Source organism: Bacillus sp. HY001, assembly GCF_007558965.1.
In the GTDB taxonomy this organism is placed as follows: Bacteria; Bacillota; Bacilli; order Bacillales; family Bacillaceae_G; genus Bacillus_A; species Bacillus_A mobilis.
Window position 1 is genome coordinate 340361 of sequence record NZ_VLTE01000005.1, and the last position, 114623, is coordinate 454983.

At 36.1% G+C, this 114623-nt stretch carries 133 protein-coding genes, 1 tRNA gene and 2 riboswitches (2 of these 136 running past the window's edge); of the genes, 32 read left to right on the forward strand and 102 right to left on the reverse strand.

Annotated features, from left to right (window positions below):
* Positions 1 to 243, reverse strand: the 5' portion of a protein-coding gene (gene mntR, locus FOT98_RS04485) for a transcriptional regulator MntR (RefSeq protein WP_001143071.1). The gene continues 186 nt to the left of window position 1, outside the view; only the first 243 of its 429 coding nucleotides appear in the window; its start codon is at positions 241 to 243; its stop codon lies beyond the left edge, outside the window.
* A 144-nt stretch (positions 244 to 387) separates the two neighbouring features.
* On the reverse strand, positions 388 to 1413 hold the full coding sequence (gene splB / locus FOT98_RS04490; RefSeq protein ID WP_063260832.1) for a spore photoproduct lyase: 1026 nt from the start codon (positions 1411 to 1413) through the stop codon (positions 388 to 390).
* A 156-nt stretch (positions 1414 to 1569) separates the two neighbouring features.
* Between splB and FOT98_RS04495 the strand changes: the two genes are divergently transcribed.
* From FOT98_RS04495 to FOT98_RS04505, 3 genes are all read left to right on the forward strand, one after another.
* On the forward strand, positions 1570 to 1887 hold the full coding sequence (locus FOT98_RS04495; protein ID WP_061677431.1) for a PadR family transcriptional regulator: 318 nt from the start codon (positions 1570 to 1572) through the stop codon (positions 1885 to 1887).
* A gap of 5 nt (positions 1888 to 1892) precedes the next feature.
* Positions 1893 to 2564: a DUF1129 domain-containing protein gene (locus FOT98_RS04500; protein WP_061677426.1), complete on the forward strand. Its 672-nt coding sequence runs from the start codon at positions 1893 to 1895 to the stop codon at positions 2562 to 2564.
* A gap of 200 nt (positions 2565 to 2764) precedes the next feature.
* The gene (locus FOT98_RS04505) at positions 2765 to 3604 is read left to right on the forward strand and encodes a hypothetical protein (protein WP_061677424.1); all 840 of its coding nucleotides are present in this window, start codon (positions 2765 to 2767) and stop codon (positions 3602 to 3604) included.
* A 27-nt stretch (positions 3605 to 3631) separates the two neighbouring features.
* Here FOT98_RS04505 and FOT98_RS04510 read toward each other — a convergent pair whose 3' ends face one another.
* On the reverse strand, positions 3632 to 4468 hold the full coding sequence (locus FOT98_RS04510) for a lipoate--protein ligase family protein (RefSeq protein WP_063260831.1): 837 nt from the start codon (positions 4466 to 4468) through the stop codon (positions 3632 to 3634).
* Between the two features lie 170 nt (positions 4469 to 4638).
* On the opposite strand from FOT98_RS04510, the gene FOT98_RS04515 reads away from it, so the two are divergent.
* Positions 4639 to 5022: a rhodanese-like domain-containing protein gene (locus FOT98_RS04515; RefSeq protein ID WP_048531103.1), complete on the forward strand. Its 384-nt coding sequence runs from the start codon at positions 4639 to 4641 to the stop codon at positions 5020 to 5022.
* A 39-nt stretch (positions 5023 to 5061) separates the two neighbouring features.
* Here FOT98_RS04515 and FOT98_RS04520 read toward each other — a convergent pair whose 3' ends face one another.
* Entirely contained in the window at positions 5062 to 5598 is a 537-nt protein-coding gene (locus FOT98_RS04520; protein WP_063260913.1) for a hypothetical protein, read from the reverse strand.
* 320 nt (positions 5599 to 5918) lie between these two features.
* Here FOT98_RS04520 and FOT98_RS04525 point away from each other — a divergent pair, with 320 nt between their 5' ends.
* The 5 genes from FOT98_RS04525 (at position 5919) to FOT98_RS04545 (ending at position 8567) form a co-directional block, all read left to right on the forward strand.
* Positions 5919 to 6896, forward strand: coding sequence for a LacI family DNA-binding transcriptional regulator (locus FOT98_RS04525; protein WP_063260830.1), 978 nt, complete (start codon positions 5919 to 5921; stop codon positions 6894 to 6896).
* Between the two features lie 96 nt (positions 6897 to 6992).
* On the forward strand, positions 6993 to 7574 hold the full coding sequence (locus FOT98_RS04530; RefSeq protein WP_002073006.1) for a TetR/AcrR family transcriptional regulator: 582 nt from the start codon (positions 6993 to 6995) through the stop codon (positions 7572 to 7574).
* A 71-nt stretch (positions 7575 to 7645) separates the two neighbouring features.
* The gene (locus tag FOT98_RS04535; protein WP_061677420.1) at positions 7646 to 7978 is read left to right on the forward strand and encodes a DMT family transporter; all 333 of its coding nucleotides are present in this window, start codon (positions 7646 to 7648) and stop codon (positions 7976 to 7978) included.
* Between the two features lies 1 nt (position 7979).
* Positions 7980 to 8294 carry a DMT family transporter gene (locus FOT98_RS04540; RefSeq protein ID WP_000312621.1) on the forward strand — a complete coding sequence of 105 codons (315 nt, stop codon included), beginning with the start codon at positions 7980 to 7982 and terminating at the stop codon, positions 8292 to 8294.
* Between the two features lie 15 nt (positions 8295 to 8309).
* Entirely contained in the window at positions 8310 to 8567 is a 258-nt protein-coding gene (locus FOT98_RS04545; protein ID WP_063260829.1) for a DUF3975 family protein, read from the forward strand.
* 10 nt (positions 8568 to 8577) lie between these two features.
* On the opposite strand, the gene FOT98_RS04550 is transcribed toward FOT98_RS04545, so the two are convergent.
* From FOT98_RS04550 to gcvT, 11 genes are all read right to left on the reverse strand, one after another.
* Positions 8578 to 8772 (reverse strand): hypothetical protein, encoded by a 195-nt coding sequence (locus tag FOT98_RS04550; protein WP_080467575.1) that lies wholly within the window; start codon positions 8770 to 8772, stop codon positions 8578 to 8580.
* Positions 8773 to 9018: 246 nt separating this feature from the next.
* Complete coding sequence (locus tag FOT98_RS04555; RefSeq protein WP_063260827.1) at positions 9019 to 9612, reverse strand: ABC-2 transporter permease; 594 nt, start codon at positions 9610 to 9612, stop codon at positions 9019 to 9021.
* A 17-nt stretch (positions 9613 to 9629) separates the two neighbouring features.
* Positions 9630 to 10253, reverse strand: coding sequence for an ABC-2 transporter permease (locus tag FOT98_RS04560; RefSeq protein ID WP_063260826.1), 624 nt, complete (start codon positions 10251 to 10253; stop codon positions 9630 to 9632).
* A gap of 33 nt (positions 10254 to 10286) precedes the next feature.
* Positions 10287 to 10946 carry an ABC-2 transporter permease gene (locus FOT98_RS04565; RefSeq protein ID WP_063260825.1) on the reverse strand — a complete coding sequence of 220 codons (660 nt, stop codon included), beginning with the start codon at positions 10944 to 10946 and terminating at the stop codon, positions 10287 to 10289.
* A complete protein-coding gene (locus FOT98_RS04570) occupies positions 10927 to 11799 on the reverse strand; it encodes an ABC transporter ATP-binding protein (RefSeq protein WP_063260824.1) in 873 nt (290 codons plus the stop codon). Before FOT98_RS04570 ends, FOT98_RS04565 begins: the two co-directional genes overlap by 20 nt.
* A 3-nt stretch (positions 11800 to 11802) precedes the next feature.
* Positions 11803 to 12177 carry a GntR family transcriptional regulator gene (locus FOT98_RS04575; protein WP_001021351.1) on the reverse strand — a complete coding sequence of 125 codons (375 nt, stop codon included), beginning with the start codon at positions 12175 to 12177 and terminating at the stop codon, positions 11803 to 11805.
* A 118-nt stretch (positions 12178 to 12295) separates the two neighbouring features.
* On the reverse strand, positions 12296 to 12487 hold the full coding sequence (locus FOT98_RS04580; protein ID WP_000535935.1) for a hypothetical protein: 192 nt from the start codon (positions 12485 to 12487) through the stop codon (positions 12296 to 12298).
* Positions 12488 to 12557: 70 nt separating this feature from the next.
* Complete coding sequence (locus FOT98_RS04585) at positions 12558 to 12761, reverse strand: DUF3929 family protein (protein ID WP_061677400.1); 204 nt, start codon at positions 12759 to 12761, stop codon at positions 12558 to 12560.
* Between the two features lie 363 nt (positions 12762 to 13124).
* Positions 13125 to 14600 carry an aminomethyl-transferring glycine dehydrogenase subunit 2 gene (gene gcvPB / locus FOT98_RS04590; RefSeq protein WP_063260822.1) on the reverse strand — a complete coding sequence of 492 codons (1476 nt, stop codon included), beginning with the start codon at positions 14598 to 14600 and terminating at the stop codon, positions 13125 to 13127.
* Entirely contained in the window at positions 14597 to 15940 is a 1344-nt protein-coding gene (gene gcvPA, locus FOT98_RS04595) for an aminomethyl-transferring glycine dehydrogenase subunit 1 (protein WP_063260821.1), read from the reverse strand. Before gcvPA ends, gcvPB begins: the two co-directional genes overlap by 4 nt.
* Positions 15941 to 15960: 20 nt before the next feature.
* Positions 15961 to 17061, reverse strand: a complete 1101-nt coding sequence (gcvT, locus tag FOT98_RS04600) for a glycine cleavage system aminomethyltransferase GcvT (RefSeq protein WP_000631760.1) — start codon at positions 17059 to 17061, stop codon at positions 15961 to 15963.
* 392 nt (positions 17062 to 17453) lie between these two features.
* On the opposite strand from gcvT, the gene FOT98_RS04605 reads away from it, so the two are divergent.
* Positions 17454 to 19136: a DEAD/DEAH box helicase gene (locus FOT98_RS04605; protein WP_061677397.1), complete on the forward strand. Its 1683-nt coding sequence runs from the start codon at positions 17454 to 17456 to the stop codon at positions 19134 to 19136.
* Entirely contained in the window at positions 19123 to 19917 is a 795-nt protein-coding gene (locus FOT98_RS04610; protein ID WP_061677395.1) for a YqhG family protein, read from the forward strand. The genes FOT98_RS04605 and FOT98_RS04610 overlap by 14 nt, the downstream gene beginning before the upstream one ends.
* A gap of 38 nt (positions 19918 to 19955) precedes the next feature.
* Here the strand turns inward: FOT98_RS04610 and FOT98_RS32855 are convergent, their stop codons facing one another.
* Both FOT98_RS32855 and FOT98_RS04615 read right to left on the reverse strand, forming a co-directional pair.
* Positions 19956 to 20087 carry a hypothetical protein gene (locus tag FOT98_RS32855; RefSeq protein ID WP_061677393.1) on the reverse strand — a complete coding sequence of 44 codons (132 nt, stop codon included), beginning with the start codon at positions 20085 to 20087 and terminating at the stop codon, positions 19956 to 19958.
* Between the two features lie 96 nt (positions 20088 to 20183).
* On the reverse strand, positions 20184 to 20411 hold the full coding sequence (locus tag FOT98_RS04615) for a hypothetical protein (RefSeq protein ID WP_000032702.1): 228 nt from the start codon (positions 20409 to 20411) through the stop codon (positions 20184 to 20186).
* A gap of 73 nt (positions 20412 to 20484) precedes the next feature.
* On the opposite strand from FOT98_RS04615, the gene FOT98_RS04620 reads away from it, so the two are divergent.
* Both FOT98_RS04620 and FOT98_RS04625 read left to right on the forward strand, forming a co-directional pair.
* Positions 20485 to 20601, forward strand: coding sequence for a hypothetical protein (locus FOT98_RS04620; protein ID WP_003279814.1), 117 nt, complete (start codon positions 20485 to 20487; stop codon positions 20599 to 20601).
* Between the two features lie 140 nt (positions 20602 to 20741).
* Entirely contained in the window at positions 20742 to 21374 is a 633-nt protein-coding gene (locus tag FOT98_RS04625; RefSeq protein WP_063260820.1) for a VC0807 family protein, read from the forward strand.
* Between the two features lie 67 nt (positions 21375 to 21441).
* Here the strand turns inward: FOT98_RS04625 and FOT98_RS04630 are convergent, their stop codons facing one another.
* The 10 genes from FOT98_RS04630 to comGA all read right to left on the reverse strand — a co-directional run bounded on the left by FOT98_RS04630 (position 21442) and on the right by comGA (position 27056).
* Complete coding sequence (locus FOT98_RS04630) at positions 21442 to 21642, reverse strand: YqzE family protein (RefSeq protein WP_000106080.1); 201 nt, start codon at positions 21640 to 21642, stop codon at positions 21442 to 21444.
* A 38-nt stretch (positions 21643 to 21680) separates the two neighbouring features.
* On the reverse strand, positions 21681 to 22178 hold the full coding sequence (locus FOT98_RS04635) for a shikimate kinase (protein WP_063260819.1): 498 nt from the start codon (positions 22176 to 22178) through the stop codon (positions 21681 to 21683).
* A gap of 118 nt (positions 22179 to 22296) precedes the next feature.
* Positions 22297 to 22947, reverse strand: a complete 651-nt coding sequence (locus FOT98_RS04640) for a 2OG-Fe(II) oxygenase (RefSeq protein ID WP_063260818.1) — start codon at positions 22945 to 22947, stop codon at positions 22297 to 22299.
* Between the two features lie 175 nt (positions 22948 to 23122).
* Positions 23123 to 23494: a competence type IV pilus minor pilin ComGG gene (comGG, locus tag FOT98_RS04645; protein ID WP_063260817.1), complete on the reverse strand. Its 372-nt coding sequence runs from the start codon at positions 23492 to 23494 to the stop codon at positions 23123 to 23125.
* Positions 23491 to 23961, reverse strand: coding sequence for a competence type IV pilus minor pilin ComGF (comGF, locus tag FOT98_RS04650; RefSeq protein WP_061677385.1), 471 nt, complete (start codon positions 23959 to 23961; stop codon positions 23491 to 23493). The genes comGG and comGF overlap by 4 nt, the downstream gene beginning before the upstream one ends.
* The gene (comGE, locus tag FOT98_RS04655; RefSeq protein ID WP_063260912.1) at positions 23931 to 24233 is read right to left on the reverse strand and encodes a competence type IV pilus minor pilin ComGE; all 303 of its coding nucleotides are present in this window, start codon (positions 24231 to 24233) and stop codon (positions 23931 to 23933) included. Before comGE ends, comGF begins: the two co-directional genes overlap by 31 nt.
* Complete coding sequence (gene comGD, locus FOT98_RS04660) at positions 24226 to 24681, reverse strand: comG operon protein ComGD (RefSeq protein ID WP_063260816.1); 456 nt, start codon at positions 24679 to 24681, stop codon at positions 24226 to 24228. The genes comGE and comGD overlap by 8 nt, the downstream gene beginning before the upstream one ends.
* Positions 24678 to 24977 (reverse strand): competence type IV pilus major pilin ComGC, encoded by a 300-nt coding sequence (comGC, locus tag FOT98_RS04665; protein WP_061677382.1) that lies wholly within the window; start codon positions 24975 to 24977, stop codon positions 24678 to 24680. The genes comGD and comGC overlap by 4 nt, the downstream gene beginning before the upstream one ends.
* Before the next feature lie 11 nt (positions 24978 to 24988).
* Positions 24989 to 26020: a competence type IV pilus assembly protein ComGB gene (comGB, locus tag FOT98_RS04670; RefSeq protein WP_080467571.1), complete on the reverse strand. Its 1032-nt coding sequence runs from the start codon at positions 26018 to 26020 to the stop codon at positions 24989 to 24991.
* On the reverse strand, positions 26013 to 27056 hold the full coding sequence (gene comGA / locus FOT98_RS04675) for a competence protein ComGA (protein ID WP_061677380.1): 1044 nt from the start codon (positions 27054 to 27056) through the stop codon (positions 26013 to 26015). Before comGA ends, comGB begins: the two co-directional genes overlap by 8 nt.
* Positions 27057 to 27261: 205 nt before the next feature.
* Between comGA and FOT98_RS04680 the strand changes: the two genes are divergently transcribed.
* The 3 genes from FOT98_RS04680 (at position 27262) to FOT98_RS04690 (ending at position 29827) form a co-directional block, all read left to right on the forward strand.
* Positions 27262 to 27957, forward strand: coding sequence for a helix-turn-helix transcriptional regulator (locus FOT98_RS04680; RefSeq protein ID WP_061677379.1), 696 nt, complete (start codon positions 27262 to 27264; stop codon positions 27955 to 27957).
* 126 nt (positions 27958 to 28083) lie between these two features.
* Positions 28084 to 28326 (forward strand): DUF2626 domain-containing protein, encoded by a 243-nt coding sequence (locus FOT98_RS04685; protein ID WP_000440714.1) that lies wholly within the window; start codon positions 28084 to 28086, stop codon positions 28324 to 28326.
* 106 nt (positions 28327 to 28432) lie between these two features.
* Positions 28433 to 29827: an L-cystine transporter gene (locus FOT98_RS04690; RefSeq protein ID WP_063260814.1), complete on the forward strand. Its 1395-nt coding sequence runs from the start codon at positions 28433 to 28435 to the stop codon at positions 29825 to 29827.
* 155 nt (positions 29828 to 29982) lie between these two features.
* Here the strand turns inward: FOT98_RS04690 and FOT98_RS04695 are convergent, their stop codons facing one another.
* Together FOT98_RS04695 and FOT98_RS04700 are read right to left on the reverse strand one after the other, a co-directional pair.
* Positions 29983 to 30390, reverse strand: coding sequence for a hypothetical protein (locus FOT98_RS04695; protein ID WP_063260813.1), 408 nt, complete (start codon positions 30388 to 30390; stop codon positions 29983 to 29985).
* 87 nt (positions 30391 to 30477) lie between these two features.
* The gene (locus FOT98_RS04700) at positions 30478 to 30693 is read right to left on the reverse strand and encodes a DUF3912 family protein (RefSeq protein WP_001008329.1); all 216 of its coding nucleotides are present in this window, start codon (positions 30691 to 30693) and stop codon (positions 30478 to 30480) included.
* Positions 30694 to 30945: 252 nt separating this feature from the next.
* On the opposite strand from FOT98_RS04700, the gene FOT98_RS04705 reads away from it, so the two are divergent.
* Entirely contained in the window at positions 30946 to 31257 is a 312-nt protein-coding gene (locus FOT98_RS04705) for a hypothetical protein (RefSeq protein ID WP_001093241.1), read from the forward strand.
* Between the two features lie 37 nt (positions 31258 to 31294).
* Here FOT98_RS04705 and FOT98_RS04710 read toward each other — a convergent pair whose 3' ends face one another.
* From FOT98_RS04710 to FOT98_RS04735, 6 genes are all read right to left on the reverse strand, one after another.
* Positions 31295 to 31783 carry a hypothetical protein gene (locus FOT98_RS04710; protein WP_063260812.1) on the reverse strand — a complete coding sequence of 163 codons (489 nt, stop codon included), beginning with the start codon at positions 31781 to 31783 and terminating at the stop codon, positions 31295 to 31297.
* 79 nt (positions 31784 to 31862) lie between these two features.
* Positions 31863 to 32237, reverse strand: coding sequence for a nucleoside 2-deoxyribosyltransferase (locus FOT98_RS04715; RefSeq protein WP_063260811.1), 375 nt, complete (start codon positions 32235 to 32237; stop codon positions 31863 to 31865).
* Positions 32238 to 32330: 93 nt separating this feature from the next.
* Complete coding sequence (locus tag FOT98_RS04720) at positions 32331 to 32591, reverse strand: DUF3966 domain-containing protein (protein WP_000817963.1); 261 nt, start codon at positions 32589 to 32591, stop codon at positions 32331 to 32333.
* A 96-nt stretch (positions 32592 to 32687) separates the two neighbouring features.
* Complete coding sequence (gene murG / locus FOT98_RS04725; protein ID WP_063260810.1) at positions 32688 to 33746, reverse strand: undecaprenyldiphospho-muramoylpentapeptide beta-N-acetylglucosaminyltransferase; 1059 nt, start codon at positions 33744 to 33746, stop codon at positions 32688 to 32690.
* An 18-nt stretch (positions 33747 to 33764) separates the two neighbouring features.
* Positions 33765 to 37163, reverse strand: coding sequence for a methionine synthase (gene metH, locus FOT98_RS04730; protein WP_063260809.1), 3399 nt, complete (start codon positions 37161 to 37163; stop codon positions 33765 to 33767).
* The gene (locus FOT98_RS04735) at positions 37163 to 38995 is read right to left on the reverse strand and encodes a bifunctional homocysteine S-methyltransferase/methylenetetrahydrofolate reductase (RefSeq protein WP_063260808.1); all 1833 of its coding nucleotides are present in this window, start codon (positions 38993 to 38995) and stop codon (positions 37163 to 37165) included. Before FOT98_RS04735 ends, metH begins: the two co-directional genes overlap by 1 nt.
* 70 nt (positions 38996 to 39065) lie before the next feature.
* Positions 39066 to 39175: riboswitch (SAM riboswitch) on the reverse strand.
* Between the two features lie 203 nt (positions 39176 to 39378).
* Positions 39379 to 39488, forward strand: a riboswitch (SAM riboswitch).
* Positions 39489 to 39581: 93 nt separating this feature from the next.
* Here FOT98_RS04735 and metI point away from each other — a divergent pair.
* The 4 genes from metI (at position 39582) to FOT98_RS04755 (ending at position 43251) form a co-directional block, all read left to right on the forward strand.
* Positions 39582 to 40694 carry a cystathionine gamma-synthase/O-acetylhomoserine thiolyase gene (gene metI, locus FOT98_RS04740; RefSeq protein WP_061677367.1) on the forward strand — a complete coding sequence of 371 codons (1113 nt, stop codon included), beginning with the start codon at positions 39582 to 39584 and terminating at the stop codon, positions 40692 to 40694.
* Positions 40691 to 41854, forward strand: coding sequence for a cystathionine beta-lyase (gene metC, locus FOT98_RS04745; protein ID WP_063260807.1), 1164 nt, complete (start codon positions 40691 to 40693; stop codon positions 41852 to 41854). Before metI ends, metC begins: the two co-directional genes overlap by 4 nt.
* Before the next feature lie 160 nt (positions 41855 to 42014).
* Positions 42015 to 42527, forward strand: a complete 513-nt coding sequence (locus tag FOT98_RS04750) for a cysteine hydrolase family protein (RefSeq protein ID WP_063260806.1) — start codon at positions 42015 to 42017, stop codon at positions 42525 to 42527.
* A gap of 433 nt (positions 42528 to 42960) precedes the next feature.
* Complete coding sequence (locus tag FOT98_RS04755) at positions 42961 to 43251, forward strand: ArsR/SmtB family transcription factor (RefSeq protein ID WP_000894375.1); 291 nt, start codon at positions 42961 to 42963, stop codon at positions 43249 to 43251.
* Between the two features lie 144 nt (positions 43252 to 43395).
* On the opposite strand, the gene FOT98_RS04760 is transcribed toward FOT98_RS04755, so the two are convergent.
* The gene (locus FOT98_RS04760; protein ID WP_063260805.1) at positions 43396 to 44508 is read right to left on the reverse strand and encodes a class I SAM-dependent methyltransferase; all 1113 of its coding nucleotides are present in this window, start codon (positions 44506 to 44508) and stop codon (positions 43396 to 43398) included.
* A 9-nt stretch (positions 44509 to 44517) separates the two neighbouring features.
* On the reverse strand, positions 44518 to 45147 hold the full coding sequence (locus FOT98_RS04765) for an MBL fold metallo-hydrolase (RefSeq protein WP_063260804.1): 630 nt from the start codon (positions 45145 to 45147) through the stop codon (positions 44518 to 44520).
* 170 nt (positions 45148 to 45317) lie between these two features.
* Between FOT98_RS04765 and FOT98_RS04770 the strand changes: the two genes are divergently transcribed.
* Positions 45318 to 45491, forward strand: coding sequence for a DUF2759 domain-containing protein (locus FOT98_RS04770; RefSeq protein ID WP_000524846.1), 174 nt, complete (start codon positions 45318 to 45320; stop codon positions 45489 to 45491).
* Positions 45492 to 45571: 80 nt separating this feature from the next.
* On the opposite strand, the gene glcK is transcribed toward FOT98_RS04770, so the two are convergent.
* The 14 genes from glcK to FOT98_RS04840 form a co-directional block, all read right to left on the reverse strand.
* Complete coding sequence (glcK, locus tag FOT98_RS04775; protein ID WP_063260803.1) at positions 45572 to 46555, reverse strand: glucokinase; 984 nt, start codon at positions 46553 to 46555, stop codon at positions 45572 to 45574.
* A 19-nt stretch (positions 46556 to 46574) separates the two neighbouring features.
* Positions 46575 to 46775: a YqgQ family protein gene (locus tag FOT98_RS04780; protein ID WP_000253699.1), complete on the reverse strand. Its 201-nt coding sequence runs from the start codon at positions 46773 to 46775 to the stop codon at positions 46575 to 46577.
* A gap of 103 nt (positions 46776 to 46878) precedes the next feature.
* Positions 46879 to 47457, reverse strand: coding sequence for a 5-formyltetrahydrofolate cyclo-ligase (locus tag FOT98_RS04785; protein ID WP_063260802.1), 579 nt, complete (start codon positions 47455 to 47457; stop codon positions 46879 to 46881).
* Between the two features lie 104 nt (positions 47458 to 47561).
* Positions 47562 to 47711 (reverse strand): 50S ribosomal protein L33, encoded by a 150-nt coding sequence (rpmG, locus tag FOT98_RS04790; RefSeq protein ID WP_001265616.1) that lies wholly within the window; start codon positions 47709 to 47711, stop codon positions 47562 to 47564.
* 69 nt (positions 47712 to 47780) lie between these two features.
* The gene (locus FOT98_RS04795) at positions 47781 to 50135 is read right to left on the reverse strand and encodes a sugar phosphate nucleotidyltransferase (RefSeq protein ID WP_063260801.1); all 2355 of its coding nucleotides are present in this window, start codon (positions 50133 to 50135) and stop codon (positions 47781 to 47783) included.
* A 380-nt stretch (positions 50136 to 50515) separates the two neighbouring features.
* Complete coding sequence (gene phoU, locus FOT98_RS04800; RefSeq protein ID WP_033656402.1) at positions 50516 to 51172, reverse strand: phosphate signaling complex protein PhoU; 657 nt, start codon at positions 51170 to 51172, stop codon at positions 50516 to 50518.
* A gap of 161 nt (positions 51173 to 51333) precedes the next feature.
* Positions 51334 to 52149 carry a phosphate ABC transporter ATP-binding protein gene (gene pstB / locus FOT98_RS04805; protein ID WP_000226681.1) on the reverse strand — a complete coding sequence of 272 codons (816 nt, stop codon included), beginning with the start codon at positions 52147 to 52149 and terminating at the stop codon, positions 51334 to 51336.
* Positions 52150 to 52177: 28 nt separating this feature from the next.
* Entirely contained in the window at positions 52178 to 53044 is an 867-nt protein-coding gene (gene pstA, locus FOT98_RS04810; RefSeq protein WP_061677351.1) for a phosphate ABC transporter permease PstA, read from the reverse strand.
* Position 53045: 1 nt separating this feature from the next.
* Positions 53046 to 53996, reverse strand: a complete 951-nt coding sequence (gene pstC, locus FOT98_RS04815; RefSeq protein WP_063260800.1) for a phosphate ABC transporter permease subunit PstC — start codon at positions 53994 to 53996, stop codon at positions 53046 to 53048.
* Positions 53997 to 54023: 27 nt separating this feature from the next.
* Positions 54024 to 54941: a phosphate ABC transporter substrate-binding protein PhoX gene (gene phoX / locus FOT98_RS04820; protein ID WP_063260799.1), complete on the reverse strand. Its 918-nt coding sequence runs from the start codon at positions 54939 to 54941 to the stop codon at positions 54024 to 54026.
* 314 nt (positions 54942 to 55255) lie between these two features.
* Positions 55256 to 57382: a peptidoglycan D,D-transpeptidase FtsI family protein gene (locus FOT98_RS04825; protein WP_063260798.1), complete on the reverse strand. Its 2127-nt coding sequence runs from the start codon at positions 57380 to 57382 to the stop codon at positions 55256 to 55258.
* 109 nt (positions 57383 to 57491) lie between these two features.
* Positions 57492 to 58769 (reverse strand): MFS transporter, encoded by a 1278-nt coding sequence (locus FOT98_RS04830; protein ID WP_061677338.1) that lies wholly within the window; start codon positions 58767 to 58769, stop codon positions 57492 to 57494.
* 117 nt (positions 58770 to 58886) lie between these two features.
* Complete coding sequence (sodA, locus tag FOT98_RS04835) at positions 58887 to 59498, reverse strand: superoxide dismutase [Mn] (RefSeq protein WP_001052034.1); 612 nt, start codon at positions 59496 to 59498, stop codon at positions 58887 to 58889.
* A gap of 221 nt (positions 59499 to 59719) precedes the next feature.
* A tRNA-Ile gene (locus FOT98_RS04840) sits at positions 59720 to 59793 on the reverse strand.
* Between the two features lie 242 nt (positions 59794 to 60035).
* Between FOT98_RS04840 and FOT98_RS04845 the strand changes: the two genes are divergently transcribed.
* The 3 genes from FOT98_RS04845 (at position 60036) to ispG (ending at position 62493) form a co-directional block, all read left to right on the forward strand.
* The gene (locus FOT98_RS04845; protein WP_061677337.1) at positions 60036 to 60800 is read left to right on the forward strand and encodes a DUF1189 domain-containing protein; all 765 of its coding nucleotides are present in this window, start codon (positions 60036 to 60038) and stop codon (positions 60798 to 60800) included.
* 53 nt (positions 60801 to 60853) lie between these two features.
* On the forward strand, positions 60854 to 61219 hold the full coding sequence (locus FOT98_RS04850) for a hypothetical protein (RefSeq protein WP_063260797.1): 366 nt from the start codon (positions 60854 to 60856) through the stop codon (positions 61217 to 61219).
* Between the two features lie 164 nt (positions 61220 to 61383).
* On the forward strand, positions 61384 to 62493 hold the full coding sequence (gene ispG / locus FOT98_RS04855) for a flavodoxin-dependent (E)-4-hydroxy-3-methylbut-2-enyl-diphosphate synthase (RefSeq protein WP_122950842.1): 1110 nt from the start codon (positions 61384 to 61386) through the stop codon (positions 62491 to 62493).
* 78 nt (positions 62494 to 62571) lie between these two features.
* On the opposite strand, the gene FOT98_RS04860 is transcribed toward ispG, so the two are convergent.
* The 4 genes from FOT98_RS04860 to FOT98_RS04875 all read right to left on the reverse strand — a co-directional run bounded on the left by FOT98_RS04860 (position 62572) and on the right by FOT98_RS04875 (position 65717).
* The gene (locus FOT98_RS04860; protein ID WP_001054512.1) at positions 62572 to 62985 is read right to left on the reverse strand and encodes a Fur family transcriptional regulator; all 414 of its coding nucleotides are present in this window, start codon (positions 62983 to 62985) and stop codon (positions 62572 to 62574) included.
* A gap of 13 nt (positions 62986 to 62998) precedes the next feature.
* Complete coding sequence (locus FOT98_RS04865) at positions 62999 to 63832, reverse strand: metal ABC transporter permease (RefSeq protein WP_061677330.1); 834 nt, start codon at positions 63830 to 63832, stop codon at positions 62999 to 63001.
* Positions 63832 to 64602 carry a metal ABC transporter ATP-binding protein gene (locus FOT98_RS04870; protein ID WP_001059649.1) on the reverse strand — a complete coding sequence of 257 codons (771 nt, stop codon included), beginning with the start codon at positions 64600 to 64602 and terminating at the stop codon, positions 63832 to 63834. Before FOT98_RS04870 ends, FOT98_RS04865 begins: the two co-directional genes overlap by 1 nt.
* A gap of 236 nt (positions 64603 to 64838) precedes the next feature.
* Entirely contained in the window at positions 64839 to 65717 is an 879-nt protein-coding gene (locus tag FOT98_RS04875) for a YitT family protein (RefSeq protein ID WP_061677326.1), read from the reverse strand.
* Between the two features lie 149 nt (positions 65718 to 65866).
* Between FOT98_RS04875 and FOT98_RS04880 the strand changes: the two genes are divergently transcribed.
* Entirely contained in the window at positions 65867 to 66121 is a 255-nt protein-coding gene (locus FOT98_RS04880) for a DUF2624 domain-containing protein (protein WP_061677324.1), read from the forward strand.
* 26 nt (positions 66122 to 66147) lie between these two features.
* Here the strand turns inward: FOT98_RS04880 and FOT98_RS04885 are convergent, their stop codons facing one another.
* Positions 66148 to 67044: a deoxyribonuclease IV gene (locus tag FOT98_RS04885; RefSeq protein ID WP_063260796.1), complete on the reverse strand. Its 897-nt coding sequence runs from the start codon at positions 67042 to 67044 to the stop codon at positions 66148 to 66150.
* Positions 67045 to 67388: 344 nt separating this feature from the next.
* The gene (locus FOT98_RS04890; RefSeq protein ID WP_061677320.1) at positions 67389 to 68699 is read right to left on the reverse strand and encodes a DEAD/DEAH box helicase; all 1311 of its coding nucleotides are present in this window, start codon (positions 68697 to 68699) and stop codon (positions 67389 to 67391) included.
* 180 nt (positions 68700 to 68879) lie between these two features.
* On the opposite strand from FOT98_RS04890, the gene vrrA reads away from it, so the two are divergent.
* A complete protein-coding gene (gene vrrA / locus FOT98_RS04895; protein ID WP_061677318.1) occupies positions 68880 to 69626 on the forward strand; it encodes a VrrA/YqfQ family protein in 747 nt (248 codons plus the stop codon).
* A gap of 89 nt (positions 69627 to 69715) precedes the next feature.
* Entirely contained in the window at positions 69716 to 70666 is a 951-nt protein-coding gene (locus tag FOT98_RS04900; protein ID WP_000706674.1) for a 4-hydroxy-3-methylbut-2-enyl diphosphate reductase, read from the forward strand.
* Between the two features lie 40 nt (positions 70667 to 70706).
* Here FOT98_RS04900 and FOT98_RS04905 read toward each other — a convergent pair whose 3' ends face one another.
* The 32 genes from FOT98_RS04905 to gpr form a co-directional block, all read right to left on the reverse strand.
* Positions 70707 to 71828 (reverse strand): Nif3-like dinuclear metal center hexameric protein, encoded by a 1122-nt coding sequence (locus FOT98_RS04905; protein WP_063260795.1) that lies wholly within the window; start codon positions 71826 to 71828, stop codon positions 70707 to 70709.
* A complete protein-coding gene (locus FOT98_RS04910; protein ID WP_063260794.1) occupies positions 71825 to 72532 on the reverse strand; it encodes a tRNA (adenine(22)-N(1))-methyltransferase in 708 nt (235 codons plus the stop codon). The genes FOT98_RS04905 and FOT98_RS04910 overlap by 4 nt, the downstream gene beginning before the upstream one ends.
* 165 nt (positions 72533 to 72697) lie before the next feature.
* The gene (gene cccA, locus FOT98_RS04915) at positions 72698 to 73054 is read right to left on the reverse strand and encodes a cytochrome c550 (RefSeq protein WP_000828145.1); all 357 of its coding nucleotides are present in this window, start codon (positions 73052 to 73054) and stop codon (positions 72698 to 72700) included.
* Positions 73055 to 73439: 385 nt separating this feature from the next.
* Entirely contained in the window at positions 73440 to 74567 is a 1128-nt protein-coding gene (gene rpoD, locus FOT98_RS04920; RefSeq protein WP_000764063.1) for an RNA polymerase sigma factor RpoD, read from the reverse strand.
* A 59-nt stretch (positions 74568 to 74626) separates the two neighbouring features.
* On the reverse strand, positions 74627 to 76423 hold the full coding sequence (dnaG, locus tag FOT98_RS04925; RefSeq protein ID WP_061677311.1) for a DNA primase: 1797 nt from the start codon (positions 76421 to 76423) through the stop codon (positions 74627 to 74629).
* An 82-nt stretch (positions 76424 to 76505) separates the two neighbouring features.
* On the reverse strand, positions 76506 to 76637 hold the full coding sequence (locus tag FOT98_RS32860) for a hypothetical protein (protein WP_116758354.1): 132 nt from the start codon (positions 76635 to 76637) through the stop codon (positions 76506 to 76508).
* Between the two features lie 640 nt (positions 76638 to 77277).
* Positions 77278 to 78090 (reverse strand): pyruvate, water dikinase regulatory protein, encoded by an 813-nt coding sequence (locus FOT98_RS04935; protein WP_000368939.1) that lies wholly within the window; start codon positions 78088 to 78090, stop codon positions 77278 to 77280.
* A gap of 29 nt (positions 78091 to 78119) precedes the next feature.
* On the reverse strand, positions 78120 to 78752 hold the full coding sequence (gene ccpN, locus FOT98_RS04940; RefSeq protein ID WP_000583755.1) for a transcriptional regulator CcpN: 633 nt from the start codon (positions 78750 to 78752) through the stop codon (positions 78120 to 78122).
* Positions 78753 to 78859: 107 nt separating this feature from the next.
* On the reverse strand, positions 78860 to 79606 hold the full coding sequence (gene recO, locus FOT98_RS04945) for a DNA repair protein RecO (RefSeq protein WP_000487012.1): 747 nt from the start codon (positions 79604 to 79606) through the stop codon (positions 78860 to 78862).
* A gap of 33 nt (positions 79607 to 79639) precedes the next feature.
* Positions 79640 to 79783 (reverse strand): YqzL family protein, encoded by a 144-nt coding sequence (locus tag FOT98_RS04950; RefSeq protein ID WP_000883924.1) that lies wholly within the window; start codon positions 79781 to 79783, stop codon positions 79640 to 79642.
* Positions 79784 to 79959: 176 nt separating this feature from the next.
* The gene (gene era / locus FOT98_RS04955; protein WP_061677310.1) at positions 79960 to 80865 is read right to left on the reverse strand and encodes a GTPase Era; all 906 of its coding nucleotides are present in this window, start codon (positions 80863 to 80865) and stop codon (positions 79960 to 79962) included.
* Positions 80858 to 81256 (reverse strand): cytidine deaminase, encoded by a 399-nt coding sequence (locus FOT98_RS04960; RefSeq protein WP_063260793.1) that lies wholly within the window; start codon positions 81254 to 81256, stop codon positions 80858 to 80860. The genes era and FOT98_RS04960 overlap by 8 nt, the downstream gene beginning before the upstream one ends.
* A gap of 99 nt (positions 81257 to 81355) precedes the next feature.
* Positions 81356 to 81709, reverse strand: a complete 354-nt coding sequence (locus tag FOT98_RS04965) for a diacylglycerol kinase family protein (RefSeq protein ID WP_063260792.1) — start codon at positions 81707 to 81709, stop codon at positions 81356 to 81358.
* Entirely contained in the window at positions 81706 to 82176 is a 471-nt protein-coding gene (gene ybeY / locus FOT98_RS04970) for an rRNA maturation RNase YbeY (protein ID WP_000054689.1), read from the reverse strand. The genes FOT98_RS04965 and ybeY overlap by 4 nt, the downstream gene beginning before the upstream one ends.
* Positions 82173 to 84317, reverse strand: coding sequence for an HD family phosphohydrolase (locus FOT98_RS04975; protein ID WP_000942638.1), 2145 nt, complete (start codon positions 84315 to 84317; stop codon positions 82173 to 82175). The genes ybeY and FOT98_RS04975 overlap by 4 nt, the downstream gene beginning before the upstream one ends.
* 193 nt (positions 84318 to 84510) lie before the next feature.
* Positions 84511 to 85470: a PhoH family protein gene (locus FOT98_RS04980; protein WP_063260791.1), complete on the reverse strand. Its 960-nt coding sequence runs from the start codon at positions 85468 to 85470 to the stop codon at positions 84511 to 84513.
* A gap of 3 nt (positions 85471 to 85473) precedes the next feature.
* The gene (gene yqfD, locus FOT98_RS04985; protein ID WP_061677307.1) at positions 85474 to 86673 is read right to left on the reverse strand and encodes a sporulation protein YqfD; all 1200 of its coding nucleotides are present in this window, start codon (positions 86671 to 86673) and stop codon (positions 85474 to 85476) included.
* A 178-nt stretch (positions 86674 to 86851) separates the two neighbouring features.
* Positions 86852 to 87145, reverse strand: a complete 294-nt coding sequence (yqfC, locus tag FOT98_RS04990) for a sporulation protein YqfC (RefSeq protein WP_000732264.1) — start codon at positions 87143 to 87145, stop codon at positions 86852 to 86854.
* 108 nt (positions 87146 to 87253) lie between these two features.
* A complete protein-coding gene (locus FOT98_RS04995; protein ID WP_000054579.1) occupies positions 87254 to 87697 on the reverse strand; it encodes a GatB/YqeY domain-containing protein in 444 nt (147 codons plus the stop codon).
* 15 nt (positions 87698 to 87712) lie between these two features.
* Complete coding sequence (gene rpsU / locus FOT98_RS05000; RefSeq protein WP_000048061.1) at positions 87713 to 87886, reverse strand: 30S ribosomal protein S21; 174 nt, start codon at positions 87884 to 87886, stop codon at positions 87713 to 87715.
* A 459-nt stretch (positions 87887 to 88345) separates the two neighbouring features.
* Positions 88346 to 89698: a tRNA (N(6)-L-threonylcarbamoyladenosine(37)-C(2))-methylthiotransferase MtaB gene (mtaB, locus tag FOT98_RS05010; RefSeq protein WP_063260790.1), complete on the reverse strand. Its 1353-nt coding sequence runs from the start codon at positions 89696 to 89698 to the stop codon at positions 88346 to 88348.
* 6 nt (positions 89699 to 89704) lie between these two features.
* A complete protein-coding gene (locus FOT98_RS05015) occupies positions 89705 to 90454 on the reverse strand; it encodes a 16S rRNA (uracil(1498)-N(3))-methyltransferase (protein ID WP_001190162.1) in 750 nt (249 codons plus the stop codon).
* 144 nt (positions 90455 to 90598) lie between these two features.
* On the reverse strand, positions 90599 to 91537 hold the full coding sequence (gene prmA, locus FOT98_RS05020) for a 50S ribosomal protein L11 methyltransferase (protein WP_061677303.1): 939 nt from the start codon (positions 91535 to 91537) through the stop codon (positions 90599 to 90601).
* Positions 91538 to 91565: 28 nt separating this feature from the next.
* Positions 91566 to 92684, reverse strand: coding sequence for a chaperone protein DnaJ (gene dnaJ / locus FOT98_RS05025; protein WP_063260789.1), 1119 nt, complete (start codon positions 92682 to 92684; stop codon positions 91566 to 91568).
* A gap of 193 nt (positions 92685 to 92877) precedes the next feature.
* Positions 92878 to 94713 carry a chaperone protein DnaK gene (gene dnaK / locus FOT98_RS05030; RefSeq protein ID WP_063260788.1) on the reverse strand — a complete coding sequence of 612 codons (1836 nt, stop codon included), beginning with the start codon at positions 94711 to 94713 and terminating at the stop codon, positions 92878 to 92880.
* A 26-nt stretch (positions 94714 to 94739) separates the two neighbouring features.
* The gene (gene grpE / locus FOT98_RS05035; protein WP_061677297.1) at positions 94740 to 95306 is read right to left on the reverse strand and encodes a nucleotide exchange factor GrpE; all 567 of its coding nucleotides are present in this window, start codon (positions 95304 to 95306) and stop codon (positions 94740 to 94742) included.
* Between the two features lie 114 nt (positions 95307 to 95420).
* On the reverse strand, positions 95421 to 96437 hold the full coding sequence (gene hrcA, locus FOT98_RS05040; RefSeq protein WP_063260787.1) for a heat-inducible transcriptional repressor HrcA: 1017 nt from the start codon (positions 96435 to 96437) through the stop codon (positions 95421 to 95423).
* Positions 96438 to 96570: 133 nt separating this feature from the next.
* Complete coding sequence (hemW, locus tag FOT98_RS05045) at positions 96571 to 97710, reverse strand: radical SAM family heme chaperone HemW (protein WP_063260786.1); 1140 nt, start codon at positions 97708 to 97710, stop codon at positions 96571 to 96573.
* A 51-nt stretch (positions 97711 to 97761) separates the two neighbouring features.
* Entirely contained in the window at positions 97762 to 98136 is a 375-nt protein-coding gene (locus FOT98_RS05050; RefSeq protein ID WP_001293536.1) for a winged helix-turn-helix transcriptional regulator, read from the reverse strand.
* A gap of 149 nt (positions 98137 to 98285) precedes the next feature.
* Positions 98286 to 100109, reverse strand: a complete 1824-nt coding sequence (gene lepA, locus FOT98_RS05055; protein ID WP_063260785.1) for an elongation factor 4 — start codon at positions 100107 to 100109, stop codon at positions 98286 to 98288.
* A 210-nt stretch (positions 100110 to 100319) separates the two neighbouring features.
* Positions 100320 to 100682: a YqxA family protein gene (locus FOT98_RS05060; protein ID WP_063260784.1), complete on the reverse strand. Its 363-nt coding sequence runs from the start codon at positions 100680 to 100682 to the stop codon at positions 100320 to 100322.
* Positions 100682 to 101785 (reverse strand): GPR endopeptidase, encoded by a 1104-nt coding sequence (gene gpr, locus FOT98_RS05065; protein ID WP_061677289.1) that lies wholly within the window; start codon positions 101783 to 101785, stop codon positions 100682 to 100684. The genes FOT98_RS05060 and gpr overlap by 1 nt, the downstream gene beginning before the upstream one ends.
* Positions 101786 to 101966: 181 nt before the next feature.
* On the opposite strand from gpr, the gene rpsT reads away from it, so the two are divergent.
* Positions 101967 to 102224, forward strand: coding sequence for a 30S ribosomal protein S20 (gene rpsT, locus FOT98_RS05070; protein ID WP_001274014.1), 258 nt, complete (start codon positions 101967 to 101969; stop codon positions 102222 to 102224).
* 83 nt (positions 102225 to 102307) lie between these two features.
* Here rpsT and holA read toward each other — a convergent pair whose 3' ends face one another.
* The gene (holA, locus tag FOT98_RS05075; RefSeq protein ID WP_063260783.1) at positions 102308 to 103318 is read right to left on the reverse strand and encodes a DNA polymerase III subunit delta; all 1011 of its coding nucleotides are present in this window, start codon (positions 103316 to 103318) and stop codon (positions 102308 to 102310) included.
* A gap of 347 nt (positions 103319 to 103665) precedes the next feature.
* Between holA and FOT98_RS05080 the strand changes: the two genes are divergently transcribed.
* The gene (locus tag FOT98_RS05080; protein ID WP_000997609.1) at positions 103666 to 103800 is read left to right on the forward strand and encodes a YqzM family protein; all 135 of its coding nucleotides are present in this window, start codon (positions 103666 to 103668) and stop codon (positions 103798 to 103800) included.
* A 28-nt stretch (positions 103801 to 103828) separates the two neighbouring features.
* Here FOT98_RS05080 and FOT98_RS05085 read toward each other — a convergent pair whose 3' ends face one another.
* From FOT98_RS05085 to FOT98_RS05095, 3 genes are all read right to left on the reverse strand, one after another.
* Positions 103829 to 106150, reverse strand: coding sequence for a DNA internalization-related competence protein ComEC/Rec2 (locus FOT98_RS05085; protein WP_063260782.1), 2322 nt, complete (start codon positions 106148 to 106150; stop codon positions 103829 to 103831).
* A 14-nt stretch (positions 106151 to 106164) separates the two neighbouring features.
* The gene (locus FOT98_RS05090; protein ID WP_061677282.1) at positions 106165 to 106722 is read right to left on the reverse strand and encodes a ComE operon protein 2; all 558 of its coding nucleotides are present in this window, start codon (positions 106720 to 106722) and stop codon (positions 106165 to 106167) included.
* A 63-nt stretch (positions 106723 to 106785) separates the two neighbouring features.
* Complete coding sequence (locus FOT98_RS05095) at positions 106786 to 107385, reverse strand: helix-hairpin-helix domain-containing protein (protein ID WP_063260781.1); 600 nt, start codon at positions 107383 to 107385, stop codon at positions 106786 to 106788.
* A 77-nt stretch (positions 107386 to 107462) separates the two neighbouring features.
* Here FOT98_RS05095 and comER point away from each other — a divergent pair, with 77 nt between their 5' ends.
* Positions 107463 to 108290, forward strand: coding sequence for a late competence protein ComER (comER, locus tag FOT98_RS05100; RefSeq protein WP_063260780.1), 828 nt, complete (start codon positions 107463 to 107465; stop codon positions 108288 to 108290).
* Positions 108291 to 108460: 170 nt separating this feature from the next.
* Here comER and FOT98_RS05105 read toward each other — a convergent pair whose 3' ends face one another.
* The 8 genes from FOT98_RS05105 to FOT98_RS05140 form a co-directional block, all read right to left on the reverse strand.
* Positions 108461 to 109210, reverse strand: a complete 750-nt coding sequence (locus FOT98_RS05105; protein WP_000873065.1) for a class I SAM-dependent DNA methyltransferase — start codon at positions 109208 to 109210, stop codon at positions 108461 to 108463.
* Positions 109207 to 109563 (reverse strand): ribosome silencing factor, encoded by a 357-nt coding sequence (rsfS, locus tag FOT98_RS05110; RefSeq protein ID WP_000653203.1) that lies wholly within the window; start codon positions 109561 to 109563, stop codon positions 109207 to 109209. The genes FOT98_RS05105 and rsfS overlap by 4 nt, the downstream gene beginning before the upstream one ends.
* Positions 109560 to 110129 (reverse strand): bis(5'-nucleosyl)-tetraphosphatase (symmetrical) YqeK, encoded by a 570-nt coding sequence (yqeK, locus tag FOT98_RS05115; RefSeq protein ID WP_061677275.1) that lies wholly within the window; start codon positions 110127 to 110129, stop codon positions 109560 to 109562. The genes rsfS and yqeK overlap by 4 nt, the downstream gene beginning before the upstream one ends.
* Entirely contained in the window at positions 110119 to 110688 is a 570-nt protein-coding gene (gene nadD / locus FOT98_RS05120) for a nicotinate-nucleotide adenylyltransferase (RefSeq protein WP_001226041.1), read from the reverse strand. Before nadD ends, yqeK begins: the two co-directional genes overlap by 11 nt.
* A gap of 138 nt (positions 110689 to 110826) precedes the next feature.
* A complete protein-coding gene (gene yhbY, locus FOT98_RS05125) occupies positions 110827 to 111120 on the reverse strand; it encodes a ribosome assembly RNA-binding protein YhbY (protein WP_000955226.1) in 294 nt (97 codons plus the stop codon).
* Positions 111121 to 111125: 5 nt separating this feature from the next.
* The gene (aroE, locus tag FOT98_RS05130) at positions 111126 to 111959 is read right to left on the reverse strand and encodes a shikimate dehydrogenase (protein ID WP_063260779.1); all 834 of its coding nucleotides are present in this window, start codon (positions 111957 to 111959) and stop codon (positions 111126 to 111128) included.
* A 15-nt stretch (positions 111960 to 111974) separates the two neighbouring features.
* Positions 111975 to 113081, reverse strand: a complete 1107-nt coding sequence (gene yqeH, locus FOT98_RS05135) for a ribosome biogenesis GTPase YqeH (protein WP_000140794.1) — start codon at positions 113079 to 113081, stop codon at positions 111975 to 111977.
* 3 nt (positions 113082 to 113084) lie between these two features.
* Positions 113085 to 113597 (reverse strand): YqeG family HAD IIIA-type phosphatase, encoded by a 513-nt coding sequence (locus FOT98_RS05140; protein WP_000765309.1) that lies wholly within the window; start codon positions 113595 to 113597, stop codon positions 113085 to 113087.
* A 247-nt stretch (positions 113598 to 113844) separates the two neighbouring features.
* Between FOT98_RS05140 and sda the strand changes: the two genes are divergently transcribed.
* Positions 113845 to 114000, forward strand: coding sequence for a sporulation histidine kinase inhibitor Sda (sda, locus tag FOT98_RS05145; RefSeq protein ID WP_000853283.1), 156 nt, complete (start codon positions 113845 to 113847; stop codon positions 113998 to 114000).
* Between the two features lie 148 nt (positions 114001 to 114148).
* Here sda and FOT98_RS05150 read toward each other — a convergent pair whose 3' ends face one another.
* A protein-coding gene (locus tag FOT98_RS05150; RefSeq protein ID WP_063260778.1) for a phosphatidylserine decarboxylase crosses the window boundary here: on the reverse strand, positions 114149 to 114623 show its 3' portion. The gene runs 314 nt beyond the window's last position; the window shows 475 of its 789 coding nt (coding positions 315-789); its start codon lies off the right edge, out of view — the gene reads right to left on this strand; the stop codon is at positions 114149 to 114151.

Genomic DNA, 114623 nt, shown 5'->3' on the forward strand with positions numbered 1-114623 from the left:
CTCTAGCAAGTCATGACGGTATACGAGACGTTCTCCGATTTTTTTACCTTTTGATGTTAATACAAGCCCTCTATATTTTTCATAAATTAGATATTCATCTTTGTCTAATTTTTGCACCATTTTTGTTACAGAGGATGGATGTACACTCAGCGCTTCAGCAATATCAGATACGCGGGCATAACCCTTTTCATCAATCAACAAATAAATTTGTTCAATATAATCTTCCATACTAGGGGTAGGCATCGGTTTCCTCCATCCAATTTCATTTTGCTCATTCCGTACGAAGCAATCAATAAAATGATACACCAGAAAGAATAACGTGACAAGTTGAAAACAAGCTTAAATATATAAAACAAAAAAGAATCTGTATTTGTATACAGACTCTTCTTAAGTAAAGTATTGTATTTCTGCATCAGGAAAAAACTCATGTATATAACCTCTTATTGTTTCTTCTAATACTTCCGCATCATCTTTTTTATATACGTATTTCCCGATTCCGTATCGTCCCCATTTATATTTACGCTTCTCTTCATCCATTTCAAGTTTCGAATTAGGATAACGCTCTTGAATGACCTTTTTTGCCGGTTTTGTAAAGCGATGTTGAATTAATTCAAACGTTAAATTCGGTATCGACAAATCTTTTAGCGCATTGTACAGTCGCTCAAATAGTTCACGGTATCCTTCTTCCCATCCTTCATGCATATAAAGTGGCGCAACTATAAAGCCAAGTGGATAACCCGCGCCTGCTACTTTACGTGCCGCCTCAATACGCTCTTCAAACGGTGATGTCCCCGGCTCAAAATTTTTAATCACATACCGTGAATTAATACTGAAGCGAAAACGAGTTTTCCCATTATGTTTTGCATCTAATAAATGATCAACGTGCGAATATTTCGTAACGAAACGTAAACGCCCGTGCTCACTTTCTCCAATGAATTCAATCGCCCGCTTTAATGCATGTGTTAAATGATCAATCCCAACGATATCTGATGTACAAGCCGCTTCAAATCTTGTTATTTCAGGTGTTCTTTCATCCATATATTGCTTTGCCTTCTCAAATATTTCATCAAGATTAACATACACGCGAACGTAAGGCTTACTCCCAAGTGTCGTTTGCAAATAACAATAATGACAATGCCCCATACACCCTGTTGCAAGCGGGATTGCATATTCAGCTGACGGTTTTGACGTATCAAACTTTAATGTCTTCCTAACCCCAACGACAAGCGTTGCCTTTGCAGTACGATACTTTTGCAAATCATTTTCACCTGGCAAATTTCTAATTTGATTATGAGATGTCGTTTCACGAATTTCTAATCCCATCTTCGTAAACTTCTCATACAGCTCTTTTCCAAGCGGATATTCAAGTGCCTTCGGTTCAAAATAAACGAGTTTTGGCATAAATGGTTTCATACGTTTCCCTCCTCTCGTTAGTATGGGGAATGTTGAAAAATTAAAACTCATAAAAGTTTTCCACGTCAGTAACTTGCGTTGCAAGTTACTGGATGCTATAATTTGGATATCAGCTACCTTGCAACGCAAGTTACCTGAATAAAAGGTGGTGAAATCATGCACAGCCAAATGTTAAAAGGTGTGCTCGAAGGTTGCATCCTATACATCATTTCACAAGAAGAAGTGTACGGATATGAACTGAGTACAAAATTAAATAAACACGGATTTACATTCGTAAGCGAAGGAAGCATATATCCGTTATTGTTACGTATGCAAAAAGAAAAGTTGATTGAAGGAACATTAAAAGCCTCCTCACTCGGTCCAAAACGTAAATATTATCACGTAACCGAAAAAGGATTAGAACAGCTTGAAGAATTTAAACAAAGCTGGGGAATGGTTTCAACAACCGTAAACAACTTATTACAAGGGGAGTGATAGGGATGAATGCACAAGACATGATTGAGTTGAATAATAAAAAACGTGAGCTTTTAACTTCCGAAAACGAAACTGCTTATGGCGATATGTTAGTATACCTTCGGTTATCTAATGTACCCGAACATCAAGTGGAAGAACTTTTGTTAGAAATATTAGACCACCTTATCGAAGCACAAACAGAAAATAAAAATGCTTACGACATTTTCGGAAATGATTTACAATCTTACTGCGATGAACTTATATCAGCTTTACCAGCCCAAACAAAATTAGAAAAAACTTCTTTAATCGGTTTTGTTATTAGCTTACTTCTTGCTATACAGTTTGGAATGGATGCCCTTGCTTCTCTTTTCATTTTCCTGTTTGAAAAAAATACCGATATAACAAGCCCACCTTTTAGCATCCCTGGAACTACTTTGTCTGTTTCACTCATTATTCTAGGAATACTGCTTATATTACATTTATTAAAGCGTTACTCTTTTAATAAAAAGATAAATTGGAAAGGACGAATTCTATTCGGACTCGCTTTTGCTACTCCATTTTGTTCAGCTATATTTGTAAATATTTATTTTAGAAAGCAACCTTATTTCCTTTATCATCTAACCTTTTGGCAAAATGCCTTAATTGCTATCTTATTTTTTGTTTTATATAAATTACTATATAAAAAATCAAATTTTTAGCAGCCTTTCAAAAGGCTGTTTTTCTTCTGTCTAATTTTACAAATTGAAAAATTTCATAAAGAAAATAAGAAAAATGCAAAATAATTAAAGTTAATTGTTGACGTGATGCTTTTATTATCGGTATCATAAATCTTCGTGAGCAATTATTTTTCGTTATACGATTTTTTTATTATTACTGAATTTTTGAGAGGAGAAATTAGATGTCAGTTAAGAAGAAAACGCAAGTACGCACCGGCAAAATGGTACGTGAACTAATGTTAGCAGACGAAGATGTAAATGCTTCGCTAATTATGGTATATAGTGAAAACGGTGTAAACGCAGAAATTAAAATCGAGGGCTTAACGCCGAAATGTAACGAAGAATTATTTTTGAGCGGAAACGTGGATTGGAACAAGAGTGTTATTTATAAAATTGTTGATTTCACTGGGAACGCTGAAGTTGGTAAAGTTACATTAACAGCGATGAACAAAAATAATGTTTCTCTAGAAGTTGAGCGCGTTATGTGGAGCAAAGAAAATAAAGAAGCTGCTGAGCAAGAAGAAACAGTTGTAGAACCTACTCCGAAAAAAGAAGTAGTTGTAGAAGCTCCAAAAGCAGTTACACCTGCTCCAAAACCTGTTACGCGAGTAGAAACACCTGTAGCACCTAAACCTACTCCGGTACCAACGCCGAAGCCAGTAAGTGTAGAAGCAGCTGTGGAATTATCTACTCCAGCACCTGTGAAAAAAGCAGTACCAACTCCAGTTACAAAGCAAGAGACAGCACCGGTTGCGCCTGCAAAACCGAAGCACCCTGCTTTGACTGAAACAAATACAAAACTACAAGAAAATTATGTGAAACTCGTGAAAAAGACAATTGAAGTTTGTCAAGATTACGAGCTTGGCATCGACATAGATGATTCTATTGAAAGCTTAAAACAAGAACTACAAAGCCAAGGTATTAGCGTTACATTCGACAAAGAAATTATGGACGTTGTAAATCGCCTTCGTTCTTTACAAGATAAAGGAATCAAAGTAGAAAAAGTACTTAATTTACTATAAAAAATAAGAGGTGGCAATTGCCACCTCTTATTTTTTATAATTCCATTCCTTACTTTCATACTTCTCTTTTGCTAATGTTTGCACTTCATGTAACTGTTCTTCTGTTAATTCATACGGAACAAGCTCTACATCTAATCCTTTTTCAAACCCAACCTCAAACGCTTTAATTAACTGCTCGATTGTAAACGTACGGTCTGTTAATTCATTAATTGCTACCGCTTTAGAAGAGAACATACTCTTCATACGTTCTTTTACACGTTCATTCGGGAATAAAAACAGATCATATAATTCATCTAAATCTATTTCTAACGGAATCGATCCGTGCTGTAAAATCACACCTTTTTGACGTGTTTGAGCACTACCTGCGATTTTTCTTCCTTCTACTACAATTTCATACCAAGACGGTGCATCAAAGCATACGCCTGAACGTGGATTTTTTAAATTTTCACGGTCTGCTTCCGTTTTTGGAACTGCATAATACGCTTCTAATCCTAATGCCTTAAAACCGTCTAATAAACCTTGCGAAATAATACGATACGCTTCTGTAACTGTTTTTGGCATATTTGGATGATCTTCAGACACAATAACACTGTACGTTAATTCTTTATCATGTAGTACACCCCTGCCGCCTGTTTGACGACGAACGAATCCATATTGCTTTTCGTTAACTACATCCATATTAATATCTTTTTCAACACGCTGGAAATACCCAACTGTTAATGTTGGTACTTCCCATTCATAAAAACGAATGGTTGGTGGCATTTTCTTTTCACTTTGCCAATTTAATAAACATTCATCTAACGCCATATTAAATGCCGGTGAACATTGACCAGAGTTAATATAACACCATTTTTCTTTTCCCATCCTGCACCTCATATAACCAATTATTTTTCACATTCTCTAGTCTACCAAATTCGACAAAATTTGTGAAAGAATACGAAATTTCTTCTTATATGCAAATGAATCTGTTGCATAAATACATACGGGCATTATAATATTGAAAGTAGGATAAGAAAAAAGGGAGCGATAGAACCGTGTCAACAACTTGGATTATTTTATTAGCCGTAATCGTAGCGTTCATCGGTTACACTGTATGGATGTATTTCTATCAGAAAAAATTAATTAAAACACTTTCAGAAGAAGAGTTTCGCGCTGGCTACCGTAAAGCACAGCTTATCGATATTCGCGAAGCAGACGAATATACTGCAGGGCATATTTTAGGCGCACGTAACATTCCGTTATCACAAATTCGCCTTCGTCATAAAGAACTTCGTAAAGATCAACCAGTTTACTTATACTGCCAAAGCGGATTCCGTACTGGTCGTGCGGCTCAATACTTAAAGAAACAAGGCTACAAAGATTTCTACCAATTACAAGGTGGATTCAAAACGTGGACTGGAAAAATTAAAAAGAAATAATAACATACAAAAACTAGCTGAATAATTCAGCTAGTTTTTTCATTCCATATTATTCGCAATGTATAATAAATTTTGCTTAATTACATTTTTATCATTCTCTTGTGCATTACGATACAAAATCTGATATTCAAGTCCTTTCTCTTTCCAGATAAGCGTAGCAAATTCGTCTCCTCGCTCAGTATCATCCTTATTTTTAAAATAAGCGAGTGCTCCATTATTCAATTTCATTTGTTCTTGAAATCGCTTCTCTTCCACGAGATCCGGAAAACTATAAGGAAAGTTCGCAACATTTAACTCAATATACTCATTTCTCCCCGACTCCCGCTGTTTATATTTAATCATCAAAACAGTGTTCTTTTTTCCAATCGTTCTGACTTCCCCCTTCACATCACTCGTAATGTCATACGGTAAAAACGCCGGAACTTTAAATTTCACTGGAAAATATTTTGGAAGCTCCTTCAGCGGAATTGGATCCGTAACACGATCCATAGCTCCCCCTGTTGTTCCCACAAAGTTTTTCTCTTCTTGCATCGTTTGCTGAAACGAACATGAACTTAGCACTAGACTAGAAAACACGAAACAAATGATTCTTTTTTTCAATTTGTTTCCGCCCTTTCTTCATACCGCTATCTTTACGAATGAAGCGTTTATATGCTATTCATATTCGCTTCATTAACAAACTCCCCCTTTGAAAACTTTCCACGTTATTCTCACACATTTTGACAAAATCTCTTTTATAGACGCAAAAAAGACCCCCATCATTCTCACGCCCAAATGAAAAGGTTACGCGAATAACAGAAGTCATGTTTATAACATAGTTTGTGAAAAGCTTTTCAGGTCAAGATTTTTTCATTCTTATTATTTTCCCTTTATAATAGTGGAAAGAGGTGATACATATGGCCAATATAAAACAAATTGCAAAAACCGCTGGTGTATCCATATCAACTGTTTCCCGCGTCCTTAATAATCACCCTTACGTAAAAGAAGAAAAACGTAAGCGTGTTCTAGATGCTGTTGAAGAATTGAACTATGCCAAAAATATCAATGCTATTCATTTAATAAAGGGAAAAACCTATACGATCGGGGTTATGCTCCCTTTCATTAATGTTCCTTACTTTAGTACCATTATTGAAGGAATTGGAAACGAAGCGTTAGCAGCTGGATATCACATTAATTTATGCCAAACGAATTACGATAGCATTGAAGAAATTCGCGTTCTTGAAATGATGAAAATGAAACAATTCGACGGAATGATTATTTGCTCTCAAACGAGTTCATGGGAACAAATTGAACCTTTCGCCAAATTTGCCCCTATTATTTCATGCGAAAAAATGAACCACCCCCTCATTTCATCTATCTATGTAGATCATTACGAAGGCTTCCGTCTCGGCACTGCCTATTTACTCAGTAAAGGGCATGAGAAAATCGGGATATGTTTAGCAAGAAAAACGAGTGCAAATTCTATAGAGCGCGAAAAAGCATTCGCAGATACACTTCGGAACGCAGGTAAAACGGCACATCCTGATTGGATTTTTCATCAATGCTATACAATGCAAGACGGTGCACAAATACTCCATCGTATTTTAAATATGAAAAATCGTCCAACCGCTATTTTTACAGCGAACGATCAAGTTGCAGCTGGTTTATTAACAGAGGCGCGAAAACATGGCATTCGAGTCCCTGAAGATCTCGCTATCCTCGGATTTGATAATCATGAAATTTCAAAGGCGCTAGAAATTTCAACTATTGAGCATCCTGGTCTCGCAATGGGCTCACATGCTTTTTCTTTATTCCATAAACAAATCCAGAGCGAGCAAATTGTTGGGAACGCAAAAGAGCTTTCATTCCATTTAATTGAGCGAGATACTGTCTAAAAAGAGCGTTACCTATTGCGCTCTTTTTCAGCTCTTCCCCTATTGACTTTATATTTTCCATCTCATATAATGAACCTAACGAACGGTAGGTAGGGGATGAAAATGACAGCAAACCGCATTAAAGCTGTAGCACTTTCTCATTTCGCACGCTACGGCTATGAAGGAACTTCATTAGCAAATATTGCTCAAGAAGTTGGGATTAAAAAACCATCGATTTACGCACACTTTAAAGGAAAAGAAGAGCTATATTTTATATGCTTAGAATCCGCTCTTCAAAAAGATTTACAGAGCTTCACAGACGATATCGAAAATTTTTCAAATTCGTCTACTGAAGAATCGCTCTTACAGTTACTAAAGGGCTACGCAAAACGATTTGGTGAAAGTGAAGAATCAATGTTTTGGTTACGAACTTCCTATTTTCCGCCCGATGCATTTCGCGAACAAATTATCGAAAAAGCGAATACACACATTGAGAACGTCGGAAAACTTTTATTCCCTATATTTAAACGTGCAAACGAGCAAAGTGAACTGCATAACATTGAAGTAGAAGACGCTCTAGAAGCTTTTCTATGCTTACTAGACGGACTTATGGTTGAGCTACTATTTGCAGGTTTAAATCGCTTTGAGACTCGTTTAAACGCCTCTTGGCAAGTATTTTGGCGAGGCCTTTCAAACTGACGGATTGCTCCTTTGCAATGCGTCGTTTTTAAGCCCTTTACCTAACGACTGGTAGGAAGGAGAAATGACATATGGCATGGATTTATGTAATCATAGCTGGTATTATTGAAATCTTTTGGGTCATTGGACTAAAACACGCGGAGGCACCACTTGAATGGGCTGGTGTTGCATTATTAATTACAATTAGTTTCGTTTTATTATTTAAAGCTTATAAAGATTTACCTGTCGGCACTGTATATGCAGTCTTTACAGGAATTGGAGCTGGTGGGATCGTTCTGACAGAGATTTTCATCTTCGGAGAACCTTTCTCTATTGTAAAAGTTTTATTAATCGGTTTAATCTTCTTCGGAGTAATTGGGCTAAAACGAGTAACAGAAGAAAAAGAAGCGAAGGAGGCCGCATAAAATGGCTTGGGTATTTTTAATTCTAGCTGGTATTTGTGAAATTATTGGTGTACTCTTTATGAAAGTAGCCACTGAAAAGAAAGGCTGGGCACCAAAAGTTATTTTAATCGCTAACTTCGGCGTAAGCTTCTTCTTCTTATCTCTTGCGATGGACACATTACCGATGGGAACTGCTTACGCGATTTGGACTGGAATCGGAACTGCCGGAAGTGCACTTCTAGGTATTCTTATTTTCCGTGAATCAGCGGATTGGCGTCGACTTGCCTTCTTAAGCTGCATTCTATGCGGCGCTGTTGGCTTAAAACTATTAAGCTAACGTGAGGTGAATGTCATGTGGAAAGAAAAAGGAAAACAAATGTTAGCATGGATTACACTCGGGATTGTCATTCTACTGCAAATCAGTTTTCATATAATAGAATGGTTGTTTCATAGAGTCGTATCCATTCTTACATTTCTTCCTAACATGGCACTTGAAATTGCATCTATTGCTTGGTCTATTATTGCCTCCATTACAATCGTCATTATATGGAGTATCGCCAAACTATGGAATACATTATTTAAAAAGGACAGTACTTCAGAAAAAGAGTAACTGTCCTTTTTTATATCCATTCGGAATTTCTGTAGAAGTTTGATGTGATAAGACAAAGAAGACCAACTATGACAATACTGATACCAATCCCTTTATGCAAATTAGGAAATGGTGATGGTATATCTGAATAGAAATTTGCTAATATGAGACCAATTGAAAATAAAAATATCCCTATTCTATATAACCATTTTCTTTTATTCATCATTCTCCCCCTAACATTTTTCATACACTCCTTTCTTTTGGACATACTACCTAAAAAAGGAGTGGATAATATGCAAAACTCTATACATAAGCAGATCCTATTTTTATTTTTCTTCTTTCTCATTCTCGTTATCATTTTCAGCTTTATATTACATACTCCGAAAGATGTTGTACCGAATAGCCTCTCTGTTTATAAACTCTTACTTTCATATTGTCGTTATTGAAGAAGGTGCCTTACATAAGGCACCTTCTAAAATTCTCTCTTCTCATACAATTTCACTGAAACGAAGATAGATATTATGAACATGCATATTGAACTAATGAATAACATGCTGTTATATAGTTGAATTTGTTCTAGGTTGATTTCAAACAAAGTTTCTAAAATAACAATCGGTGCCATGAATATTACTATCGTAATAAAAATAGTTTTTTTATACCCTAGCCAAAACGCTATCGGTAGAACAAAACTTAAATATACTAAAATGAAGCTAATACTAGTAAACACTGTCGTTTCAATAAATTCAAATATATTAGTTCCATTTTTCATTACCATCGTAAAACAACCAATTGATACACTTATGAAAATAATAATAATCGATACGACATATTTGGCAAATACAATTTCTTTTTTCAATATTGGTAAACTATTTACTATTACTTCACTCTCATTTTTACCATCGGCTTCAAACGTTTTGATCGTCGCCATAACTGTAAAAATGACCGACATAATTACGAATACATTTCCCGTATCTTTTAAGGCCATATAAAAGAGAATAGGGTATAATATGTACCACATTAAAAACTTCCACTGAATAATAAAATCTTTTAAAATTAGTTGTTCCAAAACTATTCTCCTCCCCCTTACAAATCACGCTCACTATACAAATTAATTGAGAGTAACATAGACATAACATATAAAAGAAGCAGCACTGCTATAAAACAAATATTTACGACTAAACTCGTGCTCCAAGCATTCTCAACATCTAACCATACACTACTTACAATCACTCCACTTAATCCCCCAATTATAACTCCCATAAAATAAGCGGCCTGTTTCGAACTGCTATATTCTACCGAAAATTCAATTGGAAGTACGATCATGATATAAACCAATCCTCCCGTTATTCCGCCAAGAATCGCTCCCCACAGCATAAATCCAGTTATATGTTCATTTTGCAACTGAATTAGACCAACTAAAAGTGAGAAAACCACACCTAAAAGAACTAAAATGCTTACAAATATGTATTTTGCTATGACAATGTCTGTACGATTAAACGGTAAACTATTTAATATCTTTTCACTCTTATTCCTAGCCTCATAACTCGTCGACCATATTGTTCCAAGGATAGGTATAGTTATACTAAGCTTCAACAGAAAAGTGTCGCTACCGAAATCAACAATTGCTAGGAAAAGCAAGCATATAAAACCAACAACCCCTACCTTTCTTTGCAACATCATATCTTTTAAAACTAGTTGTTTGATCATGTATTACACCTCCTGGTATGAAAAGAGCCTCTTCTACAAATCACGTGCTTCATAAATTTTAATTGTAAGAAACATAGAAGCGATATAAATACTGACTAATGCAATGAATCCAACTATAAATACACCAATATGCACAGGATTCATAATCCACTCTAGGAATGAAGGTGTTGTTTCATTCAGCCCATCACTAATAAATATCCAAAGTATCCCCCCGACTCCTATTGATGCTGCTGATACTAGACTTCTTACTACATTCGATTTTATAGCATAATAACTAGGGAAAAAGGTGACAACTAAAAACACGGCGTAAAAAAGCCCATTTACTACTCCATACCATGGAATTTCAATGTATATAGGTGCACCGATATCACCAATAACAGCGATACCTCTTATAAGGAAAATAAGCAATAAAGTAGAGAACATGCCACCCACAATAAATATTGCACTGGAAATATATCTAGCAATTATGATATCCTTTCTGCTTAACGGTAAACTATTCATAATAATGTCACTTGTATTTCGTTCATCTATTACGATTAATATCGTAACTGAGGAAAGCGTTACAAATAAACAACTCATAGGAAACAGCATTCCATCACCGTTTTCAAATAAAAAGAATATAAAGGGTATAGTAAGATATACTGGCCATATCCCTCGAAAAAAGAACAAATCTTTATATACGAGCTGACGCATAGGCACCTCTCCCTTTCGCGGTGTAAACGATGATATCATCTAATGTAGGCTTTTCTAGTACAACCTCATTTCCAAACCAATTGACAATTGCTTGTTTATCCTTCGCTAAACCTTCAAAACCAAATTTATTTTTTCGTAATCCCACAAATAGTTCTTTTCCTTCTCGGTCTAATAAATCGTTACTTCCTTTTACGACTACGTAGTTCTCCATTAGTTCGTCTTTTTCACCAGTAAATATAATTTCTCCATCGTTGATGAACGTAATATAATCTGCGATACGCTCTAAGTCTGTTGTAATATGAGTTGAGAATAATACAGATACTTTATCTTCCATTACAATTTCTTGTAACATATCAAGTAATTCACTTCGAACAACTGGATCTAATCCTGCTGTTGGTTCGTCCATAATAATAAATTCCGCGTGGTGCGAAAGTGCGATGGCAATCGCAAATTTCATTTTCATCCCTTTTGATAGTTCTTTAATTTTTTTATACTTCGGAACTTGCAATCTATGCATATACGATTGATACTGCTCTTCGTCCCACTTTTTATATAACGGCGCAATAATACGCTTCATTTGTTCACATGTTAAATCTTCATAGTAATGATTTTCATCATATACAAAACCGATATTTTGTTTTATTTCTTTTTCGGCTTTCTTATTGTCCTTGCCAAAAATTTTTATATCGCCGCTATCTTTTCGAATTAAATTCATAATCATTTTGATCGTCGTACTTTTCCCGGCTCCATTCGGTCCGACAAATCCCATAATATATCCGCGTGGTAACGTAAAACTTATATTTTTCACTACAAAATCTTGATAACTTTTACAAACATTTTTTAGCTCTAACATCTCTTATTCCCCCTCATATAAACACGCAATCATCTGCTGTAAATCTTCAAGTGAAAGCTGCAACGCTTTACTTTCATTCACAATCTCTTCCGCTTTACTTTCCAGTAAACGTAGCCGCTGTTCTTTTAGTAGTTCATTATTTTTACGTGAAACATAAGTCCCCTTCCCAGCAACAGTTTCTATATATCCTTCTTTTTCAAGCTCCTCGTACGCACGCTTCGTTGTAATTACACTAATTTGTAATTCCTTCGCTAAGCTACGAATAGACGGTAATTGGTCTCCACCCTTTAAACCACCATTTAAAATAAGCTGGCTTAATTGTTTTCTTATTTGCACATAAATAGGGTCTTGGGAAGAATTCGAAATAATAATATTCATGTTTTCCTCCAGTGTGTGTATATACTGTATATACCTTATATATACAGTATATACACACCATCCTATTTTTGGCAAGAAAAAAAGACCAACATTTTCCTGTTGGTCTTTCGTATATGTATCACTTTTCAAAGCGATCTAACATCTCATCTCTCATTCCGAAACTCACTACCGCAATTCCTACATACATAAACAGAAGGAACGCAGGATGAACTGTGTTGTACCAAGTGCTATCAACAATTAAATAAATCGTTAATGCGACAACAAGAACAAACGCTAAGATAAACATATAAAAGTGTCTTGTGCTACCCATGATAAACTCCTCTCTTCTCACTTCACCATTCAACAGTATATTTTATCGAATAATTCGATATGACTCAAGGTTAACTTTCTGTTATGTAATCAAGTTCCACCTTTACAATGTCCTCACATGCTATCGAAATGATCGTTCCTTGCTTATCAATTGCCGTCACTTCTCTATTATCCATTACACGATGAGCTACTCTTTCTAGTACTTTTCCCTGGTCTCGATAACAAAATTCTTTTATATCTTTAATCGTTTTTCCGTTTTCTAAATGGTATATCATTCTATAACACCGATATCCCACATTTTCACCCCCAGATTGCTCGTTTTTTCACATATACATAAAAATGAGTCATTCCTATCTCATTACATCTTCTTAATTTCAATAAAATTCTAACAAAAATAAATACTTTTATCAAACCGACTTTTTCAACAAAATCACCTATGAAACTGCTTCTTTACGCCATTATGAAACAAAAAATATAAAATAGTAACATTTTCTTCATCACTTCTGCATAAAGTGAAACTTTAATTAGTTGGGGATTTTTGTTCATCCCCATTGATTATCAGCCCGCAAATCGCGGAACAAATTCTCTATACAAAAAAAAGAACCCGCATATAGCGAGTTCTTCCTTTGTTATTTTAATCAAACTTGTACAGGAGCTGGTTTTTCATAACGTAAAACTGGTTTACGTGCAGCCATCGTTTCGTCTAAACGTTTAATGACTGTTGTATGAGGTGCTTCTTGTACAACTTCTGGATTTTCTTCTACTTCTTTAGCAATTTGAATCATCTTATCAATGAAACCGTCTAAAGTTTCTTTTGATTCTGTTTCTGTCGGCTCAATCATAATACATTCTTCCACATTTAATGGGAAGTAAATTGTTGGTGGATGGTAACCGAAATCAAGCAGGCGTTTTGCAATATCTAATGTACGTACACCAAGTTTCTTTTGACGACGACCTGATAATACAAACTCATGCTTACAATGTCTATCGAATGGAAGATCATAGAATGGTGCTAGTCTTCTCATCATATAGTTCGCGTTTAATACCGCATACTCCGTTACTGCACGTAGTCCATCTGGACCCATAGAACGAATGTATGTGTATGCACGAACGTTAATTCCGAAGTTACCATAGAACGGTTTTACGCGCCCAATTGCTTCCGGACGATCATAGTTAAAGCGATAACCATTTTCCGTTTTCTCTAAAATTGGTTTTGGTAAGTACGGAATTAAATCAGCTTTCACGCCTACTGGACCAGAACCTGGGCCACCGCCGCCGTGAGGACCTGTAAATGTTTTATGAAGGTTTAAATGCACAACGTCAAATCCCATATCTCCTGGGCGCGCTTGGCTTAATACCGCATTTAAGTTTGCACCATCATAGTATAATTTACCGCCTGCATTATGGACGATTTCTGCCATTTCTAAAATGTTTTCTTCGAATAAACCTAATGTATTAGGATTTGTTAACATAAGTGCTGCTGTTTCTTCGTTTACAACACGTTTTAAATCTTCTAAGTCAACAAGACCATTTTCATTTGATTTTACTGTAATTGTTTCAAAACCAGCTACAGTTGCAGATGCTGGGTTCGTTCCGTGAGCAGAGTCAGGCACAATTACTTTCGTACGGTTAAAGTCACCATTTGCTTCATGGTATGCACGAATTAACATTAAGCCTGTCCATTCTCCATGTGCACCAGCTGCTGGTTGTAATGTAACAGTATCCATACCTGTAATTTCAATTAAATGCTCTTGTAAGTCGTACATTAATTCCATTGCACCTTGTACTGTCTTTTCATCTTGCAACGGATGAATATTTGCAAATCCTGCAAAACGAGCTACACTCTCATTAATTTTCGGATTATATTTCATCGTACAAGATCCAAGTGGATAGAATCCAGAATCTACACCGTGGTTACGGTTTGAAAGTGCTGTATAGTGGCGCATAATGTCAAGTTCAGATACTTCTGGTAGCTCTGCATCTTCTACTCGAATATAATCGCTCTCAAACACATCTTCTAGTTTCACTTCTTCTACATCTAATTTTGGTAGGCTATATCCTATGCGTCCTTCTTTACTCACTTCAAAGATAAGTGCTTGGTCTTGGTTCTTCATTGGATAGCCCCCATTTCGTTTACAAGTGTGTCAATTTCCTCTTTTGTACGAAGCTCAGTTACTGCTACAAGCATATGGTTTTCATGCTCTTTATAATCACGGCCTAGGTCGTAACCGCCGATAATATTCTTTTGTAATAATGCATCGTTTACTTCTTTCACTGGACGCTTGCAATCTACAACAAACTCATTGAAGAATGGTCCAGCAAATGTTACAGCGAAGCCTTTCGCTTCAAATTGACGTTTTGCATATTGTGCTTTAGAAATGTTTTGACGTGCCATTTCTTTCACACCTTGTTTACCAAGTGCCGTCATTGCAACTGATGCTGCTAATGCATTTAACGCTTGGTTTGAACAAATGTTAGACGTCGCTTTGTCACGGCGAATATGCTGTTCACGCGCTTGTAACGTTAATACAAACCCACGTTTACCATCTGAATCTACAGTTTGTCCAACAAGACGTCCTGGAATTTTACGCATAAATGCTTTCGTTGTTGCAAAGTAACCACAGTGTGGTCCACCAAACTGCGTTGGAATACCAAATGGTTGTGCATCACCGATTACAACATCCGCACCAAATTTTCCTGGTGGTGTTAATGCGCCTAATGATAATGGATTTGAAGAAACGATAAATAATGATTTTTGTTGATGAACGATTTTTTCAATATCAGCCAATTTTTCAACTTGTCCGAAGAAGTTTGGATATTGAACGATTACACAAGCAACTGTATCATCTACTTCACTTTGTAATACGTCTAAATCTGTTACACCATCTTTATGATTAATTTCAACAACTTCAAGATGTTGACCTTTTGCATACGTTTCAAGTACTGCTCTTGATTCTGGATGAACTGCGCTAGATACAAGAATTTTCTTTTTACGAGTATGGCCAGCTGCTAGCATTGCCGCTTCAGCTAAAGCTGTACCTCCATCGTACATAGAAGAGTTTGCTACATCCATTCCTGTTAATTCACAAATCATTGTTTGGAATTCAAAGATTGCTTGTAATTCCCCTTGTGAAATTTCTGGTTGGTATGGCGTGTAAGCTGTATAAAATTCTGAGCGAGAGATAACGTGATCTACAATTACTGGAGCGTAATGATCGTATACGCCTGCTCCTAAGAAAGAAGCGTATTCTTTTAAGTTAGCATTTTTACTAGCCATTTGAGATAACTCTTTTAACAGCTCTGGCTCTGATTTTGCTTCTTTAATTTTTAAATCCCCTTTAAAACGAACACTCTCTGGAATATCAGAGAATAACTCATCGATCGTTTGAACGCCGATCGTTTGTAACATTTCTTTTTTGTCTTCTTCTGTCATTGGAAGATAACGATGCAACATGAAATCTACCCCTCTCCCCGTTACTTTGAACGTTTATAAAATGGTGTTGGAACAACTACTGCTTTGACGCGTTTATTACGAATTTCAATTTCTACTTCTGTATCAACTGCTGCGTATTTTACATCAATTAGTGCTAAACCAATGCTTTTCTTTAACGTTGGAGATTGTGTACCACTCGTTACTTCCCCGATTTTTTCTTCTCCAATAAATACAGGGTAATGTGTACGAGGAATTCCACGTTCGATTACTTCGATGCCGACTAACTTACGAGGCGCACCGTTTTCTTTTTGCTCTTTTAACGTTTCTTTTCCAAAGAAGTCTGCTTCTTTATTTGGTTTTACCGCAAAGCCAATTCCAGCTTCAATCGGTGTAATATCTTTTGATAATTCTTGACCATACAGTGGTAATGTTGCTTCGAAGCGAAGTGTATCACGAGCACCTAAACCACATGCTTTTAAGCCTTCTTCTGCTCCAACTTCAAGAAGTTTCTCCCAAAGTTTTGCAGCATCTTCACTCTTACAGTAAATTTCAAATCCATCTTCACCTGTGTAACCCGTACGAGATACAAGTGCTGGAATTCCATCTACAAGAATATCGTTTTTAAATTTAAAGAACTTAATTTCTTTCAAATCTTCTGACACAACTTTTTGTAAAATGCCTTCTGCTTTTGGTCCTTGAATTGCAAGCTGTGCAACTTCACTAGAAACATTGACTACTTTCGCATCGCCAATTACATGGCTAGCTAACCATTCGTAATCTTTCTCGATATTTGATGCGTTGATTACTAATAAATAGTCTTCTTCACCACGTTTGTAGATTAATAAATCATCTACTGTACCACCATTTTCGTAGCACATAGCTGTATATTGTGCGCCTCCTACCTTTAAGGTAGAAACGTCATTTGTAACAACACGTTGTAAAAATGCTAAACTATCTACACCTTTTACCTCAACTTCTCCCATATGAGACACATCGAACAAACCTGCCGCTGTACGTACAGCTTCATGTTCTTCTTTAATGCTTGAAAATTGAACTGGTAATTCCCAACCACCGAAGTCGATTGTTTTCCCACCATACTTCGCGTATACATCAAATAACGGTGTACGTTGTAATGTAATCATGCTCTCTCCCCCTTATGCTTTGACAAATCAATAAAAGTTGCTCGCCATATCTAAACATTTTCACTCTGAAAAGATAGGATATACGGAATCTCATTATATTTTTTTATGAAAGCGTAAATAAAAAATCACTTTCTTGGATAAAATACGAAAGATTCCACACATTTCACACCATTATCCTAACATTATTCGCTATATTTCATCAATATTCTAGCATAAAAAATAATTTAGAATTTTTTATTCTTAATCTTATTAAATACAACTTTCAAAATTTAACCCTTTATCTTTGCCTATTCTTTAACTTTTAGTATGTGTAATAGTGCCTTATTACAAGGTTTATATAATAACGATTTTTTTAATAATTACTTTAGATTATAAAAGGTGGGAGAGTCGTAATGAATGTCGATATTTCCGTAGATCGAACGTGGCAAAACAATTTTTTAAATAGAATTGACGAAGATGGCCCTTGGACAAACTGGGATTTATATCATTTAGCTTATAAAACAGAAAAATCGTTACTTGTTCCTACTTTCGATGGATTACAAGCACCGAAACATTTATCTCATTTCACACCACTTCCTCATCAATTAGAAGTCGCTCAAAATGTCATTGAACAAATGAATGGTAAAGCGATACTGGCAGATGAAGTGGGACTTGGGAAAACGATTGAAGCTGGGCTTATTTTAAAAGAATATATGGTCCGCGGCCTTGTGAAAAAAGTGCTTATACTCGTCCCTGCCTCTCTCGTATCACAATGGGCATACGAACTAAATACAAAGTTTTTCATTCCAGCTGTAGCCCAAAGAAAAAGCTATTCATGGGAACAAGCCGATGTGATTGTATCATCAATTGATACTGCAAAACGTTCACCGCATCGCGATATCGTTTTGAACTTAGAATATGACCTTATTATTATCGATGAAGCACATAAACTTAAAAATAACAAAACAAAAAACTATGAATTTGCACAGCGTTTAAAAAAGAAATTTTGCTTATTATTAACTGCTACTCCTGTTCAAAATAAGATCGATGAAATTTTCAACCTTGTTTCTTTATTAAAGCCAGGACATTTAGGCAATCAATCCAACTTTGAAGAATATTACGCTTCAAAAAATCGTTCAGCCGAATCTGATGAAGATTTAAAAGCTCTTATTAATAAAGTAATGGTCCGAAATCGACGGCATAATACCGGGATTGATTGGCCAAAAAGACATGTACGTACAATTTTCGTTGAGTTTAATGAAGAAGAGCAAGCTTTGTATAACGGGATTGAAAATTGGCGAGGACAAGACGCCTTCACATCCGCTTTCTCATCGTTAACTTTAAAACGAGAAGCTTGCAGTAGTCGTGAGGCCGTTTACTATTCATTAAAAAAACATGTAGAAAAACGACAGAAGGAAAATGAGCATTATATAAAAGACCCGCATATTGATGTGCTAATGGATAAAATTAATCATATTCCTTTCAACTCAAAAGCGAATAAAGCTCTTGAGCTTATAAAAGAAATTGACGATAAAGTCGTCATCTTCACAGAATATCGAGCATCACAAATGTACTTACAATGGTTTTTACAACAACACGGCATTTCTTCCGTTCCATTCCGCGGCGGATTTAAACGCGGGAAAAAAGACTGGATGAAGGAGCTTTTCCAAAATCACGCACAAGTATTAATTGCCACTGAAGCTGGTGGTGAAGGGATTAACTTACAATTTTGTAGCCATATGATCAATTATGATTTGCCATGGAATCCAATGCGTCTTGAACAAAGAATCGGACGTATTCACCGTCTTGGTCAAAAGAATGATGTTCATATTTATAACTTAGCTACAAAACACACTGTTGAAGAACATATTTTGAAACTGTTATATGAAAAAATCAATTTATTTGAGCGTGTTATCGGTGAACTTGATGAAATTTTAACGAGAATTAATATGAAAAACATCGACGCGCACATTCAAGAAATATTTGCGCAGTCAAAAAGCGAAGGAGAAATTCGAATTAAGATGGAAAACTTAACATCTATTATCGACTTCGCGAAACGAAATGAAGCTGAGGTGCAAGGCTATGCAGCAACATGAAATTCATAATTACTTATACAATTTTTTCGAGGCGAATAACTGTGAAATTTTACAGCGCTCCCCTCATCTATTAGATGTGCAGTTAACAATTGAGATGGATAAATTATTAATGAATCGCCCTTTTTATTGGCACTATCTTGAGAAAACAGGAGGCGTACCGAATCCGATGCGCCTTACTCTTATTACAAATCCAGAAAATGAAGAAAACGATGGCGAGCTTATTCACTACGGTTCACCACGTCTTCATCAAATTTTTCAAACGACTAAAGAATTAGGCTCTTACATACGTTTATATGAGGAAGTACGGCATAGCGGGGCAACACATACACCGCTCCACCCTTGGCTCGGTGTAAATATTAAAGTTTCCTATCAATGTGATCGAAAAAAAGACATCCTTCACTCCATTGGGATTCATCTCATTTCTGGCACAATGATCGCAAACTTTCATGAAACATTAGCTAAAATTAAACTTACACCGAAAATACCTGACTTTTGTTTTACGCTCTCGCCTATCATTAAACCGCAAAGCGGTTTACAACGTATAGAGGACGCGTTAAAGAATATTATTGCAGAAGATGACCATACGTGGGCGAAAGAAGCAAGAGTGCGCTGGAATCACGATTTAGACCTTTTAAATCGTTTTTATGAAGAAAGTGATGAACTTCCCGAAAGCTACGAAATTGAAAAACAAGCACTGCAAGAACAATACGAGCCACGTATTACAGTGCAAATTATTAACGGTGGACTTTTTTATGTTACCGCGAATCATTTTTTATCTTAAAAGAGCTCCTTCTGCTTTAGAAGGAGCTTTACTTTGAGTTATCCTCTATCGCTATTACGCTCTTGTTGTTTTTGCTTTGCCATACGTTTTTGATGCGCACGATCCTTTGCACTCACATGATTTGCATCAGTTGGAAGATTTTCTTTTGAACGGCCAATTCCATTGCTCATCTGTTTCACTCCTTTTATATCTTTCAAAATACACCCTTATTTTCAGCTAGAGATACAATCCTTATACAAAAAAATAAGAGCAGCCATTGGCTACTCTTACTCACTCACATATTTTTGAAACATATCATGGATGCCTTTATTTACTAGGTTCGAGATCTGCTCGTCAGATTTATTCGGATAACGATCACGCAATCTGATAGATGCCTTCACCATTAAATTTTCTAATACAGAACGGCCACCTTCTCCATAAATAATTTCAGCATATTTAACAAGCCTTCCATCCTCTACTGTTGCTGGATTATGATTGAAGAAAAATTTACTCATTGTCTCCACCTCTCTCTTTTGATAACGTTTACATTTATATAGATTATTTATGTTATTTATTTCACAATATTGTATGCATGTATATTTAATTAGTTTCATTATAAAGCAACATATCGATAGTAAATATGTGATTTTCCGTCCATTTTGTGAACAAACTAAAAATGAAAGCGTTTCCTTTATTATATACTAAAAAAACTTACTACGCTAGGGGCAATTTTTTCAATCTACTAATCCCTCAAAAAGCGATATATTTTTTCTTTTCCCATTAAACCTTATACAATTTTCAGAAATTATATTATAAAATATATGTATGACTTAAGGAGGCCCTATATGAATCAAAATAAAAAAGCTATATTAGATCTTGTCTTTTATCTCGTAATCCCATTCCTCATTTGGAAATTTGCAAAACCTTATATCGATCCTTATTACGCGATGTTACTTTCCTCTGTTCCGGGGATTATTTATACACTGTATACCTTTAAAAAAGAAAAACAGTTTAACGTAACAGGGTTCTTTATTTTAATTACACTCATTTCTAATACAACGGTAGACCTATTATCTGGATCAGCTGAACGAATGTTATGGAACGATGCGTATTATCACATCGTACTCGGTATTATCGTCATATGTTCAATTTTTATAAAAAAACCACTTATGTTATATTTCGCAGCAGATATTGCCGCACTGCAAGGCCATGACCGCGATAAAAGTCGTGAACTGTATCGTGATAGTCGTATCTACCCGGCTCTACAATATTTAACGCTATTTTTCGGGCTGCAATTCATCTTAAAAAGCTTCTTAAAAATTTATTTCATCTCTGTTTTCGGTGTAGATGGCTATGGTGAAATGAGAGCGATTATGACCGCTGTTGGATGGGGCATTTCCATTTGTATCGGAATTGGATTTGTCTGGGTGAACAATAAAATACATGCCGTTACAGAAGAAAAAGAATCCGTACAGTAAATAAAAATCCCCTAGTAGCATCATACTACTAGGGGATTTTTATTTCGCTACACATATTACGAAATCGTTAACTTGATTTTTTTCTTTTATCTTTTACGTTTCGATAAAACAAAGCAGCACTTAGCGGCATAACACCAAACCACTTATTCATAAATGGCTCTTTTTCAGCACGGCGTTGTTCTTTCTTTTGTTTACGATCTTCTTTTGGAGCATCCATATACGACACAAACTGCTGTGTCACAAAGCGAACATAATCATTAGTAGACATATTATCATCACCTCTACTTGATTAGTATGTCCACTTTTTTATTGATTAATCTTTTCTTTGAATTCCTTCATAATTTGCTTTACAGACTTATTCGTCGTATCAATATGAATATGAGCCTCTTCATAATAAGCTCGGCGCGATTCAAATTTCATCACAAATGCCTCTATATCTTTCTTCTGAAATAGTGGACGTGTCGTATCTTCACGAAGCCTTTCTGCAATTACATGTGGATCACAATATAAATACACGACAGTTCCATTTTCCTTCATCCACTTTCGGTTTTCCTCTCGTTCAATGATGCCGCCACCAGTTGTAATAATTACATTACAACTCGGTAGTGAACGTAACATTTCACTTTCATATTTGCGAAAAGCCATTTCACCTTCTTCAGCAAAAATATCACGAATCGCCTTCTCCTGCTTCTCTTCAATTTTTTGGTCTGTATCGACAACATCCATATGAAGTTCTTTACTTAACGCTTTTCCAATTGTTGTTTTCCCTGCTCCCATATAACCGGTTATGTATATAGATTTCATGTTCGTTCCTCTCAATCATCCGTTATTATTTGTTATTATAACGAATGATTACATTATTTAATAAAAAAACGTTTTGTTCTTCTTATATAATGAAGAACAAAACGTTTCATACACGCTTTTACTTATAAGCGCCTCTTCTTACCCACTGCGTTGCAATCCATTTCTCACCTTTCGTTACAGGTGCCCCTCCATGTAACGTAAGCTCATTTAATGATTGGTCTTGATAAAAATACTCAAAGTATACTGCCATTCCCTTTCTAGGGTTCACAGAAAGATTTAGTTTCGGAAAGAACGTTTCTCCGCCCTCTTCTACATCATTTAAGTACATGACAAGCGTACTAATACGATTATTAGCAGCTGATCTACTATGTTCCGCAAAGTAATCATAGTGCGCTTTATATTGTTGATCCACTTCATAATTTAAAATGTGTAATCCTTCTCCATGCGACGCAGGAACATTCATGATAGATGAAATTCGTTTTTCAATCTTCGCAGTAAGTTCATTATCGTCCAAAAATGCACCACTACTCGTTCGAATATCATTTACATCACGTGATGAACCAACTTTAGAACGTGCTAACTTGCTTTTAGACAATTCAATCAATTTATCGCATTCTTCATCGCTTAATACATTTCCTAACACGACAATAAGAGGTTCTTCGAATTTTGAAATAATGTGTATTTCCCTATCTTCTGTCATAATTGCATTTCCTTTATGATCAAAAATAGTTTGTTCCTTATTTTCACCTATTTGATTGTTATTTGTCATTTCCCTATTCTCCCTAAAAAAATATGTTTGGATAGCTTGAATATATCATATTCTTTCTACCTTTCTCTTTTTTGAGAAAATTTAAACTTTCAATTGTTTTATTTATCCATTTCCTTTGAAAAGACAGCCTGTTTTAAAATGAGAAATTATGGTTTTTATCCGTATATTTCACAGACTATCCTTCTATCCAATCGAATATTTTCTCATCTTTTTTTCTATACCGGAAGCTTACTTTATAGAAAACTTCCTGCTTTATTTTGCACTGCAACGAAACGAGTATATCGTCGCTTTCAAAAACGTAATTTCCACTTGCTTCGCCCTTTTCATATTGAAAGAAAAATGTATCTTCCTTTTCTTTTTGCTGTAAGTCTTTTTTTATACTTGTAATCGATCGATTTAGTAGTTCCTCCATTACAAACTTTTGCTCTATTTCAATATAAAATTTTTTATCTATAAGTAACATATTCGTTTCGTATACAAAGAATGAAGTTAATAATACAAGAAAAATGATTGTTCCTGGCATCGTAAATCCATCTTGTTTTCTCATATATTTATTTCCATTTCACTATACCTTACAGCTACACCTTCATATATTTTCCCACTCCTATCTTTCACATTTATAAAAAGCAAATGAGGTGTTACTTCATACGAAACCATTCCAACATTTTGTAATATAATTTCTCTTCCGCGCATATTTACTTTTCTTATCAGATGATTATTCAATTTTTCATACGTCACTTCATCTCCAGTGCGAAGGCGGAAGCGCAAAAGACTATCTTTATTTTCATTGACTACTTTTTCTACAAAAGATACTTCACGAAACTCTAACTGTACTTGTCCTAAAAACACATCCCATTCCCAATTATTTAATCCTTTTGATTGGTTATTTTCTATCCCAATAAAATTTAAACGTGGCAAGAGTAAAAAGAACAGTGATAACAGAAAAAAACATACGATCATTTCTATTAATGTAAACCCAACTTCTAATTTATTTGTTCTCCTGCATAAAAGCATTGTTCCACCATTCTTCCTTTCACATCTTTCCACATAGCACAAACTTCATTTCCTCCCCAATATGTGTAATATACATTCCCGTTTATGACTTTTTCTTGCTGTTGTTTCGCACCATTCTCATACATATATAAAGCTGCTTCTCTTTTTAATAATACAAATGCTTTATAACGAATTTGTATATTTTTTCGTTCTTGCATAATCAATACTGTTTGCGGAAGTAGTAAAGACACTGCCATCATTACTATACTTAACGCTACAAGCATCTCAGCTATCACTGACCCTTTTTGACATTTCACGATACGTAAATCTCCCTCTTCCAAGCTGAAATACAATCTCATATTTATAACTTCGATACGAAAGTAAAATCGTGCCACCTCTATTAATATTTCCACTCGGATTATATGTCATCGGATTTGGAAAAGTATTCAAATCAATTTGTATATCGCTATCATATTCTCTTTTAATGATAGTAAGATTCGTACTTAGCTCTCCTATATAATACGTATGTCTATCTTTATGCCATCGTAATGTATAGTGTTTTTGACGATTTATCGCTAATTGTTGCATATATAAAATATCATTTGAAAACTGTCTTAAAAATTGGTCGACTTTTTGTTTTTCATGTAATGAATGTACGTTAAAATACGTGACCATACTTAGTACAGAAATTGCAAATAGAACGAGTAGCATTTCTAAAAGAGTAAAACCTTTTTGTTTCACAGTTTCCCAGTTGTTACTGTGCCATCATTTGAAATATGAATGGATTCACCATTCGGACACTCATCAGCTGTAATATATTTTCCATCCCTTAACTCTTTTAGCGAGGGGATTTTGTTATGCTGTAATTGGTATACCTGTATTTGAGCTTCTATAGATTTCACATAGGCTTTACATCCTGTTCCTTCGACGGATGAGCGCTGTGTAACTACATTCGGAATAATTAATAGTAATAATACAGTTATGACGACCATAACTAATAACATTTCTAAAAGAGTAAATCCCTCCTCATTCTGCATGTAAACACCCCCTAAATAGAATTCATCATTTGAAACATTGGCATAATCATCGCTAAATACATAAGAACGACTATTCCTCCAATACACGTAAATAAAATTGGTTGAATGATCACTAACATACGTTTAACTTTTTGCTCCATCTTTTCCATAATAAGATCGCTGTAGTCACCTAATTCAATCGCCAAATTGCCGTTTACTTGTCCATGCGTAATAATATAAGAAAGTTCTTCCTCATAATATCCACTTTTAGCAATAATAGATTGCAACGGTTCTCCCGCAATTAATTGGCGTTCAATTCGGCCCGCTTCATACTGAAAGAACGGATGATATTTTTGCTCCATCATTATTGTTAGAGCCTCAAGTACTGATAGTCCACCGTGTAATAAACCGCTCAATTGAGTGGCGAAATAATGTGAATGCTTTAAAATAAGAAATGTTTTTACGAGGGGGATACGAAGTTTAAATTTTACCTGCTGAATATGCGGGAGTTTCCGAAAGTAAAATATATATACGCTACAGCCAATCATAACGATAAAAATAATGCTAAAAATAAGATAGGGTAGTAGCTTAATTGCACTTAATATTTGTTCTGTAAATAACGATGCTGTAGAACCAAATGAACTATATACCATGTCAACCTGCGGCAATAAAATGCGATTAAAAATCCACATCATGATTATTAAAAAGAACGCCAAAAACATAGGATACTGCATGATTTTCATCATATCTTTCCTATACTTATCCTTTTTATAAAGAAGTGCGCTCCCTTGTTGCAATGCAAAAGAAATATCACCATGTTGCTCGGCATAAAATAAATAACTTAACATCTCCTGATGAAACTTTAATTGATGAAAAGAATCGTGTAGACTTTTTCCATCTTTTAATCCATCAATCATTTGCTGTAATTGTACTTTTTTTTCTAAAGGTAATTGAAACCGTAAAAATTCTAATGCCTGTAAAAGGGAGTATCCTTTTTCTAATAGTTCTCCTAATCGTTTCAGCAATACTACTTGATCACTTAAACTCCATATTTTCTTAAACATACACATCCTCTTCTAAAAATCCTAAAGCGTATCCTTTTCGTATTGAAGATTCTAATGTTTCATGCTTGTATGTGACACATTCCCCGTTTGCTTCTTTAATCGCTTGTTTTAACTCATATCCATATAACAACTCATAAATACTCGCTTGTCTTACTTGCCTCATTGATTTACATAAAGTTGAGCACTTTCTTTTACAAAACGGACACTTCAATTCGACAAGTCGTTGTGCAGCTATAGCCAATAAAGATTGTTCAATTTCTTGCCTCGTTATACCAAAATCCATGAACCTGAGTATCGCCCCTTTCGCATCATTCGTATGCAGTGTCGTCATTACTAAATGTCCAGTCAAACTTGCTCTTATAGCAATTTTCGCTGTTTCTTCATCACGAATTTCACCGACTAAAATAATATCCGGATCATGACGTAAAATAGCCTTTAATCCTGCCTCATATGTGATACCTGCTTTTTCATTTATTTGAATTTGTAATACATCGTCATTTCTTTTTTCAACTGGGTCCTCCAGTGTAACGATGCGACGTGTTTTCTTTTTTCTAATTACCTCTAACAATGCATACATTGTTGTTGTCTTTCCAGAACCAGTTGGTCCAGTAAATACGAGTAACCCATGTGAATAGTGTAAAAAAGAGAGTAGTTTCTTCGCTGTACTTGGAAATAACGAAAGATGAGATAACGGCTGAATAGATGCTTGTAAATGAAGACGAATAACGAGACTTTCTTGATATACAGTTGGTAGCGTGGAAAGGCGTAAATATACTTCTTGCCCATCCATTTGTAAATACAGTGAACCATTTTGTGGCTTCCGCCTCTCCCCTATATCCATGGATGCTAAAAATTTAAAGTGTGAAACAAGTTTTTCTCCAAATTCCTTTTCGATACAATATCTCGTCATTAAATCTTTTCCTATACGCAGTTGAACCGCTACATCCTTCTTCCGGGGTACAATATGTAAATCCGAAGCTTGTACCCTGCACGCTTCTTTCAAAATCGTATTCGCAAAGCTTTCAATTCCATTCATCATTTTTCCCTCCCCACTATGTATATAGCATGAAAAAATTTATAAGAAAAATCAGCATTTTTGTATTTTCACCAGAGGGAAAAGGAAAAATATGTTTGTGAAATTATGAACAATTTCCGAATTATTGTCTGAAATTACCTATATGAAAGTTTATCTGTATTATAATGTTATTATCTTGGATAAAGTGATAAAGGTGGAGATCCTCATGGAACAAGCTTTAAAAATTACAGGTGTATTATCTGACCCAACTCGTTATTACATTTATAAATATATTTCTCAAAAACATAGTTACGTAACTGTACAAGAAATTGCAGATGAGTTTGACATTCATCCAAACGTAGCGCGTTTACATTTATCTAAATTAGAAGATGTTCATATGCTGAAATCTGAAACGAAGAAAACTGGAAAAGGCGGACGACCAAGCAGATTATATGTATTATCTGAAGATGTGATTCAATTACAATTTCCATTCCGTGATTATCAATTGTTAGCAAGAATCGCATTTAATTCTTTACTTAGTCTTGGCGCTGCTGGTGAAAAAGCGCTATACGAAACTGGAAAACAGTTCGGAGCCGAATTAATGCAACAACATATGCTGCGTTTAAATGTGAATGAAGATGCTTTAACAGTCGAGCAAAAAGTTCAAATTGCAAAAGAAGCTTTCTCAACAGCTGGCTTATCACCTGCATTTGAATTAAGTGCAGATGGAACGAAAATTTTCTATGATGTACACAATTGTCCATTTAAAGAAGTTGCTGTTCATCATCCAACTGAGATTTGTAATATGCACGGAGATATGATGAAAGGAATTTTTGAAATCCTATTCCCTAACACGGAATTAACACGAAATGACAGTCTACTAGATGGATGTAAATCTTGTAATTATAAACTAACAATTTAATTTTCTCATATAAAAAGAAGCCAATTATAATTGGCTTCTTTTTATATGAACGAATATTTACAATAGTAAGAAAAATAAACTATAATGAAGTGAGGTTTACTTTTTTTAGAAAAGGAGGGAGATGGCATGGAGCGCATGTTTCGCGTTCTCGGCTTTTGGACTGGAATTTTCTCGGTTATGTTTTACGTAGGGGATATGCATTCGACCGCACTACTATTTTTAGGACAAACAGGATTCTTCGTACTTTTAAGCTATTTAAATTTAACAGAGCGTATGTATATATACGTATTTGGGGCATATTTAACTGTTTTCTTCATAGGATTTACATACTACACGACGTTCTTACTTGTCCCTGGAGCTGGACATTAAAGATGGCATTTTGCCATCTTTTTTTTAATTCCGCAATTTCCTAGTTGACTTATAGGTTTTATTACCTTATATTCTATATAACAGATTGGAATTAGGGGGAATCAACATGAATACACTGCTTGTCGGAATTAACGTTGCAGTCATGCTCATCTTAGTTGGCGTATTATATTATATGCAACGTAAGCATGTATCTTTTAATAAACGTGTATTTACTGCTTTAGGAGTCGGAATTATATTCGGTCTTATCTTACAATTTATTTATGAGCCAACTTCTAAAATAATTATTGAATCAAATACTTGGTTTGGCTTAATCGGTAACGGTTATGTGAAATTACTTCAAATGATCGTTATGCCACTTATTTTAGTATCTATTATTTCAGCCTTTACAAAATTACAGTTAACGAAAAACCTTGGTAAAATTAGTGGTCTTATTATCGGAATTTTAATTCTTACTACAGGAATCGCTGCAGCTGTCGGTATCGCTGCAAGTGCAGGATTTGATGTATCAGCAACAGGCCTGCAACAAGGTGATGCAGAATCTGCTCGTCTGAAGCTAGTTGAAGAAAGATTTACTTCTATTGAAAAAACAACAATTCCAGATAAATTATTAGAACTATTGCCTACAAATCCGTTTCTTGATTTAACAGGCGCTCGTCCAACATCAACAATTTCTGTTGTAATATTTGCAGCCTTTATCGGTATCGCCTTTATCGGTGTAAAACGAAAATATCCAGAACAAGCAGAACTATTTAAGAAAATGCTTGATGCTGTATATGCAATCGTAATGCGTATGGTAACATTAATTTTACGTCTTACTCCATACGGCGTATTAGCTCTTATGGCAAAAACAGTTGCTGGTAGCGATATTAATGCTATTTTAAAACTTGGTAACTTCGTGTTAGCGTCTTACGTAGCACTTATCGTAATGTTCGTTATCCACTTATTATTAATTGCTCTATCTGGTTTAAATCCAATTCAATATTTAAAAAAGGTATTCCCTGTATTAACATTTGCATTCACATCTCGCTCGAGTGCTGGTGCAATGCCATTAAATATTGAAGCGCAAAAAGAAAAGCTTGGTATTTCCGAAGGGATTGCCAACTTCGCAGCATCATTTGGAGTATCTATCGGGCAAAACGGTTGCGCAGGTATTTATCCAGCAATGCTTGCAATGATGGTCGCTCCAACGGTAGGAATCGATCCATTACAACCACAATTTATTTTAACTTTAATCGCTGTCGTTGCGATTAGCTCATTCGGTGTTGCCGGTGTTGGTGGCGGTGCAACGTTCGCAGCGTTAATCGTACTATCTACAATGAACTTACCAATCGGTATTGTCGCTCTTGTTATCTCAGTTGAACCATTAATCGATATGGGTCGTACAGCTCTTAACGTGAGTGGTTCTATGACAGCAGGTCTTATTTCTAGTAAATGGCTTGGCGAATTAGATCAAGATACGTACAATCAAGATGATACAAAAACTGGTGAAATTGCTTCATAATGAAAAGGCCGCTAACAAAAACTGTTAGCGGCCTTTTTTAGTTCTTTTCATCTTTCTCTTTGTCTTTTATACATAAGGCATCACGTATAGATATAACGAAAATATACCGTTTTTCATTTTTTAATAACTATTAGTTTTAAACTAAAGACTAACTATTATTCCTCATCTGCAAACTGTAAAAACTCTTTCAAGCGCTCCTTTAACTCCTCTTCTATCTCACAATAAGATTCATCAACAAGTTCACCACTTAACTTACTTCCCCAAAGCCTTATTTGAAGCGGTACTCCTAAAAAATAATTACAACATTCCCAGATAGGAACTGTATAAAATTCAATCATCTTCCCTTCTTCATCTAATACAGCTATCGAAACGGATGAAGAATATCCTGTTTCAAAAGGATATTCTTTATCTCTGATGAGTTCTATAAATAATTCCATGTTTTTCTCTATGTACAAATGTGAATAATCTTTAAAAAGTTTAAATGATATTCTCTCTATTTCCTTCTCCATGCATTGAATCTTCTCTTTTAACTCCAATGTAAAATCTCGTTCTTTATACTTCATTTCTGTCTCCTTACAAATAGAAAAAGAGAATACAATAACATATTCTCTTCTCTCAAATATATTTCATTATCTCACAGCCCGTCCTTTTCACAAATAACCATTTTGTTCGCACCATTTATGAAATTGTCCTACGTCTACTCCAACTAACACGATATCCTTTAGGTCTACATCAATGATTTGTTCTCCAATTACAATAGCAAACTGCGATTCTAATTTTGTCTCGTTTTTCTTTACAATTCCAATTCGGTTCCGATGCGGTCCATCTTTTATATATGCTTTTTGTCCTACAATATCAAAGTTCAAGATTTTCACCTCTTTTACTGCGCTCAAATTGGAAATACGATCTCCACCTCGGAAAATTTCCTTTCATTGCACTATTTCTCTATATATATGACGAAACAATAAAAGAGTCCTTCCTTCTTTACAATTATTTTTTCTTTGTTTCATTTTTGTGGTTGAAACGTAAAGTTTATAATAAAATACACTTGGAAGCGCTTTCTATGTAATTTTTTATGTTATACTATAGAAGTAGAACTTCGTAAAGAGGGTTAAAAAATGAATACAAAAATGATAAAAAAGGTAATTGAAGCACTAAAAGTATATGGCTTTCAGAATGTATCATTCTGTGACAAAACGAAGCAATTTTTATTTCATAACGAAATGGATATTATGAGCGGCTATGCAGAAATAACATATAGTAGTCAATTTGAAAAATTCAACGTACAAATTCATCCGATTGAAACACATCACCAAGCAGAGTTGCAAGAGGTTGAAAGACATATACAGGCCTGTATAAGAAAAGTGGAATATTTAAACGCACTTCTTAGCGGACAGACAAAACTAGATGACAAAATTATTATAATGTAAAAAAAAGAACGTGATAGCCTCACGTTCTTTTTTTACATTATACGTTCATCTTTTCCTTCAGTTGTAATCCTGTAATGGATTGTAATACATCCATTGCTTCTCCAAATGTCATATCAAAAATTGTTTTATCTTCTATGTATGGAAACTGTCTAAAACGCTTTTCTAACATTTTCACGGCGTCCGACGTAAAGTTTGCACTATCAATTCCAAATTCTGTTTCAAGAAGAACGATCCAATCTAACACGTGAAAACCTAATCCATTTACGAATGAAATAAGTTTTTCTTCTGGCTGTGTAGATAAGAATACGCATCGTTCCATCTCACTAAAAAGTTCTTCTCCTAAAATATCAGCTAATTCCTCATCATGTTCGCGGTCAATAATTTCTTCATAACCATAATCATCAACAAGCTCCTCAACTTCTTCACTATCCTCACAAAGCAATTGACTAAGAAGTGCATCTTTCTTAAACTCACTATTTTGTACGACTTCTAAAAAGCTCGTTTCCCATCCATTTTCTAATTTCATATTATATACTCCTTTATATACGTTTCTTATCATCACTGTACCCAAAAGATCACTTTTATAACCTTTTAGACAGTTATTATTATTTCACGTGATCCATAACATAAGATGCAAATTCAGTTGCATCTCCTTCAAAAATATTTATTTCTGGCAAATGATAGAACGTTGTTTGAAGCGGGTTGCTTTCATGGTATACATATATCTTTTTCTCTAGCGCAATCGCCATTCCAAACTCTGTATGGCTCCCGTTTCCGCCATCTAATATAAGTAAAAAGACATCCGCTTCTTTTATAGCATTCTTTTCTGCCTGACCAATTTCTCTTAATTGATCTTGATTCACTGCTCTTTCGTTTCTTGTCCAATCATATGTATGGTGCCATCCTGCATGTTTCAGTTCATTTGCTATAGAACGTACAAGATGTTTATTTTGGAATCCTGAGGCGACATAAAAATTCATTTATATACACTCCTTCATTATGTATGGGAAACTCCTTTTAGCGTTACTTGCTATACACATAATAAAGAACGACTTCAAAAAAAATCCCCATCTTTAAAACTTATTTGCGTTTAAATGATGGGATTCTTCATGCTCTTCTTTTATTTTTTTCTTTTTATAACTTTCATCAGCTAACATTTCTAGTTCAGCTGTTATTTCTGATTTTTCAAGTTCTCTTTCTTGCGAAAATTTCCTTGAAATATAAACAATAACACTACCAACGTACAACACAAAGCATATAATAAGTGCAGTATTTTCATAGAGACTTAGCTCCAACACAGTCACTCCTAATCCATTCGTATTTTCACGCTTCATTAATTGGAATTTCCCTACTAATCCATTCATTATTGTAACATAAAAATATCAATCCTTGGAATCTTTCATCCTATAAAAAAAGACATGATTGTTTCATCATGCCTCTGAAATATGTTGAATGATTGTTTGAATTGCTTCTTTTCCATTATATTTTTTTAGAGCTGTTTTATACATCTCATTATTTTGATTTAATTCTTCAACATGCTTTATAAGAGATTTCACAGTCACATCTTCTTCATACAATACGGAAGCATATCCTTGTCTTTCAAAAGACTCTGCATTTAGTATTTGATCTCCACGACTTGCAAATTTCGATAGCGGAATTAAAACCATCGGCTTTTGCAATGTTAAAAACTCAAAAATGGCATTAGAGCCCGCACGTGAAATAACAAAGTCTGTTATCGCTAATATATCTGGCAGCTCTCCATGTATATATTCAAATTGCCTATATCCTTCTTTATTTTGTAAACTTTCATCAAGATTACCTTTTCCGCAAAGATGAACAATTTGATATTTTTTCAGAAGTTCTGGTAACGCCTCTCGAACCGTTTCATTAATTTTCTTTGCGCCCAAACTTCCTCCCATGATTGTAATAACTGGCTTTTTACGTGAAAAACCTAAAAATGCTAAACCTTTTTCACGATTTCCCTTTAGCACTTCTTCACGTACAGGAGATCCTGTATAGATTACTTTTTCTTTCGGTAAATGTTTCGCAGCTTCTTCAAATGTAACAAATATTTTCGAAGCAAAACGGAGCGCAATTTTGTTTGCTAGTCCTGGCGTCATATCAGATTCATGTAATAAAACAGGGACTCTATTTAGCCATCCTCCAATTACGACTGGTACAGATACGAAACCACCTTTTGAAAAAATCACATCCGGTTTTAGTTTTCGGATCCTTACATACGCATCCATAACACCCTTCATTACAAGAAATGGATCTTTTATATTTTTCAAATCAAAATAACGACGTAGCTTTCCGCTTGCAATACTATAGTACGGAATGCCTTCCTTTTCTATAATCGTTTTCTCAATTCCTTGATAAGAACCGATATAAGAAATATCCCAATTCTGTTCTTGTAAGTGTGGAATGATGGCTAAATTAGGTGTTACATGCCCTGCCGAACCGCCACCTGTAAAGACTATTTTCTTCATACGTCTCCCCCTTCTACACTATAATACACTAAAATATCTTGCCTCAGGGTGAGAAAATACCATAGCCGTCACAGATGCTTCTGGCTCCATCATAAATCCTTCCGTTAATGAAATACCTATTTCTTCTGGGTGAATTAAGCGAAATAACTTTTCTTGATCTGCAAGTTCTGGACATGCTGGATAACCGAAGGACACGCGTATCCCTCTATATTTCGTACGGAAACGTTCTTCCATCGTCAGTTCTGGTGAATCTGGAATACCCCAGCGATCACGAATGAGCATATGTGTTTTTTCAGCAAGTCCTTCTGCTAGTTCAAGCGCTAATGATTGAATGGCATGACTGCGTAAATAATCACCCTTCGCCTTCCACTCTTCAGCAATGTCCCGAACACCTTCCCCAACCGTAACAGATAGGAAAGCAACATAGTCCATCTCATCTCCAACTGGGCGTAAATAATCACCTAAAGTACGATATGGTGCTTTTCCTTGTCTAGGGAATGTGAAACGCTCTATAACACGCGTATGATCTTCAGAATCATATATTACAATATTTTGTCCGTCGCTTTGCGCTGGGAAAAATTGATACACTGCTTTCGGTTTTAACCAAGATTGTCCTTCCTGCAATAGTTCGTCTATTAAATCATTTAATTCGTGCGCCCTTTTATCTCCCTCTCGCAAGAGCTTCTTCACATTTCCTTTTAATCCAAGGTGATGTCCAAGTAACATCTGTCTATTTAAAAATGGGGCGAGATGAAGGGCTGGAATATCACGTAATACAATTCGCTTTGTTGAATCAGGCACTATAACCTCTGCCTTCGGTAATGGCTCAATTACTGCTGGAATCTCTACTTTCTTCTCCTCTTTTTCTACGATATGAAGATGACGCTCTTTTTTATCTTGTTTCATCTTCTCACGCTCTTCTTCCTTTTGAAGCTTATTAATAATATCCAGACCAGTCATCGCATCACTCGCATAGCATACGAGCCCTTTATATGATGGTGAAATACGGTTATCTGTAAACTTTCTCGTTAACGCTGCCCCACCTACAACGATTGGAACATCAATATTTGCTGCTTTTAAATCTTCAGCAGTCGTTACCATTTGTTGCGCTGATTTTACTAATAAACCAGAAAGACCAATAATATCAGGCTTCTTTTCTTGTACTTCTTGTACAATTCGATCTGAGCGAACATTGATTCCTAAATTAATAATCTCATATCCGTTATTCGATAAAATAATTTCAACGAGGTTTTTCCCAATATCATGTACGTCACCTTTAACAGTTGCTAATAATACTTTCCCTTTTTTCGCACTATCGCTAGATTCCATATGTGGCTCTAAATAGCTTACGGCAGCTTTCATACTTTCAGCACTTTGCAATACTTCAGCAACGATAAGCTCATTATTATTAAATAATCGTCCCACCTCATCCATTCCTGTCATAAGTGGACCATTAATAATATCTAAAGGTTTTCTTCCTTCTGTAAGTGCAAGACTTAAATCTTCTTGTAACCCTTGCTTCGTACCTTCTACAATGTAATTTGCTAGCCTTTCATCAAGAGTTAATGTTTCTTGGATAACGACATCTTTCTTTTTTGCCACGCGATAGAAGTTTGTGAATTCTTCCAACGTCGCTTGCGTCGTTTCAAAAAGCAATGCATCTGCAAGACGTTTTTCTTCCTCAGGAATTGACGCATACCGCTCTAATTTTTCCGTATTCACAATCGCATAATCTAATCCTGCTTTCGTTGCATGATATAAAAAGACGGAATTTAATACTTCGCGTCCAGCTGGTGGTAAACCAAATGATATGTTACTTACACCTAAAATCGTTAAACACTCTGGTAACGCTTCTTTAATAAGACGAATCCCTTCTATCGTCGCTGCCGCCGAGCCAATATATTCTTCATCACCTGTACCTACAGGAAATACTAGTGCATCAAAAATAATATCTGACGGGCGTATACCATATTTCGTCGTCAATAACTCATAACTTCTTTTCGCAATTTCGAGTTTTCGTTCTGCACTAACCGCCATACCATCTTCATCAATTGTTCCTACAACAATAGCAGCACCATATTTCCGAAGGAGTGGCGTCACCTTTTTAAATCGTTCTTCTCCATCTTCTAAATTAATTGAATTAATAACAGCTTTTCCTTGAATATAAGTAAGAGCTCGCTCCATCACATTTTCATCTGTTGAGTCAATCATAATCGGTACTTTTAACACTTTCGTAACTTCTGCCAAGAAGTTTTCCATATCTTCTATTTCATCGCGATCAGGATCTGCCATACAAATATCAATAATATGAGCATTTTTCTTCACTTGCGCTCTTGCGACTTCAGCAGCCTCTTCAAATTTCCCTTCTGCTACTAATCGTTTAAATTTACGTGATCCAATAACGTTTGTTCTTTCACCAACAAATAACGGTCTCATAGAATCATCATATTGAAGTGCCTCTAATCCACTAACTCCATGTCCAGCTCTCTCTTGCTGTTCACGCGGCTTAAGAGACGCTAACGCAGATTTCATTGCTTTTACATGTTCTGGTGTTGTGCCACAACAACCACCGATAATATTAACCCATCCTTCTTCAGCAAATCGCTTCACTTTTTCAGCGAGAGAAGATGGAGATTCATGATAATGTCCATCTTCATCAGGAAGACCTGCATTTGGATAACAAGAAATGTAACACTCCGACAAATCAGATAGGGAACGAATATGATCTCTCATAAACTCTGGACCAGTCGCACAGTTTAATCCAACAGACAATGGCTTCATATGTTCTACCGATAAGTAAAAAGCCTCAATTGTTTGCCCCGCCAGAGTCGTTCCCATCGGTTCAATCGTTCCTGAAATCATGATAGGCACAATTTTATTTAGTTCGTCAAAAGCAGCTTGAATTCCAATATAAGCAGCCTTCACGTTACGCATATCTTGACTCGTCTCAACGAGTAATACATCTACGTCGCCATTTAATAATCCTCTTGCCTGCCTTGTATAGGCTTCAATTAATTCTTCAAACGTCACACCACCAGTAACACTAATCGCTTTCGTTGTCGGTCCCATTGCTCCCGCAACATATACTTCCTTCCCACTTTCGTTGACCGCTTGCTTCGCTAAACGCGCAGCCTTCTCATTTAGTTCCTCATCTAAATGCGACAACTCATAATCACTTAATACAATATTTGTCGCCCCAAATGTATTTGTTTCAATAATATCCGCTCCAGCTTCAATATAAGCTTTATGAATCTTTAAAATGACATCAGGCCTTGTTTCTACTAAATATTCATTACAACCTTCGTACTCTTCTCCTCCGAAATCTTCCGCAGTTAAGTCCTCTTGCTGAATCATTGTTCCCATTGCCCCATCTAATATTAAGATGTTATTTTGTAATTTTTCTTCTATACATTTCATCAGTTAATACCTTCTTTCACTTCTTGCTTTTCTCTCACATATTTAACAAGATGTTCTGTAATTTCATATTTTAGAAATGGTGTAATAAGATAAATGCCGTTAAAATATTTCATCGCCGCATCGATTAATTCTTGTGAAATGCGAATTCCTTCCTCAATTGCTGCCTCTTTCGTTTCATGTCCATCCATTCTCTCCCTTATTTCTTCAGGTAGTGTAATGCCTGGCACCTCAAAATGAAGAAAATCTGCATTCCGTTTACTTATTAATGGCATAATCCCAATAAAAATAGGTTGTTCCAAATGCTTTGTCGCTTCATATACTTCTTTAATTAACGCGATATCGTAAATCGGCTGCGTTAAGAAATATTCCGCTCCAGCATCTATTTTCCGTTCCATTCGCTTAACCGCTGCCTTTAAATGTCTTACATGCGGATTAAACGCACCTCCCACTGAAAATCTTGTTGCTGGACCTATTGATTTCCCTAAAATGGAGCGCCCATCGTTCATTTCTTTGATCATTTTAATGAGCTCAATAGAGGACAAATCATATACAGAAGTGGCACCTGGAAAATCACCAACACGTGCCGGATCTCCAGTTAAAGCTAGCACTTCTTCCATGCCTAACGCTGATAAGCCTAATAAATGAGATTGTAGTCCGATGACGTTATGGTCTCTACACGTTAAGTGAGTCAATACCGGAATATCGTGCTTCGTTAATAATGCTCCCATTGCCATATTCGAGACGCGAGGCGATGCTAATGAATTATCTGCTAGAGTAATAGCATCTGCTCCAGCTCTTTTCAATGCTCTTGCGCCTTCAAAAAACCGCTGCGTATCTAACGTTTTCGGTGGATCTAATTCCACTACTACTGTCGTTTGTTTTTTTGCTTTCTCTGCTAATGTGACATGAGCTTTCGAACGTTTCTCGTGTGTATGAACTACTTTCGGTCTTTGAATCGTATCCTTTTCTATTACAGGCGTAACATTTGCAATTGCACGTTTCATACTTTCAATATGCTCTGGAGTCGTGCCACAACAACCACCTAATAACCGAATACCTTGCTCAATAAACTTCGGCGTCATCGCTTCGAAATAAGCTGGACTTCCCTCATATACGTAACGTCCCTCCACATAATTTGGGAGACCTGCATTCGGATATGCTGACAAATATCCATTTTGCGGAATCGATATCATTTTAAAAGCTTCCGTCATATGAAGTGGTCCTAGTTGGCAGTTCAATCCAACAACATTTGCACCGTAATCTAAAAGCTGTTTTAATATTTCATTTACATCATTTCCATTTTGAGTCGTACCTGCCTCATGTAACGCTAATTGAGCTACAATTGGAATGTTCGTTTGCTTTCGTAACACCTGAACAGCATGAAGTAATTCAAACTCATCATAGAAAGTCTCTAATAGCAGTCCATCAACCTGTTCTTCTAGTAATGCACTTGCCTGCTCAAGTAGCATAAATTCTCTTTCCATATCAGTCGTTGTAACAGCTCCGATATGTTTCATACCGCCAATCGTTCCTAAAATTGCATTTCGATCTGTCACAGATGCTTTCGCCAATTTTACTGCCGCTCTATTAATTTCAGTAACTTGATTTTCTAAACCATACATACGTAATTTCGCTTCATTTGCTCCGTACGTATTTGTTTGAATTACATCAGCCCCAGCAGCTACATATTGCTTATGAATCGATATAATTAAATCTGGATCAGATATATTCAATTCTTCAAAACTACTTTGCAAGCCATGTGAATGTAATAATGTCCCAACCGCGCCATCACCTATTACAATTCCTTTTGATAATAAATCTAGTAATTTCACAAATCTCCCTCATTTCTATCAATATAAAAACCCCCTCTTCACTTTGAAGAGGGGGACATAATTGATCCTCCTCTTATTATGCAAAACATTCGTTTTGCAGGTATTAGCACCGTTTCAAACATTTCGTTTGAAGGTTGCCGGGTTTCACAGGGCCTTTCCCTCCACCGCTCTCAATAAGAGTTTGTCTTTATTATTTTATTTATGTAGCTAAAAGGAAATGCGTTCCCCTTTTAACAATGTTTGTTAATTTTTTAATAAATTTAGCATGCACAAATACAAAAGTCAATGACACTTGCGGAAAAATAAAAATTATTTAAAATAAAGTTGCAATTCAATTATCTTTTGTTGTAAAGTTAAAAACATAATAAAATTTCATACGAACATTCTTATCTAGAGAGGTAGAGGGACTGGCCCTATGACGCCTCAGCAACCATTAACATTTGTTAATAAGGTGCTAATTCCAGCAAATTGTGAAAGATTTGACAGATGAGAAGAAGACTCTATTCAAACCGAAAGCCTTCTTCTTAGAAGGCTTTTTTTATTTTACATTCACTTAATTGTTAATTTAAAAAGGAGGAATTTTCACATGTCAACTATTGAAACAAAACTAGCACAAATCGGAAACCGGAGCGAAACTACAACAGGAACTGTTAATCCACCTGTTTATTTCTCAACTGCTTATCGTCACGAAGGAATTGGTAAATCTACTGGTTTTGACTATTCACGAACTGGAAATCCAACTCGCGGTCTTTTAGAACAGGCAATCGCAGACTTAGAATACGGCGAACAAGGTTATGCCTGTAGCTCCGGAATGGCGGCCGTTCTTCTCGTCCTTTCGCTATTCCGTTCTGGAGACGAACTTATTGTGTCTGAAGATTTATACGGCGGCACTTATCGATTATTTTCTGAGCACGAAAAAAAGTGGAACGTTCGATGTAGATACGTAAATACACAATCTATTAAACAAATTGAGAAAGCTATCACAACTGAAACGAAAGCTATTTTCATAGAAACTCCGACTAATCCATTAATGCAAGTTACTGATATTGCCGCTGTCGCAACTGTAGCGAAAAGACACGGACTACTCCTTATTGTAGACAACACATTCTACACGCCTTATATACAGCAACCATTAACAGAAGGTGCTGACATTGTACTGCATAGTGCAACGAAATATTTAGGTGGGCATAACGATGTACTAAGCGGACTTGTCGTTGCAAAAGGAAAGGAACTTTGCGAGGAAATCGCTCATTATCATAATGCCTCTGGTGCGGTCTTAAGTCCATTTGACTCATGGCTATTAATTCGTGGCATGAAAACGTTAGCGCTTCGTATGAGGCAACATGAAGAAAATGCAAAAGCAGTTGTTGCTTATTTAAATGATGAAGACGGGGTGACAGATGTATTTTATCCTGGAAGAGGCGGCATGATCTCATTTCGCCTGAAAGATGAAACATGGATTAATCCATTCTTACAATCTTTATCCTTAATTACATTCGCTGAGAGTCTTGGTGGTGTTGAAAGTTTAATGACATATCCAGCAACGCAAACACACGCTGATATTCCTGAAGAAATCAGAACAGCAAACGGTGTATGCAATCGTCTTCTTCGATTTTCTGTTGGCATCGAAAATAGTAACGATTTAATTCAAGACTTAAAGCAAGCCATTAAACTTGTAAAAGAAGGTGTAAGAATATGAGTTATTCTATAGATACACTCTTACTGCACAACCAATATAAACATGACTCGCAAACAGGAGCTGTTAACGTTCCCATCTATAACACATCAACATTTCACCAATTTGATGTAGATACGTTCGGGAAATATGACTATAGCCGATCTGGTAATCCAACACGTGAAGCTCTTGAAGATATCATTGCTTTATTGGAAGGCGGAACAAAAGGATTTGCCTTCGCATCGGGAATTGCAGCGATTTCTACTGCATTCCTCCTTCTTTCACAAGGTGATCACGTACTCATTTCAGAAGACGTATACGGAGGCACTTATCGAATTATAACTGAAGTTCTCTCCCGTTACGGTGTTTCACATACATTTGTTGATATGACCAATTTAGAAGAAATAAAGCAAAACATTAAGCCAAATACAAAACTCTTTTATGTGGAAACACCTTCTAATCCACTTTTAAAAGTGACAGATATTCGTGCTGTTTCTAAACTTGCAAAATCTATTAATGCCCTTACTTTTGTTGATAATACATTTTTGACACCACTATTCCAGAAACCACTTGATCTTGGTGCCGACGTCGTTCTTCATAGTGCCACAAAATTCATTGCTGGTCATAGTGATGTTACTGCCGGATTAGCTGTTGTAAGAGATGCCGAACTCGCCCAAAAACTTGGATTTTTACAAAATGCATTCGGCGCTATTTTAGGTCCTCAAGATTGTTCTCTCGTGCTTCGTGGCCTAAAAACATTACATGTACGTCTGGAGCACTCGGCTGCTAACGCCAATAAAATTGCACACTATTTACAAGAGCACGCTAAAGTTCAAAATGTCTATTATCCTGGTTTACAAACACATCTTGGATTTGATATTCAACAATCTCAAGCTACATCAGCCGGAGCTGTCCTATCTTTCACTTTACAATCAGAAGACGCACTCCGCCAATTTTTATCAAAAGTAAAATTGCCTGTCTTTGCCGTTAGTTTAGGAGCTGTCGAATCGATTCTTTCCTACCCAGCTAAAATGTCACATGCAGCACTATCACAAGAAGCTCGTGATGAAAGAGGGATTTCTAATTCATTACTTCGATTATCCGTCGGCCTTGAAAATGTTGACGATTTAATATCCGATTTTGAAAATGCCCTTTCTTATGTAGAAGAACCTGTAAATGCATAGAGAGAAAAGAAGATATGAAATTAAATTTTCATATCTTCTTTTTATGCTGTTGCGTATATTTTACTTTTCTTATAGTTCATAAAAAAAACGAAAGAGAACCATCTATTTCCAAGTAATAAATTAATTGATATATTAAGAAGTAAAAAAAGGGGCAAAAATAATGGATACTTGTGCAGATGTTTTAATCGTTATCGATTTACAAAATGGAGTATGTTATAGCGAAGAACATTTATTTGATTTACAAAACTTACTTACAAAAGTGAATACCAGAATTTCTTCATACAGAAAATCAAATAAACCAATTCTTTTCGTTCAACATTGTGATGATGATTTAGTACCCGAAAAAGAAATTTGGGCTATTCATGCTGATTTAGATGTTCAAGAACAAGATTTTTTTGTAAGAAAGACACATGCCAATTCATTTTATAAGACAAACTTAAAAGAGGTTTTAGATCAATTATCTGTACATCGTATTGAATTTTGTGGTGCCCAAACAGAGTACTGTATGGATGCTACGATTAAATTCGCTCATGGACTAGGATACGAAAACTTCATGGTACAGAAAGCAACCTCTACATTAAATAATGCATTTATGTCTGCAAAAGATACAATTGATTTTTATGAAAATATATGGAATCACAGATTTTTAAAATTAATACAAGGTGAACGCTAGAATATATAACTAATGTCTTGGTAATTCTAAAATTTATCAGCTATATTCAAACATTTCGTTTTCACCATAAAGAAGCTGACTACGTTCAGCTTCTTTTCTTATAACCTGTTTTATATTCTATATATAACATTATAATTCCTTTGTCATATTATTTTAAAAATTTCGTATATTCATTTGAAAGAATAAGAAATTCATGATAAAATTGTGTTACAAATATATCTATATCTTTCAATTTTTAAAACGCATCGAAATTTTCACCCAAAAATGTCATTTTACAAAACCGTGCTAATTTATCTACTTTATTTACATCAGGGTCTCTTTTCTTACAATTTCTTTACTTTAGGACTTTTTTTCTGCAACAACTGTTTTCTTTTCTTTAATTTTTTGGTATGTATAGTATGGTATAACAGCTCACACGGAGGTGGAAAAGAACATGTTAGAAACCTTTCAAAAAGAAATAGAACTATATGAAAGCAATGCAGAATTATTGAAAGTACTTGCTCATCCTGTTCGCTTATGTATTGTAAAAGGATTAATTGAACGTGGTCCAAGCAACGTTTCTACAATGTACACTGGCTTAAACATGCCACAATCTACAATTTCACAGCATTTAGCAAAGTTAAAAAGTGCTAAAATCGTTTCAAGTGAAAGAAAAGGATTAGAAATTTATTACAAAGTAGAAAACGAGACAATTATTCAACTCGTTCGCGTATTATTGGGTTAGGGACTCATAAACAGAGAAAAAGGGCGTATTCTATATTTTTTATCTCATATCTTTAATATAAATATATATCATGAGAGGAAATATATGATGCTACATAAGTCGTATTAAAAAACAAGACACAGAAATATGCTGTGTCTTGTTTTTTTATATTTTCAAATACCGTTCCAGGCGTAACTGTTTCATATGTTTCGTATGTATAACAACATCAAATGCATCCCCTAATCCTCCGCTCAAAATCATAGAACGAACTGCACGATTTTGTTTTTGAGTTTCAGAAAAAGGATTTCTATCTTGGTGACCCGTAAGCTGATCTAATATTCCTGCTGCTAACAAAAATTCAGACTGCTTCTTATGCCATACTGTATTCATGCCTTGCAAGCTAAACATCTCTTTCAGTTCGTCCCAATGAATATGAGTAGTAAGATCCATTTCACCTGGATGTGCTAAAGGATTGCGGATTAGCTTATGCTCGTAATACCCTCGTAAACTTCCTTCTTGATGTGCAGGATGCATCCATTCTTCTTTTGTATATCCATAATCAACTGTAATACATATACCTTTTTGAAACCATTTCGCAATTTCTTTTATATATTCTTCCATCGCAATTGGCACTTCAAAACGTTGACCTTCTGCAAGATGAATATTATATTTCAATAAGTATCGACCGATGCTTTTATGTAACGGCCTCCATACTTCTGAAAGTTTCCCTTCCTCCGTGTACGTAACACGTACCTCATACAACATTCCATTTCTCTTCTCAATTACTTCAACAGGAAATGCATCAAATAACTCATTCGAAAAAAGAATCCCATCGAACGATTCTCCCATTTCACTATGCGACGTATAATACGACACATTTGAAAACGAACAAAGATTTTCCTGCTGCAAGTTTCTATGAAAAGGGCTCATTTCAATCATTGAATAACTTAAATCAATAAAGGTTTCTGGAGATAATTGCTTCCATTCTTGTAAAACATCATAGGCAAACCTTCCTGTTCCCCCACCAATCTCACAAATATTCGGAGCAACTTCACCATTTTCAACAAGACGAATAAAAAACTTAGCAAAGGTTTTTGCAAAAACAGAGGATACATTGCTACTTGTAAAAAAATCCCCTTGTCTTCCAATTTTTTCACGTTCTTTCATATAATAGCCATGCCCCTCTGTATACAATACAAGGTTCATATACGTACTATACGAAATTGAATAATCCTTCTCTTTCCCCATCCGTTCTTTTAAAATGAGCTCCATCCCCATCATGACTCCTTACTGTAAAAATGGATTATTTTCTTTTTCAAAACCAATGCTTGTTTCTGGACCATGTCCACATAGCACCGCTGTTTCATCTGGTAATACAAATAATTTTTCTTCAATACTTCCAATCAATTCAGCAAAACTTCCACCAGGTAAATCTGTTCTTCCGATGCTCATTTGGAACAATACATCTCCAGAAAATACAGCATTCGCCTCTTTAGAGTAATAAGAAATACTGCCCGGAGAATGTCCTGGCGTCTCAAAAATCTCAAAATTAAATGAACCAATTGCTAGTGCACCTTCTGCATCAATAATATGATCTGCTGGTTTTGCTGTAATGCTGCGATTCATCATAAAAATTTGAGAGCCATTTACAGTTGCATCGCCTAACCAATCTGCTTCTTCTTTATGTACGTACACAGGAATATGAAAAGCGTCTCTTACCGCATCAACAGCGCCAATATGATCGAAGTGAGCATGTGTTAATAAAACAGCCAGTGGCTTTAATTGTTCTTCTTGTAAATATGTAACGAGCTTCTCTCCTTCGTGACCAGGATCAAAGATAATACACTCATTTTGATCATTCGTTAAAATATAAGCATTCGTTTGTAATGGGCCTAACGGCATTTGTATCCATTTCATATGAAAATCTCCTCCAATTATTAAACTTACTTTCAATGATACAACATTTTTTTCTCTTAGGAAAAGAAAGGATGCTATCTCGACAATCATTTTTAAAACATGTACAATATAAAAGAGTAAATTTTCAAAAAACTCATATTGAAGAATGGGTAGACAGAGGAGGATATTGTATGGGCCTTGTTATTATTTTTGCGTTAGTCACTCTGTTAGCTGTATTTGCTACACTTAGAACACTTCGTGAAAAGAACTTTTTCGCAGGTGGCTTTGCAATTGCAACTGTACTCGTTTTCGGATGGTTTACGATCATGACTGTTCTATATAACGGGTACCCACCAGCAGCTTAATTCATTAACATCTTATTCTTCATCAAGATTTCACACAAAAAGAGGAAGGGTTTCCCCTTCCTCTTTTCATATTTCACAACTTATACCATCTTCGCTTCGTATTTGTGCTTTTTTACAAGCCAAGCTCCTCCGATAACACCTGCATCATTACCAAGTATTGCAATCGCTAACTTCGTGCTCTTTACAGCACGTGAAAAAGCATATTGCTCGAAATAGCGTTGAATTGGCTCTAATAGTGCATCTCCAGCTTTAGACACACCGCCACCAATAACAATTTTCTCTGGGTTCAACGTACTAGCAAGGTTCGCTACAGCTAATCCTAAATAAGAAGCTACTTTTTCTACTACTTCGCTTGCTAGCTCGTCACCTTGTCCAAGTGCTTCAAACACATCTTTTGATGTAATACGCCCTTCTTCGGCTAACATAGAACGTAGCATACTCTCTTTATCAGTCTCTTGTATTTTTTGCATAGCAACACGCACAATACCTGTTGCAGATGCTACTGTTTCTAGGCAACCAGACTTCCCGCAATTACATGGGAAAGCATTTTCTGTAACGACTGTAATGTGTCCAATCTCACCAGCAGCACCGCTTACGCCGTGTACAATCTCACCGTTGGCAATTACACCGCCGCCAACACCGGTGCCAAGTGTCATACAAATTAAATCTTTTGCTCCTTCACCAGCACCTTTCCACATTTCACCAAGCGCTGCTAAGTTTGCATCATTATCAATAACAACAGGTAATCCTGTTTCTACCTCTAATAAATCTTTTAACGGATAGTTTTTCCACCCTAAGTTAACCGCTTCGTAAATCATTCCAGATGCCACGTGTACAGGACCAGGAGCTCCCATACCAATACCGATTAACTTGCTTTTCAATTCGCCTAACTCTTCTAACTTTTTATCAATAGCTTTCGCTACATCAAGCGTAATATGTTTTCCTTGCTCATTTGTATTCGTAGGGATTTCCCACTTATGTAAAATTTCACCGTACACATTAATAAATGCTAATTTAATCGTTGTACCACCAAGGTCAACACCAACTAACCATTTCTCTTCCATGTTGCTTACCTACCTTTATCTAATTCTTATTTAGCTCTTTTTGAATTTCTTGCTTCAATAAAAATAAAGCTGTTTGATAGTCTTGTGGATCGATTAGCTGTGATTGATTTAATTCACGCAATTCATCTTGCATTAATTGTAAATCTGCAATTCGATCACCCGTATAAATAATCGTACCAAATTTCTTTAGCAATTGCTGAATATCATAAATAGATACCATTTCATCACCCTCTATGCTCACTTACTATAAAAAATTATAATAAGAAAACGTTCACATATTTTATTATAATCAAGAAGAAAAAGTCTCGTCAATTTTTATTTGTCTATACAAGCCCATTTTTAACCATTGTTCCTTTTTCTGTAATAATTTTTTCTACATTTTTATCAAACGGCTCTACTGGAATATGTTCCACCATTTGAAAACTATAAGCTAATGATAGCGTTTTCCCTTTATAATGCACGAGATAACGATCATAATAGCCACCGCCATATCCAATCCGTTCTCCTCGCCCTGTATAAGCTACGCCCGGCACGATTTGAAGATCAATGTCATCTGCACCAACTTCTTCCGTAAGCGCTGGAATTGGTTCACGTAAATTCATATACACTGTTTCTAATTGATCAAAATTACTAATTTGTCGGAAGGACATTGTTCGTGTTCCTTTATTACACTTCGGAACAACAACGTTCTTTCCCTCTTCCCAAGCTTTTTCGATAATAGGATATGTATTCACTTCATTTTCCATTGAGAGAGTGATTCCGATTGTTTTAGCTTCAACCCACTCTTTTTGCGCATACAACGAAAATGCAATTTGCTCTGATAAAGTTGTATACCGTTCTTCTGATAAAGAATTCATGTGCTCTATTATTTGTTTACGTAAACGTAGTTTCTCTTCTCTCACACATTTTCCTCCTCACAGTGATACTTTTCTCTACGATGATAGTGTATCACTTTTAACAGAGGAATCGAATAAAAAAAGAAACAGTAGGAAAATATTCCTACTGCTTACTTTGTTTCACGGTGTAACGTAGACTTCTTGTCACGCTTGCAATACTTTTTAAGCTCGATACGCTCAGCGTTGTTACGTTTGTTTTTCTTTGAGATATAGTTACGATCTCCGCATTCTGTACATGCTAGAGTAATATTCACACGCATTCTTATTTCCCTCCAGTACTAATAACTTAAATCAGACTATACTATAATACCACTTTTAAAATAAAAATTCTACACCTTTTGATATTGTCTAATTTTTTCTATAAGATTTTTCATGTTTTCCCTTGCTATTACTGGGTTTCTAGCATGCGAATACACTAAAAATTTCGGTTGTTTTGTGTCGGAAACGATATAAGACCACTCTTTTTCGGTATATTTGAACTGTACTCCTTCAAATATACCTTCTTCTTTTCTTTCCATATCAGCTAATAATTTCCTCATTACTTTCCCTTTTTCATTCCATGAACATACAACTTCATCACACAGTAAGTAAAGTGGAGGCGATTGTTCTACTATGCTGAGAAATGTTTTTCCCTGCAATGCTATTAGCTCAAATAATTTTCCTATTCGATATAAAATATCTCTCTTCCATCTCGCTTGAAATGACTTCTTTTCATCCTGCGTATAAAATAGAAGGTAACATTCTCCTAATTTCAAAGACATTGGGTAAATATTTCCTGCCGATTCAAGCAATAAATCTGGAATATCTACCTCCTCAAAATCTGTACCTTGGTAAATATTACTATGATTATCATATAACTCGAAATAATTTCCTTGCTCCGAAAACATAAGTGCCATATTTGCTTTACTTGATTTCATCAAGGCTTTCACATGATCCTTTTGTTCACCTGCATAAATCCATGTAACTGTGCATCCGAGCCTTTGCAAAAAGAGCATAATTAAATGTTGTAACATATCATTTCTTTTATTAATAAGAAGATGAAACTTCTGTTTTTGTATTTTTTCAATATCAATGCGTTCTAATACAGCCTCTATATAATCATGTAAAGAAACGTGGACTAGCTTATTCCGTCCCATTTCCTTCTCACATACGTAATAAAACGACTCAGACATATATACTTGTTCTATCGCTTTTTGCTGCTTATACGTTAATTGTACCCCATCCTTACCATACAACTTTATTACAACCTCTTTTTCATTTTCCACTTGAATGAAAACCCCACCTGCACATTGTAAATCCTGAATACTATACTGAAAAAGCGACTCGTTCATTTCTTTGCATTCCATCGTATGAACCCCGATACCATGAATCGCATGAAGAAAGAGATTTTTATAAGAAGTCGTTTCTATATGTTCTTGACTACCGATTAATATACTTTCTCCTTTAGCAAAAAGAGATCCATACGCCATCGCAACCTTCACAATAAATTGAGGAGTGATCTCAACATTACCTCTTCCTACAATGCGGCTTTTTTGCAACCACCCTGCACTTTTTTCACTTTCTTGAACACCAGCCGACCCTACTACCGAATAGCTGTCAATCGCCTTATATGGCCATAGTTTTCCCTTTTGCTTAATTACCGTACTTTTCCCTATATGACAATGATCCGCTACAATGCTTTTTTGAAACAGTGTAACGTCATCTTCCACCATTGTATGCTCTCCTATTGTCGTTTCTAATAGCTCACAATACTGCCCAATGTGCGCATTTGCAAAAACAATACTTTTTTGCAGATGAGAATAACTTGAAACAATACTATTTTTCCCGATAATAGAGTACGGCTCAATTACAGCTCCAGCACCAATCTTTGCTCCTTCTCCAATAAAAGAAGGGCCGTGAATTTTCGTTCCTTTTCCAATCGCCACACCTTCTCCCATCCATACCATCGGCAATACTTCCGTATAAGGAATAGGCACTTGTAATTTTTTCGTTAACAAATCAAATTGTGCTTGGCGATATTGATCAAATGTACCGATATCTAACCAATAGCCTTCTGACAAATATGCAAATAATGCGTTCTTATTTGCCAATAATGGAAACACATCTTGACTGAAATCAAAAAATTCTTGGGGCGGTATGTAAGAAAAAATTTCTGGCTCCATAATATATATACCTGTATTCACAATATTAGAGACTACTTCATTCCAGCTCGGTTTTTCTATATATCGTGTAACCTCTTGTTCTTTGTTCATTACAACTAAACCGAATGAGAGTGGATTTTCTACTTCCTTTACAAACATAGTTACCATTCTTTTCTTTTGCTCATGAAACGTAATTCCTTCTGATAATTGAAAATCAGTTAACGCATCCCCACTTATCACAACAAACGTTTCATCTAAAAATGTTTCCGCTTGTTTAATACTCCCTGCGGTTCCAAGCGGCGGAGAGTCTTCAAAGTAGTACAAATTGACGCCCCATTTGCTACCGTCACCAAAATATTGCTTAATGGCTGTGCTCATATACTGAACAGTAATTGCAATTTCACGAATACCATGCTGACGTAATAATTCAATATTGTATTCCAAAACTGGCTTTTCTAATAATGGCAACATCGGCTTTGGAGTATTACATGTTAATGGTCTAAGGCGTCGTCCTTTTCCTCCAGCTAAAATAACCCCCTTCATATACTTCAGCCTCCACTTATATAATGTTCAGTAACTTCATATACGATATGTATATTATCTACCCCGCATTAACTAGCAGTATAAAATGAAACTTTAATTAGTAGGGATTTTGCTGCATCTCCCACTGATTATTAACCCTGACCACTCAGGCTTTTACAGGCAGTAAAACTCCCTATATACATGTACCTTTTAAACACCTAATAAGAAAGCGCTTACTATTAATTAGGTAAAATATTACTTATGAAATGAATAACATATATGTCCTATTTTTTCCATTATATTATGATACATCTTATCATCATAAACTAAAGGAAACAACGAGCTTTTTTTGTCATGTTTTGACTAAAAAAAGCAGGTGATGTTTCACCTGCTTTTTTTCTTTATTCATTTAATAAGTAATGCTTTCCTTTTACTAAATAAAAAACATTTTCAGCAATATTTGTAATATGATCTGCTACACGCTCGATATATCGCGCCACAAAGGATAATTGTGTGATTTGTGTAATCGCTTCTGGTTGTTCTGGAACTGAAGATATAAATTCACGAATCGCTTTCCCATATATTTCATCAACTGAATCATCCATTTCAGCAATTTGTTTCGCAAAAGTTAAATTTTCTTGCTCATATGCTTCCAATGCTAACTGTAACATCTTATCTGCAATTGCAAACATTTCATCAAGATTGTGCAAACTAACAACCACTTCTTTTTCCCCAAGACGAATTGTTGATTTTGCAATATTAACGGCATGATCTGCAATACGCTCTAAATCTGTCGCTGTTTTAATTGAAATGAAAATCCTTCTTAAATCACTTGCTACAGGTTGCTGCTTCGTAATAAGCATAAGCGCAAGATCATTTATTTCCTCTTCTAAATTATCCATACGATAATCACCATCTATTACCTCTAACGCTTTCTCTACATCCCTTTTATGAAGACCTTCCATAGCAAGCAATAAAGCCTCCCTCGCTAGCTCTCCAAGCTCAATCACCTTTTGTTGTAACGTTTTTAAATCACACTGAAACTGTTCTCTTACCATCGTTTCTTCCCCCTCAATATTATGTGCCATTATATATAAATCTCCTATTTTAAGGCCTCTTCTCTCTGTAATCAGCCTTAAAATAGGAGAAGTATTCCTTCTCAGCAAAATAAGGAATACCCTCTGTTAAGAGGGTATTTGCTCTTAGCCTTGCAACGACATCAACCAAATCGGCCTGTAATATAATCTTCTGTACGCTTATCTGAAGGTGTCGTAAATAATTTATTTGTATCTGTATACTCCACAACTTCTCCACTTAAGAAGAAAGCAGTTTTGTCTGAAATACGTGCTGCTTGTTGCATATTATGCGTTACGATAACAATACTAAAGTCTTTCTTTAACTCTTGAATTAATTCTTCTACTTTTAATGTTGAAATTGGATCTAGTGCCGATGTTGGCTCATCCATTAAAATAACGTCTGGTTCAATTGCTAAACAACGTGCGATACATAGACGCTGTTGCTGTCCACCAGATAAACCGTATGCATTATCATGCAAACGATCTTTTAACTCATCCCAAATCGCTGCTCCACGTAAACTTTTTTCAACAATCTCATCCAATGTTTTCTTATCACGAATACCATGAATTTTCGGTCCATATGCTACATTTTCATAAATAGATTTTGGAAATGGATTTGGCTTTTGGAACACCATTCCCACATGAGTTCTTAATTCTTCAACTGGGTATGATTTATCAAATATATTGCGTTCTCTATATTCAATTACACCTGTAGTTCGCACGATCGGTACTAACTCTACCATACGATTTAATGTTTTTAAGTACGTTGATTTACCACAACCACTTGGCCCGATAATTGCTGTAACTTCATTCTCATGAATGCTTAAGTTAATATCTTTTAAAGCGTGGTCTTCTCCGTACCATAAATTTAAGTTTTTCGTATCAAATACTACTTTCTTTGGTGCAGTCTCGATTTTCTCCTCGTTTTTCACCTGTACATTTACTACTGTTGCTACCATTTGAATTCCCCTTTCATCCATTTCCAACTTATTTTCGATTTCGTAACCATAAGACAAATATATTGATAAAGAGCAACAAACCTAACAAAACAATCATTCCAGCAGCTGCTACATACTGAAATTCTTCTTGCGGCCTACTCATCCAATTAAAAATTTGAATTGGTAAAACTGTAAATCTATCAAACATACTAAATGGAACATAATTTGCAAATGCAAGTGCCCCGATAACTAATAACGGTGCCGCTTCTCCAATCGCTCTTGATATCGCTAACGTACAACCCGTTATAATTCCTGGGAAAGCATATGGCAATACAATTTGATACATCGTTTGCCACTTCGTAGCACCTAATCCGTAAGAAGCTTCTAATAATGAACTTGGCACAGATCGTATCGCTTCTTGACTCGCTACAACAACTGTCGGTAAAACGAGTAAACTCATCGTCAGTGCCGCCGCAATAATACTCTCACCTAAATGAAGAGCATATACAAAAATAGTTAAGCCGAGTAATCCAAATACAACGGAAGGTACTCCTGCTAACGTTTGATTATTAATTTCTATTACCTTTTTAAATATAGATTCCTTCGCATATTGCTCTAAATAAAGAGCAGTTCCGACTCCAAATATAAAGGAGACTGGTATAACAATACTCATAAATAATATTGTTCCTGACAAAGCTGCAGCAATCCCAGCTTCTTTCGGATTACGCGAAGCGAAGTTTATAAAGAAATCTAACGAAAGGTAACTTATACCTTTTTCAAAAATTTGAAAAAGTAAAATAAGCAGTATTACTATTGAAAATAAAATTGCTATATAAAATATCAATTTGTAAACTCGGTCTTTTAAAAAGCGTGATGCCATATTCTCTTGTATTTTTTTATGATTCAACATTCGCATATTATGTCACCCTCCTAAAGCGGCGCATAATAGACTGCGAAATGATGTTCATGATAAAAGTAAATAAGAATAAAGTTGCGCCTACAGCATACATGCTGTAATAAGTAATTGTTCCATGTGGAGCATCACCTAAACTCACTTGCACAATATAGGCTGTTAGCGTTTGAATAGAGTGTGTCGGATCGAGTGATACATTCGGTGTGGATCCCGCTGCAATTACAACGATCATCGTTTCACCAATTGCTCTGGAAGCAGCTAATATGATCGCTGCCATAATCCCTGTAAAAGCCGAAGGAAACACGACTTGTTTTACCATCTCAAACCGAGTTGCTCCAAGTGCTAACGAAGCTTCTTTCATTCCTTTCGCTACAGCTCTTATCGCGTCTTCAGATAGAGACGCAATTGTAGGTATCATCATAAAGCCAATAACAATACCTGGACTGATCGCATTAAAAAACTGTAAATCTGGTATAATCCGTTGTAAAAGCGGTGTGACAACTGTTAATGCAAAAAAACCATATACAATTGTCGGAATACCTGCTAATAGTTCTAACATCGGTTTTAATACTTTCCTTGCACCGTTTGAAGCATATTCACTTAAAAATACGGCACACGCTAAGCCGATAGGAATTGCTACGAGCATGGCAATTGCTGTTACAAGGAACGTTCCACATATAAGTGGTAATATACCGAATTTAGGATCTTCAAAAAAAGGTAACCATTCTTTTCCCGTCAAAAAGGAGAGTAATGGTATTTTTTGAAAAAACATCAATGTTTCATTTGCCAATGTAAAAATAATTCCAAGTGTCGTCACAATAGACACGCTAGCAATTATTTTTAGTAATAATGGAACGATTCGATTGATTCGCTGCGTTTTTTTTCTTTGTTTTGTATTTCTTTCAATCAAATGTTGTACAGAAAATGTAATTTGACTTTTGTCATTATGAGCCAAAGATGAAAACCCCTTTCCACCCTGACATTACCTTTTTATTTCTGTTAACATCCGCAGCTGTTCATTGTATTTTTCTTTTGGTAATTTTACATATCCAATCTCTTCAGCAAGATTACCTACATGCTGAATCATAAACTCAATATAATTTGCTACATTCATTTTATTTCGGATAGATGCATCATTCACATAAGCAAATAGCGGCCTAGATAATGGCTTATACTTACCTGATTGAATGGTATCTTTCGTCGGAAGTACACCATTCACTTTTATTGCTCTCACCTTATCTCGATTGGCCATATAATAAGCATATCCTACAAAAGCAATGGCATTTTTATCATTCATTACCCCTTGCATAATAACTTGATCATCTTCAGACAAAGAGACTTTTTTTACAATGCGACTATTTTGTAAGATGACATTTTGAAAATAATCAAACGTACCAGAGTCTACACCTGGCGCATAAAACTTCACCTGTTCACGTGGCCATGATGAATGAATTTGTGACCATCGCTTTTCGCTTCCATCTTCACTCCATAATAGACGTAACTCGTCTACCGTCATATTGTCTACCCAAGTATTTTGGCGACTCACAACGATCGTAAGGCCATCGTAAGCGACTTCAAACGGTGTAAACTGAATGGAGTTTTTCTTCATTTCATTTTCTTCCACTTGTTTCATTGATCTCGAAGCATTATTTATATCTACTTCTCCTTTACTGAAACGATTAAATCCTCCTCCTGTTCCAGAAACACTGATGGAAATTTTCACGTTTGGATGCACCTTTGTATATTCCTCCGCTACCGCTTCTATAATAGGAAAAACTGTTGAGGATCCATCAACTCTCACTTCTCCCATTTCATTCACAGCAAATGCAGTAGACGTGCCAACATAAAGGAAACATGTCGACAGTATGAAAACTTTAATCGATGCACTTATCCATTTCACGTGTTCTTCCTCCTAGAAGTAACCGGAAATAACAGGATTACAGATATAAGAATACTGCTAAACTATTAATTCGGTTTTAATTGTTTGTAAAAGTTTTGTAAAGTTCCACAAGAATCAACATTAAGTAAAAATTTAATCCGTAGCCATTGTTCATCTTCACTGATGATTGGTCCATAAAACCGTTATCCTCCATATCAATTATGAGGCCCTTGATTTTCCGATATGATATGCTTGTCCACTTTATTAAAACGTATGCGTGAACCATAAAAAAAAGCACACTATCTTTTCAGATAGTGTGCTTTTTTACAACTTTTTTATTCATCATCTTGCTTTTTATTTTTATTTTTCTTATCTATTTCCTCTTGTGTAGCTTCGCCATTTTCTACTTTTTTCAAATCAAAGTACGCGTCCATAATGTCACGACTAATATAACCGTTAATACCTGATTTATCATCTACCCAAGGTACAACAACAGAAAATGCTACTTCAGGGTCTTCAAGTGGCGCATAACCTACTAACGTTAAGTTATATGTCTCTTTACGTTCATTTTTTGCATTTCTACCAATCTCTTTATCTCCGCCATACACAGTTTGAGCTGTACCTGTTTTACCAGCAGCTTTATATGGTGCACCTGCAAAGTATTTCGCAGCTGTACCACCAGAATCGTTAAATACTTGTCTAAATCCTTCCTGAACACGTTTAATTTGTGATTCAGGCATATCAATACGGTTTAGTACTTTCGGTTCCATTGAATGAACAACTTTTCCAACTTCGTCTGGTTTCGCTGCCGGTTGACGAATTTCCTTTACAACTTGCGGCTGCATACGATAACCACCATTTGCAATTGTTGAAACATATTGTGCTAATTGAAGTGGTGTATACGTATCATACTGTCCAATTGATAAATCTAATAGGAAACCTGGCTGAGTTCCTTTACCTGTTTGACCCGCTGATTCATTCGGTAAATCAATACCTGTTTTCACACCAAGTCCAAACTGTCCAAAATAATAACGCATCGTATCAAATGCTTTTTGTGGTATATCTAACGTACCACCTCTCACATATTGAACACCTGCGATATTCATCGCTGTTTTAAACATATATACGTTAGAAGACATTTTTAATGCTGTCAGATCATTAATATATCCCATCGTCTTCCAAGAAGATTTTTTCGGCGTTCCTTTCAACACGATTGGTTCATCGAGCTGAACTGAACCTGGTTGAATCGCATTCGTTTGATAGCCTGTAAGTACTGTCGCACCTTTTACAGTTGATCCCATCGGATAAGAGCTTGTCATCGTTCCTAATGCGAAATCTTGCACTTTCGTTTCGCCATTTTCTTCCACTAACTGTTTCCCTGCCATAGATAAAACTTCACCATTTTTTGGATTCATCATTACAACGAATGCACGATCTAACAGAGGTTGTCCCCCTTTATATCTCAATAAATTTTTAGTGATAATTTCTTCTACACGCTTTTGTAATTCCATATCAATTGTTAAATTCAGATTATTACCACTTTGCCCTTTTGATACATTAATCGTTTCTAAAATATTACCGTTTTTATCTGTAATATTTTTCACTTCCGCTTTATTACCGTGCAAGCTATCTTCATATTGCTGCTCAAGATAACTTTTCCCTACGCGGTCATTTCGATTATAATCACGAACAAGATAGTAATCTAGTCTTTCTCTAGGTAAACCTTCATCAGATGTTGACACCCCGCCAAGTACACTTCGGAATAAATCATCATAAACATATTTTCGATCCCAATCAACATTCGTATCTACACCCGGTAATGCTGCTAGGTTTTCACTAATAATCGCATATTCTACTTCTGTAGCATCCTTTTTAATGACTTGAGGTGTCATTGCATATCCGCCGTCCATTTTGCTTTTAATCGCTAGTACTTCTAAATCTTTTGCGGATAATTGATTCATTTCCTCTTCTGTCACGCGACTTCGTTGACGCTCATCTAATTCTTTATCGTCAATTTTTTTATCTTTTAACTCTTGACGATCTTTATTTGTAATTTTTTCTTTCGCTTCCTCTTTATGCATAGCAAGCCAATAATCTTTTTTATCGCGATCTGTTAATTTATCTGTCGGTACTTCAATCAAATCTGCTAGCTTTTTCGCTGTCTCTAAGCGAGCCTCTGCAGTTGATCCTTTCATTTTTGTAAATGTAATCGTACGTACAGCTGCATTATCTACTACAGCTCGTCCATAACGGTCAAATATTTTCCCACGTGGTACAGGATTACTTATCGTCGAGTTCTCTTTCCTCTCCACTTCATTCTTATATTCCTCACCGCGAACAATTTGTACATATCCAAGCCTTACAATAACCGCGGAGAACAATAAAAACACGCAGAAAAACAGCACGTTTAACCGAAAAGGAACGTGAGTCTTTTTCTTTTGTTGTTTCTGCTTCTTGCTCATACAAACCCCCTCTACCAACAGCTATGTAATGTGAAAGGGACACCTTCATACAGGTGTCCTCACTGCTGTCTTACATCTTTTTCTATTCTAGCATAAAACAACCGAGAAGTTAACCTTCTGGTTCTGTTTGGTTCTGCGCAGTCGCTTGCGTTACAACACTTGTTTTACTCGCATTTCCCTCATCATATTTGACATTTTTAACTGCAAAATAAATAAGAAAATGTCCTGCACCTAAAATACATAATAAGTAAGGTAAACTTTTTTCAGGCGGAAAGAATAGTACAGCACATAAAAAACTTAAAATCGAGCAAATTCTTCCTGCATTTAACCATAATTCCCGGACAACTACATACTCTACACGCCACTCTCTCGCATTTTTCGCTCTGCCAATTACATCATATGTCATGGACCCGTACGGAACGAGCAAAATAGGGTATGCAATCGCAATACACGCTGCATAAATAAGTAATTTTGCGTATGTAACATTGAATATAACTAAAAATACGACAGCATATAAAATAATGCCTCCAAGCAAAATTGCTTTTTTTCGCCATTCTTTCTTTAACATACGAGTAACTAAATAGTAACACACAAATGATACAGCCGAATTTACTAAGCTATACTTCCCTAATGCGAGCTCGCTATCAGTTGCTAAATACACGTACACGGAAATCACAAAAATAAATGTTCCCTCTCTCAGCCCTTGGAAAAAATGAGCACGTGTAATTCTTCCCCAATTTTTATCAATCTGCCGCTCTTTCAATACTTGTACAATTTCATACCGTCCTTCGCATTCTCTCTTAGATACAAAAAAGCTTAAAATGACAGCAATTGCAAATAACAGTAACGAAAGAAAGAATATGACCGTATAGCCACTCCATTTTTCCATACGTGAAATTGTGTATCCAGCTGCTATCGGTCCAATCATGCCAGAGAAGGATGTAAGAAGTCCAAGAAACCCATTAAAGAAATCTCTTGTTTCTGGTTCTGTAATCTCGAATGTTAATAAATTAAACGCGAGCCAGTAAAAACCATAACCGACCCCTAAAAGAGCCCCCATTAATAAAATATAGTGAGAAGCGCTTTTTCCCGCTACTAAAACAACGATAAAAAAAATTGCTAACGTGCCTACTCCTATTCGTAACAAGATTGAGCGATCAATACGTTTCGCTAATTTCCCACCTATAAGAAATGTGAGAGGCTGTAATACAACGCTGGCCAAATTATACAAGCCAAGATTCACATAATTTTGTGTTTGTTTCCATAAATAAATGTTAACAAACGTATTCGATAAAGAAATTGCGAGCGTGTATAAACCTCCAATAAGGAGCAATAACACTAAATCCCGATTCACTTCAACGTCACCAATTATATGTTTCAACTTCATACACAACTCTCCTTTACTTCATGTTCTAGTCTTCCAAAGACAAGCCCAATTATGTAAAAGGAAAGCATAGAAAAAAGCTAGGAGTATTCTCCTAGCTTTTTTCTATCGTTATTACAATTATTTAGCTTCTTGGTAACGTTTTTCAGCAGCGTTCCAATCTACAACGTTCCAGAATGCACCGATGTAGTCCGGACGACGGTTTTGGTAATTTAGGTAGTAAGCATGTTCCCAAACATCTAAACCAACAACTGGAGTTTTACCTTCAGTTAGAGGAGAATCTTGGTTTGGCGTGCTTGTTACTTCTAACTCACCATTGTTTACTACTAACCAAGCCCAACCAGAACCGAAACGAGTTGCGCCAGCTTTTGCGAATTCTTCTTTGAATGCATCGAAGCTACCGAATTTCGCTTCAATTGCAGTTGCAAGTTCGCCTACTGGTTGTCCGCCGCCGTTTGGAGATAAGATTGTCCAGAAGAATGTATGGTTAGCATGTCCGCCACCATTGTTACGTACTGCTGTACGGATTGCTTCTGGTACTTCGTTTAAGTTTGCAACTAATTCTTCTACGCTTTTGTCAGCTAATTCTGCATGACCTTCTAAAGCAGCGTTTAAGTTTGTAATGTACGTGTTATGGTGTTTTGTATGATGGATGTTCATTGTTTCTTTGTCAAAGTGAGGCTCTAAAGCATCATACGCATAAGGTAAATTTGGTAATTCGTGTTTTGCCATTGTTATATTCCTCCCAGTTTATGTATTGCCACTTAAGTGACATACAACTTCATTCTACCCTAATTGCCATAGGGTGCAAACAAATAAATCACATTGTCTTGCTATCATTAACGTAGCAAAATTCCCACTTCTTTTCAATTAAAATGCTCATATATTCCGTAAAAAAAGCTCCCTTCTACAAGGAAGCTTCCTACTGACGTAATAAACATGTGAAATGGATATGGACCCTGTAGGACTCGAACCTACGACCGGACGGTTATGAGCCGTCTGCTCTAACCAGCTGAGCTAAGGGTCCACAATTATGTATGTAACAACATATCAAATAAAGGAATTCCTATCGGATATATCCTTTAAGAAATGTAAGATAAATTTACCATACGAAAAAGAAAAGTGTCAATTGTATTTTTCTCATTTAAAAGAAGAAAATTAATAAAAAGAAATTTAGTTATCTCCACTATATGTAAATATAATATATCTTGAGATTCTCTAGATTCCTACGTTACAATGATTTTATACATACACAAAGGAAGTGAATCTATGTCCATATTTACCCAATTAGCAAAAAGCGTATATTCGCCTAAAGATATGGCGCTATTCCGTTTTCAAAAAATCGGAAAAACCATTTTGTATATTATGCTACTTTGTCTAATCACTACTATTCCAAGAACATTCTTTTACGGTAGCTTTATCCAAGATAGTGTTACTATGGTAAATCAAGCAATTGAAAAAGATTTACCTGATTTTAAAATCGAAAACGGTGAACTAAAAGCGGATATTGAACAACCTATTCAAAAGGAAGAGGGAGATGCTCTTTTCGTATTTGATCCCAATACAACAGATATAGAACAATATCAAAACAAAACTGGTTTATTTATTTTAAAAGATAAAGTAGTTTCTATAGGAAATGGTCAGCAACAAACATACTCCTATAATGATTTATTAGGGACATCTCTTGAGAAGAAAGATTTGCAAGATTTTATTTCTGTATTCGATAGTATTTATCCAATTTTACTAGCCGTTATCGGCGTGTTAGTATACCTATTCCAATTGTTTATTACTTTCTTAGGAATTACTTTACTTGCGTTTATAGGTTCTGCTATGAGTGGTCAACGTAAATTATCTTATAAGCAAGTATGGACGTTAACTGCATACAGCTACACAATTCCAACAATCTTCTTTATGATTATGGATTTATTCAAAATTGTTGTACCTGGTTCAACATTCATTTATATCGCAGTTGTTTTAATTGTTCTATACTTAACGATTAAAGAAGTTCCAAAACCGAACGAAAAAAATGCCTAAATAGGCATTTTTTTTTTGGACAAGCATATATTCCTAGCAAAGGAGTGAAGAATATGAAGAGATTAGGTATATTCTTATTCGTGCTTGTTCTTGGTTATATATTTTATTACGATATAAAAATCGGCACTTTACCGATGTTAAGTTCATATAAAAAAACAAATGCGGCCCAAACGATAAAACAAGAAAATACAGATACAAAACAAAATAAAGAGAACAAAACAGAAAAAGAAGCAGATGTCACTTATAAAACAATAGAAGTCAAAACAGGTGATACGGTTCTTTCCATTACAGAAGCGATTAATAAGAAGAAAATTCCTTCTATCGAAAAAGTAATTGATGATTTTAAACAATTAAATAAAAATACATCTGCTACAAAAATACAAATTGGAAAGTCTTATAAATTCCCGTTATATCAATAAGCAATCACTTAATCCTTGTCAATTACATAAAGGCGCTGATACAATAGTAAAAGTGAAACCGAGCACTTCGGTTTCTATAGCCCTGTATCACGTATACTATCATTGATATGAGGGACTAAATAAGAAACTTCTTTTATAAGGAGAGCGATCTATTCGTGAATGAAATGACTCATCGTACAAAAACACGTCCAGTTAAAGTCGGTAATTTAACAATTGGCGGTAATAATGAATTAATTATACAAAGTATGACAACAACAAAAACACATGATGTTGAAGCAACAGTTGCTGAAATTAAACGTTTAGAAGAAGCTGGCTGTCAAGTCGTTCGTGTTGCTGTTCCAGACGAACGCGCAGCAAATGCTATTGCTGATATTAAAAAACAAATCAACATTCCACTTGTTGCTGATATTCATTTTGATTATCGCCTTGCTTTAAAAGCAATTGAAGGTGGCATTGATAAAGTACGTATCAATCCAGGTAACATTGGTCGTCGCCATAAAGTAGAAGCTGTTGTAAATGCAGCAAAAGAACGCGGTATTCCAATCCGTATCGGTGTAAACGCAGGTTCATTAGAGCGTCACATTTTAGAAAAGTACGGATACCCAACTGCAGATGGTATGGTCGAGAGTGCCCTACATCACATTAAAATTTTAGAGGACTTAGATTTCCACGATATTATCGTATCTATGAAAGCCTCTGATGTTAATTTAGCAATTGAAGCATACGAAAAAGCTGCACGTGCTTTTGATTATCCATTACATTTAGGTATTACAGAATCTGGAACATTATTTGCCGGAACTGTAAAAAGTGCCGCTGGTCTTGGAGCGATCTTAAATAAAGGCATCGGAAATACACTACGTATTTCATTAAGTGCTGACCCAGTTGAAGAAGTAAAAGTTGCACGTGAACTATTAAAGTCATTCGGCCTTGCATCTAATGCAGCAACACTTATTTCCTGTCCAACTTGCGGTCGTATTGAAATTGATTTAATTAGCATCGCTAACGAGGTAGAAGAATACATCTCTACACTAAAAGTACCAATTAAAGTTGCAGTACTTGGCTGCGCTGTAAACGGTCCTGGTGAAGCTCGTGAAGCTGATATCGGTATTGCGGGTGCACGTGGAGAAGGATTATTATTCCGTAAAGGGCAAGTTGTTCGTAAAGTACCAGAAGAAATCATGGTAGAAGAACTGAAAAAAGAAATCGACGTAATCGCTGCTGAAATGGCTGCTGAACGAGAAAAAGAAAAAGAAAAAGAAACACAAGAACAATAAAAAGAAGGTTGCCACAATATTTGTGAGCAACCTTCCTTTCTACGTAAAAAGCTCGTCAGTTATATAACTGACGAGCTTTTACTTTGCACATTTTGGACAACGGCCGTATATTTCAAACTTATGACCGGTTACTTCATAACCGTTAAAATCTTTATTCATAAAATCCATCGGGCAGGAAGTAATCTCTTTCGTCCCCCCGCAATCTAAACAAATAAAATGGTGATGATGTTCCATAATAGAACATGTAAATCGAAAATGTTTTTCACCATTTAATTCCGTTTGTTCCAGAACACCAATTTCAGCAAACACCGTTAAGTTACGATAAATCGTATCAAAGCTAAGACCTGGATAATCATCCTTCATATGCTCTAAAACGTCTTTCGCCGTTAAATAACGATTGTGAGCTGCAAATAACCTGAGCATTTCTTCCCTTTTCCCAGTATGTTTGTATCCTTTATCTTTCATTAGGCGTAAAGCTTCTGTTAGATTCATATCTATCCCTACTTTATGCAGTTTTTTTCTTTTTCCATAAAATCGCACCAATTAAAATAAGAACTGCTATCATAACAATTGTACCACCTGGCGCTAGATCAAGTTGATATGAAGCAAACATTCCACCAATTACTGCAATTTCACCAAATAAAATGGAAAAGAAAATTGTTTGTTTAAATCCATTCGCAATACGAATACTTGCTGCAACTGGTAAAGTCATTAATGATGATACGAGCAGAACCCCTACTACACGCATTGATACTGCAATGACAAGAGCAACCAATATAATGAAAATAAAGTGAATCCACTTTGCACTCAAACCAGTTGATACAGCGTATTCCTCATCAAACGATAGTAAAAATAACTCTTTGTATAATAAAGTAATCGTTGCAATAACAACAATTGCTACAATGCCAATAATGATTAAATCTGTACTTGTTACAGCACTTACACTCCCAAATAAATAACTAAATAAATCAGTGTTAAATCCGTTTGCAAGTGATATAAAAATAACCCCAATCCCCATTCCTGCTGAAAGAATAATCGGAATTGCTAATTCTTGATAATGTTTATATACAGTACGTAATTTTTCAATTAGTAACGCCCCACCAATAGAAAAAACCATTCCCATATATAAAGGATTTAAAAATCCTCCTGTAAAAATTGTTTTTTCTAGTAGTAAACTTGCAGCAATACCTGATAATGTCACGTGACTTAATGCATCCGCAATAAGCGACATACGGCGAATGACAACAAACACACCGATAAGCGGTGCAACAAGTCCTATTAAAATTCCTGCATATAAAGAGTTACGTAAAAAGTCATATTGTAAAAAATCTTGTATCATTATATCCTCCCGTGATGCTCATGCTCGTGTTCTAAACGATGAACATGATGTCCATATAAGACCGACATTTCCGCATCTTCTAACTCTCGGAACTTCTCTACATTTCCATGGAAATGTAGATGTTGGTTTAAGCATGCAACATGTGTTACCTTTTCCGTAACTGCTCCCATATCATGAGTAACGAGAATTAATGTGATTCCTAACCTTTTGTTTAAATCCTCTAATATCTCATAAAAACTTTCTACATTCTTCACATCGATTCCAACAGTGGGCTCGTCCAAAATAAGTAATTCAGGATCACTAACGAGCGCACGAGCAATAAATACACGCTGTTGTTGTCCACCAGAAAGTTCTCCGATATTGCGCCCTTGAAACTCACTCATCCCTACATCAGCAATCGCTTTTTCTACCTTTTCCTTATCGTTTTTCGTAAAAAAGCGAAACAGCCCTTTTTTCGAAACGAGTCCCATTGATACAACTTCAAAAACAGTTGCCGGAAAACCAGAATTAAAGCTATTTGCTTTTTGCGACACATAACCAACTTTGTTCCATTCTTTAAACTTCTTACTATCAACACCAAACAAACGAATACTTCCCTGCTTTGGCTTTAAAACGCCTAATAAACATTTTAGCAAAGTTGATTTCCCAGAACCATTTGGCCCAACTAAACCTAAAAAAGCTCCCTTCGGAACTTGCAAATTAATATCTTCTAACACATTTCGATCTTCATATCGAAATGACAATCCTTCTATTTCTAATATATTATTCATAGCATCTCACCTATTTTAATTCAGAATGATTCCGATTTATATCTATTTGAATTATAGTACAGCTTATTATAGTTGTAAACCAATCTGCCTAAAATATATCATTTTTTTCAAGAAACCTTACTATTATAACAAAAAGCAGAGAAAAATTCTCTGCTTTCGAAAAATATCCCTATAAAACGTAACCTTAATCAGATGAGGCCATCCCCTACTGATTATTTTTCCTCAAGATACATGTTTTAGTGAATAGCTGATTTAAACTTACCACCATTTGTCTCTTGCGTACTCATAATCGTAACAAACGCATTCGCATCAATTTCATACACAATTGATTTTAACTTTGTCACTTCCAGACGCGTTACAACTGCATAAATAACTTCTTTTTCTTTATCTGTGTAACCGCCTTTCGCTACAAGCTTTGTAGTTCCACGACCAAGACGATGCAAAATCGCATTTGATACTTCTTCATATTGATCTGATACAATTAAAACGGCTTTCGTTTCATCTAAACCTTGAATGACTGTATCAATTGTTTTGAAGGCAATATAGTACGCCATAACAGAATACATAGCTTGTTCAACACCAAATACAAATGCCGCCCATGCAAAAATAAATAAGTTCACAAACATTACAAATTCACCAACAGAGAAAGGTAATTTCTTCGTTAATAAAATACCCATAATTTCTGTTCCGTCCATTGATCCACCATGACGAATAACAAGTCCTACACCAAGACCTAAAATAAGACCACCAAACACTGTCGCTAAAATTGGCTCTGTTGTAAATGGCGGAACAGCATGTAACGTTGATTCAATAAATGCTAAAGCTACAATACCGAACGCCGAAGATAGCATGAACGTTTTTCCGATTTGCTTATAGCCTGAATACATAAATGGGATATTGAGAATAACGACTAAAGTAGAGAAACTTAACCACCAAATATTAGGAGTAAGATAATCTAATATAAGAGAAATACCAATAATTCCACCATCAATAATTTTATTTGGCATTAAAAATAGTTCAATCGCTACCGCTGCGCATGCCGCCCCAAAAATAATCATAACTAAACGATAAATAAGATGGATAACACTTTCTTTTCGATGTTGCTTCTGCTCCATAAATCCTCCCCATACTCTTTTTCTATAGTTTTGTCCTTATATTATAACATACGCTTCTTTTTCTCATGAAAAAAGAAACTCTATACGAATATGTACAAGCTACGTACTCATATATTTCGATAGAAGAACGTGTGAAGGAGGATAACTCGATGAACCTCATTAAACAACTCGTAAATAAAAAATTAAATCATATTTCTACAAAAGAGTTATTGAAATATAGCAAAGAATATGAAGTCTCTATTACGACTGCCCAAGCCGATCAAATTGTTTTACTTATGAAAGGAAAGAATATTAACATTTACGATAATGACGAACGGCTAGCGCTCTTAAAACAAATAGCAAAAGTAACCTCCCCTGCTACTGCCCAACAAGTAAATACTTTATTTCAGCAACTACTAAAATAAGGAGGGGAAAATCCCCTCCTTATTGCTTATTGCGCTTTAATTTTCTCAAGAATTCCTTCATCAAAAGTACCATTTTTCAGCATTTCGATTTCTAATTTATATGGCGGCTTCTTATCTTTTTTATCTTCACCTACATATGGAGTTTCAAGAATTTTTGGTACGTGCATTAACTGTGGATGATGCACAATATGATGTAACGCTTTATAACCGATATGACCGAAGCCGATATTTTCATGACGGTCCTTTCCTGCGCCGCGTACATTTTTACTATCATTAATATGAAGTACCTGCAAACGATCAATACCAACAATCTTATCAAATTCGTTTAATACGCCGTCAAAATCATTTACAATATCATATCCTGCATCGTGCGTATGACACGTATCAAAGCATACTGATAATTTCTCATTATATTTTACACCATCAATAATCTTTGCAATTTCTTCAAAGCTACGACCGCATTCCGTTCCTTTTCCTGCCATCGTTTCTAACGCAATGTTAACCGTCTGTTCTGGCGTTAACACTTCATTAAGCCCTTTAATAATTTGTTGAATACCAGCATCCGCTCCTGCCCCAACGTGCGCACCTGGGTGAAGAACGATTTGTTTCGCCACACCTAATGCCGATGTTCTTTCAATTTCCATGCGAAGGAAGTCTACACCTAATTGGAATGTTTCTGGCTTCGTCGTATTCCCAACATTAATAATATATGGCGCATGTACGATAATGTCCTCAATACCGTTTAGTTCCATATGTTTTCTTCCTGCTTCTATATTCAATTCTTCAATTGGTTTTCTTCGTGTATTTTGCGGCGCACCTGTATAAATCATAAACGTCGTTGCACCGTATGAAACAGCCTCTTCACTTGCCGCTAATAACATTTTCTTACCACTCATGGAAACATGAGATCCCATCTTTAACATACAATCACCTCTTCAATATACAATAGATATAATGATAGCATAATTTGTAGAAATATGTAGTGAATTGTTTGTTCCTAAAACACTACGCAAATTGTAACTGGCTACACCGAAACTTTAATCAGTGTTTTTTCCATTCCCCACTGATTATTATCCCGCAAATAGCCAGATAAAGTGAAACTTTAATCCGTGGGGGTTTTCTTCATCCCCCACGGATTATTAGCCCTCACCAATCGGACTTTAATGGGCAGCCCGACCCCCACCTAACTTCTTTGCTTTCGCTGAATTTTGAGGTGGGGGTCTTACTGCCCATTAAAGCGGGATAAAAAAAGATAAGGGGGTTCCCCTTATCTTTTTTTATTGCTATATTTTTTCTTCACTTTGTCACGTTCTGTTGCAAGTTTACGTTTATAGTTTGGTTTTACTTTTTTCGGCTTTTTAATAACTTTTGTTGCCATAACGTCAAGTTCATCATTTGGTTTCTTACGGCTCTTACGACGACGACGTTCACCTAAATCCGCCCACTCATCTCCACGTAAATCTACATGCTTGAATTCAATATGACGTTGTTTTTCTAAACTATCTAACGCTTCTTCGTTTGCTGGATCATAAATCGTCACTGCAATACCTGAATGCCCTGCACGTGCTGTTCTTCCAACGCGGTGAACGAAGAAATCTAAGTCTGATGGAAGTTCGTAGTTAATAACATGACTAATTCCTTCAATATCAATACCACGTGCTGCTAAATCCGTTGCAACAATATATTGGAATTCAAGGTCACGAATTTGTTTCATCATTTTTTTACGATCACGCGGTGATAAATCTCCGTGAATTCGTCCAACTTTTAAGCCACGTTCCATTAATCCGTCAGCAACCTGATCCGCCATCTTCTTCGTATTCGTGAAAACAACTGCTAAATATGGTTTAAATTGTAGCAACATTTTGTTCACTAAATCGATTTTATTACGATGTTTAGAAGGTACTAAATAATGTTCAATATTCCCAGCCGCAACTTGTTTTGGATTGATATGAATATGCTCTGGATTCTCCATATATTTCTTCAGAAACGGTTTTAGTTTTTGAGGAATTGTTGCAGAGAAAACTAGCATTTGCAAGTTTCTAGGCATGCGTGCTGCAATTTTGTCTACATCATGAATGAATCCCATATCAAGCATTAAGTCTGCTTCATCGACAATAATCGTATTTGCTTTATGAACAAATAGCGCTTGCTCTTCTACTAAATCTTTAATACGTCCTGGTGTTCCAACTACAACATGAGGTTGCTTTTTCAACTTTTCAATTGATCGTTGTTTATCAGTTCCACCAATTAAACAACGTGCTGTAATCATTTGATCTTCCGCACAAAACTTTGTTAATTTCACGATTTCTTCGTAAATTTGTTGTGCTAACTCACGAGTAGGCGCTGTAATAACAAGTTGTACTTCTTCACGACTTGCATTAATTCTGTTCAATGTAGGAAGTAAGTATGCATGTGTTTTCCCAGAACCTGTTTGGGATTGTCCAATTACACTTACACCTTTTTTCACAACCGGGAAAATTTTCTTTTGAATTCCTGTCGGCTCTGTAAAGCGTAGTTCACGAACTGCATCTATTAAAAATGGTTTAAAATCATACTGTGTAAAAGTTTGTTGTGTCATAAGTTACACCTTCTTTCTAAATTTCTACTGCGCGCACAAATCAGTCAAGTCTACATTATATCGAAATCTACAAGTAAAATCCATCTTTAGTTTAGGTTTTTCCTTCAAAAACTAACCTTCTTCCCTCTTATTGCATATTGTATGTGTATATACCTAACTGAAGAAAGGAGGATTTCTCACATGTTTCCAAAATCTCCTACAAGGCAAATGTATCCGAATCCAGGACAGCAACCTTATACACCATATCCAATTCCACAACTACCACCGATGGCACAAAAAAAGAAAGGTTTCCTTGCTAAACTCTTTAAAAAAAATGATCCCACCGAGCCTTTCATGCAAATGGTTCCACCTTATCGACAAATGGAAGGACCGCCGCCAATGATGCACCAGCACCAGCGCCAGCAACCGCCGCCCCAATATCAACAACAATACCAATACCAACAACAATACCCGCAGCAATACTCACAACAATATCAACCATACATGCAGCCGCATCCAGAGCAAATGATTCCCCCTCAAATGTATGAATCAAATGAAACGCGCGGCGGTGCAGCAACTACAGCAGCATCCAGTAGCGGCATCGGCAGTTTTTTTGCGAATTTAATTTCGAATCCAACTAATATGATAAACAATATTGAAAAAGTTTCCCAAGTCGTTCAATCTGTAAGCCCTGTCGTCGAACAGTACGGTCCTATTATGCGTAACTTACCAAGCATTGTTAAAATCCTCACCTCTGGAAAAAGTACGGAAGAAGATTCAACTGAAGATCAAGCTGAAGACATAGCAGAAAAGGTTGAGGTAGCAACTCCGCCTCCTCCACAAAAAAAAAGAAAAAGAAAAAAAATAGTGATTGAGCCTGTCATAGAAAAAGAATTACGAGAGGAGCCTGTTCAAAAAATAGCAACAAAACCAAAACTATATGTGTAACAATCCTTTGTTTTCTATCCACTCCTCCTTTATAATGTAAAAGACTATGCACAAAAGTATCCCTTGTTTAGAAGGAGAGGATTACTCATATGAAAATTGTTAAAATTTCCCCTCGTGGTTATTGCTACGGTGTTGTGGACGCGATGGTTATTGCACGTAACGCCGCATTAGATACATCATTACCAAGACCTATTTATATTTTAGGTATGATTGTTCACAACAAACATGTAACAGATGCGTTCGAAGAAGATGGCATCATTACATTAGACGGTCCAAGTCGATTAGAAATTTTAGATAAAATCGAATCTGGTACTGTTATTTTCACTGCACACGGTGTTTCTCCAGAAGTTAAACAACGTGCAAAAGAAAAAGGTTTAACGACAATCGATGCCACTTGTCCAGATGTTACAAAAACACATGACCTTATCGAAGCAAAGAAAGCTGAAGGTTACCATGTCATTTATATCGGCAAAAAAAATCATCCAGAACCAGAAGGCGCAGTTGGTATCGCACCTGATATCGTTCATCTTATTGAAAGAGCTGATGATTTAAAAACATTAGAAATTCCAACGGATAAAATTTTAGTTACGAACCAAACGACAATGAGCCAATGGGATGTTCAGCATTTAATGGAGGACATTCAGAAGAAATTCCCAACAGCAGAATTCCATAAGGAAATTTGTTTAGCAACTCAAGTTCGCCAAGAAGCGGTCGCTAAACAAGCTGATGTTGCAGATTTAACAATTGTTGTCGGTGATCCAAAAAGTAACAACTCAAACCGTTTAGCACAAGTATCACAAGAAATTGCTGGTACGAAAGCATACCGCGTTGCAGACGTAAGTGAGATTAAATTAGAGTGGCTACAAGGTGTAGAAAACGTAGCTGTTACAGCAGGTGCTTCTACTCCAACTCCAATTACGAAAGAAGTTATCGCTTTCTTAGATCAATATGATCCAATGAATCCCGCTACGTGGGAGAGAGTTCGAAAAGTACCGTTACAAAAAATATTACCTCGTGTAAAAGTGAAAAAAGAACAATAATAAAAACCGTTGCCTATATGAGCAACGGTTTTTATTTTTCTTATACAAATGTAAATGGATCTGTATGTAATTGCGAAGCATGAATGTGTACATTGAGTTTCTTTGCATCCACTTTTTCTTGTAATTGCTTTTGCACACCTTGCTTCATTACTTTTTCAACGTTATGTCCTGGGTCAACTATATTTAAACCGAGCATCATCGCATCATGAGCAACATGATAATACATGTCACCTGTTACATATACATCCGCTCCCTTAAATTTAGCTTGATTGATGTATTTATTACCATCACCACCAAGTACAGCTACTTTGCGCACTTTATCATCTAAGTTCCCAACAACTCGTGCACCCTTTACATCTAATGATTTCTTTACATGTTCTGCAAACTGTCCAAGTGTCATTTCTTCTTGTAAGTATCCTATTTTCCCAAGCCCTAATGTTTCACCTTTGTTATCAAGTGGATACACATCATACGCTACTTCTTCATATGGATGTGCCGTTACCATTGCTTTAATCACTTTTCGCTGTAGTGAAGCTGGAATAATCGTTTCAATTCGCACTTCTTCTACGCGCTCTAACTGTCCAGTTTCCCCGATATAAGGATTTGTCCCCTCTTGAGGTACAAACGTACCTGTACCCTCGCCACTAAACGTACAGTGGCTATAATTGCCGATATAACCAGCTCCTGCGTCTCCTAATGCTTTTCGTACTTCTTCTGCATGAGTTACTGGCACAAACACAACAACTTTTTTCATTTCTTCTGCATATGTCGGTGCCAGAACTTCTGTATTTTGCAATCCTAACGCCTCAGCAAGTAAATCATTTACCCCGCCCTTAGCAACATCCACATTTGTATGTGCTGCATAAATGGCGATATCATTTTTAATACACGTTTCAATAATTCTTCCGTACGCTTTATCTGTATGAATTGCTTTTAACGGATTAAAAATTAAAGGGTGATGCGCAATAATGACATTCGCTCCTAATTGAATTGCTTCCTCCACAACTTCTTCCGTTACATCTAACGCAATCAATACGTGCTGTACAGGTTTATTAAGCGCTCCAATCTGCAGGCCAATCTTATCTCCTTCCATTGCCAAATGCTTCGGATACATACTTTCAAATAAAGAAATAATTTCATGGCCGTTTGGAATTTTACTCATGATAAAACCTCCCCTATCATTTTCATTTTCGCTGCTACTTCCGCACGCTTCGCTTTTGTTTCTTCAGAATCAGCCGCACGTTCTAACTGTTTTAAAATATTTTGGAAGTTTTTCAATTCTCCTTCCCATTTCTCAACGAAAGCTTCACCCTTTTCTTTTATTAAAAATGGCCCCATAAACAATTCAGCTTGCTTATTTTCAGAGTAAGGCATCGCAATGTTTCCACGCTCTCCTACTAAAATCTCGTAAATTTTCCCATCTTCTTTTACGATTTTTTCATGGATAAGTTCCCACCCATTTTCAATAAACCATTCACGAATGTGATGCGCTGCAATATTCGGCTGCAAAATTAAACGCGTTACACCTTCTAATTTTTCTTTACCACTTTCTAAAATGTCACGAATTAACGCTCCGCCCATTCCAGCAACCGTAATTACATCTACTTCTCCTGGCGCGATAACAGCTAATCCATTCCCTTTACGTACATCCACTTTATCTTGTAAGCCACTTTCAGCTACAGTTGCTTGTGCAGAGCGAAATGGTCCATCTACAACCTCTCCTGCAACTGCTTTTGTAGCAATGTTATTTATAATTGTATAACACGGTAAATACGCATGATCCGATCCAATATCAGCAACTGTAGATCCTACTGGTATTTCACGCACAACTTCTTTTAATCGTTTTGAAAGCTTTACTTCATTCATGTATTTCCATTACTCCTTCTCTTGTCAGTCTGTCTCCATGATAATGAATTTATAGTAGTTGTTGCAAGCCCATAACAACAATTCACTTCTCGATCACTCATCGTATTTTAGAAAATATAGAAAAACAAGCCCTTTGCATAAGCAAAAGGCTTGTCATACGGAACTTTATTTTTTCTTCGACAACCAATCAGCTACTTTAGCCGCTTGATCAGCTGGAACTATATTTGGTGGCATATTTCCTTTTCCTTTCGAAAGAATTTCTTTAATTTCATCTTTCGAAAGTTTCCCACCAATCTTTTGTAAATTAGGCCCTACTGCCCCTTGTAACTGGTCACCGTGGCAGCTCGTACAGCTTTGCTTCACAATATCCTCTGGCTTCGATGCTGTTTGCGCTGGCTTCCCACCATTTTTTGCATCAGCTAACTCTTTAGATTTATTTAGCCCCTGAAATGAAAATACAAACATAACGATAATACCTAATGCTGCAATAAGAGCGAACGGAATCAGCGGATTACGTTTCATATCTCTTCTCCCCCCTCTATACCCCTAAATAGTTAGATGATTCAGTCATTTCCATTGTACTTGAAAACGCTCTATCAGAAAAGAGTAAACTACTAATCGTTAAAAATATTCCATAAATTCAGTTTATTGTTTTTTATTGTTATATCGCTTATTATTTCGATAATTATTAACGTTTCTCATCATATTTTTCACTTTTCTACATATATTTTTGTATAGAATAAACAAAATTAATCGAAAAATCGAAAAATGAGCATTTGCAAATCAAAAGACAATTCTGTAAAATAAATTACAAGAAATTGTAATCGTTGCCGATAGCTAAAGTTTAACAAAAGTTAACAAAATAAAAAAGTTTACTTCACAAAGGTGAAGTAAACTTAAAAAGAACCTATTCTAAGAAATCCTTAAGACGCTTACTACGGCTTGGATGTCTTAATTTACGAAGTGCTTTTGCTTCAATTTGACGGATACGTTCTCTCGTTACGCCGAATACTTTCCCAACTTCTTCAAGCGTACGAGTTCGTCCATCATCTAAGCCAAAACGAAGACGCAGAACATTTTCTTCACGATCTGTTAGTGTATCTAACACATCTTCTAATTGTTCTTTTAGCAATTCATACGCTGCATGGTCCGCAGGCGATGTTGCTTCTTGGTCTTCAATGAAATCACCTAAATGGGAGTCATCTTCTTCACCAATCGGTGTTTCAAGAGAAACTGGCTCCTGTGCAATTTTTAAGATTTCGCGTACTTTTTCTGGAGCAAGATCCATTTCTTCACCAATCTCTTCAGGAGATGGTTCGCGTCCTAAATCTTGTAATAATTGACGTTGCACACGAATTAACTTATTAATCGTTTCAACCATATGAACTGGGATACGAATTGTTCGTGCTTGGTCTGCAATCGCACGTGTAATCGCTTGGCGGATCCACCAAGTTGCATACGTACTAAATTTGAAACCTTTACGATAATCGAACTTTTCAACCGCTTTAATTAGACCCATATTCCCTTCTTGGATTAAGTCTAAGAAAAGCATACCACGGCCCACGTAGCGCTTTGCAATACTTACTACAAGACGTAAGTTTGCTTCTGCAAGACGACGTTTCGCTTCTTCATCGCCATCTTCAATACGCGTTGCAAGTCGAATTTCTTCTTCTGCAGATAGTAAATCTACACGACCAATTTCTTTTAAATACATACGAACAGGATCATTGATTTTAACCCCAGGTGGTACACTTAAATCATTAAGGTCGAATTCTTCTTCTGTTTTTGAAATTTGGCGATTATTAGGACCTTCTTCGTTGTCGTTGTCACCAACTAAGTCAATCCCTTGTTCACCTAAATATTCATAGTATTCATCCATTTGATCGGATTCAATTTCAAATCCATTCATGCGTTCTGCAATCTCTTCATATGTAAGAACGCCACGTTTTTTTCCGAGCTCAGTGAGTTGTTCTTTCACTTGCTCAAGGGTCATTTCAGTTTCAATTTGTTTAGAACGAGCTGGTTTGTCAGCCATCTGTTCCCCTCCTTACGCGAGATACAAACATTCATTATACTAAAAATTTATCAAAAAAGCTATTTTCTCGCTTTTTGATTTTGTAAATATGCTACATAATATTTAGCAGCCTCTACAGGATCTGTTTTTTCCATCTGTTTTATCTTAAAGATGATTTCCGTCTTCTCAAGTTTTTCTTGATGACGTCTAAGCGTCTCCAAATGGCCTTGTAACACTTCTTCTGTGTATTCTGGATTAATAAATTCATCCGTCGAAATATCAGTGATAATATTTTTCAACTTCTCATCAGAGAGCCAACTTAAAAATGTTCCGACTGAAGGTTCATTTCCCTTTTCATAATATGCGTATAGTTCATATAAAATCCCTTTATGTTCTTCTGTGTGAAAATCTTCTATATGGGATTCCATACGAACAGCCACTTCTGGACTTTGCAACATATGGTAAATAATTTCTCTTTCTGCCCTTTCAAAACCTGTTAACTTCGGTTTTGTTTGAACAATTTGAGACGGCTTAGAAACCTGCTTTACTTGTTTTTGCTGTACCTTTTGTTCTTTGCGATATTGGTGCAATTGATTCAAAAGTGTTTCCATTGAATACGAAAATTCTTGCGATAATGACTTCAAATATGATTCTGCCTGCATCGCATCCTGTAGCAACGATAACTCTTTTAAAACACTTTTCACATATTCTTCTTTGCCAGACTCATCTTGCAAATTTTTCCCTAAACGCAAATAATTTATTTTAAAACCAACAAAACTTATACTTGATTTCACAAGATTTTCAAAAGCAGTTGTCCCATATTGTTGCACATATTCATCAGGGTCAAGCTTATCTGGCAAGGATATAACTTTCACTTGGCAACCGACTTTTAGCAATAATTGCCCTGCTTTCATCGTTGCTTCTCGCCCTGCTTTATCACCATCATAGCAAAGAACAACAGTTTCAACGTTACGTCGCAGAAGTTTTGCTTGTTCTTCAGTTAAAGCTGTTCCCATTGTCGCAACAGCTTCTTCCACACCACTTTTTACCGCAGCTAGTACGTCGGCATACCCTTCAAAAAGGGCCACTTGCCCACGTTTTCTAATAAACGGCCTCGCTTGGTGGAAGTTATACAACAATTTACTTTTATGAAAAATCGGTGTTTCAGGGCTATTTAAATATTTCGGAGTATCATCTCCTAGCGCCCTTCCACTAAACGCTATCACTTTACCTTGTAACGTATAGATTGGAAACATAACCCTTCCACGGAAGCGATCATAATGACTACCATCCTTCTCGCTTCTTATGAGAAGACCAGCTTGTTCCATACTAGACAGCGATAAGCCTCTTTTTTGTAAAATTTTCGTTGCTGCATCCCAAGCAGGTGACGCATAACCAATTTCAAACTTCTCAATCATCTCTTTCGTAATACCACGTTTTAACAAATACGAAAGTGCTTCATTTCCTTCTTCTGTATTTACTAATAAATGATGATAATACTTTTTCAAAAGTTCATGAGCCTGTTGCATGATGACAGTGTCATCAGATATGTCTTCTTGTTGTCCTTGCCCTGATGTATACTCTGCAACCGCAATTCCATTTCTTTCACCTAGCTTTTGAACAGCCTCGGTAAAAGCCAATCCTTCCATTTTCATTAGAAAGGAAAATACATTTCCACCTTCTCCACATCCGAAGCAATGAAAAATTTGCTTATCCGATGAAACAGAGAATGAAGGAGAATTCTCACCATGAAATGGACAAAGGCCGAAATAGTTACGTCCCTGTTTTCTAAGTTGAACGTATTCACCAATCACTTCTACAATATCCGATGACGTCCGAATCTGTTCAACAACTTCTTCGGGAATTCTGTTCCCCATAAATCCATCTCCGTGTCGTATTTTGTATTCGATATAAATTAAAAAATTCCTTTATAATTCGACAATATTTTTTCTAAACTTATTAGAAAGTGTTGTCGATCACGTTATCAAACGATTTTGCAGGCCCTTTTCTGCGTAATTTCGCAGATACATACCTACTATATAAAATTGTATCCATTTGCTCACCTGTTACAAATGTACCTCCTGGAGACAATACATATACACTTTTTTTTACAAGAAGACTAGCAAGCACCATATCCTATGTGATCACGAGATCTGTTTCTTTTGCATGTTGATACATATAAAAAATCAACTTTAGCTTATTCAGCATCTACATAGATCCAATTTCCCTTGCTACTTCCTTAAACGATGAGCATACGATGTGACAAACAAAATTTCGACATGAACTTTCGTTCCAACTTGCACAATTTTCAGCATTCACAGGATATGCATCTGCATCAACTAATACGATATTGATGTTTTGCATATTTCTGTATTCTACATCCCTTCTGCGAATCCTTCCATAATGTGCGTTTTCTTGTATAGATTTTGTCGATTTAACGTAATTACATGTCTTTTCGTAAATCCTATCCCTAGTTTATTCTGAAAAATTAAAGTCTAAACGTAAAATATAGGTTTTTATCACAATTTTTTATTATAATATATTTTCTTCAACTGCGCTACATATCCCTTTATTTTTTCATCTTCTATTTCAGGATAACGAAACCCTACCTTTAGCCTAATAAAAAGACAGAAGAATATAAGTATAACCACTCCGCTATAATCTATTACGAAATCAACAGGCATTGCTTTTTTCATGAGCGAAAAAAGCACATTCACCTTTGGTAAATGTGCTAAAACAATTTTTGGTTTTGCACTGCATTCACAATAATGTTAGCTGTTTCTTCAATCGCTTTATTCGATACATCAATTACTTGACAATCTATTTTACCGACTACATTCTCAAAGTGATCAATTTCTTCTTTAATACGATTAATATTGGCATATGTTGCACCGTCACTTAATCCAAGTGATTTCAATCGCTCTTTTCGAATATGATTCAACTTATCTGGCGTAATTTTCAAACCGAAGCATTTTTCTTTAGCCACTTGATATAACTCTTCAGGTGGATCTACTTCTGGTACGAGCGGTACATTGGCAACTTTCAAACGTTTGTTATGAGCTAAATATTGAGAAAGTGGTGTTTTTGATGTTCGCGAAATCCCAATCAACACGATATCTGCTTTTAAAATACCACGTGCGTCTCTACCATCATCATACTTTACAGCAAACTCAATCGCTTCAATCTTTTTAAAGTATTCTTCATCTAATCTACGAACAACACCCGGCTCATATCTTGGTACTTGCCCTGTAATTTCTTCAATTTGATCGATAAGAGGCCCGATAATATCATATGCCTCTACGCCTTCTTTCGCGGCCTCTGTCACTAAATACTGGCGCATGTCAGGCTTTACTAACGTGAAACAAATAAGCGCTTGATTGCTCTTAGCAATTGAAATCACTTCTTTTAATGTCCCTGTATCTTCTACATACGGTACACGTCTAATATCAGGAGCGAATGGGAATTGCCCCATCGCTGCTCGAACAACCAAATCAGCCGTTTCTCCAACAGAGTCAGATACGACATATACGATTTTATTATCCATTACATTACCTCACTTTAAACAAATTACACTTATTCGTTATTTACTAAGTTTACAAACGCACGTGTAATATTTGTTTTTGTAATTCGTCCAATCACTTCTAAACCTTGTTTCGTATCTTTTACAACTGGCATCGCATCAATCTGTCTTTCTATTAATTCCATCGCAATATCATATAAAGAATCTTCTCTACGACACATCGCAATGTTTGGCATCCTTGTCATGATAATATTAACCGGAAGAGAGGTTAAATCCTGCTTTCCTAGGCTAGCTCGTAATAAATCTTTACGAGATACAACGCCAACTAATAGAGTCGATTGATCTACAACGAATAATGTACCTACGTCCTCTAAAAACATCGTACAAATCGCATCGTATACTGATACATTTTTATCAATTACAGCCGGTCTAGATTGATAATCTTGTACTTTAATTTTCTTAACAGCTTCAGATAATAGCTGCCCCCCAGTTTTACCCGTATAAAAATAACCTACGCGTGGACGCGCTTCTAAATAACCAGCCATCGTTAAAATTGCTAAGTCTGGTCTTAGCGTTGCACGTGTTAATCCCAATTGCGCAGCAATTGACTCCCCTGTAATAGGACCGTGATCTTTTACAATCTGAATGATATGTTCTTGCCGTTTATTCAGCTCTATGATAATCACCACCTTCAGTGCACAACGAAAAAAGTTATACTATCTCTTAAATATTATATACTAAATATGCTATTTGAAAAAGATAGGATGTAAAAAGGACCGTATACGGCCCCAAATTATATTTGAAACTTATCAAGTTGTTCTAAGAAACGTCTTGATTTCAAATAAATCCCGCAATATTCATCATAATATGTATTTAATACTAAACGCATTTGTTTTTTTGTGCTATCCTTCACTGATACATTCCCAAGTCTATGTAAATCGAAGTGGTAGAAAAGACGTAATAATTTATGTACAGCTTCCCCCACTGGTATACGATACTGGTCTTGTTCAGCATGACGCGAGCACAGAAAACCGCCTTCTCGGACAGAGAAGGCGACAAAATCTGTTTCTTGATGACAAATCGCACATGTATCAAAATACGGGCGCATCCCTAATACCGGAAGCATTTTCGTTTGATAAATTAATGATAATACTTCTGAATCAACACCCTCACACATATAATGCAACGTTTGATATAACATTTCAAATAAATATGGATTATGTTTTTTATCTTCTGTTGCTTTATCAGTTAACTCAACAATAAATGATGCATAAGCAGTTAAAAATATATCCTCGCGAATTTCTTTCATAGTTGAAATAATCTCGCCTTGTTGTAAAGTTCCAAGTCCAGATCCCATTTGAATAAGAAAATTACCATGTGTCATAAGTTGCGAAACAGATGCTAACCGGCTTTTCGGTTTTTTCGCTCCTCTTGCCATTGCACTTACCTTACCCAATTCTCTTGAGAATATTGTAACAATCTTGTTCGTTTCTCCGTAATCTGTCGTACGGATAACGATGCCCTCAACTTTTTGAAACATGTTCGTCACCATCCAAGGTTTGAACAAAACGGGTCAAGAAATTGGAGAGTCTAGATGTGCTAGCTCCTCTTCATGTTGATCCATCTCATCGTTTACGTCTTTTTCCATTTCTTTCAAAAGCAAGTACGTTTCAATGCTTCCTGTTTTGGAGAAAAACTTCCAGGTAAAATCTAGCATAAGAATCCACCTTTCTCAATAAGCGTAGCCTATAAACCAATTTCCTTTGTTGTTATTAAATTGACCCATTTTGTCCATTTTCATGTGAGAAAAATTTTTCCTAATTTATCAAAACTCATAAAAACCAATAATCAGCGGATGAACAAAACATCCGCTGATTACAGCTTTACTCTATTTTAGTACTCGTCTTCGCGGAAACCAAGGTCACGAAGCTGAGACATTTTATTACGCCAATCTTTTTGCACTTTTACCCATACTTCTAAAAATACTTTAGAACCAAGTAATGCTTCAATATCAAAACGTGCTCGCTTACCAACTTCTTTTAACATCTTCCCTTGTTTCCCGATAATAATCCCTTTTTGCGATGGACGTTCCACAACAATCGTTGCATTGATATAAACTGCCCCGCCTTCGCGTTTTTGAATTGCATCGATAACAACAGCCACAGAATGCGGCACTTCTTCACGTGTTAAATGTAGTACTTTCTCACGAATAAGCTCTGAAATAATAAATCTCTCTGGATGATCCGTTACTTGATTATCTGGATAGTATTGTGGTCCTTCTGGTAAATACTTTTTAATTGTTCCAATTAAAGCGTCCACATTATTACCGTCTAATGCAGAAATTGGTACAATCTCTGCAAACTCATATAGTTTGCGGTATTGATCGATTAACTCTAATAATTGCTCTGGATGAAGTTGGTCGATTTTATTAATTACTAAAAATACTGGTTGTTTCGTTTCTTTTAATTTCTCAATGATAAATTCTTCACCACGACCAAATCCTTCAACTGCATTGACCATAAACAGAACAATATCAACTTCTTTTAATGTCGTTTGAGCCATCTTCACCATGAAGTCGCCTAATTTATGTTTAGGTTTATGTATTCCTGGTGTATCAATGAAAATTACTTGTGAATCATTTTCTGTATATACGCCTTGAATTTTATTACGAGTTGTTTGTGGCTTGTCACTCATAATGGCAATTTTCTGGCCGATAATACGATTTAAAAATGTAGATTTTCCAACATTCGGTCTGCCAATAATAGAGACAAAACCTGATTTATAACCTTTTCTATTCATGTAAATCCTCCGCTAAAAATGCTCCTGGCAACAATTCTCCGACTGTCGTCTCTTGAACGTCACCATGTAAATTTGATAGGTATACTTTCGTATCCTGTTTACATAATTCTACCATAACTTGGCGACATGCTCCACAAGGAGGTACCGGACGCTTTGTATCCGCCACAATTGCGATAGCTACAAACTCTTTATCTCCTTCAGAAACCGCCTTAAATAAAGCTGTTCTTTCTGCACAGTTACATAAGCCATATGATGCATTCTCAACATTACATCCACGATATACTTTTCCATCCTGTGTTAATAATGCTGCACCTACTTGAAATTTAGAATATGGTACGTACGCTTGTTTACGCGCTTCGATTGCTTCTTGAATTAATTGTTCACTATTCATGTTCCCGCATCCTTCCTGTCCACAGCTGTGAATAGATACACTCTCTGATTAAAGGCCTTTACGGCACTTCCAAAGCTTAATAAAAGCTTTGGAATGCAACTATACCACATACGGCAAAAAGATAATAGCACCAATTATAACGGCTATTATCGCAAACAATAAAACCGCTCCGGCTGCGACATCCTTTGCAATTTTCGCAAACGGATGTATATCAGTAGTCGCTAAATCTACTGTTTTTTCCACAGCCGTATTTACCATCTCTAAACTCATTACAATTCCTATTACAATAAGTAATACCATCCACTCTACTTTCGTAATATGGAAATAAAAGCCGCAGCATATAACAATGACTGCGGCTAAATAATGAATTTTCATATTTCGTTCATGACGAAGACAAAAGAATATACCTGCTATAGCATATCCAAAACTATTTATAAATTTTCCTTTTTTCATCGACCTAATCCAAATGCCTCTAAAATTTCTTTTTGTCTTCCAAACATTTCTTTTTCATCCTCTTCTGTCATGTGGTCATAACCAAGTAAATGTAAAAAGCCATGTAACGCTAAAAAGCCAAGTTCACGATCAAAAGAATGTCCATACTCTTCAGCTTGTTCTTTCGCTCTCGGAATAGAAATAATAAGGTCACCTAACATACGAGGCATCTCTGCACCTACAATTTCCATCTCTCCTTCTCCCATTTCTTCCATAGCAAAGGAAATGACATCAGTAGGCTGATCCTTATCTCGGTAATCACGATTAATCTCGCGAATGCGTTCATTATCTACAAATGTCACTGATAACTCCGCACCATCCTCTATTTTTTCCATTTGAGCTGCTTTTTCTAATATCTCACGAATTAAATTCACATATTCTTCTTTCACTTCTTCTGTTTCATCAATGAAATCAATTAATAAACTCATTCTTTCTCCTTCTCTTCCGGTAGTTCCGGATATGTAATACGCGAATGGAAAATACCATTTAACGTTTCACATAACGTTTTTCCAACGATTTGTAGTTCCTTAAACGTCAAATCACATTCACTAAATTGCCCATCTTGCAGGCGATCTTTAATAATACTTTGTACTAAATTATTTATTTGATCTGGCGTTGGGTGATTCATAGAACGTACCGCCGCCTCAACACTATCAGCAATACCAACAATTGCCGACTCTTTAGAAGTTGCTTTTGATCCCGGATAGCGGAACATCTCTTCTGTATATTTTTCTTTATCTTCTTTAATCGCCTTATAATAAAAATATTTAAGTAATGTTGTACCATGGTGTTGTCCAGCAATATCGATAATTTCTTGCGGAATATGGTATTCTTCGAGCATTCTGACTCCATCTGTTACATGAGCAATGATAATATCTTTACTCGTCACAGGATCTAATTTATCATGTGGATTTTCAATTCCCATCTGGTTTTCAATAAAGAATTGCGGTTGTACTGTTTTTCCTACATCATGATAATACGCCCCTACACGTGCTAATACACCATTTGCTCCAACCGCTTCACATGCTGCCTCAGAAAGATTCGCTACCATTACACTGTGGTGATATGTTCCTGGCGCTTCTAACAAAATTCTACGCAAAAGCGGATGATTCGGACTTGATAGTTCCATAAGCTTCATGCTTGATACAATCCCAAGTCCACTCTCTAAATATGGTAATATCCCCATCGCTAAAACGGATGAGATAATACCTGAAACGGAAGCCATCAATAATTGTGTTCCAATTTCAAGAGGTGAAAAATTCCCATTACGTAATAATAATAACGCCGCTAAGACGACTACATTTAAGATAGAAACGAGTATACCAGCTTGCAAAATCATCGTACGACGATTTTTTTCTCTTAAGAAAATGCTTACTGATAATGAACTTAATAGCACATAAATACCGACACTATAATTCAGTGTACTTGTTACTCCTTCATTAAACATAATACTTCCGCACACAGAAAAAATCATACTTGTTAAAAATACAAATCGATCGCCAATCATTAGTTTTACAAGTATTGTTCCCATCGCAACTGGGACAACATACGCAATTCCTGCATATTCAAGCTTTTGAAACAAACTAATAATTTTCATTAAAACAATCGTGATAGACAAAATTGTAATATACGCTAAAATGTACGGCCGGTCTTCTCTTTTGCGCTGTAAAAATACTTCAAACTGCTTATGCATAAAGTACAGTAACACACCAATGAGCACTGCTAATCCAACATAAGGCTGAAAACTATTACCTTTCTCTAATAAACCGACTAATTTCAATTGATTATACATATCACTTGAAATTGTTTCACCTTCTCTAACAATAACTTGTCCTTGAAGGATATAAACAGGTGGAACCAAGTCCTCTTCTGCTTTCTTCTTCTCTTTCGTTACAGCTGGATCATAAAAATAATTTGCTGTAATCGCATATGATCCTAGCGCATTCACAGCTTCCTTCAAGCCGCTATTCACATTGAGGCTTTTCATTTCATTAACAAATCGCTCTTTTGCTGCTATTTCTTCGGACATTTTAATATTTCCACCCATAATAACACTAACAGACGTTAAAGCCGCGTTTTTTGCTAATTCTAATTGATCTGGTTCTGCATTAATAAAGTATAATAAATTCTCATCCGATAATTCTTTTGTTAAATTAGATGGTAACTTCTTCTTCAACTTTTCTAATTTATTTGCATCGGTCATCTTTTTTTGCTCTTCAGGTCCAGCAGCTTTCATCTCTTGAATTACTTCATTTACCTTAGCAAAAACATCATTTACAATATCTACTCTATTTTGTTTATATTCACTTCTATATGTATATTGATCCCCGACTTTTTGAGCAGCCTCTTGTTTTTTTCTGTCCGTTATAACCTTATCTTCAATTTTAATAGGAGAATGAATTGTTTTTTTCGCAATAGAATACATATCAACATCTAATTGCTCTGGTTTTACATTATTCATAAGTGCAAAAAACAGCACTGCTCCTAACAAAACGTAAGAAATCCAACTTAGTTTTTTCGAATGTTGTAAATTACGAAACCACTTAGAAATTTCTTGAGCTCTTAACATGATTTCAATACCTTCTCCTCTCCAGAAATAAAGTGAAACTATTTATAGCTTTCATTTCTTCTAGCCAACGATACTTTTAGAGAACACTTTGATACACCAGTACCTATAGTTTATTTCTCTTATCTTTTATGATAGTAAAAAATATGCCGTTCGCCAACCTTAATACAAAAAGAAATGATCCTGACAAATAGGATCATTCCATTTTATCATATGCCTCAATAATACGTTGCACCAGCGGATGCCTCACAACGTCCGTTTGTTCTAATGTAATGAACGAAAGACCTGATACACCAGATAAAATGTTAGAAGCTAGCGAAAGCCCTGATTTTACCCCTTTTGGTAAGTCTACTTGTGAAGGGTCTCCCGTAATAACCATTTTAGAACTAAAACCTAATCTAGTTAAAAACATTTTTATTTGTGCACCCGTTGTATTTTGCGCTTCATCTAAAATAACAAATGAATCATCGAGCGTACGCCCTCTCATATAAGCTAGAGGCGCAATTTCAATTACACCTCGCTCCATCATACGCTGTGTATATTCTTGTCCAAGAATATCGTGCAACGCATCATACAATGGACGTAAATATGGATCTACTTTCTCTTTCAAATCACCTGGTAAAAACCCTAAACTTTCTCCAGCTTCTACAGCCGGTCTCGTTAAAATGATTTTCTTTACATACCCTTGCTTTAGAGCTCTTACAGCCATTACTACAGCTAAGTATGTTTTCCCAGTCCCAGCAGGTCCTATTCCAAATACAACATCATTCTTCTTCATTGCATGAATATATCTTCTTTGCCCCATTGTTTTTACACGAATGGATTTACCTTTTGCCGTTTTAAAGATTTCTTCTTCATATAACTCTTCAAATTGAGCAATTTTCCCTTGTTGTGCGAGCTGAATTGCATACGCAACATCTCTTTCTGCAATTGATACACCTTTTCGAATAACAACAAGTAATTGCTGTAAGATTTTTTCTACGAGTGTCACAGTTTCAACTGCTCCAGATGCATGAACAGTTTCACCTCTAGTTACGATCGATACATTCAGTTCCCGTTCAATTACTTTCAAATGAGCATCATTGACTCCAAAAAGAGCGATTGCTTCGTTAGTATTTTCCAATTGTTGGTTCATTTCTACTAATTGTTCTGCCATTACTCAGTCTCCTTGAATATCGGATTCGGATATTGGTTGTGGCTCTGCAATATTTTCGATCACAGTATAATGCAATGTGACTTTTAGTTGATCCGCCTCAACCTGTTTACTCAAAATCTTATCACTTACAATCATAGCATGTTCATCCAATTTTTTCTTTAGTTCTTTTTCAGCCATCTCTTTCGCTACTTTCATTGCCTGTTTTTCTGTATATTCCCGATTCGCTTCTTCCTCTTCTCGCACAATATCTTTTTCGTACGCGATTGGCAGTGTAAAACCAAATAGTTTCACATCGTGTTTTACACTTTCCGTACGAGAGCGTTTATACTTATCATGTTGAAATCCCCATATTTTTATTTTCGTACTCCCAAATGCAAGGTAATGCTCATTATATGCATTGCCAGTATATACTTGAAATTGCGTCTTTAGTGGCACATTCACCTCAGATGTGTACCACGTTTCTCCATATACAATACCTTGGGCCGAAACAATCGTCGGACTCTCCTCATTACCGTATATCCCTGATACGAGAAGCTGCCCTTTTTCGACATGGTCATTTTTCAAGACAACTGGTTTTCCTACTTCAACAAATGTTTTTGTCACAATTGCTTCTTTTTTTGCTACTAAATTTTGCGGCCTTTGTTCCTTTTCTTTTTTCGGCTCGTTTTTTTCAACAATTTTAAAATGGTACGTCGTTCCTCTTATTTCTAGTCCCGCCCAAGTAATCGCATTAATATTGTCTGTCAAGTGACGCTGTACATCTTCTACATTAGGCATCTGGAATTGTAATTTTCCTTTTTTAATACCCATTTTGTCCAATTCTTTCATCAATATATATTCTGTTTCAGGTTTCGCTCCTGTAATTTCAATTTTCCAAACCATATTAGATAATGCAATCATGCCAAAAAAGAAAATTAAAAAACCAATTAAGAATCCACTATTTTTAATTAAACGCTTATTCAAAAAAGGAAAACCGTAACGCCCAATAAAATATAGTTTACATTCATTTTTTCTATAAATTGGTTTTATTTTCTTCACATCTCGTAATAACATACAAAAAACTAACGTTTCATCAGCAATCTTCTTAACATCCCAAACTAATAATTTTCTACGCACACATTCGTTAACGAACCGTTCCGCTCCTCTACCTTCAATTCGCACTTTTACATATCCAAGCCACTTTATAAACCATTTATTTTTCATCTACTATCTCCACTACCTTTCCAAAAGTATACACACTACTTTTTTCGCTTTAATTAGCAAAATAGCTCGTACGAAAATGAAATAAAGAGTTCTACCACCCATAAATAGCGAGATAAAATCAATAGTAAGGTCGAATCACGAAAATAACGAAGAAAAACTTCACATATGGAAGTTTCCCTCACTCCTCTTTTTTTTCGTTTTCTAAAAACGTCACTTGCTCAATTATTCCTTCAAGTAAAAGTTCTTCTGGAAGGATTGTTTTAATAATAAAGGATTGCCCTTTAATTAATAATTGACCGTGCTTTAATAACAATCTTACTTCTTTATCTGAAAACACTAATAAACCTCGATGATTTTCTATATAGATATGCACTTGCCCGACAAGCGTGATCCGAGGTAGATCCATTAGCACATCCACTGGCAGGTCTATTTGCTTTGTTAACCAATTCTTCATTTGTTCTAATTTTTTCATCTCAAAAGACCCCCTCTCATCCCATATGTATGAAAAAAGAGCTTGTAATATCACGTCCAAACTGAAAAAAAGCATAAAAAAACGTCTCATACGAAATGAGACGTTTTTTTATGCTAATAGTTGGATAACCAACTTATTCACAAGTGATCCGTCTGTTTTACCTTTTACTTTCGGCATAACAGCAGTCATCACCTTACCCATATCTGCTTTAGATGTCGCACCAACTTCAGAAATAACTTGCTTAATTACATTCGCTAGTTCTTCTTCTGTTAATTGCTCCGGCAAATATGCGCTTAAAATCTGAATTTCACTTTGCAGTTTATTAACAAGGTCTTCACGACCAGCTTTTTTAAATTCAAGGAGGGAGTCCTTATACTGTTTTACTTCACGAGCTAAAACTGTTAGTTCCTCTTCTTCAGTAAGAGTATGTTGCAGTTTAATACCTTCATTTTGTAAAGCAGCCTTAACCATACGAATAACGGTTAATTTTTCTTTTTGTTTATTCTTCATCGCTTGTTTCATATCATCGTTTAAACGACCGAGAAGACTCATAACTTACACCCTCTCTTAGAATTTACGCTTTCTTGCCGCTTCAGATTTCTTCTTACGTTTTACACTTGGCTTTTCATAAAACTCGCGCTTTCTTGCTTCAGCAAGTGTACCAGTTTTAGAAACCGATCTTTTAAAACGGCGAAGTGCATCCTCCAAAGACTCGTTTTTACGAACGACTGTTTTTGACATTCTCTTTCCCTCCCTCCGAAACATCACACTTACATACTAATTTCAGCATGCAAAAAGAAACCCTTCTTCAGCATGTCTTTTACGATTATAATACATTTTATCACTTCAGGTCAACTATTTGGCAGAATAAAAGAAGAATAGATGCCCTTCCCTGTTCAAAAGCTATGTAGATAGCTATTATTCTTTCCCTCTGAAGACAACTATATTTTTATCTTTACACCTTTTTTAATACAAGAAAATATTAAATAACTACTCATTCGATGTACCTGCTTTTTCAGCACTTAAATTCTCCACAAAAAAGCATGCAAATCGTTTCCGTTTGCATGCCTTTTTATCCCGCTATTTACCAAGACAGTAAGGCAGTAAGACCCCCTCCTCAAAATTCAGCGAAAATAAAGAACTTAGGTGGGGGTCGGGCTGATAATCAGTGGGGGATGCCTCACTGATTAAAGTTTCAATTTATGCGCTTGCTGATTCTTTTTTTACATCATCTTCAAGAACACGAACAAATTGCGCTTCGTTATATGGATAACCGGCTTTCGTAATTTTCACTTTCACTAGTTTACCAATTAATTCTTCTGATCCTTCAAATACAATTTTCAAGTAGTTATCTGTATAACCTACATATAACCCTTCGCGGTCGCCCTCTTTAAATCGCTCTTCTGGAATGATTTCAAGTACTTCGCCTTCAAACTGTGACGCATACTCTTTTGCTAATTGATTAGATAGTTCAATTAAACGGTGAACACGATCGTTCTTCACATCTTCAGGAACTTGATCTTCCATACGCGCTGCAGGTGTTCCCGTACGTTTTGAGTAAGGGAATACGTGTAACTCAGAGAAGCGATTCTCTTTAATGAAATTGTATGTTTCCATGAATTCTTCTTCTGTTTCACCTGGGAAACCAACAATTACGTCCGATGTAATCGCAAGACCTGGTAACGCTTCTTTCAAACGATCTAAACGCTCTTGGAAAAATTCCATCGTATACTTACGACGCATACGTTTTAATACTGTATTAGATCCAGATTGCAACGGAATGTGTAAGTGACGTACAACTACTTCAGACTTATCTAACACTTCAATTACTTCATCTGAAATCTGACTCGCTTCAATAGAAGAAATACGAAGACGTTTTAATCCGCCTACTTCCGCTTCCATATCACGAAGTAATCCAGCTAAGTTATAATCTTTAATATCTTCACCGTACCCACCTGTATGAATACCTGTTAATACGATTTCTTTATAACCTGCATCTACTAATTGCTGCGCTTGTTTAATAACTTCTTTCCCATCACGAGAGCGCATTAAACCACGCGCCCAAGGAATAATACAGAATGTACAGAAGTTATTACAACCTTCTTGTATTTTTAAAGATGCACGTGTACGATCCGTGAAATAAGGTACATCCAGTTCTTCGTATACACGTGTCTTCATAATGTTGCGGACGGCATTAATTGGCTGACGCTCTTTGCGGAATTCTTCGATGTATCCTAACATCTTTTCGCGATCCTGTGTACCAACTACAATATCTACACCTGGAATCGCCATAATTTCCGCTGGAGATGTTTGTGCATAACATCCAGTTACACAAATAACCGCATCCGGGTTTTGGCGAACAGCACGTCTAATAACTTGACGGCTTTTCTTATCTCCCGTATTCGTTACTGTACACGTATTAATAACGTATACATCAGATTTCTTTTCATATTCAGTTCTTTCATATCCACCTTGTTTAAACAATTGCCAAATGGCTTCTGTTTCATAGTGGTTTACTTTACAACCTAACGTATGGAACGCAACAGTTGACATTGATCATCACCCCATCAATTCAAAATGATACGAAGCAGCACTTAACGCGTATAACGGCGCCGTTTCTGTTCTTAAAATTCTTGGTCCTAAACTACATGGTACAAATTTATGTTCACGAAGCGTTGTAATCTCTTCCTCAGCTAAACCGCCTTCTGGGCCAAATACAATCAATAGCTTTTGACCTGGTTTCATCGTCGTTAAAGCTTTCGCAAAGTTAGATTTCTCGCCTTGTTTTGCTTCCTCTTCGTAAGCAACAAGACAAACATCATACTCACCACTCATCGAAAGCAATTGTTTAAACGATGCCGGAGCATGCACTTCTGGAACTTCACTTCTATGTGATTGTTCCGCAGCTTCTTTCACAATTTTTCTTAAACGCTCAACTTTTTTATCAGCTTTTTTCGCATCCCATTTTACAATAGAGCGAGATGCTTGAAATGGTAAGAATGCAGCTGCCCCAAGCTCAGTTCCTTTTTGAAAAATTAACTCTAGCTTGTCTCCTTTCGGCAGTCCACTTGCAATCGTCACGAAAACAGGAAGTTCACTTGACGCCTCTACCCATTCTACAATAGCCGTATTAATAAATTCACTGGTAATTTCATCAATTGAACATACGGCTGTTTTTCCGTTTACACAGCAATAAATGTGATCACCAGCTGACATACGCATCACTCTTGCGATATGATGTACGTCATCACCTACAATGCGAATACTTGTCTCATTTACATATTTCTCTTCTACAAAATAACGTTGCATATAATCACCTTAGTAGAGTTTCGTTCCTTTCGTAAGTCAATACTTACGAAAAGAACGAAACGTTATCATTTTTCATATAACAAACGGCAAGTCCCTCACTTTATAGTGAGAGACTCCCCTTTTCATTATAGACTAAAATCTATATTACGCATTTCGTGCAATAATTGCTACCCAATCTTCCATTCGTAACACTTCTTCAATTGTAAATCCGGCTTTTTCTAGCGCTTCAGAAATTACTTTTTCCTTCGCAGCAATGATGCCCGATGTAATAAATAATCCGCCCGACTTCACAACTCTCGCTGCATCTTCAGGGAATAATAGAATAATTTCTGCTAATAAGTTAGCTACGATTAAATCAACAGGACCTTCAATGCCTTCTAAAAGACTATTTTGCCCAACAGACACGATATCATCTGTTTTATTTAAACGTACATTCATTTCTGCACTTTCCACTGCAACCGGATCTAAATCATACGCTTGAACAGAAGACGCACCTAATTTTGCTGCTGCAATACTAAGTACACCAGAACCTGTTCCTACATCAATGATCGTATCACCTGGCTGAACTGTTTTTTCTAAAGCACGAATACACATCGTTGTTGTCGGATGAGTTCCCGTTCCAAACGCCATACCTGGATCTAATTCAATAATTTTTTCTTCCGGAGAAGATGGTGTATATTCTTCCCACGTCGGCACAATTGTGAATGTATCAGAAATTTGTACTGGATGGTAATACTTTTTCCAAGCAGTAGCCCAATCTTCTTCATTGACTTCGTTAACGGTAATATTTCCAGTACCAATTTCGATGTCGTAAGATGGAAGCATATCAATAGATGATTTTACACCCGCAATCGTTTCCTGTAAAGAATCCGTTTGTGGGAAATATGCTTTTATTAATACACCTTCCGCCGGATATTCATCTGGGTTCAATGCATAAATTTCACCATATTGTTGCTCGCGCTCTTTCGTCAACTCCGCTGGATCCTCAATCGCAACTCCACTAGCACCAGCTTCATGTAAAATATGAGAGACAGCTTCTACTGCTTCTTCTGTTGTATGAATACTAACTTCTGACCATTTCACAATTTACCAACTCCATTTTTTATTTCCATTATTCCCCTTTGATAGCACGTTTAAGCTTTCCAAACAAACTATCATCCTGCTCTTCTTGTCCCGCAAATTCACGTAATAAATCTTTTTGATGTGAAGTTAATTTCGTCGGTACAACAACACGAACAACTACATATTGATCTCCTTGACCGTATCCACGTACGTTCGGAGCACCTTTTCCTTTTAAGCGGAATTCTGTTCCTGTTTGTGTTCCTGCTGGAATTTTCAGCTTCACTTTCCCATGAACAGTAGGAACTTCCACTTCAGCACCAAGTGCCATTTGCGCAAATGTTAATGGCATTTCGCAAATAATGTGATCTCCTTCACGCTCAAAGAATTCATGATTTCTCACATGAACAACTACATATAAATCCCCTGCTGGTCCGCCATTTACGCCCGCTTCACCTTTTCCGGATACACGAATTTGTTGACCATTATCGATACCCGCTGGAATTTTAACGTTGATTTTTTTACGTTTACGCACTTTACCAGAACCGTGGCATGTCGTACATTTTTCTTTAATCATTTGACCAGTTCCTGAACAGTGACTACAAGCTTGACGGTTTACGATACGACCAAATGGTGTATTTTGTTCTACACTTACTTGCCCTGAACCTGAACAATGTTTACATGTTTCTTTTGAAGTTCCTGGTTTCGCTCCGCTACCTTTACAAGTATCACATGGATCTTCAACTGGAATCTCGACATTTAATTCTTTACCAAAAATAGCTTCTTCAAACTCTAAAGTAACTTGATATTGTAAGTCAGCACCTTGACGCGGAGCATTTGGATCACGACGTCTACCGCCACCACCGCCGCCAAAGAACGAACTAAAGATATCTTCAAAACCGAAGCCACCGCCGAAGTCTCCTCCGCCGCCAAAGCCACCGAAACCTTGATTTGCACCAGCATGACCAAATTGATCATATTGCGCGCGCTTTTGATCGTCGCTTAATACTTCATATGCTTCTTGTACTTCTTTAAACTTTTCAATTGCATTTTCTTCTTTACTTACGTCTGGATGGTATTTTTTAGCCAAACGACGATACGCTTTTTTTATTTCATCTTTTGAAGCACCCTGGCTAAGTCCAAGGACCTCATAATAATCTCGTTTACTCATAAATTTACAACCCCCGAATCTTTCACATAAACGTAATTTTAACACCGAAAGAAAGTGCTTTGCAACAAAGTTTCCTCACTTACAGTATGCAAAGTAAAAAACTTAAGAACCTCACACTTTTCTTCTCATTCATGAAAAAAGCCAAAGCCAAGGCACGCTTGACTTTGACTTTTTGTCATCTTACTTATTTATATTACTTATCTTCTTTTACTTCTTCAAACTCAGCGTCTACTACATTGTCTTTCTTCGCGCCAGCATCTTGTGCTCCTTGTGCACCTTCTGCTTGCCCTGCAGCTGCTTGAGCTTGTTCGTATAATTTAACACTTAATTGTTGTACGATTTCTTGTAAAGCGTCTTTTTTCGCACGGATGTCCTCAAGCTCGTTCTTCTCGATCGCAGCTTGTAGTGCTTCTTTCGCTTCTGTTGCTTTTGCAACTTCAGCTGCATCCACTTTACCTTCTAAATCTTTTACAACTTTATCCGTTTGGAATACAAGTTGGTCCGCTTCGTTACGAAGTTCAACTTCTTCCTTACGTTTTTGGTCAGCGTCAGCATTTGCTTCTGCTTCTTGTACCATACGATCTACTTCTTCATCAGAAAGACCTGAAGAAGATTGGATTGTAATAGCTTGCTCTTTACTTGTTCCTAAGTCTTTTGCACGTACGTTAACAATACCGTTCGCATCAATATCGAATGTTACTTCGATTTGTGGAATACCACGTGGTGCTGGCGGAAGGTCTGTTAATTGGAAACGACCTAATGTTTTGTTGTCAGCTGACATTGGACGCTCACCTTGTAATACGTGAATGTCTACTGCCGGTTGGTTATCAGCAGCTGTTGAGAATACTTGTGACTTACTTGTTGGAATTGTAGTGTTACGCTCGATTAATTTCGTGAACACACCACCCATAGTTTCAATACCTAAAGAAAGTGGAGTTACGTCTAATAATAGTACGCCTTCTACATCACCAGTAAGTACGCCACCTTGAACTGCAGCACCTAATGCTACAACTTCATCAGGGTTTACACCTTTATATGGTTCTTTACCAGTTTCACGTTTAATAGCTTCTTGTACAGCTGGGATACGAGTAGATCCACCAACAAGGATAACTTTATCTAATTCACTTGGAGCAAAACCAGCGTCTTTTAATGCACGACGAGTTGGCTCTAACGTTCTTTCAACAAGACCCGCTGAAAGCTCTTCGAATTTCGCTCTTGTTAACGTTAATTCTAAGTGTAATGGACCAGCAGCTCCAGCACTAATGAACGGTAATGAAATTTGTGTTTGTGTTACGCCAGAAAGATCTTTTTTCGCCTTTTCAGCTGCATCTTTCAAACGTTGAAGCGCCATTTTATCTTGGCTTAAATCAATGTTATTTTCTTTTTTGAACTCAGCTACTAAGTGGTCAATAACAACTTGGTCAAAGTCATCTCCACCAAGACGGTTGTCACCAGCAGTTGAAATAACTTCGAATGTTCCGTCTGCTAACTCAAGGATAGATACGTCAAATGTACCGCCACCTAAGTCATATACTAAGATTTTTTGCTCTTCATCTTGTTTTTCTAAACCGTAAGCAAGTGCTGCTGCTGTTGGTTCGTTAATGATACGCTCAACTTCTAAACCAGCGATACGACCAGCATCTTTTGTTGCTTGACGTTCTGCATCGTTGAAGTATGCAGGTACTGTAATAACAGCTTTCGTAACTGTTTCACCTAAGTATGCTTCAGCAGAAGCTTTTAGGTTTTGTAAAATGATTGCAGAAATTTCTTGAGGTGTATAATCTTTACCTTCAACTTCTACTTTGTAGTCTGTACCCATATGACGTTTAACAGACATGATTGTATTTGGGTTTGTAATTGCTTGACGCTTTGCAACTTCCCCAACTTGACGCTCTTCATTTTTGAAAGCTACAACAGATGGTGTTGTACGGTTTCCTTCTGGATTTGGGATAACCTTTGGTTCTCCACCTTCCATAACAGCTACACAAGAGTTTGTTGTACCTAAGTCAATACCGATAATTTTACTCATGGCGAATCCTCCTACTTTTATGTAAATTATTGATTTACTTTTACCATTGATGGGCGAATCACACGGTCTTTTAGTTTATAACCTTTTTGGAATTCTTCAACTACCGCGTTTGATTCAAATTCACTATCTTCCACTTGCATAATAGCTTGGTGTTCATTAGGATCGAACTGTTTACCAACAGATTCAACCACTTCAACGCCTTCTTTAGTCAACGCTTCTAACAATTGACGATGCACCATTTCCATACCTTGTAACAAGGATTTCGTTTGCTCATCAGTTGCTTCCACTTGCATCGCTCTTTCAAAATTATCAAGAGCTGGCAAAATGTCTGAAACTAGACTTTGTGCTCTATATTTTTCAGCAGCCTGTTTATCCATTTGGACACGACGCTTATAATTTTCAAAATCAGCTTGTAGACGTAATGTGCGACCTTCCGTTTCCGTTAGTTTCGCTTGTAACTCATCTACTTTTTCTTGTAAAAGAGCAGCCTCACTTTTTTCTTCTACAGTTTTTTCACTGTTTTCTGTCGTGACAGCTTCTTCAACTTGCGCTTCTTTTACTTCTTCTACCACTTGTTCGTTACGCTCTTCCACAATATTCACCTCCTTAAAAGGTATTAGGTATTATGCTAAGCACAATTACCTAAGCATTATATATTACACACAGCAATGAAAATTTCATTACTTGAGCGAATGTATTACTCTCATTTACTTTTTAAGTCCATCAGTAAATTGTCTCGTAAATAACTGTAACAAACTAATTACCCGAGAGTATTGCATTCTTGTCGGACCTAAAATAGCAATTGTTCCAAGTTGCTCTTCTCCAATCGAATATGTTGCAGAAATTAAACTACAATCTTCCATGGCTGTCGCAGAGTTTTCCCTACCTATTTTCACTTGAATACCTACTTGTTTATGACGCAAGATGTCATAAAACTCGGCTTCATTATCAATCATCGTCAGTAAGGATCTTACTTTGTGAATGTCATGGAACTCTGGTTGCGAAAGCATATTTGCTTTGCCTCCAAAGTATATCTTTTCCGATAAAGGAACTTGAAATGTACCATCTAACATTTTTATTGCACTATCGTAATTATGAACATACCCACGTAAAACTGTAACAATCTCTTTAAAGATTTTGTTATGGAGTTCCGACATTGGTACGCCCGACAGCTTTTCATTTAAAATATTAACCATTTTTTCTAAATCTGATAAATCAACAGATTCCGGAACGGTAATCGTTTTGCTTTGTACATGCCCTGTATCCGTTACAATAATAGCGACTGCAGTTTGACGATCAAGCGGTACAATTTGTACGTTTTTAAGTTTATTTGTGCTTAACTTCGGTCCAAGAACAATGGCCGTATAATTCGTAAGCTCTGATAAAATTTGAGCCGATTGCTGTGCAATCTTTTCCGCTTCAAAAATTCTTTCAGCAAATAAATCTTTAATTTGTACAATTTCATCGGTCGGTAAGTTTTGCGGCGCTAAAAGATGGTCTACATAAAAACGATATCCTTTTTCAGAAGGAACACGTCCTGAAGAACTATGCGTTTTTTCAATAAATCCTAGTTCCTCTAAATCAGCCATTTCATTTCGAATAGTAGCTGAACTAAACGTAATTTCATCTTTCTTAGCCAACGTCCTCGATCCAACAGGTTGCGCTGATCCAATAAAGTCATCAATAATTGTTTGTAAAATTAAGAGCTGACGTTCCGTAAGCATCTCATCATCACCTCTGTTAGCACTCTTTGTCTTCGAGTGCTAAATCTATTAATAACTTACCAAAATTGACATTCAATTGTCAACGGAAACGTCACGAAATAATGAAACTTTTTCACGTTAATGGAACATTTAATTAGTCAATCAAAAATGATTGGAATACTTCATTCCCTAATAATTTTCCTTTTCGCGTTAAACGAACATATCCATTGCTCTCTTCAAGCAACCCTTGTTCTTCGTTGCTTTGTAACTGCTTCGCGAAAACTTTATCCATTTCCATATTAAATTTCTTTTGAAACCCTATTTTAGATACACCTTTTGTTTTTCGAAGCCCTAAGAACAACTCTTCTTCCATTCTTTCTTTCTCCGTCACCGCGTGAACATCTAAATACGGAAATCCAGTTTCATCAATTTTATTGAAATATTGCTTGAGCGGCCCTACATTTTGGATACGTTCTCCATTTACATAACTATGCGCTCCAGCTCCAAACCCATAATACTCTTCATTATTCCAGTATGTGAGATTATGTCTACTTTCATTATCACCTTTTGAGAAATTGCTAATTTCATACTGAGTATAGCCATGTTTCTCCATTTCATCCATTACCATTTCGTACATTTTTGCTTCATGGTCTTCACCTGGAAGTCTTAGTTTCCCTTTATTCATTAAGTTATAAAACACAGTTTTCGGTTCCACAATTAATGAGTAGGCCGAGAAATGTTGTACACCGAGCGTAAAAGCAATATCTAACGTTTCTTTCACATCTTCTATCGTCTGCCCTGGCAGAGCATAAATAATATCCACATTTATATTTTTGAAGCCTACTTCCTGCGCTTCTCTAATTGCTACAAACGCATCTTCCCTCGTATGCTTGCGCCCAATTTTCTCAAGCAATTCATCTCGAAATGTTTGCACACCAAAACTAATGCGGTTCACTCCACCTTCTAGCAATACATGTAACTTCTCTTTCGGTAAATCACCTGGATTCGCTTCAAATGTTAATTCACAATTCGGAGCAAATGGACGTAAGCGACGGTTTATAATATCGAGTAACTTTTTTGTCTGCTCCATATTTAACGCTGTCGGAGTTCCTCCACCAACAAAAATCGTTTTCATACTATCAAATGGTACCTTTTGAACTGTATTTATTATTTCCTTCTCTAAATACTCTAAATATTGATCGACCGGTTGGCGTTCAATAAATACTTTATTAAAATCACAATAGTGACAAATATGCTGACAAAACGGAATATGAATATATGCAGCTTGCACCAAATATAACTCCTACCTTTCTAAAAAGAAAGCCTCCGCGCTCGGGAGGCTTCTTTACTTCTCTAACGTATTACGAATTTGCTCCATTCGCATTTTTCCCCAATCATACATCATTTCAACGATTGGTAAAAGCGACATGCCTAATTCCGTCATATAATACTCCACTCGCGGAGGAATTTCTGGGTATACTGTTCTGTCAACAATCCCATCTTCCATTAACTCTTTTAATTGATTTGACAAAACTTTATGAGAGATGCTTGGGAATAATCGTTGTAATTCACTAAAACGATGAGGCCCTTCCACACCAAGATGCCACAGTATCACAACTTTCCACTTCCCACTAATAATAGAAAGCGTCAATTCCTTTTCACAATTAAAATTACCATTTTGTATTTTCTCGTGAATATCTTTTCGAATATTTTCGGACATTAACAAACTCCTAACTCTATATGAACTAAAAAGCTCTCTCACTATTGTAAATGAGAGAAGCTACGTTGTCTAAAAAGTAATGATATAAAAAAGAAGCCGTATAGACGACTTCTTTTTTATATCAATTCGCATGAAATAACAATCAATTATTAATTGTCATCCATTTTCAGTACAGCCATGAATGCTTCTTGCGGTACTTCTACAGAACCAACAGACTTCATACGTTTTTTACCTTCTTTTTGCTTATCAAGAAGTTTACGCTTACGAGAAATGTCACCACCGTAACATTTTGCAAGTACGTTTTTACGCATCGCCTTAATTGTAGAACGTGCTACAACTTTGTTTCCGATAGTCGCCTGAATTGGCACTTCGAACTGTTGTCTCGGAATTAATTCTTTTAATTTCTCTACGATTACTTTACCACGGTCATACGCTGAATCACGGTGTACGATAAATGATAAAGCATCCACTTGTTCATTATTTAAAAGAATATCCATTTTCACAAGTTTAGATGGTTTATAACCAATTAACTCGTAATCAAATGATGCATACCCTTTTGTATTTGATTTCAATTGATCGAAGAAATCATATACGATTTCTGATAATGGGATTTCATACGTTAATGTAACACGTGTTTCATCTAAATATTGCATATCAATAAACGTTCCACGTTTACCTTGGCAAATTTCCATTACAGCTCCAACATAGTCATTCGGCACCATAATTGAAGCCTTCACAAACGGCTCTTCTACGCGATCGATAGACTGTGGATCTGGCATATTAGATGGATTATCAACAATTACATCTTCACCGTTTGTTAAATACACTTTATAAATAACGCTTGGCGCTGTTGTAATTAAGTCAATTTTAAATTCACGTTCAATACGCTCTTGAATGATTTCCATGTGAAGAAGTCCTAAGAATCCACAACGGAAACCAAATCCTAGTGCTTGAGATGTTTCTGGTTCAAACTCAAGTGCAGAATCGTTTAACTCTAATTTTTCTAACGCATCACGTAAGTCGTTGTAACGTGCAGAATCGATTGGATATAAACCACAGAATACCATTGGATTTAATTTACGATAACCTGCTAACGGCTCTGCAGCTGGACGTTTCGCATGTGTAATCGTATCACCAACGCGTGTGTCACCAACATTTTTAATCGATGCCGCTAAGAAACCTACATCACCTACAGTTAACTCATCACGTTGCGTAGTCTTCGGTGTAAATACACCTACTTCTGTTACTTCAAATTCTTTACCAGTTGCCATCATACGTACTTTATCGCCAACTTTTACCGTTCCATTTACAACACGGATATAAGCAATTACACCGCGGTACGGATCATATAAAGAGTCAAAGATCATACATTGTAACGGCTCTTCTGAATCACCTGTTGGTGCTGGTACTTTTTCAACGATTTGTTCTAAAATATCTTCAATACCAATACCAGCTTTCGCTGAAGCAAGTACCGCTTCTGATGCATCTAAACCGATTACATCTTCTACCTCTTGACGCACACGTTCTGGATCTGCACTTGGTAAGTCGATTTTATTAATAACCGGTAAAATTTCTAAATTGTTATCAAGCGCTAAGTATACGTTCGCTAACGTTTGCGCCTCAATACCTTGCGCTGCATCCACTACAAGAATTGCACCTTCACAAGCCGCTAAACTACGAGATACTTCGTACGTAAAGTCGACGTGTCCTGGTGTATCAATTAAGTGAAGAATATATTCTTCACCGTCTTTTGCTTTATACGTTAACTGTACTGCGTTTAATTTAATTGTAATACCACGCTCACGCTCTAAATCCATAGAGTCAAGCAATTGAGCTTTCATTTCACGTTGTGTTAACGCGTTTGTTTTCTCTAAAATACGGTCTGCTAACGTTGATTTTCCGTGGTCAATATGAGCAATGATAGAGAAATTACGAATTTTGGACTGTCTTTTTGCTCTTTCTTCTTTGTTCATCTATGTTCTCAACTCCTAATAGTCTCGCCAATATACACTAGCACTGATTATATCAATAGAGCAGCAAAGATTCAATGAAAACTCGTGCTGCTTACAATACAAATCATTCTATCTATATCTTATGCGAACAAACCATAAGAGACAAACCTTTTTCAAATTAAAAAACGGCTGTCGTACAAAATGGTAAGACAACCGTTCTTCTTGCTACCCTTAACTAAAAATCTCTTTCACTTTCCCAATAACTATATCCGTTCCAAACTTTGTTACTTCATAAGTAGCACTTGCTATTGCCATACCAATTCCTTCTACAACATTAAAACTCTTTAAGCTTTCTAATTGTTTTTGTTTTTCAGTAACGGAAAACGAACTTTCCAAAATTTCTGATTCTGCACCCGCCCCCTCTGTTCCTGTCATATGAGCGATTTGTTCATACGACATTTGCTGATAACCTTTCATACTTTTCAAACCATGATTAGCAAGTGCCACCCCTGCTATTATCATGAGTAAACATATGGCCGCACTACATATACATAAAAGCGAAAAGCGGCTTACATGATTATCGTCTCTTCCCATCAATGCGTATATGCTCCTGTATTATCTTGGTCAATTTGATGATGCAAGGCTGCATTTAAACCACTCGCTATTACATTTGCCATATCCTCTATGAAAGCATCCACTTCTTTCGGAGTCACCATTAAATTATGACCAAGAGGAGATAACACTTCATAAATTAATTTTCTCTTCTCTTCATCTTCCAGTGTACCTACAGCACCTAAAAACATATTCCGACTCTTTTCATCCGGCATATCTTCTTCTGTTAACTTTTTCTTTTCTCCAAATGTAAAGCCAGCTGGTAACAAAGATCGGGAAGGTTTGTTTCCTTCCTTCATCTCCCGTCCAAAATGTTTCAAAATAAAATCAATTGTATCGCTTGTAATCGAAACGGCATCTACCACAGTCGGGACACCAATCGCAATAACAGGAATACCCAATGTTTCTTTACTAAGTTCCTTACGCTTATTCCCAACACCCGATCCAGGATGAATTCCCGTATCAGAAATTTGTATCGTGCTATTTACTCGTTCAATAGAACGAGCAGCTAATGCATCAATTGCAATGACAAAGTCTGGCTTTGTCTTCTCAATGATTCCATAAATAACATCGCTCGTTTCAATCCCTGTAATTCCCATTACCCCCGGCCGAATTGCGCTAACAGGTCTAAACCCCTCTTCTACACTTTCAGGCTGCAATTGAAACAAGTGTCTCGTTACCAATACATTTTCTACAACTATCGGTCCAAGCGCATCTGGCGTTACATTCCAATTCCCCAGACCAACAATTAAACAACTCGCTTCTTTCGTAACACCAACATCTTCTAAGAAATAAGAAAATTCTTTTGCAAAAATGCGCTCTACTTTTTGTTGCAGCTCTGTATCTTGTTGACGTATACCTTGTACTTCAAGTGTTAAATAATTTCCAGGTTTTTTACCCATTGATTCAGAGGCAACTTCATCAATCGTTACTTTCGTAATGGTAATACCTTCTTCTTCCCTCTCTTTTACAATAACTCCTTGTATCCCATTTTGCTCTTCTTGGCGCTCTTGCAACATTTGATGTGCCTCTACAGCAAGGTCAGTTCTAACACTATATTTACTTAAATCTAATGGTTCTTTCATCGTATCTCCTCCGTAATTCATAGTAAATATCGTTAGATTTCCCAAAGTTATATAAGGTCATTCTTTCCTTTACGTGAAATTTCATTGATATACTATTGCAATTCTCTTCACCGTTTGATAGAATATCACTTGTTCTATGTTAAGAATCGAGTCATTCGATTGCACCAGGGAGGTGAAAAGTATGGCAAACATCAAATCTGCTATCAAACGCGCTAAACTTAGCGAAGAGCGTCGTTCACATAACGCTTCTATCAAGTCTGACATGCGTTCTGCTGTTAAAACTGTAGAAGCTTTAGTTACTAATAACGATCTTGAAAATGCTAAAGAAGCTTTCAAAACTGCTTCTAAAAAACTTGACAAAGCAGCTCGTAAAGGTCTTATCCACCAAAACGCTGCAGCTCGTCAAAAATCTCGCTTAGCGAAACAAGTAAACGCGTAAGGCGTTTAAAAAACGATCCATTTGGATCGTTTTTTTATATACAAAAAAGTTCACGCGCTAAGCACGTGAACTTTTTTGTTTCATTACATATGATTTAACCGCATTAAGAAAAACTCAAGCACAAGTTTCTTATCCATTTTTCCAGTTTTCATACTATAATCAGCTTCCGCTAATTCTATAATCACTTTTTTTAATTCTTCAAAAGAGAAAAACTTCGTTTGATTCATCGCTAATTTTACACGATATGGATGCACACCAATATGAGACGCAATTTGATTTTGTGCATAACCACGCTGCTGTAACTCTTTCACTTGATGCAACAAGCGGAATTGACTTACTAATAATGCAAGCAGTTTAATGGGTTCCTCTTGCTGCGTAAATAATCCATCCAATATTTGCATCGCACCCGCGATATCTTTTTTTACCACTTTTTCTGTCAAAGCAAACACATTTTGCTCAACTGATTTTGGCACAAGTTCCGCAACAAGTTTCGGGCTAATCTCTCCGCCCATACCGACGTATAACGTTAACTTGTCCATTTCCTTCGCCAACATCGTTACATTACTTCCCACAAGCTCTAACAACAAACTAACAGCTGCATTATCAATATGCACGTGCACTTCATCTGCACGAGCCACAATCCACTTCTGAACATCCTGCACTTGCATCGCATTCGCTTCTACTACGTCCGCTGTTTTCTTTAATAATTTTGTAATTTTTTTTCGTTCATCAAGTTTTTCATAAGGCGCAACAAAAACAAGAATAGAAAATGGAGACGGCTCCCCAATATATTCTTCCAAAATTTTTATATTTTGCTCTAACTTTTCTTTTTGTGAAGTTAAAAATAGTGGTGATTTTATTAATAGCACTTTACGTTCTCCGAAAAAAGGAAGTGTACGTGCATCCTCAACCACATCTTCTAAATATGCTTCTTCTAAATCGTATGTCACAACATTAAACTCGCGATCTTCCTCTTCAAGCGCTTCTGTTGTAATAAGCTTTATCGTTTCATTTATAAAAAACGCTTCCGTTCCATACACTAAATACAACGGAGCAAACTGCTTTTTTTTAATCTTTTTATGTACATCACTCATACTTTTTCCTACTCCCTAACTTGGCAATATATATTTATACTAATGCCCTAGCTTTCGTTTTACAAGTACAAAGGAACAGGCTGTATAACCCGTCCCTTTATTTATATTAAACGCCACGCAATAAGTCCCGGGTTTCTTATTGGTGTGCGGTAATCACCTTCCCTTTATTATTCACAATAAAAATTCGAGTATAAGTGCCAACTGTTAACATGCTTGGAAACAAAAAATTCACGTTCCTTCATGATCTAAAAGTAGTAAGAACGCTCAATTTCTCTTCACACTGGAAATTGTAGATTTTTTTCTGACAATATTTTATACTAAAGTGGAATGTTGGGGAGGGATTCTAAATGAATGATTTTGAACAAAACGTTCAAAGTAAACGCAATGACGCTATTGATTCAGGGGTAGGATTTATCGTCTCATTTGGTTTTTTCGCAACACTTTTCATCATTGCAACTGTTATTAAATTTATCGGTTCTTAAAGACTGCTGCTTACTGGCAGTCTTCTTTTTATCTATTATGTGTTTCATCATATGTGATTTTGCTACGAAAGGTTCCGTGTTCCCCTTTAAAAACATAGGAAATAGCGCCTTGCTTATCCGTACGCCATATTTCAATCCCCATCTTCTCAAAACGCTCTATAACTTCCTTATGAGGATGCCCATACCTATTACGCTCACCGACAGAAATAATCGCTACATCAGGCTTTACAGCGCTCAAAAACGGCGCTATAGATGACGTGTTACTCCCATGATGAGCAACCTTTAAAACATTGGCCTGTAGCTCTGGATACGTATCTACTAAAAACCGCTCTCCTTCTTCTTCTAAATCACCTGTAAACAGCCACGTTATCCCTCCTAATTTTGCCCATATTACAATTGAAGCGTTATTTTCACTTCTTGCTTTTTCTGTTGGAGCTAACACAAAAAATTCCGCTTCATTTACACTCCAACTCTCTCCTTCCCCCATTTCACTTATTTTCGCTCCCTTTTCTAACGCCTGTTTCTTTAACACTTTTTCTAATACCGCCTCTTGTTCTTTTCGCCCAAATACAACTTCTTTTACAGTTATATTTGATAATAGCTCTTGCGCAGCACCTATATGATCCGCATCTCCATGCGTTACGATTAATTTATCGATTGTTTTAATACCTTCCTTTTGTAAATAAGGGATTAAAATATCATTTCCGACAGAAAATTCATGCTTTTTCCGTTGCCATTCTTCCTTATTTACACGAATTGTTCCACCAGTATCAATAAGATAAATCTCTTTGTCATATGGGAGGCGAATTAATATTGCGTCTCCCTGTCCAACATCAAGAAATGTCACACTCCCACTTTCTCGAAAATACGGATATACATACTGACATGTACAAACAAAAAGAAATATACCCGAAGCTATGAACGTAATTTTCTTCGACACTCGCCTTTCCCAGACCATCAATACACTAACAATACTTGCGCAATATAGAGCTACAAGAAGTAACGGTGTTTGCCCGAAAACAAAGCGAATAAACGGTAAATTTTCACAATAAATTAGAAAATCATTAGAAAGATTCAAACCTATTGATAGTACATTCGCAAGTCCTTTCGCAAGAAATGGGACGATCGGTATGCATACCAAAATAATAATACTACACGGCAATACAATGAGAGATAAAAACGGAACGTATAGGATATTAAGAAAAATACTATATGGGGAAAAATAACCGAAGTGATATAACAAAATCGGAGTACTAACGAGTTGTGAAATAAGAGAAATATAAATGGAATTTCGGATCACTCCATTACTACTTTCTAGTAAAAGCGGGGCTGATAAAAGCAAAGCAAAACTACCAACGAAAGAAAACTGAAAGCCAATATTAAAAACAAGATACGGATCAAATATAAGCATGCATATAGCCGTGATACTTAAAGCATCTAAGCTAGATAAACGAATAGAACATATGAAAGCAATCAACATGAAAACTCCTGTTATAGAAGCTCTTATAACAGACGGTGATGCTCCTGCTAAAATCATATATAGAGGAATACAAAAGATAAGACATACTGTCGCTACCTCTCTCGTCACACCACTTCTTAACAAAATAAAATACACAATCACCATTAACAATACGATATGTGATCCTGAAATCGCCAGCAAATGTACAAGACCAAATTGCTGATATTGCTCTTCAACTTCAAATGTCATTTGTTGTCTATCACCAAATACTAACGCATTCATAAAAGCACCTGATTGCGCTGGAAACATTTCTGTAACTCCTGAGATCGCTTGTTGCCTCAAAAGAAGAATCCATTGCACGAGTGACAACGATGTTTTATGGCATTCAGAAATATATGTAGCCTCCAATATGAAATGAATATTTTGCTTATACAAATAATCACGATAATTAAAACCATGAAAATTCCGAGCTATTGGTGGTTCTTTCCTCTTCCCTTCGAATACACATGATACTCCTGCATGTAATTGTCGCAGTTGTTTCTTTTCCGAGGCTGATTTAATTTTGTAACTTAACTGCACTATATTTTTATTCTGATCTTCAACTTGAAATGATAGGCGATCCCCGTTAATAAGAGGTGTATTGTGTATCACCCCTCTTGTAGCTTCGTAGGACTCTCCTAGAGGCTTGTTTTGCCCTTGAACATACGTAGTGTACATAGCGCCGCTAAAACACGCTATCATACAATAAAGGAAGGTTTTACGCGAAGTACGATATAAACAAAAGAAAACATACAAAACGAGACAACAAGTCAGTAATAAAACTGAAGTGGAAAAGGCAATTGCAATCCCTATTATAAATGAGATTGCAACATAGCCCCATTGTCCATGCAACTTATACTCACTCCTTATAGCATCATTTTTGCTTTCGTGAATACATGCTGTAATTCTTCCATCGATAAGTTCTCTTTTTCTAAAGATGCAAATAGTTCTTTTAACTCGATATGACGCTTTTGATCCTCTAATGCTGCAATATCATATTCTAGCGGAACGTGTTTTACCTTTACATTCGCTTTTTCAAATAACTCTACTGCATATGGATGATTTTTATAATCCTGCGCATAATAAACTGCCGTAATACCACTTTGAATAATCGCCTTACAACATTGCAAACAAGGGAAATGCGTAACATAAATTTCCGCTTCCTCCGTTTTCACACCAAACTTTGCACATTGTAATAAAGCATTCATTTCTGCGTGAATTGTACGAACGCAATGATTATCAATAACGTAGCACCCGTCATCTATGCAATGCACGCCACCTTTAATTGAACCATTATATCCACCCGCAATAATTCGTTTATCACGAACGATTGTCGCTCCTACTGCAAGCCTTGTACATGTACTACGTAAAGATAGCAAATGGCTTTGCGTCATAAAATATTGATCCCATGAAATTCGTTCCATCTTTTTCACCTACTTTTTTGTCTACTTGTAGTGTAGCGAATGAAGAAAAACTTCGTCAATCTTTTACGGAATAATAATTTGATCTTTTATTTTTTCCAATGACTTCACACCGATCCCATCAATCTCTAACAAATCTTCTATTTTCTGAAACGGACCATGTTCCTCTCGATATTTCAAAATACTTTCTGCTTTCCGAGAACCAATGCCTGTAATTTTTTCAAGTTGTTCTTTAGAAGCTGCATTTATTTGAACTTTCCCCTCTCCCTTTAAGGCAGCCGCAGCTTCTTGTACTTGTTCGTTTTTATTTGGTACATAAAGGATCATTTGATCTTGTACCATTTGCGCTAAATTTACCTTCATCCTATCTGCCTCAGGCAAAAAACCGCCTGCCTTTTCAATGGCATCCTTGACCCGATCCCCTTCTTTCATTTCATAGACTCCCTCTTTAACAACAGCCCCTTTCATATCAATTACCATTATTTTTTTCTGCTCTTTTGTATCCGATATTTTCGGTTTACTTTTTTTCTCTATCTCTTTCGCTTGCACATCCGTTGCAATGACCGCTCGCTCTGTGTGCTGGTTTGTTTTCCAAAACAGAAGAAAAAGTACAGTTCCAATAATAGCTACTAATCCCAACCATTTCTTTGGAAAATCCCACATCATTTTTCACCTCTAATCATAAATTTATAACATCATTCATATTGTTTAGGAGAAAGCTGTTACGAAGGAGGGATGAAACATTGAACATAGGAATTATAGGGACAGGAAACATGGGGAATATACTAATCGATGCATTTTTAGAAACCCGTGTTGTCAAACCTTCGTGCCTTACAATCATTAATCGAACGCCCGCCAAAGCATATCATATAAAGGAAAAATACCCTTCTGTTCATATAGCCAAAACTATTGATGAGGTAATTGAACGATCACATCTTATTTTTATTTGTGTAAAACCGATAGATATATACCCGATCTTACAAAAATACGCTGAACATTTTTCTGATGAAAAGTGCTTAGTTTCTATCACAAGTCCAATATCTCCATCACAATTAGAGACACTTGTACCTTGCCACGTTGCCCGTATCATTCCGAGTATTACAAACCGTGCCCTGTCTGGCGCATCACTATTTACATTCGGAAGTAAATGCTCTGAAGAGTGGCAACAGAAACTATTTCGCCTATTCAAAAACATTTCTACTCCCCTTGTAATAAAAGAAGATATAACGCGCGTTTCATCTGATATAGCAAGCTGCGGCCCTGCATTCTTTAGTTATTTATTACAATCTTTCATTAACGCTGCTGTAGATAAAACAAATATTACACATGAAGAAGCCACTACTTTAGTAAGTGAAATGGTCGTTGGAATGGGGAAACTACTTGAAAAAGGGATTTTCACATTGCCTACTTTACAAGAAAAAGTATGTGTTAAAGGCGGCGTTACAGGAGAAGGCATTCGTGTTTTAGAAGAACATGTTGGGGATATGTTTCATAAATTAATCGAGCGGACACACGAGAAATTTGATGAAGATTTAAAATGCGTTGATCAGCAATTCAATAAACACACATAATAAATACGTCATCGTCATTCCAAATCCTTTTTATAAATACTTACTTTTTTACATTACATTTTTACTTAAACTAGCATTTTCAACTTCACGTATATCATCTTCTTATTATGCTAGAACGAAAATTACATCTTCTTTACAAAACAAAAGCAACCTCCTCGGTTGCTTTTGTTTTATCCGTTTTTCTTCGCCATGAAGAAAATACGCTCTGTTTGTTCTGTAACTTCAAGTCGCTCAAAGTCACCGGTCACGCGAAGCACTGTAAAACCAGCTTCTTCGAGCCATTTTGTTAACTCTTCAACCGGATATGCACGTTGCACGTGACATTCGTCAAAACGATGGTACACATCTTCTTCTGGGTCTTGAACAAAGAATGTTAAGTCATGTTCTACACTATTTGATTCTTCACCAGGGAAGCAATTCCAAATAAGAGATATTTCTTCTCCATTCACTGTGTATGTTTCATTTTGAAATACATGATGTATTTTATATAAAGAATGTACATCAAATAAAAACAAACCATCTTGACGTAAATGGTGAAACACTCTTCGAAATGTTTCTTGTACTCCATCTTCTTGCAATACATAATTTAATGAATCACAAAAGATCGTTACACAGTCGAACTCACCCGGAACATCCAGCTCTCGCATGTCTTGTTGATAAAAAGGAATAAAATGTCCTTCTCCGCCTAGTTTTTGCTGAGCGACCGTTAACATTTCTTCTGAAAGATCGACACCGATTAAATCGTAACCCTTTTGTACAAGCGGAAGTGTTACATTACCAGTACCGCATGCTACATCAAGAATCTTCGCCTCTTTCATATCCGCTTGCTGTAAACTTTCCTCTGTGAATTCCACCCATTTATCATAAGGAACATCATTCATTAGTTCGTCGTACAACAATGCAAATTGTTCGTATTTCATTGGTCTAGCTCGTCTGTAATATCTTCACGCGGCACATCGCCCCAAAGACGCTCTAAATTATAGTGATTACGCTCATCTTTATGGAATACATGAGCAACTACATCTCCAAGATCAACTAATACCCAACGCGCTTCATCAAAACCTTCCATACGTTGTACGTCGATTTGGAACTCATGTGCTTTTGATTTAATTTCACGCGCAATTGCTTGCACTTGCTTATCTGAGTTACCGTGACAAATAATAAAATAATCTGCAATTGGTGAAATACCTTGCATATTTAGGACAACCATATCTTCTGCTCTCTTATCATCAGCCGCTTTTGCTGCTAATACTAATAAATCTTTATCTTTCATTTACTAATTTCCTCCTTGATAACTGCGTTGTATGTTTGGAATGTTAATGGATAAATCGTTTGATTTTTTTCCATTAAAAATTGAATTGTTCGCTTTAACGCAAATAATAAAGCTTGATTTATATCCATATATGCGAGTTTACGAGCTTCCTCCACACCTGGAAACTTTCGCCCAGGCTCAATGTAATCAGCTACATAAATTACTTTATCTAACATCGTCATGTTCTCATGACCACTTGTATGATATGTAATAGCTTGCAGGATTTCGGGATCCGTAATGCCTACTTCTTTTTCTACTAAGTATGCCCCAACAGGTGCATGCCATAACTCTTTGTTATAACAAAGTAAATCTTTCGGCAAATCTTCACTTTTAATAATCTCTTCCATCTCAGAAATCGCTCTACACTTCGCATAATCATGGAATATAGCTGCAACTTCAGCCTTTTTTTCATCCACACCGTATAACTTAGCAAGTTCAATTGCTGTCTCCATTACACCAATTGTGTGTATATAACGTTTTTCATGCATTTGTTGTTTGACAATATGAAGTGCTTTCTCACGATTCATACAACCCATTCCTCTCGATATACACCTGTACTTTTTCAGGAAGTAAATATTTACATGTTCTCTTCTCTTTATATCTCTCACGCAATAAAGATGAAGAAACTGCAAACTCCGGAATTTCCACAGTAGTGATAGGATAAGGTGTACGCAATGTATAACCAGGTCTTGCAACCCCAACAAACGTCACAAGATCGAGTAACGCTTCAATGTTATACCACTTCGGTAAATACTCAACCATATCTCCACCAATAATAAAGTGAAACTGCACATCCGGATACTTCTTCGTCAATTGTAACATAGTGTCATACGTATAAGATGGGCCCTTCCTGCTTAGCTCTTCTAAACAAATAGAAAAATGTTCTTCCGCCTCAGTCGCAAGCTCTAACATTTGCAAGCGATTTTCTACACTTGTAATATTCCGCCCTTGTTTATGCGGTGGAATTTGGTTCGGTAAGAACCATACTTCTTCTAAATTCAAAGCATGATATACTTCATTCGCAATTAGCAAATGACCATAATGTGGCGGATCAAACGTACCGCCAATGATGCCAATTTTTCTCAAAAGAAACGCCCCTTCCTTTTACGTACAGCAACTCTCTTCATTCCTATCCGAAGAGAGTTCACTGTTAATAAAAGTTCAATTGGTTTCGCTCTCTACATCATTACGCACTAACGATAAAAATAGCGTATGCTAGTCTTTTTATCGTGGAAGTTTAATTTGTTTATTTTCTCTAGATTCTTTGTATAAAACGATTGTACTTCCAATTACTTGAACGATTTCAGCACGTGCGCCTTGTGCAAGTTCTTCTGCAACTTCACGACGATCGAATTCACAGTTTTGTAGCACACTTACTTTAAATAATTCACGAACTTCTAAAGTATCTGCGATTTGTTTAATCATATTTTCATTTACTCCGCCTTTTCCTACTTGAAAAATTGGTGTTAAATGATGTGCTTGTGCACGTAAAAATCTTTTTTGTTTTCCTGTTAACATATATGTTAGCCTCCAAGCTTTCTTATAACTAATTGTTTCATTCTATCTATATTCGGTACACGCCCTGTCCACATTTCAAATGCAAGCGCTCCTTGATAAACAAACATATCAATACCATTTTGAACCACTGCACCTTGCTCTTTTGCCTCACATAAAATTTTCGTTTCAAATGGATTATAAATGATATCTGATACAATCGTCCCTTTTTTTAACGAAGAAATTTGTAATGGCGTATGTTCAACGCGTGGATGCATACCTATTGTTGTCGTCTGAATGATAATATCATAATTCCCTTGTTCTTCTGTTGCTTTTTCTAACGATAAAGCAACAGAATGAACAGTAGCCGTACACGCAGCAATAAGTTCTTTCGCCTTATCTACTGTACGATTAGCTACATCAATCTCTTTCACACCTACATCAGCAAGCGAAAAATAAATAGCTCGACTAGCACCACCTGCGCCAAGCAATAAAATACGTTTCCCTTGAAGTGGTTCACTACTAATTGACTGCAATGCTCGGACAAAACCAATTCCATCTGTATTGTAGCCAATCAATTTTCCATCCTTATGAACCACTGTATTTACTGCACCAATTTGTTTTGCTAGCGGGTCAATCTCATCCAAATAATCCATAATAGCAACTTTGTGCGGAGTTGTTACATTAAATCCTGAAATACCTAATGCTTTTAAACCTCTTACTGCTTCCCCTAGCACTTCCTCTTTAACAAGAAATGCATGATAATGGGCATCCATATTCAAGTGTTCAAATGCATCGTTATGCATAACGGGTGATAATGAATGTCCAATTGGATTTCCGATTACACCATATAATTGTTTCATAAATCCCTCTCCATATTAAATTAAAGATTTACGCAATGAAACACTTACTCCTTTTGGTACGTGTGCAACAATTTTTGCTCCCGGTTCGTTCACAGTAACCCATCCTAATCCAGAGAATACAACATCCGTTTTTGGTTCACGAATATTAAATTCGTATTTCACTAACTCTGGCATATTTTCTAATTCTTCTGGTGTTGGCGGGCTTAGTAAATCCCCAGCATGATTTTTATACAATTCATCCGCTTTCTCGAGCTTTGTACGATGGATTGTTAAGCGATTCGAGAAGTGACAAGTAAATGCACGACGACCACCACTTACATAATCAAAACGTGCCAATCCACTGAAGAATAATGTTTGTTCTTCATTTAATTGGAACACCATTGGCTTAATTTCTTTTGTTGGTGTAATAAGCTTTAAGCTTTCTTTTCCAACATAATGAGCCATTTGATGGTGGTTAATAATACCCGGCGTATCATATAAAGAAGATTCTTCGTCTAACGGAATATCAATTAAATCAAGTGTTGTTCCTGGGAAATGAGATGTTGTAATTACATTTTCAGTCTCATCACTAAATTCTTTAATCATGCGATTAATAAATGTTGATTTTCCTACATTCGTACATCCAACAACGTAAACATCTTTTCCGCCGCGGTAATACTCAATAGCATCTGCCAGCTCAGCAATCCCTTGTCCCTTTGCTGCACTAATTAAAAAGACATCTTCTGGTTTTAATCCTAGCTGCTTTGCACTATAGCGCATCCAATGCTTTACTTTATCATGTTTTACTGACTTAGGTATTAAATCAGCTTTATTTCCAACAAGTAATACTTTATTATTTCCGACGAAACGATGTAAGCCAGGTAACCAGCTACCATTAAAATCAAAAATATCTACAATCTTAACTACTAATGCATCTGATTTTCCAATTCCGTTTAGAATACGTAGGAAGTCATCATCTGTTAATGATACATCTTGAATTTCGTTGTAATGCTTCAAGCGAAAACAGCGTTGACAAATTACTTGTTCTTTCTCTAAAGATGAGGCAGGAGCATATCCTACTTCATTTTTATCTTCTGTTTGAATTTCTACACCGCAACCAATACATTTAATTGTTTCAGTCAAACTTTATTCCTCCCAGTTAATTAAACCTTTTTTCTTCATATTTCTCATAATTCTTCGTTCAATTTTTCGATTAAAGCGCGTTACTAATCCGTCCGTTTGTGCTACCGGTACAACTAAAATCGTATGAAGTCCCACTCGGTTTCCACCTAAAACATCCGTTAGTAACTGATCTCCAATTACTACAACTTCATCTGGTTGCAGTTGCATCTCTTGTATCGCACGCTTAAATGCACGAACAAATGGTTTGCGCGCACTATGAATAAACGGAATACCTAATGGATCAGCAAAGTCTTTCACACGTTGCTCATTATTATTTGAAACGACCGTTACTTGAATGCCTTGCTCTTTCATTTTCAAAAACCATTCTTCAAGTTGTGGCGTTGCATTTGGACGATCCCATTCAATTAACGTGTTATCTAAATCAGTAATAACACCTTTAATTCCACGTTTTTTCAAATCTTCTGGTTGAACATGATATACATTTTTCACATATTCGTTTGGTAAAAATAGCTTCAATTTCTTTCACCTCTTTGAGGAGTTTTCATAAAAATTTTTCGACAACATATTTCGATATATGACCTGTGGATAAAATTGTACACATTTTCCACATTAATTTTTCAGTCAATTTGGAATTTACTAACAATCTATACACATTTTATCCACCTAGGTATGTGGATAACCACTCGTTTGTGACTGTCATATTTTTTTGGTACATTAAATGCAACAACGAATCAATCCTTAAATTATTAGGAGGTGACTCACCTTGAAAACAAAATATATGGAACAGTTATCTACTGAGTTACTCACTGAGTCTTATTATAAAGCAAAAGAACTAAAATTAAATCCCGACTTCATTTTACTTATAAAACAAGAAATGATTAGACGCTCATTAGAGGACAAGCTTGTCAAATCGTCTTGATTACATATAAAGTGAAATTTTAACTAGCTAACTTGTAAAAAGAGCCATCCTGCGATGGCTCTCGAATAAACAAGTACTCCCATCTAGGGAATTTCATCATTAAGCATCTTTGTCCATAACTCTTACTTACAGTTATAAAATGTTTTCTTTACTTATGAGCCAATCGAGTAGCAATTTTTTCACCAAGACGAAGCTCTTGTCCACTCTTCAAATTCTGCACTACTTCTATCATATCTTTTTCAAACAATAACACAACTGTTGAACCAAATGTAAAGTATGCCATTTCTTCACCTTTTTGAACAGTGTCTCTTTCATGCAGCAGCTCAATACTATTAACAAACATAGCTCCTACTTTTACAAGTGCCATATGTTCACCGTCACTATTTACTTCTGTAACAGAGCGATAATTTTTTGACAATGGCTCTTTCCCGTATTCCATACCAGCTGCATTTACCGGATATGATTTTCTACCGAGTACAAATCTTTCAGTCACGGATCCCGAAAGCGGACTATGAATACGATGATAATGACTTGGGCTTAAATAAATAACCATGTATGTACCACCTGCATATCGCTGTGCACGTTCTTCATTACCTAGCATATCCACGATTGAATAACGCTTT

What these genes read in the sequence shown, in the direction of transcription:
- splB (WP_063260832.1), bottom strand. Translation starts at nt 1,413, where the DNA reads ATGAAACCATTTATGCCAAAACTCGTTTATTTTGAACCGAAGGCACTT.
- FOT98_RS04495 (WP_061677431.1), top strand. Translation starts at nt 1,570, where the DNA reads ATGCACAGCCAAATGTTAAAAGGTGTGCTCGAAGGTTGCATCCTATAC.
- FOT98_RS04500 (WP_061677426.1), top strand. Translation starts at nt 1,893, where the DNA reads ATGAATGCACAAGACATGATTGAGTTGAATAATAAAAAACGTGAGCTT.
- FOT98_RS04505 (WP_061677424.1), top strand. Translation starts at nt 2,765, where the DNA reads ATGTCAGTTAAGAAGAAAACGCAAGTACGCACCGGCAAAATGGTACGT.
- FOT98_RS04510 (WP_063260831.1), bottom strand. Translation starts at nt 4,468, where the DNA reads ATGGGAAAAGAAAAATGGTGTTATATTAACTCTGGTCAATGTTCACCG.
- FOT98_RS04525 (WP_063260830.1), top strand. Translation starts at nt 5,919, where the DNA reads ATGGCCAATATAAAACAAATTGCAAAAACCGCTGGTGTATCCATATCA.
- FOT98_RS04530 (WP_002073006.1), top strand. Translation starts at nt 6,993, where the DNA reads ATGAAAATGACAGCAAACCGCATTAAAGCTGTAGCACTTTCTCATTTC.
- FOT98_RS04535 (WP_061677420.1), top strand. Translation starts at nt 7,646, where the DNA reads ATGGCATGGATTTATGTAATCATAGCTGGTATTATTGAAATCTTTTGG.
- FOT98_RS04540 (WP_000312621.1), top strand. Translation starts at nt 7,980, where the DNA reads ATGGCTTGGGTATTTTTAATTCTAGCTGGTATTTGTGAAATTATTGGT.
- FOT98_RS04545 (WP_063260829.1), top strand. Translation starts at nt 8,310, where the DNA reads ATGTGGAAAGAAAAAGGAAAACAAATGTTAGCATGGATTACACTCGGG.
- FOT98_RS04550 (WP_080467575.1), bottom strand. Translation starts at nt 8,772, where the DNA reads ATGATGAATAAAAGAAAATGGTTATATAGAATAGGGATATTTTTATTT.
- FOT98_RS04560 (WP_063260826.1), bottom strand. Translation starts at nt 10,253, where the DNA reads ATGATCAAACAACTAGTTTTAAAAGATATGATGTTGCAAAGAAAGGTA.
- FOT98_RS04565 (WP_063260825.1), bottom strand. Translation starts at nt 10,946, where the DNA reads ATGCGTCAGCTCGTATATAAAGATTTGTTCTTTTTTCGAGGGATATGG.
- FOT98_RS04570 (WP_063260824.1), bottom strand. Translation starts at nt 11,799, where the DNA reads ATGTTAGAGCTAAAAAATGTTTGTAAAAGTTATCAAGATTTTGTAGTG.
- FOT98_RS04575 (WP_001021351.1), bottom strand. Translation starts at nt 12,177, where the DNA reads ATGAATATTATTATTTCGAATTCTTCCCAAGACCCTATTTATGTGCAA.
- FOT98_RS04580 (WP_000535935.1), bottom strand. Translation starts at nt 12,487, where the DNA reads ATGGGTAGCACAAGACACTTTTATATGTTTATCTTAGCGTTTGTTCTT.
- FOT98_RS04585 (WP_061677400.1), bottom strand. Translation starts at nt 12,761, where the DNA reads ATGATATACCATTTAGAAAACGGAAAAACGATTAAAGATATAAAAGAA.
- gcvPB (WP_063260822.1), bottom strand. Translation starts at nt 14,600, where the DNA reads ATGAAGAACCAAGACCAAGCACTTATCTTTGAAGTGAGTAAAGAAGGA.
- gcvPA (WP_063260821.1), bottom strand. Translation starts at nt 15,940, where the DNA reads ATGTTGCATCGTTATCTTCCAATGACAGAAGAAGACAAAAAAGAAATG.
- gcvT (WP_000631760.1), bottom strand. Translation starts at nt 17,061, where the DNA reads ATGATTACATTACAACGTACACCGTTATTTGATGTATACGCGAAGTAT.
- FOT98_RS04605 (WP_061677397.1), top strand. Translation starts at nt 17,454, where the DNA reads ATGAATGTCGATATTTCCGTAGATCGAACGTGGCAAAACAATTTTTTA.
- FOT98_RS04610 (WP_061677395.1), top strand. Translation starts at nt 19,123, where the DNA reads ATGCAGCAACATGAAATTCATAATTACTTATACAATTTTTTCGAGGCG.
- FOT98_RS32855 (WP_061677393.1), bottom strand. Translation starts at nt 20,087, where the DNA reads ATGAGCAATGGAATTGGCCGTTCAAAAGAAAATCTTCCAACTGATGCA.
- FOT98_RS04615 (WP_000032702.1), bottom strand. Translation starts at nt 20,411, where the DNA reads ATGAGTAAATTTTTCTTCAATCATAATCCAGCAACAGTAGAGGATGGA.
- FOT98_RS04620 (WP_003279814.1), top strand. Translation starts at nt 20,485, where the DNA reads ATGCATGTATATTTAATTAGTTTCATTATAAAGCAACATATCGATAGT.
- FOT98_RS04625 (WP_063260820.1), top strand. Translation starts at nt 20,742, where the DNA reads ATGAATCAAAATAAAAAAGCTATATTAGATCTTGTCTTTTATCTCGTA.
- FOT98_RS04630 (WP_000106080.1), bottom strand. Translation starts at nt 21,642, where the DNA reads ATGTCTACTAATGATTATGTTCGCTTTGTGACACAGCAGTTTGTGTCG.
- FOT98_RS04635 (WP_063260819.1), bottom strand. Translation starts at nt 22,178, where the DNA reads ATGAAATCTATATACATAACCGGTTATATGGGAGCAGGGAAAACAACA.
- FOT98_RS04640 (WP_063260818.1), bottom strand. Translation starts at nt 22,947, where the DNA reads ATGACAAATAACAATCAAATAGGTGAAAATAAGGAACAAACTATTTTT.
- comGG (WP_063260817.1), bottom strand. Translation starts at nt 23,494, where the DNA reads ATGAGAAAACAAGATGGATTTACGATGCCAGGAACAATCATTTTTCTT.
- comGF (WP_061677385.1), bottom strand. Translation starts at nt 23,961, where the DNA reads ATGCTTTTATGCAGGAGAACAAATAAATTAGAAGTTGGGTTTACATTA.
- comGC (WP_061677382.1), bottom strand. Translation starts at nt 24,977, where the DNA reads ATGCAGAATGAGGAGGGATTTACTCTTTTAGAAATGTTATTAGTTATG.
- comGB (WP_080467571.1), bottom strand. Translation starts at nt 26,020, where the DNA reads ATGTTTAAGAAAATATGGAGTTTAAGTGATCAAGTAGTATTGCTGAAA.
- comGA (WP_061677380.1), bottom strand. Translation starts at nt 27,056, where the DNA reads ATGAATGGAATTGAAAGCTTTGCGAATACGATTTTGAAAGAAGCGTGC.
- FOT98_RS04680 (WP_061677379.1), top strand. Translation starts at nt 27,262, where the DNA reads ATGGAACAAGCTTTAAAAATTACAGGTGTATTATCTGACCCAACTCGT.
- FOT98_RS04685 (WP_000440714.1), top strand. Translation starts at nt 28,084, where the DNA reads ATGGAGCGCATGTTTCGCGTTCTCGGCTTTTGGACTGGAATTTTCTCG.
- FOT98_RS04690 (WP_063260814.1), top strand. Translation starts at nt 28,433, where the DNA reads ATGAATACACTGCTTGTCGGAATTAACGTTGCAGTCATGCTCATCTTA.
- FOT98_RS04695 (WP_063260813.1), bottom strand. Translation starts at nt 30,390, where the DNA reads ATGAAGTATAAAGAACGAGATTTTACATTGGAGTTAAAAGAGAAGATT.
- FOT98_RS04705 (WP_001093241.1), top strand. Translation starts at nt 30,946, where the DNA reads ATGAATACAAAAATGATAAAAAAGGTAATTGAAGCACTAAAAGTATAT.
- FOT98_RS04710 (WP_063260812.1), bottom strand. Translation starts at nt 31,783, where the DNA reads ATGAAATTAGAAAATGGATGGGAAACGAGCTTTTTAGAAGTCGTACAA.
- FOT98_RS04715 (WP_063260811.1), bottom strand. Translation starts at nt 32,237, where the DNA reads ATGAATTTTTATGTCGCCTCAGGATTCCAAAATAAACATCTTGTACGT.
- FOT98_RS04720 (WP_000817963.1), bottom strand. Translation starts at nt 32,591, where the DNA reads ATGAAGCGTGAAAATACGAATGGATTAGGAGTGACTGTGTTGGAGCTA.
- murG (WP_063260810.1), bottom strand. Translation starts at nt 33,746, where the DNA reads ATGAAGAAAATAGTCTTTACAGGTGGCGGTTCGGCAGGGCATGTAACA.
- metH (WP_063260809.1), bottom strand. Translation starts at nt 37,163, where the DNA reads ATGAAATGTATAGAAGAAAAATTACAAAATAACATCTTAATATTAGAT.
- metI (WP_061677367.1), top strand. Translation starts at nt 39,582, where the DNA reads ATGTCAACTATTGAAACAAAACTAGCACAAATCGGAAACCGGAGCGAA.
- metC (WP_063260807.1), top strand. Translation starts at nt 40,691, where the DNA reads ATGAGTTATTCTATAGATACACTCTTACTGCACAACCAATATAAACAT.
- FOT98_RS04750 (WP_063260806.1), top strand. Translation starts at nt 42,015, where the DNA reads ATGGATACTTGTGCAGATGTTTTAATCGTTATCGATTTACAAAATGGA.
- FOT98_RS04755 (WP_000894375.1), top strand. Translation starts at nt 42,961, where the DNA reads ATGTTAGAAACCTTTCAAAAAGAAATAGAACTATATGAAAGCAATGCA.
- FOT98_RS04760 (WP_063260805.1), bottom strand. Translation starts at nt 44,508, where the DNA reads ATGGGGATGGAGCTCATTTTAAAAGAACGGATGGGGAAAGAGAAGGAT.
- FOT98_RS04765 (WP_063260804.1), bottom strand. Translation starts at nt 45,147, where the DNA reads ATGAAATGGATACAAATGCCGTTAGGCCCATTACAAACGAATGCTTAT.
- FOT98_RS04770 (WP_000524846.1), top strand. Translation starts at nt 45,318, where the DNA reads ATGGGCCTTGTTATTATTTTTGCGTTAGTCACTCTGTTAGCTGTATTT.
- glcK (WP_063260803.1), bottom strand. Translation starts at nt 46,555, where the DNA reads ATGGAAGAGAAATGGTTAGTTGGTGTTGACCTTGGTGGTACAACGATT.
- FOT98_RS04780 (WP_000253699.1), bottom strand. Translation starts at nt 46,775, where the DNA reads ATGGTATCTATTTATGATATTCAGCAATTGCTAAAGAAATTTGGTACG.
- rpmG (WP_001265616.1), bottom strand. Translation starts at nt 47,711, where the DNA reads ATGCGTGTGAATATTACTCTAGCATGTACAGAATGCGGAGATCGTAAC.
- FOT98_RS04795 (WP_063260801.1), bottom strand. Translation starts at nt 50,135, where the DNA reads ATGAAGGGGGTTATTTTAGCTGGAGGAAAAGGACGACGCCTTAGACCA.
- phoU (WP_033656402.1), bottom strand. Translation starts at nt 51,172, where the DNA reads ATGGTAAGAGAACAGTTTCAGTGTGATTTAAAAACGTTACAACAAAAG.
- pstB (WP_000226681.1), bottom strand. Translation starts at nt 52,149, where the DNA reads ATGGTAGCAACAGTAGTAAATGTACAGGTGAAAAACGAGGAGAAAATC.
- pstA (WP_061677351.1), bottom strand. Translation starts at nt 53,044, where the DNA reads ATGCGAATGTTGAATCATAAAAAAATACAAGAGAATATGGCATCACGC.
- FOT98_RS04825 (WP_063260798.1), bottom strand. Translation starts at nt 57,382, where the DNA reads ATGAGCAAGAAGCAGAAACAACAAAAGAAAAAGACTCACGTTCCTTTT.
- FOT98_RS04830 (WP_061677338.1), bottom strand. Translation starts at nt 58,769, where the DNA reads ATGAAGTTGAAACATATAATTGGTGACGTTGAAGTGAATCGGGATTTA.
- sodA (WP_001052034.1), bottom strand. Translation starts at nt 59,498, where the DNA reads ATGGCAAAACACGAATTACCAAATTTACCTTATGCGTATGATGCTTTA.
- FOT98_RS04845 (WP_061677337.1), top strand. Translation starts at nt 60,036, where the DNA reads ATGTCCATATTTACCCAATTAGCAAAAAGCGTATATTCGCCTAAAGAT.
- FOT98_RS04850 (WP_063260797.1), top strand. Translation starts at nt 60,854, where the DNA reads ATGAAGAGATTAGGTATATTCTTATTCGTGCTTGTTCTTGGTTATATA.
- ispG (WP_122950842.1), top strand. Translation starts at nt 61,384, where the DNA reads ATGACTCATCGTACAAAAACACGTCCAGTTAAAGTCGGTAATTTAACA.
- FOT98_RS04860 (WP_001054512.1), bottom strand. Translation starts at nt 62,985, where the DNA reads ATGAATCTAACAGAAGCTTTACGCCTAATGAAAGATAAAGGATACAAA.
- FOT98_RS04865 (WP_061677330.1), bottom strand. Translation starts at nt 63,832, where the DNA reads ATGATACAAGATTTTTTACAATATGACTTTTTACGTAACTCTTTATAT.
- FOT98_RS04870 (WP_001059649.1), bottom strand. Translation starts at nt 64,602, where the DNA reads ATGAATAATATATTAGAAATAGAAGGATTGTCATTTCGATATGAAGAT.
- FOT98_RS04875 (WP_061677326.1), bottom strand. Translation starts at nt 65,717, where the DNA reads ATGGAGCAGAAGCAACATCGAAAAGAAAGTGTTATCCATCTTATTTAT.
- FOT98_RS04880 (WP_061677324.1), top strand. Translation starts at nt 65,867, where the DNA reads ATGAACCTCATTAAACAACTCGTAAATAAAAAATTAAATCATATTTCT.
- FOT98_RS04885 (WP_063260796.1), bottom strand. Translation starts at nt 67,044, where the DNA reads ATGTTAAAGATGGGATCTCATGTTTCCATGAGTGGTAAGAAAATGTTA.
- FOT98_RS04890 (WP_061677320.1), bottom strand. Translation starts at nt 68,699, where the DNA reads ATGACACAACAAACTTTTACACAGTATGATTTTAAACCATTTTTAATA.
- vrrA (WP_061677318.1), top strand. Translation starts at nt 68,880, where the DNA reads ATGTTTCCAAAATCTCCTACAAGGCAAATGTATCCGAATCCAGGACAG.
- FOT98_RS04900 (WP_000706674.1), top strand. Translation starts at nt 69,716, where the DNA reads ATGAAAATTGTTAAAATTTCCCCTCGTGGTTATTGCTACGGTGTTGTG.
- FOT98_RS04905 (WP_063260795.1), bottom strand. Translation starts at nt 71,828, where the DNA reads ATGAGTAAAATTCCAAACGGCCATGAAATTATTTCTTTATTTGAAAGT.
- FOT98_RS04910 (WP_063260794.1), bottom strand. Translation starts at nt 72,532, where the DNA reads ATGAATGAAGTAAAGCTTTCAAAACGATTAAAAGAAGTTGTGCGTGAA.
- cccA (WP_000828145.1), bottom strand. Translation starts at nt 73,054, where the DNA reads ATGAAACGTAATCCGCTGATTCCGTTCGCTCTTATTGCAGCATTAGGT.
- rpoD (WP_000764063.1), bottom strand. Translation starts at nt 74,567, where the DNA reads ATGGCTGACAAACCAGCTCGTTCTAAACAAATTGAAACTGAAATGACC.
- dnaG (WP_061677311.1), bottom strand. Translation starts at nt 76,423, where the DNA reads ATGGGGAACAGAATTCCCGAAGAAGTTGTTGAACAGATTCGGACGTCA.
- FOT98_RS04935 (WP_000368939.1), bottom strand. Translation starts at nt 78,090, where the DNA reads ATGGATAATAAAATCGTATATGTCGTATCTGACTCTGTTGGAGAAACG.
- recO (WP_000487012.1), bottom strand. Translation starts at nt 79,606, where the DNA reads ATGTTTCAAAAAGTTGAGGGCATCGTTATCCGTACGACAGATTACGGA.
- FOT98_RS04950 (WP_000883924.1), bottom strand. Translation starts at nt 79,783, where the DNA reads ATGCTAGATTTTACCTGGAAGTTTTTCTCCAAAACAGGAAGCATTGAA.
- era (WP_061677310.1), bottom strand. Translation starts at nt 80,865, where the DNA reads ATGAATAGAAAAGGTTATAAATCAGGTTTTGTCTCTATTATTGGCAGA.
- FOT98_RS04960 (WP_063260793.1), bottom strand. Translation starts at nt 81,256, where the DNA reads ATGAATAGTGAACAATTAATTCAAGAAGCAATCGAAGCGCGTAAACAA.
- FOT98_RS04965 (WP_063260792.1), bottom strand. Translation starts at nt 81,709, where the DNA reads ATGAAAAAAGGAAAATTTATAAATAGTTTTGGATATGCTATAGCAGGT.
- ybeY (WP_000054689.1), bottom strand. Translation starts at nt 82,176, where the DNA reads ATGAGTTTATTAATTGATTTCATTGATGAAACAGAAGAAGTGAAAGAA.
- FOT98_RS04975 (WP_000942638.1), bottom strand. Translation starts at nt 84,317, where the DNA reads ATGTTAAGAGCTCAAGAAATTTCTAAGTGGTTTCGTAATTTACAACAT.
- FOT98_RS04980 (WP_063260791.1), bottom strand. Translation starts at nt 85,470, where the DNA reads ATGGCAGAACAATTAGTAGAAATGAACCAACAATTGGAAAATACTAAC.
- yqfD (WP_061677307.1), bottom strand. Translation starts at nt 86,673, where the DNA reads ATGAAAAATAAATGGTTTATAAAGTGGCTTGGATATGTAAAAGTGCGA.
- yqfC (WP_000732264.1), bottom strand. Translation starts at nt 87,145, where the DNA reads ATGAAAAAATTAGAACAAATGAAGAATTGGTTAACAAAGCAAATAGAC.
- FOT98_RS04995 (WP_000054579.1), bottom strand. Translation starts at nt 87,697, where the DNA reads ATGAGTCTTCTCGGTCGTTTAAACGATGATATGAAACAAGCGATGAAG.
- rpsU (WP_000048061.1), bottom strand. Translation starts at nt 87,886, where the DNA reads ATGTCAAAAACAGTCGTTCGTAAAAACGAGTCTTTGGAGGATGCACTT.
- mtaB (WP_063260790.1), bottom strand. Translation starts at nt 89,698, where the DNA reads ATGTCAACTGTTGCGTTCCATACGTTAGGTTGTAAAGTAAACCACTAT.
- FOT98_RS05015 (WP_001190162.1), bottom strand. Translation starts at nt 90,454, where the DNA reads ATGCAACGTTATTTTGTAGAAGAGAAATATGTAAATGAGACAAGTATT.
- dnaJ (WP_063260789.1), bottom strand. Translation starts at nt 92,684, where the DNA reads ATGAGTAAACGAGATTATTATGAGGTCCTTGGACTTAGCCAGGGTGCT.
- dnaK (WP_063260788.1), bottom strand. Translation starts at nt 94,713, where the DNA reads ATGAGTAAAATTATCGGTATTGACTTAGGTACAACAAACTCTTGTGTA.
- hrcA (WP_063260787.1), bottom strand. Translation starts at nt 96,437, where the DNA reads ATGCTTACGGAACGTCAGCTCTTAATTTTACAAACAATTATTGATGAC.
- FOT98_RS05050 (WP_001293536.1), bottom strand. Translation starts at nt 98,136, where the DNA reads ATGTCCGAAAATATTCGAAAAGATATTCACGAGAAAATACAAAATGGT.
- lepA (WP_063260785.1), bottom strand. Translation starts at nt 100,109, where the DNA reads ATGAACAAAGAAGAAAGAGCAAAAAGACAGTCCAAAATTCGTAATTTC.
- FOT98_RS05060 (WP_063260784.1), bottom strand. Translation starts at nt 100,682, where the DNA reads ATGGGAAGAGACGATAATCATGTAAGCCGCTTTTCGCTTTTATGTATA.
- gpr (WP_061677289.1), bottom strand. Translation starts at nt 101,785, where the DNA reads ATGAAAGAACCATTAGATTTAAGTAAATATAGTGTTAGAACTGACCTT.
- rpsT (WP_001274014.1), top strand. Translation starts at nt 101,967, where the DNA reads ATGGCAAACATCAAATCTGCTATCAAACGCGCTAAACTTAGCGAAGAG.
- holA (WP_063260783.1), bottom strand. Translation starts at nt 103,318, where the DNA reads ATGAGTGATGTACATAAAAAGATTAAAAAAAAGCAGTTTGCTCCGTTG.
- FOT98_RS05080 (WP_000997609.1), top strand. Translation starts at nt 103,666, where the DNA reads ATGAATGATTTTGAACAAAACGTTCAAAGTAAACGCAATGACGCTATT.
- FOT98_RS05090 (WP_061677282.1), bottom strand. Translation starts at nt 106,722, where the DNA reads ATGGAACGAATTTCATGGGATCAATATTTTATGACGCAAAGCCATTTG.
- FOT98_RS05095 (WP_063260781.1), bottom strand. Translation starts at nt 107,385, where the DNA reads ATGATGTGGGATTTTCCAAAGAAATGGTTGGGATTAGTAGCTATTATT.
- FOT98_RS05105 (WP_000873065.1), bottom strand. Translation starts at nt 109,210, where the DNA reads ATGAAATACGAACAATTTGCATTGTTGTACGACGAACTAATGAATGAT.
- rsfS (WP_000653203.1), bottom strand. Translation starts at nt 109,563, where the DNA reads ATGAAAGATAAAGATTTATTAGTATTAGCAGCAAAAGCGGCTGATGAT.
- yqeK (WP_061677275.1), bottom strand. Translation starts at nt 110,129, where the DNA reads ATGAATCGTGAGAAAGCACTTCATATTGTCAAACAACAAATGCATGAA.
- yhbY (WP_000955226.1), bottom strand. Translation starts at nt 111,120, where the DNA reads ATGTTAACAGGAAAACAAAAAAGATTTTTACGTGCACAAGCACATCAT.
- aroE (WP_063260779.1), bottom strand. Translation starts at nt 111,959, where the DNA reads ATGAAACAATTATATGGTGTAATCGGAAATCCAATTGGACATTCATTA.